The sequence below is a fragment of the Cupriavidus basilensis genome, from assembly GCF_008801925.2.
Lineage (GTDB): Bacteria > Pseudomonadota > Gammaproteobacteria > Burkholderiales > Burkholderiaceae > Cupriavidus > Cupriavidus basilensis.
Genome location: NZ_CP062803.1, coordinates 4,018,675 through 4,129,903, shown reverse-complemented (window position 1 = coordinate 4,129,903; position 111,229 = coordinate 4,018,675). Strand labels below are relative to the sequence as shown.

Genomic DNA, 111,229 nt, shown 5'->3' with positions numbered 1-111,229 from the left:
CGGGATCCCAGGCGAGCTCGCGCTCTTTGGCCAGTCTGTTCCTCCACAGGTCCGTCTCAAGAGCGCTCGCTCACTTTTCCCGCCCAAAACCCGTCGTTGCCTCTTCGGCCCATTGCTTGTGGCCCCAGGGGTGTTTTTCCGTAAAACCAAGCTGGATTGAACAATGCCAACTATCAACCAACTGGTTCGCAAGCCGCGTGTCTCTGAAGTCGTCAAGAGCAAGAGCCCGGCGCTTGAGAACTGCCCCCAGCGTCGCGGCGTGTGCACCCGTGTGTACACCACGACGCCGAAGAAGCCGAACTCGGCACTGCGTAAGGTCGCCAAGGTGCGCCTGACCAACGGTTTCGAGGTCATCTCGTACATCGGCGGTGAAGGCCACAACCTGCAAGAACACTCGGTCGTGCTGATCCGCGGCGGCCGTGTGAAGGACTTGCCGGGTGTGCGTTACCACATCGTCCGTGGCTCGCTGGACTTGCAAGGCGTGAAGGATCGTCGCCAGGCACGTTCGAAGTACGGCGCGAAGCGTCCGAAGGCTGCTTAAGGCTAACGCCAGGCAAGCCGGGCACAACGCCCAAAGCAACAAACGATGGCCTGTGGCGGTTGCGTCATGGTGCTGTCACCAGGCGGCGGTACAACGGAGCGTTTATGCGCCGTGCCGTCGAGTAAGTGGTCACCCGGCGAATTTGCCTCGATGGAAGGCAAGCTAGTTGGTGGCCGGAGAGCGGGAAATCATTGCCGCGCTCTCAACTGAATCTAAAGGAAAGAAGATGCCACGTCGTCGTGAAGTCCCCAAGCGGGATATCCTGCCCGATCCGAAGTTCGGTAACGTTGAAGTTGCCAAGTTCATGAACGTCCTGATGCTGGACGGCAAGAAGTCGGTTGCCGAACGTATCGTTTATGGCGCGTTCGACCAGATCGAAAAGAAGGCAGGCAAGGCCCCCGTAGAAGTGTTTTCCGTTGCGATCAACAACGTGAAGCCGGTGGTCGAAGTGAAGAGCCGTCGCGTGGGCGGCGCCAACTATCAGGTTCCGGTCGAAGTTCGTCCGTCGCGTCGTTTGGCATTGGCGATGCGTTGGTTGCGCGAGGCCGCGAAAAAACGCAGCGAGAAGTCGATGGCGCTGCGCCTGGCAGGTGAGTTGCTGGAAGCTGCGGAAGGCCGCGGCGGCGCGATGAAGAAGCGCGACGAAGTGCACCGCATGGCCGAAGCCAACAAGGCGTTCTCGCACTTCCGCTTCTAAAGCGCGCGAGTTATACGCCGTTGGTTGCCGGGCGGGCTGTGTTTTCACACGCTCGCCCGTTTGTGTTACGGGCGTTGGCAATGAGATGCCGGCGTCTCACGGACGAATAGAGGATTAAAGTGGCTCGTAAGACTCCCATTGAGCGCTACCGCAATATCGGTATCTCGGCTCACATTGACGCGGGTAAAACCACCACGACCGAGCGTATCCTGTTCTACACCGGTGTGAACCACAAGATCGGTGAAGTGCATGATGGCGCCGCCACGATGGACTGGATGGAGCAGGAACAGGAGCGTGGCATCACGATCACCTCCGCTGCGACCACCGCCTTCTGGAAGGGCATGGCCGGCAATTACCCGGAACACCGCATCAACATCATCGACACCCCGGGCCACGTGGACTTCACCATCGAGGTGGAGCGCTCCATGCGCGTGCTGGACGGCGCTTGCATGGTCTACTGCGCAGTGGGTGGCGTGCAGCCCCAGTCGGAAACCGTCTGGCGCCAGGCTAACAAGTACGGCGTGCCGCGCTTGGCCTTCGTCAACAAGATGGACCGTACCGGCGCGAATTTCTTCAAGGTCTACGACCAGCTGAAGACCCGCCTGAAGGCTAGCCCGGTTCCCGTCGTTGTGCCCATCGGCGCCGAAGACACCTTCAAGGGTGTGGTCGACCTCATCAAGATGAAAGCGATCATCTGGGACGAGGCCAGCCAAGGCACCAAGTTCGACTACGTGGACATCCCGGCTGAACTGGCCGACTCGTGCAACGAATGGCGCGAGAAGATGGTCGAGGCAGCTGCCGAGTCGAACGAAGAGCTGATGAACAAGTATCTGGAAGAGGGCGAACTGTCCGAAGCCGAGATCATCAAGGGCCTGCGCGACCGTACCATCGCCTGCGAAATCCAGCCGATGCTGTGCGGCACCGCGTTCAAGAACAAGGGCGTGCAGCGTATGCTGGACGCCGTGATCGACTTCCTGCCGTCGCCGGTCGACATCCCGCCGGTCACCGGCGTGGACGACGACGACAAGGAAGTGTCGCGCCGTGCCGCGGACGACGAAAAGTTCTCCGCTCTGGCGTTCAAGATCATGACCGACCCGTTCGTCGGCCAGCTGATCTTCTTCCGCGTCTATTCGGGCAAGGTCAATTCGGGCGACACCATCTACAACCCGGTCAAGAGCAAGAAGGAACGCCTGGGCCGGATTCTGCAGATGCACGCCAACCAGCGCGAAGAAATCAAGGAAGTGCTGGCAGGCGACATCGCCGCCGCGGTTGGCCTGAAAGAAGCCACCACGGGCGACACGCTGTGCGATCCGGACCACATCATCATCCTGGAACGCATGGTGTTCCCGGAGCCGGTGATTTCGCAGGCTGTCGAGCCGAAGACCAAGGCTGACCAGGAAAAGATGGGCATCGCCCTGAACCGCCTGGCACAGGAAGATCCGTCGTTCCGCGTGAAGACCGACGAAGAATCCGGCCAGACCATCATTTCGGGCATGGGCGAGCTCCACCTCGAAATTCTGGTTGACCGCATGAAGCGCGAATTCGGCGTGGAAGCCACCGTGGGCAAGCCCCAGGTTGCATACCGCGAAACCATCCGCAAGACCTGCGACGAAGTGGAAGGCAAGTTCGTCAAGCAGTCGGGCGGCCGTGGCCAGTACGGTCACGTGGTGCTGAAGCTCGAGCCGCAAGAACCGGGCAAGGGCTACGAATTCGTCGACGCCATCAAGGGCGGCGTGGTTCCGCGCGAGTACATCCCCGCAGTGGACAAGGGCATTCAGGACACCCTGAACGCCGGCGTTCTGGCAGGCTTCCCGGTGGTCGACGTCAAGGTCACGCTGTTCTTCGGTTCGTACCATGATGTGGACTCGAACGAAAACGCGTTCAAGATGGCCGGCTCCATGGGCTTCAAGGAAGGCATGCGCCGCGCAAGCCCCGTGCTGCTCGAGCCGATGATGGCCGTGGAAGTGGAAACGCCCGAAGACTTCATGGGTAACGTGATGGGCGATCTGTCGTCGCGTCGCGGCATTATCCAGGGCATGGACGACATGGTCGGCGGTGGCAAGATCCTGCGCGCGGAAGTTCCGCTGGCAGAGATGTTCGGCTACTCGACCTCGCTGCGTTCGGCCACGCAAGGCCGTGCTACGTACACGATGGAGTTCAAGCACTACGCTGAAGCTCCGAAGAACGTAGCCGACGCCGTGATCACGGCACGTGGCAAGTAAGTAAAAAATCCGCCGCCGCGCGTTGTGCGCGGCGGCACTGTGAACACGACATACTGGTTTCGATTAGGAGCTGAAAAATGGCAAAGGAAAAGTTCTCGCGGACTAAGCCGCACGTGAACGTTGGCACGATCGGTCACGTTGACCATGGCAAGACCACCCTGACGGCAGCAATTGCCACGGTGCTGGCAGCCAAGTTTGGCGGTTCGGCCAAGAAGTACGACGAAATCGGCAATACCGCCCACGTCTACGACGGCCCACGTTGATGCCCGGGCCACCTGACTATGTGAAGAACATGATCACGGGCCCGCACGACGATCGGCTGCTGACGGCATGGCCGCGCACATCCTGCTGGCCCGCCAGGTTGGCGTGCCTTACATCATCGTGTTCCTGAACAAGTGCGACATGGTCGACGACGCCGAGCTGCTCGAGCTGGTCGAAATGGAAGTGCGCGAGCTCCTGTCCAAGTACGAATTCCCCGGCGACGACACCCCGATCATCAAGGGTTCGGCCAAGCTGGCACTGGAAGGCGACAAGGGCGAACTGGGCGAGCAAGCCATTCTGGCCCTGGCCGAACAGCTGGACAGCTACATCCCGACGCCGGAACGTGCCATCGACGGTACCTTCCTGATGCCGGTGGAAGACGTGTTCTCGATCTCGGGCCGTGGCACGGTTGTGACCGGTCGTATCGAGCGCGGCATCATCAAGGTTGGTGAAGAAATCGAAATCGTTGGTATCAAGCCGACGGTCAAGACCATCTGCACCGGCGTGGAAATGTTCCGCAAGCTGCTGGACCAAGGTCAAGCTGGCGACAACGTGGGTCTGCTGCTGCGCGGCACGAAGCGCGAAGACGTCGAGCGCGGCCAAGTGCTGTGCAAGCCGGGTTCGATCAAGCCGCACACGCACTTCACCGGCGAGGTCTACATCTTGTCGAAGGACGAAGGCGGCCGCCACACCCCGTTCTTCAACAACTACCGCCCGCAGTTCTACTTCCGTACGACCGACGTGACCGGCTCGATCGAGCTGCCGAAGGACAAGGAAATGGTCATGCCGGGTGACAACGTGTCGATCACGGTCAAGCTGATTGCCCCGATCGCCATGGAAGAAGGCCTGCGTTTCGCTATCCGTGAAGGCGGTCGTACCGTCGGCGCCGGCGTCGTGGCAAAGATCCTCGACTAAGCAAACTTCCTGGAGCAGGCTGGCGGTACAATACCGTCGGCTTGTTCCCATGTTCCAGGGCGCACGCCGCCCATCGCTCTTTTAAGGAAATATCATGCAGAACCAGAAGATCCGTATCCGCCTGAAGGCTTTCGACTATCGCCTGATCGACCAGTCGGCAGCCGAAATCGTGGATACCGCCAAGCGTACTGGCGCGATCGTCAAGGGCCCGGTGCCCCTGCCGACCCGTATCCAGCGCTTCGACATCCTGCGTTCGCCGCACGTCAACAAGACGAGCCGTGATCAGTTCGAGATCCGTACTCACCAGCGCCTGATGGACATCGTCGATCCTACCGACAAGACCGTTGACGCACTGATGAAGCTCGACCTGCCGGCCGGCGTCGACGTCGAAATCAAGGTGTAAGGTATTCCGCACAGGACCGCTCCAAGCGGTTTTGCGCAAACAAGAACGGCGAACTTCGGTTCGCCGTTTTTGTTTTTGCGCTCCCACCCCGACGAATGCGGCCCAGGCGGACTAGCGCCGGCGCAGCGTTTGCCCCGGCGGTTCGCCGAAACTCTTGCGGTATTCCACGCTAAAGCGCCCCAGATGGCCGAAGCCCCAGCGCAGGGCCGCGGCCGTGACCGAGTCGATCGCCGGGTCGTTCAGCAGGTCATGGCGGACACGCTCCAGCCGCACCGCGCGCAGGTAGGCCATCGGGCTGATGCCGCGGTGCTCTCGAAAGCCCGCATAGAGCCCGCGCAGGCTCACACCAGCGATTTCCGCCAGCAGCGTGGGGGTTAGTGGTGCCTGCGCGTGGGCATGGATGTACTCTTCGACCTGCTTCACGTGGCGCGGCGCCAGCGGTTTGCCCCGTGCCCGCATCGCCTCCGCCAGGCTGTGGGGCTGCACTGTCAACAACGTGCCGATCACCAGCTGCTCCAGCTGGCAGGCAGTCAACGGATGCCGCGCCGCGTCCGGCGCCAGCGCCAGCAGGTCCGCCAGGTAGTGCATCAGCTGATACCAGGCCGCCAGGCGGCGCCAACCCATCCCAAGCTCAAAGCGCAGCGGCGCCTGTGACCGATGGCCGAGGTGCGCCGCGCATACCCTCTCCAGCGCACCGCGCTCCACGCGCACGATCAACTGGTCGCTGTCGTGGCTCCAGCGCATCCGCACGGGATCACTCGGCGTGAGCACCGAGGCCATGTCGCGGTCGGAGAGGATCTGCTGCTGGCCGCAATGGATCTGGGCATGGCCTGCCAACGGCATTTGCACAAGCAGGAAATCATCAAGCGGCCCCGGCTCGATCTGGACCTCGGCGCCGTAGGCTAGCCGGTTGAGCGACACCGCGCCAAGCGGTGCATGATGCATGCGGGCAGCCAGCGTCGTGCCGCCGATGGTGAGCTTGTGCGGCTTGAAAACCGTACCCACCGCTGCGCGCGTCTGGGCCTGGTCGGTCGAGGCGAAGACCAGCCGGGTGGGGTCGGATAGCAGGGCGCGTGCCAGCGGCTCGGTGGCCGTGGCCGCGGGGGGCTGAGGCATTGTCTCGCTCCTCGGCGTCATTGGCGCGCCGCTTAGTACATTGGGCCCGGCCAGCCTGCGGGCGGATTCCTTCACACCACTATAGTGGATCGCTCCCCTGCGCCCCTTGCCCGCGCCGGCATTTTCCTGCACTAATCGGATAGCCGCTGCAGCCCGCGGCTAGTTTGCTGCGGTGCGGATCGCCCATGATGGAATCCAGCACGGCAGCCCCAACCCCCCAAAAACAGAGGAGCGCAGCCCATGGGCCAGACTATCCAGATCCACGCCGCCGACGGCACATTCAACGCCTATCTTGCCACGCCCGCATCGGGCAAGGGACCCGGCATCGTGTTGTGCCAGGAAATCTTCGGCGTCAATGCCACCATGCGCGCCGTGGCGGACTACTACGCCGAGGAGGGCTACACGGTGCTGGTGCCGGACTTGTTCTGGCGTATCGCCCCCGGCATCGAACTGGGTGATCGCGGCGAGGACTTTCAGCGCGCCCTGGGCTTGTATCAGCGCTTCGATGAGGCCCTCGGCGTCAAGGATGTCGGTGCGGTGCTGGACGCGCTGCGGGCCCGTCCAGAATGCGTGGGCCAGACCGGAGTGCTCGGTTTTTGCCTCGGCGGAAAGCTCGCCTACCTGGCAGCCTGCCGCCTGGATGGCGTGGCCTGTGCCGTGGCCTACTACGGCGTCGGCATCGAGCATGCGCTGGGCGAGGCGGCCAATATCCAGGGGCGGCTGGTGCTGCATGTGGCCGAGCGCGACGGCTTCTGCCCACCTGAGGCGCAAGCGAAGATCCGCGCAGCCTTGGGCGGCAAGGACGGCATCGAGTTGTACGTTTATCCAGGCGTGGACCACGCGTTCGCGCGCACCGGCGGCGAGCATTTCGACCGCCCGTCGGCGCTGATGGCGCATCAGCGCTCGATAGCCGCGCTGCGCGCAGAGATGGGGCCGCACTACGATTTCTCGGCCCTCTGGGACAAGCACTGCGAATACGAGTTCGCCACCCGCGATGTCGATGCCACGATGGCGACGATGGTGTCGGAACCCTACGTGAACCATATCCCGACCATGACTGGCGGCGTCGGCTACCGGCAGCTCAAGCGCTTCTACCAGAACCATTTCGTCAACAGCAATCCGCCCGATACCTGCCTGATACCGCTGTCGCGCACCGTGGGCGCCAGCCAGATCGTCGACGAGATGCTGTTTTGCTTCACGCATACCTGCGAGGTCGACTGGATGCTGCCTGGCGTGGCGCCCACTGGCAAGCGGGTGGAAATCCCCCTCATCGCCATCGTCAAGTTCCGCGGTGACAAGCTGTACCACGAGCACATCTACTGGGACCAGGCGAGCGTGCTGGTGCAGATCGGCATGCTCGATCCGGCCGGCCTGCCGGTGGCAGGTGTGGAGACCGCGCGCAAGCTGCTCGACGAAACGCTGCCCTCCAACACGCTGATGGCGCGCTGGCAGGAGAGCGAAGGCAAGTAAGGGTAAGGGCCCCTAGGGCAAGTGCAAGCACCACGCATCACTGAAGGGCAAAAGGCCGCACCCGGCAAGTGCCGTCGCAAGGCAGCCGGGCAGCGGCCAAGACAACCAGGAGACAGCGTCATGAAAGGACTGCGGGACAAAGTGGCCATCATCAGTGGTGGCGCCACGTTGATCGGCGTGGGGGTGGCCAGCGCCTTCGTCGAGGCCGGCACGCGCGTGGCCATTCTCGACATCGATGCCGGCGGCGGCGAGCGGGCGGCTGCCGCGCTGGGCGAGCGGGCTTTGTTCGTCCACACAGACATCACCGACGATGCCCAGGTGGCCGCGGCGGTTGCCCGGGTGAGCCAGCACTTCGGTGGCGTCGACTACCTGGTCAACCTGGCGTGCACCTATCTGGACGACGGTTTCAAATCAGGACGGCGCGACTGGCTTGCGGCGCTGGACGTCAATGTGGTTTCCGGCGTGATGCTGGCGCAGGCCGTGCACCCGGCCATGCGGGCGCGCGGCGGGGGCGCCATCGTCAACTTCACCAGTATTTCCGCCAATGTGGGGCAGACGGGCCGCTGGCTCTATCCGGCCTCCAAGGCTGCCATCCGGCAACTTACCCGCAGCATGGCGATGGATCTCGCGCCCGATGGCATCCGGGTCAACGCTGTCTCTCCCGGCTGGACCTGGTGCCGGCTGATGGACGAGGTCAGCGGTGGCAACCGCGAGCGTACCGATCGCGTGGCGGCGGACTTCCACCTCCTTGGCCGCGTTGGCGAGCCCGACGAAGTGGCCCAGGTTGTCCTGTTCCTCTGTTCCGACCACGCCAGCTTTGTCACCGGCGCGGACTATGCGGTGGACGGCGGCTACTCGGCGATGGGGCCGGAGCAGAACGTGCCCGCCATTCCCAGGCTGGCCGATTGACGCTGGCATCGAGCATCCCCCAAGCCGGGGCTTCGATTTTCATCCTGAATATCCAGTAGGAGATTGCCATGAGCCAACGCATTGCCATCGTCGGAGCGGGCCAGTCCGGCCTGCAGATGGCCCTCGGGCTGCAAGCCAAGGGCTATCAGGTCACACTGCTGACCAATCGAACGCCGGACCAGGTCAGGGCGGGCAAGGTCATGTCCAGCCAATGCATGTTCGATCGCGCGTTGCAGGCCGAGCGCGAGCTTGGGCTGAACTGGTGGGACGATAGCTGCCCCCCCGTAGAAGGCATTGGCTTGGCGATTCCGCATCCTGAGCAGGTTGGTGCCAGGCTGATCGACTGGGCCGCCCCGCTCGAGCGCCCGGCGCAGGCTGTGGACCAACGCATCAAGATGCCGGCCTGGATGGAGGCCTTCGCCGAGCGAGGCGGCGACCTGCGCATCGCCGATGCCGGCATCGATGAGCTCGAAGCGCTGACGCTTGAGCACGATCTGGTCCTGCTCGCCGCCGGCAAGGGCGAAATCGTCAGCCGCTTCGAACGTGACGCCACGCGCAGTCCCTTTAGCGCACCGCAACGCGCGCTGGCCTTGACCTATGTGAACGGCATGACGCCGCGCACGCCGTACTCGCGGGTTTGCTTCAACCTGATTCCCGGCATCGGCGAGTACTTTGTGTTCCCCGCGCTGACCTTGAGCGGACCTTGCGAGATCATGGTGTTCGAGGGCATACCGGGCGGACCCATGGACCAATGGGCCGAGGCGCGTACGCCCGAGCAGCACCTGGCTGCCATGGGAAGCGCAACGCTGTGAAAATGTCGCGCTGACCGATGAGCAGGGCATCCTCGCCGGCCGGTTCACGCCAACCGTGCGCCATCCGGTCATGACGCTGCCGTCCGGCCGGCTGGTGTTCGGCATGGCGGACGCAGTGGTAGTCAACGACCCCATCACCGGACAAGGCTCGAACAACGCCGCCAAATGCTGCAAGGTGTATCTGGAGGCGATCGTCGCGCGCGGCGATCGTCCCTTCGATGCCGCCTGGATGACGCAGACCTTCGCCAGCTACTGGCAATACGCCGGTGACGTGGTGAACTGGACCAACTCGCTGCTCACGCCGCCGCCACCGCATATCCTGGCCTTGCTGGGCGCGGCCGGCCAGGCGCCGGCCCTGGCCGCACGCATTGCCAACGGCTTCGACAACCCGCCGGACTTCTTCCCCTGGTGGGCCGATCCCGCCGCCTGCCAGCAACTGATCGACCGGCATTTGCCGCAGGCAGCCTGAGATGGACGCCACTTGTGCCGTGCTCGACACCAAGGCACTGCGCCACGCTTGTGGCCGTTACGCCACCGGCGTGGCGGTCATCGGGGCCTGTGGTGCTGATGACCGCCCGATCGGCCTGACCATCAATTCCTTTGCCTCGCTGTCGCTGGCGCCGCCACTGATCCTGTGGAGTCTCGCCTTAAGTTCGCCAAACGCGGCGCGTTTCGCACCGGGGAACGCCTTCGGCGTCAGCATCCTGCGGGCGGGACACGGCGAGCTCGCCCGGCGCTTCGCCAAGCCCGCAGACGACAAGTTTGCCGGAGTCGCCCATCGGCGATGCCAGCGTGGCGTGCCCTATCTAGATGATGCCCTGGCCACCCTGGCGTGCCGGGTTGAGCGCGCCGATGCCGTCGGCGATCATTTGCTGATCGTCGGCCAGGTGGAGGGCTTTGAGGTAGGGGAAGGGGAGCCGCTGGTATTTTTTGGCGGGGAATTTGTCCAGCTGGGGCGATAGGATCACGCGAAAACATCTCAAAACAACACTGCCCCGTCCGCCCCCGCATACTCGTCAATCCACGCTTGCTCTTTCCAAATCTACGCGATATAGTGTAAGGCTACCCGTTTGTCTATGGGTAGTGGGCTGGCCAGTTTGGCCGCGCGCAGTCTTCTTCAGCGCAAGCCCCGCACTGCAAACACTGTTTTCGTGTATTAATCAGCCCCGGCCAATCGCAGCTGGGAATGGAGCAAACCATGAGCCTTGGCCTTGTAGGTCGCAAGGTTGGCATGACCCGTATTTTCACGGACGACGGCGATTCAATTCCCGTTACCGTGGTCGAGGTCGGCGACAACCGCGTGACACAAATCAAGACGGACGAGACCGACGGTTATACCTCGGTTCAAGTCACTTTCGGCGCACGCCGCGCTAGCCGCGTCACCAAGCCCCTGGCAGGTCACCTTGCCAAAGCTGGTGTTGAAGCTGGTGAAATCATCCGCGAATTCCGCATCGATGCCGCTAAGGCTGGCGAACTGCAACCCGGCGGCACGCTGTCGGTTGACCTGTTCGAAGTCGGTCAAAAGATCGACGTCCAGGGCGTGACCATCGGTAAGGGCTACGCCGGTACCATCAAGCGTCACCATTTCGCATCGGGTCGTGCCACCCACGGTAACTCGCGTTCGCACAACGTGCCGGGTTCCATCGGTATGGCGCAGGATCCGGGCCGTGTGTTCCCCGGCAAGCGCATGACTGGCCATCTGGGTGACGTCACCCGCACCGTCCAGAACCTGGAAATCGCCAAGATCGACGCAGAGCGCAAGCTGCTGCTGGTCAAGGGCGCCATTCCCGGCTCCAAGGGCGGCAAGGTTATCGTTACCCCGGCCGTCAAGGCCAAAGCCAAAGCTTAAGGAGCGAATCAATGGAACTCAAGCTCCTCCAGGACAATGGCCAGATCGGTGCAGGCGTTGACGCCTCGCCCGAAGTCTTCGGCCGTGACTACAACGAAGCCCTCGTTCACCAGGTCGTCGTCGCTTACCAGGCTAACGCTCGCAGCGGTAACCGTAAGCAGAAGGACCGTGAAGAGGTCAAGCACACGACCAAGAAGCCTTGGCGCCAGAAGGGTACGGGTCGCGCCCGTGCCGGTATGTCTTCCTCGCCGCTGTGGCGCGGGGGCGGCCGTATCTTCCCGAATTCGCCGGAAGAGAACTTCACGCAGAAGGTCAACAAGAAGATGTTCCGTGCCGGCATGCGCTCGATTTACTCGCAGCTCGCACGTGAAGGTCGTATCAACGTGGTGGACGGTTTCACCGTCGATGCGCCCAAGACCAAGCTCTTGGCCGACAAGTTCAAGGCCATGGGCCTGGACTCGGTGCTGATCATCACCGACAGCCTCGACGAAAACCTCTACCTGGCTTCGCGCAATCTGCCGCACGTGGCGGTTGTCGAGCCGCGCCAGGCTGACCCGCTGTCGCTCGTGCACTACAAGAAGGTGCTGGTGACCAAGGCAGCCGTCGCGCAGATCGAGGAGTTGCTGAAATGACGCAAGTAGCCAAGAACGATCATCGTTTGATGCAGGTGCTGCTCGCGCCGGTGGTTTCCGAAAAGGCAACCCTGGTCGCCGACAAGAACGAACAAGTCGTGTTCGAAGTCGCTCGCGATGCCAACAAGGCAGACGTGAAGGCGGCGGTCGAACTGCTGTTCAAGGTCGAGGTGCAGTCCGTTCAGATCCTGAACCAAAAGGGCAAGCAAAAGCGTTTTGGCCGTTTCATGGGGCGTCGCAACCACGTGAAGAAGGCTTACGTTTCGCTCAAGCCGGGTCAGGAAATCAATTTTGAAGCGGAGGCCAAGTAATCATGGCACTCGTCAAGACCAAGCCGACGTCCCCGGGCCGTCGCTCCATGGTAAAGGTTGTTAACCACAACCTGCACAAGGGCGCGCCCCACGCTCCGCTGCTGGAAAAGCAATTCCAGAAGTCGGGTCGTAACAATAACGGTCACATCACCACCCGCCACAAGGGCGGTGGTCATAAGCACCATTACCGCGTGGTCGACTTCAAGCGCAACGACAAGGACGGCATCGCCGCCAAGGTCGAGCGCCTGGAATACGATCCGAACCGCAGCGCCAATATCGCGCTGGTGCTGTTCGCCGACGGCGAGCGCCGCTACATCATTGCCACCAAGGGCATGGTAGTTGGCCAAGCGTTGATGAACGGCTCGGAAGCTGCGATCAAGTCGGGTAACAACCTGCCGATCCGCAACATTCCGGTTGGTACCACCATCCACTGCGTGGAAATGCTGCCGGGCAAGGGCGCTCAGATCGCTCGCGCCGCTGGCGGTTCCGCTGTGCTGCTGGCTCGTGAAGGCATCTACGCTCAGGTTCGCCTGCGCTCCGGTGAAGTGCGTCGCGTTCACATCGAATGCCGCGCCACCATCGGTGAAGTCGGTAACGAAGAGCATAGCCTGCGCGTCATCGGCAAGGCCGGTGCAAATCGTTGGCGCGGTATCCGCCCGACGGTTCGCGGCGTTGTGATGAACCCGGTGGACCACCCGCACGGTGGTGGTGAAGGCAAGACCGCTGCTGGTCGTGACCCCGTTTCGCCGTGGGGTACCCCGGCTAAGGGTTACCGTACCCGCAGCAACAAGCGCACTGCCAGCATGATCGTGCAGCGCCGCCACAAGCGTTAATCGGTAGGTAGGAGCCTAGACATGACACGTTCCGCAAAAAAGGGTCCGTTCTGTGACGCCCACCTGCTGAAAAAGGTGGAAGCGGCCTCAGCCGGCAAGGACAAGAAGCCCATCAAGACTTGGTCGCGTCGCTCGACCATTCTGCCGGACTTCATCGGCCTGACGATCGCCGTACATAACGGCCGTCAACACGTGCCGGTGTATGTTTCGGAAAACATGGTTGGCCACAAGCTCGGTGAATTTGCGCTCACGCGTACGTTCAAGGGCCACGCGGCTGACAAGAAAGCGAAGAGGTAAGGTGCCATCATGGAAGTGAAAGCGATTCATCGCGGTGCCCGCATCTCCGCCCAGAAAACGCGCCTGGTCGCTGACCAGATCCGCGGTCTGCCGATCGAACGCGCGCTCAACGTCCTGACGTTTAGCCCGAAAAAGGCGGCCGTCATCGTGAAGAAGGTGGTCGAATCGGCCATCGCCAACGCCGAGCACAACGAAGGCGCCGACATCGACGAACTGAAGGTCAAGACCATCTTCGTCGACAAGGCAACCTCGCTCAAGCGTTTCACGGCACGAGCAAAGGGCCGCGGCAACCGCATCGAGAAACAAACTTGTCACATCACTGTGACGCTCGGCAACTAAGGAGTCACGATGGGACAGAAGATTCATCCGACTGGCTTCCGTCTGGCCGTCAGCCGTAACTGGGCTTCGCGTTGGTACGCCAACAACACGAAGTTCGCCGGCATGCTGAAGGAAGACATCGAAGTTCGCGAGTTTCTGAAGAAGAAGCTCAAGAACGCTTCGGTTGGCCGCGTCGTGATCGAGCGCCCCGCCCGCAATGCACGTCTCACCATTTATAGCTCGCGTCCGGGCGTGGTGATCGGCAAGAAGGGTGAGGACATCGAACTGCTCAAGGCCGAGCTGCAACGCCGCATGGGTGTGCCCGTGCACGTGAACATCGAGGAAATCCGCAAGCCGGAAACCGATGCGCAGCTGATCGCCGACTCGATCACCCAGCAGCTCGAGCGCCGTATCATGTTCCGCCGCGCAATGAAGCGCGCGATGCAGAACGCGATGCGCCTCGGTGCCCAGGGCATCAAGATCATGAGCGCCGGTCGTCTGAACGGCATCGAAATCGCTCGTACCGAGTGGTATCGCGAAGGTCGTGTGCCCCTGCACACCCTGCGCGCCGACATCGACTACGGCTTCTCCGAAGCAGAAACCACCTACGGCATCATCGGTGTCAAGGTGTGGGTCTACAAGGGTGATCACCTCGGCCGCAACGATGCGCCGGTGGTGGAAGAGCCGCAAGACGATCGTCGTCGTCGTCCGGGTGGTGGTCGTCCTGATGGTCGTCGCCGTGAAGGCGAAGGCGGCCGTCCGGGTGGCAACCGCCGCGGTGGCGCGGGTGCCGGTGCAGGTCGCCGCGCTCCTGGCGCAGATGCGAAGAGTGGAGAATAACGATGCTGCAACCTAAGCGCAGAAAATACCGCAAGGAGCAGAAAGGCCGCAACACGGGTAAGGCTACCCGTGGCAACGCCGTGTCTTTCGGCGAATTCGGCCTGAAGGCGATGGGCCGTGGTCGTCTGACGGCTCGTCAGATCGAGTCGGCACGTCGTGCGATGACCCGTCACATCAAGCGTGGCGGCCGCATCTGGATCCGGATTTTCCCGGACAAGCCGATCTCGAAGAAGCCCGCCGAAGTCCGTATGGGTAACGGTAAGGGTAATCCGGAATACTACGTGGCAGAAATCCAGCCGGGCAAGATGCTGTACGAAATGGATGGCGTGACGGAAGAGCTGGCTCGTGAGGCGTTCCGCCTTGCCGCCGCCAAGCTGCCGATCGCTACCAATTTCGTGGTGCGCCAGGTCGGGACGTAAGGAGAGCAGGGATGAAAGCATCCGAACTTCGCGGCAAAGATGCCGCAGGGCTGAACCAGGAGCTCTCCGAGCTGCTGAAGGCCCAATTTAGCCTGCGCATGCAAAAGGCCACCCAACAGCTGCAGAACACCAGCCAGCTGAAGAAGGTGCGCAAGGACATCGCGCGGGTGCAAACCGTGCTGAACGAAAAGGCGACCTCGAAATGACTGAAACTGCACAAACGGAATCGTCGCTTCGCCGCACGCTGGTCGGTCGGGTAGTTAGCGACAAGATGGACAAGACCGTCACGGTCTTGATCGAAAACCGCGTCAAGCATCCTCTGTACGGCAAGTACGTGCTGCGTTCCAAGAAGTACCACGCACACGACGAAGCCAACCAGTACAAGGAAGGCGACAAGGTCGAGATCCAGGAAACGCGTCCGCTGTCGCGGACCAAGTCCTGGGTGGTTTCCCGTCTGGTCGAAGCTGCGCGCGTCATCTAAAAAACCACACGGTTTTCGGTTGACTTGCGAGTCCAGGGTTATGTGCTATAATCCTGGACTTCCGCTTTGTTGCATTCGCCTTAGTTGTATCACCCCGGCGAATCGGTGAAGCGAACCTAGCCGAGCGGCTCCTGATTAACCATGTTCAGGCCGCCTGGTAACTACCGACTTCAAAGTTGATCAACCCAAACGGTTGCTGGCGCAAAGCCAGGGGCTGACGGGACCAAGACTGACCGGCGGGCGTTGCCCGGTGGATTAAGTTGGGAAGATAACACCATGATTCAGACAGAAAGCCGGCTCGAAGTAGCCGATAACACTGGTGCGCGCGAAGTTCTGTGCATCAAAGTGCTGGGTGGGTCCAAGCGCCGCTATGCGAGCGTGGGCGACATCATCAAGGTGACCGTTAAGGACGCAGCGCCGCGCGGTCGCGTGAAGAAGGGCGATATTTACAACGCCGTCGTCGTGCGCACCGCCAAGGGCGTGCGTCGCGCTGATGGTTCGCTCGTCAAGTTCGACAGCAATGCCGCTGTCTTGCTGAACACCAAGCTCGAGCCGATCGGCACCCGTATTTTCGGGCCGGTGACTCGTGAACTCCGTACCGAGCGCTTCATGAAGATTGTGTCGCTCGCGCCGGAAGTGCTGTAAGGAGCCGCCATGAACAAGATTCGTAAAGGCGACGAAGTCATCGTCCTGACCGGAAAAGACAAGGGCAAGCGCGGCACCGTGCAAGCCATGCTCGGCGAGAAGGTTGTGGTGGAAGGCGTCAACGTTGCCAAGAAGCACGCACGTCCGAACCCCATGCTGGGCACCACCGGTGGTGTGGTCGACAAGGTCATGCCGCTGCATATTTCTAACGTTGCGCTCGTGGATGCCAATGGCAAGCCGTCGCGCGTCGGCATCAAGGTGGAAGACGGCAAGCGTGTACGCGTGCTGAAGACCACCGGTGCCGTCGTGGCAGCTTGATTCTGGGCACAGATAGGAGTTGAGCATGACTGCACGTCTGCAAGAGTTTTACAAAGAACAAGTAGTACCGAAGCTGATCGAACAATTCGGCTTCAAGTCGGTCATGGAAGTGCCGCGCATCACCAAGATCACCCTGAACATGGGCCTTGGCGAAGCCATCAATGACAAGAAGGTCATTGAGCTGGCCGTGGGCGACCTGACCAAGATCGCCGGCCAAAAGCCCGTGGTGACCAAGGCCAAGAAGGCAATCGCCGGCTTCAAGATCCGCCAGGGTTATCCCATCGGCGCGATGGTGACGCTGCGCGGCGAACGCATGTTCGAATTCCTGGATCGTCTCGTGACCGTGGCCCTGCCGCGCGTGCGTGACTTCCGTGGTGTTTCGGGCCGCTCGTTCGATGGTCGTGGCAACTACAACATCGGTGTGAAAGAGCAGATCATTTTCCCCGAAATTGAGTACGACAAGATCGACGCACTGCGTGGTCTGAACATCAGCATCACGACGACGGCGAAGAATGACGAGGAAGCCAAGGCACTCCTCGCAGCATTCAAGTTCCCGTTCCGTAATTAAGGGGTAACCGTGGCTAAATTGGCTCTGATTGAACGTGAGAAGAAGCGCGCTAGGCTCGTGGCAAAGTATGCCGACAAGCGTGCGACCCTCAAGGCCATTATCGACGACCAAGAGAAGTCGGAAGAAGAGCGTTATAGCGCGCGTCTCGAGCTGCAGCAGCTCCCGCGCAACGCGAACCCGACTCGCCAGCGTAACCGCTGCGCGATCACCGGTCGTCCCCGCGGTACCTTCCGCAAGTTTGGCCTGGCGCGTAATAAGATCCGTGAAATCGCCTTCCGTGGCGAAATCCCGGGTCTGACGAAAGCCAGCTGGTAATTACGCACAGGCTACAGGAGAAACAGTATGAGCATGAGCGATCCTATCGCCGATATGCTGACGCGCATCCGCAACGCCCAAGGCGTGCAGAAAGTGTCGGTTGTCATGCCGTCGTCGAAGCTGAAAGTGGCAATCGCCAAGGTCCTTAAGGACGAAGGCTACATCGACGACTACGCCGTGAAAGAAGAAGGCGGCAAGGCACAACTGAGCATCGGTCTGAAGTACTACGCTGGCCGTCCGGTCATCGAGCGCATTGAGCGCGTCTCGAAGCCTGGTCTGCGTGTGTACAAGGGCCGCAGCGACATCCCCCAAGTGATGAACGGCCTCGGCGTCGCAATCATCTCGACCCCCCAGGGTCTGATGACCGATCGCAAGGCACGTGCCACTGGCGTGGGCGGCGAAGTTCTTTGCTACGTCGCGTAAGGAGTAGACCATGTCCCGTGTAGGTAAGGCTCCCATCGCGCTGCCCAAAGGCGCAGAAGTCAATGTGGCGGCTGGCGTGCTCTCCGTTAAGGGCCCGCTCGGCACGCTGACGCAGCCGATTCACAGCCTGGTCAAGGTCAATGTCGAAAATGACACGCTGACCTTTGCTCCGGTCGACGAATCGCGCGAAGCAAACGCACTGCAGGGCACCATGCGCGCCCTGGTGGCCAATATGGTCAAGGGTGTAACCGCCGGTTTCGAGCGCAAGCTTAACCTGGTCGGCGTGGGCTATCGTGCCCAGCTGCAAGGTACTGCGCTGAAGCTCCAGCTTGGTTTCTCGCACGACGTGATCCATGCGATGCCGGAAGGCGTGACGGCGGCAACGCCCACGCAGACCGAGATCATCATCAAGGGTGCGGACAAGCAGAAAGTCGGTCAGGTGGCTGCGGAAGTCCGCGCGTACCGTCCGCCTGAGCCCTATAAGGGCAAGGGCGTTCGCTACTCGGACGAGCGCGTCATCCTGAAGGAAACCAAGAAGAAGTAAGGGGTGCAATCATGAACAAGAAAGACGCTCGTTTGCGCCGTGCACGTCAGACCCGCGCCAAAATCGCGGAGTTGAAGGTCAACCGTCTGACCGTGTTCCGTACGAATTCGCATATTTACGCCCAGGTCTACTCGCCGTGCGGCACGCAAGTGCTGGCATCGGCTTCGACCGTCGAGGCAGAAGTGCGCAAGGAACTGACCGGCAGCGGTGCTACCGCAGCCGCCGCGACCCTGATTGGCAAGCGCATCGCCGAAAAGGCGAAGGCAGCTGGCGTGGAAACCGTTGCGTTCGATCGCGGCGGCTTCCGCTTCCATGGTCGCGTGAAGGCACTGGCTGACGCAGCACGCGAAGCCGGCCTTAAGTTCTAAGCGCACATAGAGAGATACGTCATGGCAAAAATGCAAGCAAAAGTCCAGCAGGACGAACGCGACGACGGCCTCCGCGAGAAGATGATCTCGGTCAACCGCGTCACCAAGGTGGTGAAGGGTGGCCGGATTCTCGGTTTCGCTGCGCTGACCGTGGTTGGTGACGGCGATGGCCGCATCGGCATGGGCAAGGGCAAGGCTAAGGAAGTGCCGGTTGCGGTTCAGAAGGCAATGGACGAAGCCCGTCGCAAGATGGTCAAGGTCTCGCTGAAGAACGGCACGCTGCAACACGAAGTCGTTGGCAAGCACGGCGCCGCCAAGGTGCTGATGATGCCCGCCAAGGAAGGTACCGGCGTGATCGCTGGTGGCCCGATGCGCGCGATTTTCGAAGTGATGGGCGTGACCAACGTCGTGACCAAGTCGCACGGCTCGACCAATCCGTACAACATGGTTCGCGCCACGCTGGACGGTCTTCAAAAGATGAGCACGCCGGGCGAGATCGCCGCCAAGCGTGGCAAGTCTGTTGAAGACATCCTCGGTTAAGGAGTCGGACGAAATGTCGCAACAAACCGTTAAAGTGCAACTCGTGCGCAGCCTGATCGGCACGCGCGAGGATCATCGCGCCACCGTCCGTGGCCTGGGCCTGCGCCGTATCAACTCGGTGTCGGAGCTGCAGGACACGCCCGCCGTGCGCGGCATGATCAACAAGGTCTCGTACCTGGTCAAGGTTCTGGCCTGAGTCCCGGGACACGGAGAGCAAGATGCAACTCAACAACCTGAAACCGGCTGACGGTTCGAAGCACGCCAAGCGTCGCGTCGGCCGCGGTATCGGCTCCGGCCTGGGCAAGACTGCCGGCCGTGGTCACAAGGGTCAGAAGTCGCGTTCGGGCGGCTTCCACAAGGTCGGCTTCGAAGGCGGTCAAATGCCGCTGTATCGTCGCCTGCCGAAGCGTGGCTTCACGTCGCTGACGAAGGCCTTCAACGCTGAAGTGACCCTGCGTGATATCGAGCGCCTGGAAGCCACCGAGGTGGACCTGCTGGTTCTGAAGCAAGCTGGCCTGGTGGCTGAGCTGGCAAAGAGCGCCAAGGTCATCAAGGCTGGTGAGCTGACCCGCAAGGTTACGATCAAGGGTCTGGGCGCCACCGCTGGTGCCAAGGCTGCGATCGAAGCCGCCGGCGGTCAGATCGCGGCGTAATTTAGCAGCAGATTTCGCAGCATAGGCGAGTCACAGTCGGAGCATCGTTTGGCCACGGCGAAACCCAATGCAAGCACGCAAGCCAAGAACACGGCGAAGTACGGCGACCTGAAGCGCCGGCTGATGTTCCTGGTGCTGGCCCTGATCGTGTACCGCATCGGAGCGCATATTCCGGTGCCGGGAATCGATCCGGAACAGCTTGCGAAGCTTTTCCAGAGTCAGTCAGGTGGCATCCTCGGGATGTTCAACCTGTTCTCGGGCGGTGCGCTGTCGCGCTTTACCGTCTTCGCGCTCGGCATCATGCCGTACATCTCGGCGTCGATCATCATGCAATTGCTGACGATCGTGCTGCCGCAGCTGGAGTCGTTGAAGAAGGAAGGGCAGGCGGGTCAACGCAAGATCACGCAGTACACGCGCTACGGCACGGTGGTTCTGGCCACCTTCCAGGCGCTGTCGATTGCAGTCGCGCTGGAATCTCAGCCTGGTCTGGTGATCGATCCGGGCCTGTTGTTCCGGGCTACGGCAGTGATCACGCTGGTGACCGGTACGATGTTCCTGATGTGGCTGGGTGAGCAGATCACCGAGCGGGGTCTGGGCAACGGTATCTCGATCATCATCTTCGGCGGTATCGCAGCGGGCTTGCCCAACGCGATCGGCGGGCTCTTCGAACTGGTTCGCACTGGTTCCATGAGCATCATTGCTTCGATCCTGATCGTGGCAATCATCGCCGGTGTTACCTTCGCCGTGGTGTTTGTCGAGCGTGGCCAGCGCAAGATCCTGGTGAACTATGCCAAGCGTCAGGTCGGCAACAAGGTGTATGGCGGTCAATCGTCGCACCTGCCGCTGAAGCTGAACATGGCAGGGGTGATTCCGCCGATCTTCGCATCGTCGATCATCTTGTTCCCGGCGACCATCGCGGGCTGGTTCACGTCTGACTCGACGAGCGCTGCCGGCCGGTTCATCAAGGACCTGGCTGCGACGCTTTCGCCGGGACAGCCGGTCTACATCCTGCTGTACGCTGCTGCAATTATATTTTTCTGCTTCTTCTATACGGCTCTTGTGTACAACAGCCGGGAAGTCGCGGACAACCTGAAGAAAAGCGGTGCCTTCATTCCGGGCATTCGTCCGGGCGAGCAGACGACGCGCTACATCGACAAGATTCTTGTCCGTCTGACGCTGGCTGGTGCGATCTACATCACACTGGTCTGCCTGTTGCCGGAATTCCTGGTACTGCGCTGGAACGTTCCGTTCTATTTTGGCGGAACCTCGTTGCTGATCATCGTGGTCGTCACGATGGACTTCATGGCCCAGGTCCAGTCCTATGTCATGTCGCAGCAATATGAGTCCCTGCTGAAGAAAGCGAATTTCAAGGGTAATCTGACCTTGCGCTGAAGCCGGGTCGGTACAGGCTAGGTATGGCAAAAGACGACGTCATCCAGATGCAGGGGGAGGTCCTGGAAAACCTTCCCAACGCGACGTTCCGCGTCAAACTGGAAAACGGCCATGTAGTGCTGGGCCACATCTCCGGCAAGATGCGAATGAACTACATCCGGATTCTTCCGGGTGATCGGGTGACGGTTGAACTGACCCCATATGATCTGTCACGCGCGCGCATCGTCTTTCGGACGAAGTGAAGCGAACAGGAATTGAAGGAAGAGGAAAATCATGAAAGTGCTGGCTTCTGTTAAGCGCATTTGCCGCAACTGCAAAGTTATCAAGCGCAACGGTGTCGTGCGCGTGATCTGCTCGTCGGATCCCCGCCACAAGCAACGCCAAGGCTAATCGGAAAGAGGATTGACGAATGGCACGTATCGCAGGGGTTAACATCCCGAACCATAAGCATACCGAGATTGGCCTGACGGCTATTTACGGTATCGGCCGCTCGCGCGCCCGCAAGATTTGCGTGGCCACCGGCGTTCCCTTTGACAAGAAGGTCAAGGACCTGACCGACGGCGACCTGGAAAAGCTTCGTGACGAAGTAGCCAAGGCCACGGTTGAGGGTGACCTGCGTCGTGAAACCACGATGAACATCAAGCGTCTCATGGACCTTGGTTGCTATCGTGGCGTCCGTCACCGCAGGGGTCTCCCGATGCGCGGTCAGCGCACCCGCACCAACGCCCGTACCCGCAAGGGTCCGCGTAAGGCCGGCGTGGCTCTGAAGAAGTAAAGCCGAAGGCAGAGGAAGAAACTAATGGCAAAAGGTCCGAATAACGCCGCCCAGCGCGCGCGTAAGAAGGTCAAGAAGAACGTTGCCGACGGCATTGCGCACGTCCACGCTTCGTTCAACAACACCATCATCACGATCACCGACCGTCAGGGCAATGCCCTGGCATGGGCAACCTCGGGTGGCCAGGGCTTCAAGGGTTCGCGTAAGTCGACGCCCTTCGCAGCTCAGGTCGCTGCAGAGAACGCCGGCCGCGTGGCGCAAGACCAGGGTATCAAGAACCTGGACGTGCGCATCAAGGGCCCCGGCCCTGGCCGTGAATCGGCTGTGCGCGCGTTGAACGCGCTCGGCATCAAGATCTCGATTATCGAAGACGTGACGCCAGTGCCGCACAACGGCTGCCGTCCGCCCAAGCGTCGTCGGATCTAAGCGCCGGTGTGATACCCGGGCCGTGGGTGAGGTCTTCCTCGCCCTCTACCCGGTGTGGTAACATCGCACGTTGACCTGCTGCATATGCTTTGCGGCAGGTTTTCGTTTTGCGTTTTTGTGTCTGGTGATTGGCCTGATGGTCCGTCGCCTGATGCGAGCAGTCAGTCATATGCTTTTGCGCGTGCCCTTCGGGGAATGCGCTGGATAAGCCCACCGTCTGCCACTCACGCGCCCCTCGTACGGGCGGAGAAGGCGGACTCGCGGCGCGTCAAACAAGGCGCCGCGATCGATCAGGAAGGAAGATAAAGTGGCACGTTATATCGGCCCGAAGGCCAAACTCTCTCGTCGTGAAGGTACCGACCTGTTCCTGAAGAGCGCACGCCGCTCGCTTGCAGACAAGTGCAAGCTGGACAGCAAGCCGGGCCAGCACGGCCGCACCTCGGGTGCACGCACCTCCGACTACGGCAACCAACTGCGCGAAAAGCAGAAGGTCAAGCGTATCTATGGCGTGCTCGAGCGTCAGTTCCGCCGCTACTTCGCTGAAGCCGACCGCCGCAAGGGCAACACCGGCGAGAAGCTGCTGCAACTGCTGGAATCGCGCCTGGACAACGTCGTGTACCGCATGGGCTTTGGCTCGACCCGCGCTGAAGCGCGCCAGCTGGTGTCGCACAAGGCGATCCTGCTGAACGGTCAAGCCCTGAACGTGCCGTCGGCGCAAGTCAAGGCCGGTGACGTCATCACCATCCGCGAGCAGTCGAAGAAGCAAGTCCGTATCGCCGAAGCGCTGTCGCTGGCTGAGCAATCGGGTTTCCCGGCATGGGTTGCCGTGGACGCGAAGAAGTTCGAAGGCACCTTCAAGCAAGTGCCGGATCGCGCCGATATCTCGGGTGACATCAACGAAAGCCTGATCGTCGAGTTGTATTCGCGTTAATCACTCGAATTCTGACCGACACCATCGAACGGCCAGAGGCTTGCGTTTCCCGCCAAGCTTCACATTCAGCCCGACGCGCTGCCGCGCGTCGGGCTTATTGCCCATCGTGCGATGGGATTTTCAGGTTCCAAACGTCAGCCTTATCGGTGTAACGAGCCGAGGGTATTGAAAAGGACAACCTAATGCAAACAGCACTACTCAAGCCTAAAATTATTGCCGTGGAGCCGCTCGGCGACCATCACGCGAAGGTCGTGATGGAGCCGTTCGAGCGTGGCTATGGCCATACGCTCGGTAACGCCCTGCGTCGCGTGCTGCTGTCGTCGATGGTCGGTTATGCGCCGACCGAAGTCACGATCGCTGGGGTGGTCCATGAGTACTCCACCATCGATGGCGTGCAGGAAGACGTAGTCAACCTGCTGCTGAATCTGAAGGGTGTGGTCTTCAAGCTGCACAACCGCGACGAAGTCACGGTCTCGCTGCGCAAGGAAGGCGAAGGCGTTGTGACGGCTGCCGATATCGAGCTGCCCCACGATGTCGAGATCATCAACCCCGGCCACGTGATCGCTCACCTGTCGGCCGGCGGCAAGCTCGATATGCAGATCAAGGTCGAGCAAGGCCGTGGTTATGTGCCGGGCAACGTGCGCAAGTTCGGCGACGAAGCGGGCAAGGTCATTGGCCGCATCGTGCTGGACGCGTCGTTCTCGCCGGTGCGCCGCGTTTCGTACGCAGTCGAATCGGCTCGTGTGGAACAGCGTACCGACCTCGACAAGCTGGTGATGAACATCGAAACCGACGGCGTGATTTCGCCCGAAGAAGCGATTCGTCAATCGGCGCGCATCCTGGTCGACCAGTTGTCGGTGTTCGCCGCGCTGGAAGGCACCGAGTCGTCGGCGGAAGCCGCTTCGAGCCGCACGCCGCAGATCGATCCGATCCTGCTGCGCCCGGTCGACGACCTGGAGCTGACCGTGCGTTCGGCCAACTGCCTGAAGGCCGAAAACATCTACTACATCGGCGACCTGATCCAGCGCACCGAGAACGAGCTGCTCAAGACCCCGAACCTGGGTCGCAAGTCGCTCAACGAAATCAAGGAAGTGCTGGCTTCGCGCGGCCTGACCCTCGGCATGAAGCTCGAGAACTGGCCGCCCGCAGGGCTGGAGAAGTAATAGCCAGGCGCGGTGGCGGGCTTGTCCAGCCGCCGCGCCAGGTCATCGCGGCGACCGGCATGTGCCGGCTGCCTTAATAGACTACCGGCCCGCGCCGAACCGGAGATTGCTCCGGCCAAGCGATAGAAGAGCTGGTCAAACATTGCAATAAAGGAATCATCATGCGTCACCGTCATGGTTTGCGGAAACTGAACCGCACCTCGTCGCACCGCCTCGCGATGTTGCGCAACATGTCCAACTCGCTGTTCCAGCATGAGCTGATCAAGACCACCCTGCCCAAGGCCAAGGAACTGCGCAAGGTTGTCGAGCCCCTGATCACGCTGGCCAAGAAGGACACCGTTGCCAACCGCCGCCTGGCTTTCGCCCGTCTGCGCGACCGCGACATGGTCACCAAGCTGTTCAACGAACTCGGCCCGCGTTACAACGCGCGTCCGGGTGGCTACACCCGCATCCTGAAGTTCGGTTTCCGCCAGGGCGACAATGCGCCGATGGCACTGGTCGAGCTGGTTGACCGCCCGGAAATCACCGAAGCGCCGGCTGAAGAAGCAGGCGAATAAGGAAGATTCCGTCCCGGCCCGCTTGCGACCGTTGGTCGCGGCGAGCCGCGCGGACACCGCTTACAATCGAGCCAGGCTATATGCCTGGCTCTTTTGTTTTCCGGGGCCGGTGCGCCGGAGTCTGGCCGCGGGGCAGCCTGTGGCCTGTGGCCTGGGAGGACGATCTGATGAGCGAAGCAATCTTGGTGATGACATCGCTGCCGGACGCCGAGTCCGCGGGGCGTGTTGCAAGGGCCGTGCTGGAGTCTAGGCTGGCGGCATGCGTGAACCGGCTGGCGCCGTGCGAGTCCGAGTACTGGTGGCAAGGTGAGATCGAAAGCGCACGCGAGTGGCGGCTGATGATCAAAACCACCCAGGAGCGTTACGCCGCGCTGGAGGCAGCGATTCGGCTGGCGCACCCCTACGAGGTGCCTGAGATCGTGGCAATGCCGCTGGTCGCGGGATTCGCGCCGTATCTGGCCTGGGTAGCGCACGAAACCCGAACGACCACGGACGAAGGCGACAGTGCGTAAGGATAGTGGTTGCCGCGCCGACTCACACTGATGCTGTGATGCTGGCAATAGGCACCGCGGCCGGGGACAGCACGATGATGCGAGCGTGATGCGGATACAACGAATGACATTTCAAAGGCAGGGTATGAGTTTCGGTGTGAGCGCGAACGCCTCGGGTGGTTGGGGGGCTGGGCAAGCCATGCGGCATAGTGCCGCAGCGCGGCTGCTGATCATGCTGCTGGCCTCGCTGTGGCTGTGCCTCGCCGGCGTGGCGCATGCCGCCGATGACGACTTCCTGCCGCCGGAACAGGCCTTCCGGTTTGCTGCCCATCAGGTCGATGCGAAGACGATCGAGGTTCGCTTCGACGTGGCGGATGGCTATTACCTCTACCGCGATCGCTTTGCCTTTGCGGCGCAGCCTGCATCCGTCAAGCTGGGTGCGCCGGTGTTCCCGCCCGGCAAGGTCAAGTTCGACGAGACGTTCGGCAAGGAGATGGAAACCTATCACGGCGGGCTGACCATCCGCGTGCCGGTGGAGTCTGCCCCGGCCGACGGCAAATGGTCGCTGGTGGTGACTTCCCAGGGCTGTGCCGACAAAGGCCTGTGCTATCCGCCGCAGGAAAGTGTATTCAAGGTCGGCGGTGGTGTGCTTGACGGATTGTTCGGCAAGCGGGCACCGGCGGATTCCAGCAGCATCGGCAACAACCCGCCCGCCGCAAGCGGCGACGCGGCCGGCCCCTCCCCCGCCCTGCAGGCTCCCACGGCCGACGAGAACGACCGCATCGCCGGTGCCCTGGCCAGCCGCAACCTTGGCGTGATCGCCGCGCTGTTCTTCGGTCTGGGCTTGCTGCTGACCTTCACGCCGTGCGTGTTGCCGATGGTGCCCATCCTGTCGTCGATCGTGGTGGGCGAGCACGTTACGCGCAAGCGCGCCTTGCTGGTATCGCTGTCCTATGTGCTTGGCATGGCAGTGGTCTACACGGGGATCGGCGTGGCGGCGGGCCTGCTCGGTGAGGGCCTCTCCGCAGCGCTGCAGGCGCCGTGGGTGCTGGCTGCCTTTGCGTTGCTGATGGTGGCGCTGTCGCTGTCCATGTTCGGTCTCTATGAGCTGCAGCTGCCGCAGCACTGGCAGACCCGGCTGACGGCTTCGTCCAACCGCCGCCAGGGCGGGCAGCTCGCCGGTGCCGCAGCCATGGGCGCGATCTCCGCGCTGATCGTCGGGCCGTGCGTGACGGCGCCACTGGCCGGTGCGCTGGCGTATATCGCGCGCACTGGTGATGCCGTGGTCGGCGGCGGTGCGTTGTTTGCCATGGCGCTCGGCATGGGCGTGCCGCTGGTGCTGGTGGGCGTGGGGGCGGGCAACCTGCTGCCGCGCGCCGGGCGCTGGATGGAGACGACCAAGCGCTTCTTTGGCTTCCTGCTGCTAGGTGTGGCGCTCTGGATGGTGAGCCCGGTGCTGCCCGCGTGGGCGCTGATGGCGGGCTGGGCTGCGCTGCTGCTGGTTGGTGCGGTATTCCTGAGCGCCTTCGATTCGCTCGGCCCCGATGCGCATGGCCTGGCCAGGGTGGGCAAGGGCCTGGGCCTGCTGGCGGCGCTGGCAGGCGCCATCCTCCTGGTCGGGCTGGCATCCGGCGGCCGGGACCCCCTGCAGCCGCTGGCGCACCTGAGCGCCGCACGCTCGGCGCCGGAAGCGGCGACCGGCGGCGTGTCCGAGGTACGGTTCGAGCGGGTCCGCTCGGTTGCGGAACTCGACGCGCGCGTGGCGCAGGCCGCCGCCGCCGGCAAGCCGGTGCTGCTCGATTTCTATGCGGACTGGTGCGTGAGCTGCAAGGAGATGGAGCGCTTCACCTTTACCGATGAGCGCGTACGGGCGCGGCTGTCCGAGGTCGTGATGCTGCAGGCGGATGTCACGCGGAACAACCCCGATGACCGCGCGCTGCTCAAGCGCTTCGGCCTGTTCGGCCCCCCGGGCATCATCCTGTATGGTGCCGACGGGCGCGAGCGGCCGGTCCGCGCAATCGGCTATCAGCCGGCCACGCGGTTTCTCGACACGCTGTCGCGCGCACTCGATACCAAGGCCAATACCTGAGCCGTAGCTGAAATACCCAATGCTCCGAAGCACCGGCTTCGGCTGGCGTCGGCTAGCTTTGCTCCAGCCGGCGCCCCAGTGCCCATACCGCGGCCAGCACCACAACTACCGCTCCCATCAGCCCCAGCGACCACCAGAAGCCCTGGGGCTCGCGCAGCCATGGCATGCGGTCGAAGTTCATGCCGAAGATGCCGGTGATCAGCGTGAGCGGCATGAACAGCGCGGTGATCAGTGTCAGCGTGCGCATGGTGCGATTGGTGCGGTGCGCCACCGAAGAGAAGTGAATCTGCACCGCGGACTCGATCGAGTCCTCCAGCCGGCGCGCATGCGCGAGCACGCGCGAGATGTGTTCCATCACGTCGTTGATTCGCACCAGCAGCGCATCGTCGCGGCCCGCCGTGCCTGCGGCGGGTCCTTCACTCGCGATGCTATAGCTGTTGTCGAGCAGGCTGTCGCGGAACTCTTGTAGCGCGTCGTGCTGCTCCTCGCACAGGTGCTCCAGCCGCCGCAGCTCGATGCGGGCGTCGAGCAAGCCCTCCCAGCTGGAAAAGCTGCGCCGCGCGTTAAGCAGCGCGCGCTGCCACCGGTCGAGCTGGCGCGTCAGCGGCGCACGCAGGTCCAGATAGCGGTCGACCATGGCGTTGAGCAGCCGCAGCATCAGGTCTTCCGGGCGCGTTGGCGGGCGGATGCCATGCACCAGCGCGGCGTGGCCGTTGGCTCGTGTCTTTGACGCCGCTTGCGGCCGCGGCGCCTGGCACAGCTCAAGCAGGCGCTGGCGCACCTGGTCCAGCGTGCGCGATTGCGCGGGCCGTACCGTCAGCAGGACGTTGTCAAAGACAAAGAACGTGACCGGCTGGGTATCGATCTTGGCCAGCGCGGGCAGGAAGCCCGGCGGGTAGCGGCGCGGCTTGGTTGGGGTACCGGGTTTTGCCGCGGGCTGCGGGCCGGCTGTCGCGCAGGCCGTGGCCGAAGCTGCGGGCTGGCCCGGCATCGTCGCCATGTCCATCGCGGCGGTGGCCGAGGTTGCCGCCGTTGCGGTCGCGCTCGTTCCGGATGCCGCGGCCCCCTCTGCGCCGGCCTCGGCGATCAGCCGGCTGGTCTCGAAGGTGAGCTTGCGGAAGATCACCATGTCGTAGACATGCGTCGTATCGAAATACGACGGATGCGACGGGTTGGTGGCATCGATGAGATGCAGGTCCAGCACCGGGGCCCCCGTCAGCGCCTGGACGCTGTCGCGCCAGGCTGTCGGCGCGGCGCTGATTTCCTCGATCGGCGTGTCGACCCAGACGAAACGGGCCGCTGCATTGCCGGCGAGGAAGTCGCGCGCCGCGTCGAGCGAGGCGAGCGGATGGACCTGGCTGGCGGAAAAGCCTAGCAGCTGCATCCGGGCCGGTTCAGCGCGTGAGCAGGCGAGCGGCGTCGCGTGCGAAATAGGTCAGGATGCCATCGGCGCCGGCGCGGCGGAAGGCCAGCAGCGATTCCATCATGACCTTGTCGTGGTCCAGCCAGCCATTCTGGGCTGCGGCCTTGAGCATCGCGTACTCGCCGCTGACCTGGTAGACGTAGGTGGGGAAACGGAACTCGTCCTTCACGCGCCGCAGGATGTCGAGGTAAGGCATGCCGGGCTTGACCATCACCATGTCGGCGCCCTCCATGATGTCCTGCGCCACTTCGCGCAAGGCTTCGTCGGAGTTGGCCGGGTCCATCTGGTAGGTCATCTTGTTGCCCTTGCCCAGGTTGGCCGCCGAGCCTACCGCATCGCGGAACGGGCCGTAGAAGGCGGAGGCGAACTTGGCCGAATAAGCCATGATCCGGGTGTGGATATAGCCGCCGTCTTCCAGCGCCGCGCGCACGGCGCCGATGCGCCCGTCCATCATGTCCGAGGGCGCCACGATATCCACGCCGGCCGCAGCCTGCGTCAGCGCCTGCTTGACCAGGATCTCCACCGTGACGTCGTTGATCACATAGCCGTCGTCGTCCAGCACGCCGTCCTGGCCGTGGCTGGTGTATGGATCCAGCGCCACGTCGGTCAGCACGCCCAGTTCCGGGAAGCGGTCCTTGAGCGCGCGCACGGCACGCGGGATCAGGCCTTCGGCGTTGGTCGCCTCGATGCCGTCGGGTGTTTTCAAGGCCGGATCGATCACCGGGAACAGCGCGATGACCGGGATGCCGAGTTTCACGCAGTCTTCCGCCACCGGCAGCAGCAGGTCAATCGACAGACGCTCCACGCCGGGCATGGACGCCACGCTCTCACGCTGGTTATGCCCGTCGACAATGAATACCGGATAGATCAGGTTATCTGGCGACAAGCGGTTCTCGCGCATCAGCCTGCGTGAGAAATCATCACGGCGCATGCGGCGCGGACGGTACTCGGGAAATGTGGACATGGCTTGAGAGAGGAGTCGAAAAAGAAGTGCGGGAGTCTGCCGGGCGGCTGGCGCGATGTGGCTGGCGAGTGCCTGGCCAGGCCGCTTGCGAAAGAAAAACTAAACTTTTGATCTCGCCCGCTATCATACTCGCGGACACTCTGCGTTGCGCTTGCGTGATGCAGCGTCCCCCGCTACTCCTCCCTGAGCGGGTACCCGCCCTTAACCGGTGGGAAAGTTCGCCCCCGTTGCTTGCAACGGGGTTTTTTTTTGCCGGCTCATTTGCCGATTGACTTGTCGATCCGGCAGCAGGGCGGGCGCAGGGGTGGGTACGCTTTCCGGCGCCAGCAGATCAGTTCGCGGGCGTGTCGGGAGGCGCATCGTCCGCAGCGGTATCGGGTTCCGCTTGCGGTTCAGCTTGCCGCGCGCCTGCGGCCTTGCTCTCCTGGGCTGCGGGCGGCAGCGCCTCGGGCAGGGACAGCCAGCCAGCCACCACGCGCTGGGCTTCCTCGATGCCGCGACGCTTCAGGCTGGAGAACAGCTGCGCGGTCAGGGGCACGGGCGTGTCCAGCTGCTCTGCGTAGCCGGCCAGCACCTTGCGGGTTTCGCGCAGGGCCAGGGCGTTCTCGCTGTTGGTCAGCTTGTCGGCCTTGGTCAGCAGCACGTGAATGGGCCGGCCCGTGGGCAGGAACCACTCGACCATCTGGCAATCCAGGTCGGTAAAGGGGCGGCGCGCGTCCATCATCAGTACCAGTCCGGACAGTTGCGAGCGGGTCTGCACGTAGTCGCTCAGCAACGCTTGCCAATGGAACTTGGCCGACCCCGAGACCTGCGCATAGCCGTAGCCGGGCAAGTCGACGAGGAAGGCGAGCGGGTCCGGCGCCTTGACCGGGGCCACGCCGAAAAAGTTGATGTGCTGGGTGCGGCCCGGCGTGCGCGACGAGAAAGCCAGCCGCTTCTGGTTGCACAGGATGTTGATGGCGGTGGATTTGCCGGCGTTGGAGCGGCCGGCGAACGCCACTTCCGGCACGGCCGTGGCAGGCAGGTCGCGCAGATGATTGACGGTAACGAAAAAGCGGGCCTGATGTAGGAGGGACATGCGCTTGGGCGATGGGGCGGGTGGGGGCGGGCTGCCGCCTGGATTCAGGCGGGTTCGCCGGCGTCACCGCGCCGATGTGAGTGAGGTGGGCGGCACATGCGGCCGCCTGGATGGCCGGGGCTGGCGTCTGGCCGCGTCGCGGCGCGCACATCCTCTATCCGGCACACGATTTATTGTACAATAACGCGGTTAACGGCCTCCCGATTAGGTGGCGCGCGGCATCCTTGGTCGCGCATTTATCTGGCAGGGAAGTCTTGCGTGTCCGTTCCATCGTGGTAGCAAGCCTGTTGGTCTAGTCCCTGTTACGGCGCCGAAGCCCGGCGCCGGCGCAAGAGGGCCAACCGGGGGTCTGGGCCTGCTACCGGGATATTCGCACGGTCTGCCGCCCTCGTTCGCATGGGGGCGGTGCCATCCGGCTTTCGCCTGGGCGTTTTCTGGCTTCAGGCGAGCCGGCGGTCCGTCGTGATGAATTTCCGATGTCAAGGTGCCTGTCCATCGCGTCCTCACCGCGGGCAGTGTGCTGAACGGCGTGCCCCATGGATTTCAAAACAATTCAGACAAGGTGTGCGAATGAACCGCATTGCGAAACTTCTGGCTGTTGTGGCGCTGGCTCTGCCGGCAACTGCCATGACCGGTCTGGCATCTGCCGCAGAGCAGGCCGCCGCAAAGGCTGATCCGGCCAAGGGCGAAACCCTCTACACGCAAGGTGCCCCTGATCGCAATGTCCCGGCTTGCCTGAGCTGCCATGGCGCCAACGGTAACAGCGGCGGCGCCGCCAACCCGAAGCTGGCCGCCCAGCACCCGGAATACGTGCACAAGCAGCTCGACGACTTCAAAGCCAAGGCTCGCAACAACGCCATCATGTCGCCGTACGCGGCTGCCTTGTCCGAGCAGGAAATGAAGGACGTCGGCGCCTACCTGGCCAAGCAGACCCTCAAGCCTGCCACCGCCAAGAACAAGGACACCATCGAAGCCGGCCAGAAAATCTACCGCGGCGGCATCGCGGCCAAGGGCGTGCCGGCCTGCGCGGCTTGCCACGGCCCAACCGGCGCCGGCATTCCGGCCCAGTACCCGCGCATCGGCGGCCAATGGTCCGAGTACACTGAAGCGCAACTGGTTGCGTTCCGCCAGGGCACCCGCAAGAACAATCCCGTGATGACCACCATCGCCGCCAAGATGTCGGATGCCGAGATCAAGGCTGTGGCCGACTACGCCGCAGGGATTCGCTAAGTCGTTCCGCGCCGGGTAGCCGGAGCACCGCAGCGGGCCTCGCCACTGGCGAGGCGCCACGCCCAGGTGCAACCAAGCAGCCCGGCAACAATCGAAGAGGGTGGCCTGCGCGAGCAAGTCCACCCTTTTTCATTTCAAGGCCGAGGGCCCCACTGCACATGTCCACCGCTTCCACGTCAGGACTGCACTTGAAGACTTCTCACCGCCTGCTACGCGACGCGGTTGAGCTGCTGTCCTCGATGCGTTTCGCCATCGCGCTGCTGACGGTGATTGCGATTGCCAGCGTGGTCGGCACCGTCCTCAAGCAGAACGAGCCCTATCCCAACTATGTGAACCAGTTCGGTCCCTTCTGGGCTGACCTGTTCCACGCGCTGTCGTTGCAGAAGGTCTACAGCTCCTGGTGGTTCCTGCTGATCCTGACCTTCCTGGTGATCTCCACCTCGCTATGCCTGACCCGCAACGCGCCCAAGATGATCAAGGACATGCGCTCATGGAAGGACCATGTGCGTGAGCGCAGCCTGCGGTCCTTCCACCATCACGCCGAGTTCGATTCGGGCCGTCCCCGCGCCGATGCGGTGACGCGTCTCACCGCGCTGCTGGCCAATCGCGGCTACCGTATCAAGAGCGTTGCGCATGAGGGCGCCACCTTGCTGGCCGCCAAGGCGGGCGCGGCCAACAAGCTGGGCTACATCCTCGCGCACACCGCCATCGTGGTGATCTGCGTCGGCGGCCTGCTCGATGGCGACATGCTGATCCGCGCGCAGATGTGGTTTGGCGGCAAGAGCCCGATCAGCGGCAACGCCGTGATCAACGACATCCCGCCCCAGCACCGTTTGTCGGTCAACAATCCGGGCTTTCGCGGCAACGCCTTCGTGCCGGAAGGCTCGACGGTGTCCACCGCTATCCTGAATATCTCGGACGGCGCGCTGGTGCAGGACCTGCCGTTCAATATCACGCTGAAGAAGTTCACCGTCGAGCATTACTCGACCGGCATGCCCAAGCTGTTCGCCTCCGACGTGGTCATCACCGACCGCGCCACCGGCCGCAAGACCGAGGCCACCATCAAGGTCAACGAGCCGCTGGTGGTGGATGGCGTGGCCATCTACCAGTCCAGCTTCGAGGATGGTGGCTCCAAGCTGAAGTTCGTTGGCTACCCGATGCAGGGTACTAGCGACAAGACCTTTGCCTTTGCCGGCACTGTCGGTGCCAACGCGCCACTGAGCGGCACGGGCAACGCGGCCGACGCCGAGGGTTTGACGGTCGAGTTCAGCGATTTCCGCCTGATGAATATCGAGAACGTCACCGATGCATCGGGCAAGCCGGACGCGCGTGGCGTTGCGCGCAAGTCGCTCAACGAGAAGCTCGAGTCTCATCTGGGCTCGGCGGTCAATCCTGACCGTGCAAAGGAGTTGCGCAACGTTGGCCCTTCGGTGCAGTACAAGTTGCGCGACCGCAACGGCCAGGCCCGCGAATTCAACAACTACATGGTGCCGGTGCAACTCGACGGCCAGTCGGTCTTCCTTGCAGGCATGCGGGACACGCCTAGCGAGCCGTTCCGCTACCTGCGCATCCCGGCCGACGAGCAAAACAGCGTGGCGGACTGGATGCGCCTGCGAGCCGCGCTGCAGGACCGCGCGATGCGCAGCGAAGCCGCGCGCCGCTTCGCACTTGCCTCGATGCCGGGCGAGGATCGCGAAGTATTGCGCGGCCAGTTGGCTGAGAGCGCACTGCGCGCGCTCGACCTGTTTGCCGGCGCCTCGCGCAGCAACCCGCAAGCCCCGCCGGGCGGCTTCACCGCGATTGCCGCCTTTCTGGAAAAGTCCGTGCCGCCAGCCGAACAACAGAAAGCCGCGGATGTGCTGCTGAAGATCCTCAATGGCTCGATGTGGGAACTCTGGCAGTTGGCGCGCGCGCAAGACAAGTTGCCGGTGGTGCCAAATAGCGCCCAGAGCGGCGCTTTCATGCAGCAAGCCATCAATGCGCTGTCCGACAGTTTCTTCTATACCGCGCCGGTTTTCCTGCAGCTCGACGACTTCACGGAAGTGAAGGCCAGCGTGTTCCAGATGACCCGTGCACCAGGGAAGAACATCGTGTATCTTGGCTGTCTGCTGTTGGTGCTGGGAGTGTTCTCGATGTTCTACATCCGCGAACGCCGCGTCTGGCTCTGGGTGAAGGATCCCGCAGATCCCGCCGGGGGACAGGGCGCCGCCAGCCATGTGCTGATGGCCATGTCAACGCAGCGCCGTACACTGGATTTCGAGAAAGAGTTTGTCGCGCTGCGCGACGATGTAGGCCGCGCCGCCGGCAGTATCGACACGACCAGCGCCCGCAATTAAGCAGGAACCACTATGTCTTCGAATGTGAATCAGGCCAGGCCGGGCATGCACGAGAGTCCGGCAGGCGTTGCCGCGAGTGGCGCCGAGCAGGCCTACCTGGAGCCGTCGTTCCTGCGCCGGCTCGGCTGGGTCGACTGGCTCTTTGCCTTGATGCTGGCAGTGGGCGCGGGCTTCGCGCTGGCGCGCTACGGCGAGTGGATGAATGTCTACGACAAGGGCGTGCTGATCGCCGCAGTGCCTACCTTCGCGCTGCTGGGGTGGCACTGGAAGCCGGTGCGGCTGCTGATGGTGGCGCTGACCGTGTTGTCGCTGTTCGCGATCCAGCTCTACCAGGGCCAGTTGCCGCGCGCCGAGCAGGCCTTCTTCCTCAAGTACTTCCTGTCGAGCCAGTCCGCCATCTTGTGGATGAGCGCCCTGGTGTTCCTGTCCACCCTGTTCTACTGGGGCGGCTTGGTGGCGCGCTCGGAGACCGGGCTGCAGATCGGCAGCAAGATGGTGTGGGCAGCGGTGGTGCTGGGCTTTACCGGCATGCTGGTGCGCTGGTACGAGTCCTACCTGATCGGCGCCGACATCGGCCACATTCCCATCTCCAACCTGTACGAAGTGTTCGTGCTGTTCACGCTCATCACCTCGTTGTTCCACCTGTATTACGAAGGCCGCTACAAGACCCGTGCGCTGGGGCCGTTCGTGATGCTGGTGGTATCGGCGGCAGTCGGTTTCCTGCTGTGGTACACGGTCAGCCGCGATGCGAGCGAGATTCAGCCGCTGGTGCCCGCGCTGCAGAGCTGGTGGATGAAGATCCACGTGCCGGCCAATTTCATCGGCTACGGCACCTTCGCCCTGGCCGCCATGGTGTCGGTTGCCTACCTGCTCAAGCAGCACGGCATCCTCGCCGAGCGCCTGCCCTCGCTCGAAGTGCTCGACGATGTGATGTACAAGGCGATCGCGGTGGGCTTTGCCTTCTTCACCATCGCCACCATCCTGGGTGCGCTGTGGGCGGCGGAGGCCTGGGGCGGCTACTGGAGCTGGGACCCCAAGGAAACCTGGGCCCTGATCGTGTGGTTGAACTACGCGGCCTGGCTGCATATGCGGCTGATGAAGGGCCTGCGCGGCACCATGGCGGCCTGGTGGGCGCTAGTGGGTTTGCTGGTCACGACCTTCGCCTTCCTGGGCGTCAACATGTTCCTTTCCGGCCTGCATAGCTACGGCGAACTCTGACCCGGGTGTTGCGCCGCAATGAGAAAACCTGCCCATCGCGCCGATGCGGCAGGTTTTTTTTCGCCCGAATGGAATAAAGCCGTCACATCCGGTGTTTACTGAAGGGACGGCGCCGGCTGGCGGTGCCGCATCGCATGGAGATCGACATCATGGCCCTTTCCCGTCCCAACGCAGTCGTTTCCCTCGCATCGTTGTCCCGTCCCGCCGTGCTCGCGCTCGCTTCTGCAGCGGTCCTGCTGTCCGCCTGTTCGGGCATGGGCAGCATGGGTGGCAGCGCCGGCGATATGCCGCCCACGGTGAAGGTTGCCGGTGGCACATTGACCGATCCCCAAGGCCTGACGCTCTACACGTTCGACCGTGACACGGCCGGCAAGAGCGCTTGCAACGGCGGCTGCGCTACCAACTGGCCGCCCCTGATGGCCGCGCCCGGCACCAGCGCCACGGGCGACTACAGCGTGATCACGCGCGACGATGGCGGCAAGCAATGGGCCTATCGCGGCAAGCCGCTCTACCGTTTCTCCAAGGATGCCAAGCCGGGCGACCGCACGGGCGACAACTTCAACAACGTCTGGCACGCGGCAACGCCCTGATACGGACCACGGCAGCCTGACGGCATGGACGGTTTCGACCGCCAACTGGTGGCGCTGGCGCCGCGCTTGCGGCGCCACGCCCGGGGCCTGACCGGGGACACCGCATCCGCCGACGACCTGGTGCAGGACACGCTGGAGCGCGCGCTGCGCTACCGCTGGCGCTTTCGCCTGCGCACGGGCGCCTGGTGGGGCGATGGCGCGGATGGCCTGCTGTCTTGGCTGTTGACCATGATGCACCGGCTGCGCGTGAACGCATACCGTCGCGCCGACCTTGTGACCTATACCGACACGCTGCCCGACGTACCCAGTGCTGGGCCTGAGCCCGGCCTGCGGCTGGACTTGGCGCGGGCGCTGGCCCGCTTGCCCGAGGCGCAGCGCGCGGTGATGCTGCTGGTCGGCCTGGAGCAGCTCAGCTATGCCGAGGCGGCGCTGGTGCTGGCGGTGCCGGTGGGCACCGTGATGTCCCGGCTGTCACGGGCTCGGGAGCAGATGCGCATGCTGATGGAAGGCACGCCAGCCAAGGCGGCCGATGCGAACCAGCCGGCAGCCGGCCGCGCGGCTGGACTGCAGCGAGTCAAATGATGTCCCCAGTCAACGAAGCCGATCTCCACGCCTACGCCGATGGCCAGCTCGATCCCGCAAGACGCGCCGAGGTGGAGGCGTACCTGGCCGCCCATCCCGAGACCGCGGCGCGCGTGGGAGGCTGGCGGCGGCAGACGGACGAATTGCACGCGGCCTTCGACCGCGTGCTCAATGAATCGGTGCCGCTAACGGCACTTCCGCCAAAGCTGCGGGGCAGTAGCCGCAATGCGGCGCGGCGGTCCGCCGGCTGGGGCATGGCGCTGGCCGCCAGCATTGCCTCGCTGGCGGCAGGCGGCGCGATCGGGTGGATTGCGCACGATCGCGCGGATACGCTGGCGGCCGGGGCGCCGTCGATGGAGCGCTTCGCGCGCGAGGCGCTGGCCAGTCATGTCGTCTATGCGCCGGAGGTGCGCCATCCGGTCGAAGTAGCGGCCACCGATGAAGCCCATCTTGTTGCCTGGCTGTCCAAGCGCCTGGGGGCACCGCTGCGGGTGCCGGACCTGCGCGCCCAGGGATTCCACCTGATCGGGGGCCGTCTTGGCGTGGCCGAGGGCGGCCCGTCGGCCATCCTGATGTATGAGGCCGACGATGGCACCCGGCTATCGCTGCAACTGCGGCACATGGCGCGCGACACGCCCGATACGGGCTTCCGGCTGGAGCGCATGGGCCCGGGGCCAAGTGAGCGTCCCGCCGCTGCGGCGCGTACCATGGCCTTCTACTGGGTAGACCGGGATCTTGGCTTCGCGCTGGCCGGGCCGCTGGAGCGCGCACCCTTGCTGGCACTGGCAGAGGCCGTTTACCGGCAGTATCAGGGCGGTTGAGCCTCGGTCATGCGTTGCGCGGAGCGCCCCGCATCCGATTGCCGGCTGCCATGCGTACGTAGGTCAGGCGATGCGACGGCGACGTCGGGCCCTGAAAAAGTTGTCAGGATTCCCTCGCACCATTCGACTCAAGCCCAAGTCCAATCGTGCAGGCGGGCCCCACCCGGGCCAGGCACGAACGGTGAACCGCATTTTGCATATGGCACGTAACGAGGAACAACGATGCTGATCCCCTCTCCGAAATGGCTGCGCGGCGACGATATTGCCGCCAGCGAGATCACGCCCCGCGGTGTTTTCGACGCACGGCGCCGCCTGTTGGCGCTGGCAGCAGCGGGCGCAGCGGGGAGTACGCTAGCGCCATGGTTCGCCCGCGATGCGCTTGCCCAGGCGCCGCGCGGGCAGAAATTGCCGGCCTCGCCCAACAATGCGTACGTGGTGCCTGAGAAGCGCACACCTTACGAGGACGTCACCACGTACAACAACTACTACGAATTCGGCACCGACAAGGCGGACCCGGCGCGCAACGCCGGCACGCTGCGGACCCGGCCGTGGCAGCTCGCGGTCGAAGGCCTGGTGAAGAAGCCCAAGGTCTATGACATCGACGAACTCATGCGCCTGATGCCGATGGAAGAGCGGGTCTACCGTCTGCGCTGCGTGGAGGGCTGGTCGATGGTGATTCCGTGGAGCGGCTATGCGCTGGCCGAGCTGGTCCGCCGCGTCGAGCCGCAGCCGGGCGCGAAGTACGTGGAGTTCGTCACCCTCAACGACAAGAAGCAGATGCCCGGTGTCAGCGCCCGCGTGCTGGACTGGCCTTACACCGAAGGGCTGCGCCTGGACGAGGCGATGCACCCGCTGACCTTGCTGGCCTTTGGCCTGTACGGAGAGGTGTTGCCCAACCAGAACGGCGCGCCCGTGCGCGTGGTGGTGCCCTGGAAGTACGGCTTCAAGAGCGCCAAGTCCATCGTCAGGATCCGCTTTGTCGACAAGCAGCCCGCCACCAGTTGGAACCTTGCCGCGGCGCAGGAGTACGGTTTTTACTCCAACGTGAACCCGGACGTGGATCACCCGCGCTGGAGCCAGGCTACGGAGCGCCGCATCGGCGAGGACAAAGGCAGCGGCTTTGGCGCGCTGTTCGCGCCCAAGCGCAAGACGCTGCCGTTCAACGGCTACGGGCAGCAGGTGGCGTCGCTGTACCAGGGCATGGACCTGCGGAAGTTCTTCTGATGGCGCCCCCGGATATGTCCCCGTCGCGCGAGGCGGTGCGTCCGGCGCGAGCGGCCGGGCAGCCCGGGCTCGCGACGCTTGCGCCGGAACGCGTGCGCACGGTGAAGATGGCGGTGTGGCTGCTTGCCATGCTGCCTTTCCTGCGGCTGCTCTACCTCGGCTTTACCGATCAGTTCGGTGCCAATCCGCTGGAGTTCGTCACACGCTCGACCGGCACCTGGACGCTGGTCATGCTGTGCGTCACGCTGGCAGTGACGCCGCTGCGCCGGCTCACGGGCTGGAACTGGCTGATCCGGCTGCGCCGCATGCTCGGGCTCTTTGCCTTCTTCTACGCGCTGCAGCACTTCCTGTTGTGGCTTGCCGTGGACCGGGGCTTCGATGTGGCCTACATGATCAAGGACATTGCCAAGCGCCCCTTCATCACGGTGGGGTTTGCCGCCTTCGTGCTGATGGTGCCGCTGGCGGCCACCTCAGCCAATGCCATGGTCAAGTGGCTGGGTGGCAAGCGCTGGCAAGGGCTGCACCGGGCGGTGTATGCCATTGCCGTGCTGGCGATCCTGCACTACTGGTGGCATAAGGCAGGCAAGCACGACTTTGGCACGGTATCGATCTATGCCGCCGTGGTGTTCGGGTTACTGGCGATGCGGGTCTGGTGGTGGTGGCGCAAGCCTGCAACTGGCTTCAAGGCACACCGGTAGAACTCAAAGGCAGAGCGTCATTTCGCGCCCGGGGAGCCATAGGGCTTCAAGATGTCCCCCGGCCAGCGCCGCCGGCACGGCGTCGTCCGGGCTGAACAAGTGCTGGCCGCGCAGCTTGTCGAAGTTCTCGACGGCCATGGTGAGTGTTGCTGGCAGCTTGGCGCGGTGACGGGGAGGGCGGGCGCTTAGCCTTGCAGCAGGCGTTCGTCGCGGAACAGGTCAGCCACGTGCTCGCGGCCGCGCACCAGGTGCACGTCGTCGCCGTCGACCATGACTTCGGCCGCGCGCGGGCGGGTGTTGTAGTTGGAGCTCATGACGAAGCCATAGGCGCCAGCTGACATCACGGCCAGCAGGTCGCCCGGCTGCACCGCCAGGGCGCGGTCGCGGCCGAGCCAGTCGCCGGATTCGCACACCGGGCCGACCACGTCGTAGGTCAGGGCGGTGGCCTGTGCGGCCTCGCGCAGCTGCACGGGCTCGATGCGGTGGTAGGCCTCGTACATGGCGGGGCGGGCCAGGTCGTTCATGGCCGCGTCGACGATGCAGAAGTTCTTGGCGGCGCCTGGCTTGATGAACTCGACCTGGGTCAGCAGCACGCCGGCGTTGCCCACCAGCGAGCGGCCCGGCTCGAACAGCACCTCGCGATGGCCATGGCCACGCTCTGCCACGCGGTCCAGCAGCGTGCGGGCAAAGCCGGTGATGTCCGGCGGGGTCTCGTCGTCGTAAGTGATGCCGAGTCCACCGCCCACGTCGATATGCTCAAGGTTGATGCCTTCGCGTTCCAGCGCTTCCACCACGTCCAGCACCTTGTCCAGCGCTTCCAGGTAAGGGGCGACCTCGGTGATCTGCGAGCCGATATGGCAGTCGATGCCCGCGACTTCCAGGTGCGGCAGCGCGGCGGCGGCGCGGTAGGTAGGCAGCACGTCCTCGAAGGCGATGCCGAACTTGTTGCCCTTCAGGCCGGTGGAAATATACGGGTGGGTCTTGGCGTCCACATCCGGGTTGATGCGCAGCGACACGCGCGCGCGCTTGCCCAGGCGGCCGGCCACGGCATTGAGGCGGTCCAGCTCGGGGATCGACTCCACGTTGAACGACAGCACATCGTGCTGGAGCGCCAGTTCCATCTCGGCGGCGGTCTTGCCCACGCCCGAGAACACTACCTTGCGCGGATCGCCGCCCACTGCCAGCACGCGCTGCAACTCGCCGCCAGAGACGATATCGAAGCCCGCGCCGAGCCTGGCAAAGACCTGCAGGATCGCCAGGTTCGAATTGGCCTTCATGGCGTACTGCACGCGCGCGCGGCGCCCCTGGCACGCAGCGGCGTAGGCCTGGTAGGCGGCGGTCAGCGCGGCGCGCGAGTAGACGTAGGTAGGGGTGCCGTATTCGGCGGCAATGCGCGCGAGCGGCACGTGCTCGACGCTCAGGGCGCCGTCGTGGCGATGGAAGAAGGCGGTCATGGTTATTTGGCGGTGGGGGTGGCGGCCGGCACTGCGTCCGGGGCCGTGGCGGGTGCCGCAGTGGAGGCGGAGCCCCGGGGCGCCGCCGGATTCGGCACGGCCGGGTTGCCCAGGCCGGGATCCGGTACACCCGGCTGCGCCGGTGCGGGAGGCTGCTTGGGCATCACCAGCGGGCCGCGGATGCCGCATCCCGACAGCAGGGGCATCGCAAGGCTGGCGGCAAACGCCGATACAATCGCAACACGACGCAACATCGGGTCGTCCTTAAAATGTCGTCCAGGGTCGTCCCCGATCGTCCCGGAGTGTCCCTCAAGCGGAGCGCGGCGGGGCCACCGGAAAGACGAAGTACTTTTCAATACGCTGCCGGCTACGGCACTACATCGCTATAGCTATAGCGGCGCTGGCCGGCGGTCTTGGAGTTTAGCATGCCCCCCATGAGTGAAAGTGAGTTCCTGGCGCTGGCCCAGCAAGAGCTGGACCGGCTGGAAAGCTCGGTGGAAACCGCCGCCGACGCGGCCGACGCCGATATCGAAATCAACCGTGCCGGCAATCTCATGGAGCTCGAATTCGAAGACGGCTCCAAGATCATCGTCAACAGCCAGGCGCCCATGCAGGAACTGTGGGTGGCCGCGCGCTCGGGTGGTTTCCATTTTCGCCATGATGGCCAGCGCTGGGTCGATACGCGCGGCGGCGGTGAGCTGTATGCGGCGCTATCGGGCTATGTGAGCCAGCAGGCGGGGGTGACGTTGAAACTGGCCTGAGCGCTCTCGCCCAGGCACGAAAAAAAGCCGGCGCGAAGCCGGCTTTTTCATTGGCGGGAAGCTGTCCCGGCGGCGCCCCTCAGCCGCCGCCGAACATTTCCAGGATGCGCTTTTTCTCTGCCTCGACGTCGGCGGGCGATTGCGTGCTTTCGTCCGGCTTGCCAGGCCACGGATCGCCAAGGCCAACCGAAGCCACGCCAGCGCCGCCCGCATTTTCCTCGAAGGTCCAGTCGCCGCCCACCATGACCACGCCTTCCGGGGCCTGGCGTTCGGGGAGTTCCGGTACGCCCTTGAGCATCTTGCCCATGTAGCCTACCCAGATCGGCAGGGCCAGGCCACCGCCGGTCTCGCGCACGCCCAGGCTCTTGGGCTGGTCGTAGCCCATCCAGGCGATCGCCACCAGCTTGGGCGTGTAGCCGGCGAACCAGGCGTCGACGGCGTCGTTGGTGGTGCCGGTCTTGCCGGCCAGGTCGTTGCGGCCCAGGCGCTGCTTGGCGCTGTTGGCCGTGCCGGTGCGCACCACGTCGCGCAGCATGGAGTCCGCAATGAAGGCGGTGCGGGCATCGAGCACGCGTACCGCGTCCTGCCCGGCGCGCTGCGGCTTGGTTTCGGAGATGACGTTGCCGCGCGAATCGACCACCTTCTGGATCAGGTAGGGGTTGACGCGGTAGCCGCCGTTGGCAAACACCGAGTAAGCGCCCGCCATCTGCAGCGGCGTGACGCTGCCCGCGCCCAGCGCCATCGGCAGGTAGGCCGGGTGCTTGTCAGCGTCGAAGCCGAAGCGCGTGATGTAGTCCTGGGCGTACTGGGTGCCGATGGCGCGCAGGATGCGCACCGACACCAGATTTTTGGACTTGGCCAGCGCACGGCGCATGGTCATCGGGCCTTCGAACTTGCCGTCGTAGTTCTTCGGCTCCCACACCTGGCCACCGTTATCGCTGATCGACAGTGGCGCGTCATTGATCACCGTGGCGGGGGAGAAGCCCTTTTCCAGCGCCGCGGAGTAGATGAACGGCTTGAAGCTGGAGCCGGGCTGGCGCCAGGCCTGCGTCACGTGGTTGAACTTGTTGCGGTTGAAATCGAAACCGCCAACCATCGAGCGGATCTCGCCGTCCTCCGGGTTGAGCGAGATAAAGGCGGCGGATACTTCCGGCAGCTGCGTGACCGTCCATGCGCCTTTTTCGTCCTGCGTCACGCGGATGATCGCGCCCGGCCGGATCTTGGCCTTGGGCTGCGCATTGGCCGCCAGCGACGGCGCGATGAAGCGCAGCGCCTGGCCTTCGATGGTGGCGACTTCGCCGGACAGCAGCGTGGCGGTGACCTGCTTGGCCGTCACGCTGGTGACCACGGCCGAGCGCAGGTCGTCGCTGCCCGGGTGCTCCAGCAGCGCGTCGTCGATGGCCTGCTCGCGCTCGTCCGCGCCGGCGGGCAGGTCGATAAAGGCCTCGGGGCCACGGTAGCCGTGGCGGCGCTCGTAATTCATGATGCCCGAGCGCACCGCCTCATAGGCAGCGTCCTGGTCGGGCTTGTTCAGCGTGGTGTAGACGGTCAGGCCGCGGGTGTAGGTTTCCTCGCGGTATTGCGCGTACATCAACTGGCGCACGATCTCGGCCACGTACTCGGCGTGGGTGGAGAACTCATTGCCCTCGCCGCGCACCTTCAGTTCTTCGTGGATGGCCTGGTCGTATTGCTCGGGCGTGAGGTAGCGCAGGTCGCGCATGCGCTGCAGGATGTACTCCTGGCGTACCTTGGCGCGCTTGGGGTTGACCACCGGGTTGTAGGCCGACGGCGCCTTGGGCAGGCCGGCCAGCATGGCGGCCTCGGCCGGCGTCACGTCCTTGATCGACTTGCCGAAATACACCCGGGCCGCGCTGGCAAAGCCATAGGCGCGCTGCCCCAGGTAGATCTGGTTCATGTACAGCTCGAGGATCTGGTCCTTGGACAGGTTGGCCTCGATCTTGTAGGCCAGCAGCATTTCATACAGCTTGCGGGTGTACGTCTTTTCGCTGGAGAGGAAGAAGTTGCGCGCCACCTGCATGGTGATGGTGGAGGCGCCCTGCGACAGGCCGCCGCGCAGGTTGGCCAGCCCGGCGCGCAGCACGCCGACGAAGTCGACGCCGCCGTGTTCGTAGAAGCGATCGTCCTCGATGGCCAGCACGGCTTTCTTCATGACGTCCGGTATTTCCGCAATCGGCACGAAATTGCGCCGTTCCTCGCCGAACTCACCGATGAGCACGTTGTCGGCCGTGTAGATCCGCAATGGGATCTTCGGACGGTAATCCGTGATGGTGTCGAGCGATGGCAGGTTGGGCGCGGCCACCAGCAGCGCGTATCCCACCAGCAGTGCCACCGCCACGATCCCGGCTACCAGCAGGCCCAGGGCCCAAAAGGTCAGCCGCATCCAGATCGGACGTCGGGCAGGTAGGGACGGCTTCTGTTGTGCTGTGGCCATAAGGGAAATACCTAGTTAGAGGTGCCGGGATTATATCTCCCGGGATACTCCGCTCCCGGCGCGCTGTGGCGCGCAAGCCGCTATCGCGCTGTTACAAGATGTAATGGGATTGAGATCTGCATGAAACGAAAAGATGGGCGAAGTGGGTAGGGCGAGGGGTACCGTGGGATTTTGGCAACGCTTTGTGAGGGGTGTTGATGAAAAGCAATCGTGGTCAAACCGGCACATTGCCAGCGCCCCGTTTTTTGGTGAGAATCCACCAACTAAAAGAGCAAAACGTTTCATCCAAGAAACAATACAGACTCGCCAAATTAGAGCAACCAAGCCAAGGCGAGTTCAACGGTCAGGGGGTCACCTTGCGGCGAGGTATCTTGTCGGGGTTGTTGCGCCGTACGACGGTCGGCGTTGACATCGGGTCGTCCAGCGTTAAGGTAGTCGAGCTGTCCGTGGGCAGTGGCAAGAACGACTATCGGCTGGAAAAATGTGCCAGCGAACTGCTGGACCGTAATGCCGTTGCCGATGGCAACGTGGTCAATATCGAAGCCGTTGGCATCGCTCTGAAGCGCGCCCTCGGCAAAGCCGGCATCCGCTCCAAGGAGGTGGTGCTCGGCGTGCCTTCGATGCTGACCGAATCGCAGACCGTCAGCCTGCCGGACAACCTGTCCGAGGACGAGCTTTACGTCCAGGTGGAATCCGAGGCGCATCGCCTCTATCCGCCATCGCAGGCCGTCAATTTCGATTTCGCCGTGATCGGCCCCAGCGAAACCGAGGGCGGCATCGGCGTGCGCGTGACCGCTGCCAACAGCGACCGTGTGCAGGAGCGCGTGACCGCTGCCGAAATGGCCGGACTCAAGCCGCACGTGATGGACGTCGAGGAATACGCGGTGCAGCGCTCCGTGGTGCAGATGCTGGGCGTGTCTGCCGACATCAGCGCCACCGATGCCAAGGAACTGCCCGTGGTGGCAGTGATCCACCTTGGCGGCAGCCGCTCCAAGGCGATCTTCTACCAAGGCTGGAAAGAACTCTACGAGCAGCCGCTCAACAGCTACGGCGACCAGCTCACCCAGAGCGCGGCGCGCATGTTTACGCTGGACGCGCTCAAGGCCGAGATCAAGAAGCGCAAGAATACGCTGCCCGAAGCCTGGCGCACCCAGTTGCTCAAGCCCTCCCTAGAGGCGCTGGCGGTGGAGGTGCAAGGCGCCGTGCGCAACTTCCTGTCAGCTTCGAGCATCGGCCGGGTCGACGAGATCCTGCTCTCCGGTGGCCATGCGTCGCTGGTCGGCGTGCACGCCGCGATCGAGCAGCAAACCGAGATCACCACCACGCTGGCCAACCCCTTTGCCAACATGATGACAGCCGTCAAGGTCAACGAGCGCTATCTGCAGCGCGACCTGCCGGCCTACATCGTGAGCGCCGGGCTTGCGCTGCGCGGCCTGCAGTAAGCCAGCGAGGGAAGCCGCATGTCCACCAATTCGATCCCGACAGTTAATCTGCTGCCTTACCACGAAGCCCGCAGGGCCTCGCGGCGCAAGAAGGTCTACGCCCTGCTGGGCGGCGCGGCCGGCGCCGGCGCGCTGGTGGTGCTGCTGGGCGGCATGTACATCGATCACCGCGTCGATGCCGTGTCCAGCCTGAACCAGGTGCTCCTCGCAGAGAACAACCGCATGGACGGGCAGATCCGCGAGGTCAATACGCTGCGCAAGGATATCGAAGGGCTGCTGCAGCGGCAGAAGGCCATCGAGGGCCTGCAGAACGAGCGCAACCGCCCCGTGCAGTTGCTGGAGGAACTGGTGCGCCAAGTGCCCGAAGGCGTGTACCTGACCACCCTCAAGCAGACCGGCGACGCCTTTACCGTGACTGGCATCGCGCAGTCGAACGAGCGCGTGTCGGAGTTGCTGCGCAACCTCAGTCAGGTGCAGTGGCTGGACAAGGCCGAGCTGGGCGAATCCAAGGCCGTGATGATGACCAACAACCTGCGCGAGCAGCGGCGCCTGTTCGATTTCTCCATGCGCTTTGCCTACCGTGCGCCGGAAGCGCCGGAGGACGGCAAGAAGGGCAAGGCCGGCCTCGCCGGCGCGAGTGCGCCAGCAGGCGGAAAGGGCTGACCATGGCACTCAATAGCGAAATCAATCTCGCCACGCTGAACGATCTCACCGCGCAGTTCCGTGGCCTGAACCTCAATGAGCCGGAAACCTGGCCGGGGGCCCCACGCGTGCTGTTCGCGGTGCTGGCTGCGGTGCTGGTGCTGCTGCTGGGCTGGCAGTTCTACTGGAGCGGCAAGCTCGAGGATCTCGATCGCCGGCATGCCGAGCAGGACACCCTGAAGCAGTCCTACCTGAGCAAGGTGGCGCAGGTGGCCAACCTGGACGCGCTGCGCAAGCAAAAGGCGGAGGTGGAGCAGCGCGTGGCACTGGTAGAGCGCCAGTTGCCCAACAAGACCGAGATGGACGCGCTGCTGGCCGATGTCAATCACGCTGGCGTGGCGCGCGGCCTGCAGTTCGAGTTGTTCAAGCCGCAAGCCGCCGTGATCAAGCCCTACTTTGCCGAGATCCCGGTCAACCTGAAGGTTACCGGCCGCTACCACGACGTGGCCCAGTTCAACGCCGATGTTGCTGCGCTCTCGCGCATCGTCTCGATGCAGGGGCTGCAGTTCACTACCGGCAAGGATGGCGGGCTGACGATGGAAGCCACGGCCATGGCCTACCGCGCGCTGGACCCTGACGAACAGGCGGCGCAGCGCAAGGCGGAAGCCGCGGCGGCCAAGACGGCCGCGGGAGCAAAGAAATGATGCCAGCGATCCAGGCTTCGCGCCTGCGTGCCTGCGCTTGCGCGCTGATCGGCGCCGCGCTGTTGGCAGCCTGCGGGGGCAGCGAGGAAGACGGCCTGCGCCAGTGGATGGCGCAAGCCCAGGCTGCCAAGGCGCCGCCGCCGGCGCCGCTGCCCGAGCCCAAGCCCTACGTGCCGCGCGACTACGCGGGCCGCAGCGCGCCCGAGCCCTTTGCCCAGAACAAGATCGGCGACCTGAACCGGGTCCTGTCCGAGTCGCCGGAATCCGGCCGCCGGCGCGAGCCGCTGGAGGATTTCCCGCTGGAGAACTTCAAGATGCTGGGCGCCATGAAGAAGAGCGGCGAGACCTACGGCGTCGTGCAAGTAGATAACAAGATCCACCACGTCAAGGTGGGGCAGTATCTCGGCCAGAATTACGGCCGGGTGGTCCGCATCAACGATCAGGAGATCGTGTTGCGCGAATTGGTCCGGGAAGGGGTAGCCGAGTGGAAAGAGAAAATGACCAGCCTGAAGCTGGAGGGGTCGGCATGATCATGGGTCGCTGGTACCGGGCGCTTGCGGGCGCCGCAATGATGACGCTGGTATTGGCCGCGCCGGCTGCACTGGCGCAACCGACGCCGGGCAACGCCATCAAGCGCGTCGATGCCACCACGGTGGGCGAGCAGACCGTGTTCACGGTCGAGATGCAGGGGCCGCCGGCGCAAAAGCCGGCCGACTTCACCACGCAGAATCCGCCCAAGCTCGCCATCGACTTTCTCGATACCGGCTTCTCGGCCGGGCGGGCGCAATATGACTTCGGCGGCAAGTTGCTCAAGAGCGCCAATGTGGTCCAGATCGGCGATCGCACCCGTGTGATCCTCGACCTGACCCGGGTGGCCAGCTATCGCACCGAGGTGCGCGGCAACCTGTTCGTGGTGCTGCTCGACAATGTCGCCCCGACTGCCCGCGCGGCGGTGCCGACGTTCGCCCCCAGCTCGGCGCAGGCGCCGGCAGTGCCCGCGATGCGGCCGACCGTGCGCAATATCGATTTCCGCCGCGGCCAGGATGGCGCTGGCCGCATCGTGGTGGATCTTTCCTCGCGCGATTCCGGCATCAATATCGCGCAGCAGGGCCAGAACGTGGTGGTCGATTTCCTCAATACCTCGCTGCCCGACGGCATGCGCAGGCGCTTTGATGTGACGGATTTCGGCACGCCGGTGCAGGGCATGCGCGCGAGCGACAACAACGGCAGCACCCGCCTCACCATCGAGCCGCGAGGCAACTGGGAGTACAGCTCCTACCAGACCGATACGCAGTTCGTGGTGGAAGTGCGCCCGGTCAAGGAAGATCCGGCCAAGCTGATCAGCGGGGCAGGATTTCGCGGCGAGCGGCTCTCGCTGAACTTCCAGAACATCGATATCCGCTCGCTGCTGCAGGTGTTTGCCGATTTCACCAACCTCAACATCATCACCAGCGAAAGCGTGCAGGGCAACCTGACGCTGCGCCTGAAGGATGTGCCCTGGGACCAGGCGCTGCAGATCGTGCTCGATGCCAAGGGACTGGCCTCGCGCCGCAACGGCAATGTGCTGTGGGTGGCGCCCAAGGCCGAGCTGGCTACCAAGGAAAAGCTCGAGCTCGAATCGCAGCAGCAGATCAATGACCTCGAGCCGATCCGCAGCCAGGTGTTCCAGCTCAACTACCAGCGTGCCGAAGACGTGCGGCGCATGCTGCTTGGGCTGGCCGCGGCGGGTGCCGGTGGCGTCGGCGGCGCGGGCGCATTGGGCAGCGTGGGCGCAGTCGGGGCGGTCGGCATAGGCGGTGCGGCTGCCAGTAACACTCGCATGCTGTCCAAGCGTGGCTCGCTGACGGCCGATCCCCGTACCAACCAGCTGTTCGTGTCCGATATCGCGACCAAGCTCGAAGAGGTGCAGAGTTTCCTCGGCAAGATCGACATCCCGGTGCGCCAGGTGATCATCGAGGCGCGCATCGTCGAGGCCAACGATACCTTCAGCCGCAACCTGGGCGTCAGGCTGGGTTTTGCCTCCAAGACGGCGGGTGCCGGCTACGGCAACACCTACACCAATGTGGTCAGCCCGGTGACGCAGAACGCAACCTGGGACAACGGCCCGGCGCTGAGCCTGCCGGCGGCGGCGATCAACGGCGTCAACCCGGGCTCGGTCGCGGTCAGCCTGTTCAGCAACACGGCCGGCCGTTTCCTGGCGCTCGAGCTGTCCGCGCTGGAAGCGGACGGGCGGGGCAAGATCATCTCCAGCCCGCGCGTGGTCACCGCCAACAATATCAAGGCGCTGATAGAGCAAGGCACGGAGTTGCCCTACCAGGCTGCCACCTCCAGCGGCGCCACCTCGGTGCAGTTCCGCAAGGCCAACCTGAAGCTGGAAGTCACGCCGCAGATCACGCCGGAAGGCAATGTGCTGCTGGACGTCGACGTCAACAAGGACAGCGTGGGCATCCAGACCACCTCGGGCTTTGCCATCGACACCAAGCACGTGCAGACGCAGGTGCTGGTGGAGAACGGTGGCACGGTGGTGATTGGCGGCATCTATAGCCAGACCGAGTCCACCAATGTGAACAAGGTGCCATTGCTGGGGGACATCCCGATTCTCGGCAACCTGTTCAAGGACAACGCCAAGGTCAACAACCGGACCGAGCTGCTGGTGTTCCTGACGCCGCGCGTGCTCAACGACAGCGTGTCGCTGAAATAGCGCCCGCGCGTGCCGGATGCAGTAGACTGACAGGCCGCATCGTTCCGATGCGGCTTTTTTATTGTCCAGGCGGGCTAGAAAGGTTGGGCGGGGGTGTATGTGGCCGGCGCGCAAGGCGTGTCGCGAGGCGGGTTGCCTTGTGCCGATTGCGCCTCGCCACTTGCCCGGATCGTCCCAACATAAGAAGATGATGCAGTTTTCCACCGCGAGGGCCGGCCAGAGATCCGGCTCCCGCCCGACACGCCAGTGACAGTCACCCGCCCGAACCTTTTCTTTGTTGGCCTGATGGGTGCCGGCAAGACCACCGTCGGCCGTACCGTGGCCCGGCGCCTGAACTACCCGTTCTTCGATTCGGATCACGAACTCGAGGCGCGTTGCGGCGTGCGTATCCCGATCATCTTCGAGCATGAGGGTGAGGCGGGCTTTCGCGACCGCGAGGCGCAGGCGATCGACGAACTGACCCAGCGCCGCGGCATCGTGCTGGCCACCGGCGGCGGCGCCGTGCTGCGCCCGGAGAATCGCGCTCACCTGAAGGCGCGCGGCACTGTGGTTTACCTGCGCGCCAGCCCGCACGACCTGTGGCTGCGCACCCGCCACGACCGCAATCGCCCGCTGCTGCAGACCGAAGACCCCAAGGGAAGGCTGGAAACGCTCTATGGCGAGCGGGACCCGCTCTACCGTGAGGTGGCGGATTTCATCATCGAAACTGGCAAGCCTTCGGTGGCGCAGCTTGCTAATATGGTGTTGATGCAACTTGAAATGGCCGGTTTCACCGTTGCCGCCGAAGAACCCGAAGGGGCAGACGGCGAGTGCGCGGACAACCTCCCGGCGCAGGACCAGAATCACGATGATCACCCTTGAAGTCAGCCTCGGGGAGCGCAGCTACCCCATCCATATCGGCACCGGCCTGCTCGACCAGACCGAGTTGTTCCGCCCCCATGTGCGTGGCCAGCATGCCGTCATCGTCACCAATGAGACCGTAGGGCCGCTGTACGCCGCCCGCGTCCAGGCCAGCCTCGCAGCGCTTGGCAAGACCGTGCGCACCGTGACCCTGCCCGACGGCGAAGCCTTCAAGCAGTGGGAAACGCTCAACCTGATCTTCGACGCGCTGCTCAGTGCGGGCGCCGACCGCAAGACCACGCTGATCGCCCTGGGCGGCGGCGTGGTAGGCGACATGACCGGGTTTGCCGCTGCCTGCTACATGCGCGGCGTGCCGTTCGTGCAGGTGCCCACGACCCTGCTGTCGCAGGTGGATTCGTCGGTGGGCGGCAAGACCGGCATCAATCACCCGCTCGGCAAGAACATGATCGGTGCCTTCCACCAGCCCAATGCGGTGATTGCCGACATCGACACCCTGCGCACGCTGCCGGAGCGCGAGCTCGCGGCGGGCCTGGCCGAGGTGATCAAGCATGGCGCCATGGCCGATGCCGGGTATTTCGGCTGGATCGAGCGCAATATCCGCGCGCTCAACGCCTGCGACCCGGACATCATGGCGCTGGCGGTCAAGCGCTCCTGCGAGATCAAGGCCGCCGTGGTGGCCCAGGACGAGCGCGAGGGCGGCCTGCGCGCCATGCTTAATTTTGGCCACACCTTCGGCCACGCGATCGAGGCTGGCATGGGCTACGGCGAGTGGCTGCACGGCGAGGCCGTGGGTTGCGGCATGGTGATGGCGGCGGATCTGTCGCACCGGCTCGGCTTCATCGACACCGAAACGCGCGCGCGCGTGGTGCACCTTATCCGCGCCGCCATGCTGCCGGTGGTCGCGCCGGAACTGGGCACCGACCGCTATATCGAGCTGATGAAAGTGGACAAGAAGGCAGAAGCCGGCAGCATCAAGTTCATTCTGCTCAGGAAGCTGGGCGAAGCCTTCATCACCACCGTGCCAGACCCTGACCTGCGCGCTACCTTGCAGCACGCGGTGCTCAGGCCGCCCACCGAGGCGCCGGTCGCCTGATGCGATCGGTTGTGCCTTGCAATGCCGGCCGGGCGGCGCACCGCCACCTGGCCGGACGCCTGACCGGATTGCCGCATGACCGACCTCGAAAGCCATCTCGCTCCCTATGCCGCCCGCTCCGCGCAGACACTCGGGCGGGTGCATGCCGAACCGGCCTCATCCTCGCGCACGGAATTCCAGCGCGACCGCGACCGCGTTATCCACAGCACGGCCTTCCGGCGGCTCGAGTACAAGACCCAGGTCTTCGTCAACCATGAAGGTGACCTGTTCCGCACCCGGCTCACCCATAGCCTGGAAGTGGCGCAGATCGCCCGCTCCATCGCCCGCAACCTGCGCCTGAACGAGGACCTGGTCGAAGCCATCTCGCTGGCGCACGATCTTGGCCACACGCCCTTCGGCCATGCCGGCCAGGATGCGCTGAACAACTGCATGAAGAACCACGGGGGCTTCGAGCACAACCTGCAGAGCCTGCTGGTGGTGGATGAGCTGGAGGAGCGCTATGGCGGCTTCAACGGGCTCAACCTGACGTTCGAGACGCGTGAGGGCGTGCTCAAGCATTGCTCGCGCGTCAATGCCTCTGCGCTTGGCGAACTGGGCCGGCGCTTTCTGGAGGGAACGCAGCCCTCGCTGGAGGCCCAGCTGGCCAACCTGGCCGACGAGATCGCCTACAACAACCACGATATCGACGACGGCCTGCGCTCCGGGCTGCTCACGCTTGAGCAGATGGACGAAGTGCCGATGTGGGGGCGCCACCGCGCCGAGGCGATGGCGGCATTTCCCGGTATCAACGGGCGGCGCGTGATCAACGAAACCGTGCGCCGCATGATCAACACGCTGATCGTCGACCTGATCGAAACCACCAGCCAGAACATTGCCGCCGCCAACCCGCGCAACATCGAGGCCGTGCGGGCAGCAGGCCCGCTCGTGGCCTTCAGCGCGCCGGTGCGCGAGGAAGCGGCGGCGCTCAAGCGTTTCCTTTTCCGCCATCTCTATCGCCATTACCTGGTGATGCGCATGTCCTCCAAGGCCCAGCGCATCATCACCGACCTGTTTGATGTCTTCATGGCGGATCCGCGCCTGCTGCCGCCGCAATACCAGGCGGGGCAAGGCCGTGACCCGTCCCGGCTGATCTCGCACTACATCGCCGGCATGACCGACCGCTATGCGATCCGGGAGCACCGCCGCATTTTTGCCGTCGACGAAGGCAGTTAGGCCAGCGCGGCCAGCGGGAAAATTGGGGACGGATCAGGCTGCGGCTGCGCTATCATCGGGCATCGCTTCCGGTTGAGCCATCCGACCGGCAAGCGCCTATCGCCGATTCCCTTCGCCCATCATGGCCCGACTTCCTCGCTTCTCCCCGGCTGCGCTGCCGGCACTGGTGTTGCAACGCGGCAACAATCGTCAGCCCGTCTTCCTTGGCACCGACGACTACCTCCACTACCTGGACTGCCTGCGCATGGCCGCGCGCGAGTACGACCTGGCGATCCACGCCTACGCCTTGCGGCCGAATCATGTCCACCTCGTGGCGACCCCCCGGCATGCCGATTCGCTCAGCCTCACCATGCAAGCGGTAGGGCGCCGCTACGCGCGCTATTTCAACCGGGTCGCGGACCGTACGGGCACGCTATGGGATGGCCGCTTTCGCTCGGCGGTGTTCGATCCCGCTGCCTGGATGCTGCCGGCCATGCAGTACGTGGAGGGCAACGCCGTGCGTGCCGGCGAGGTGATCTCGGCCGAAGGGGATCGCTGGAGCAGCTATCGCCACCATGCCGGCATCGAGGCCAGCCCCTTTGTGAGCGATCACTCTGCGTACTGGGCGCTGGGCAATACGCCGTTCGAGCGCCAATCCAATTACCGTGCCGTCACCGCCGAAGGGCTGTCGTCGATGACGCTGGCCACACTTCGCAGCCACGCGCATAGCGGCTGGCCTCTGGGTGACGCGGCCTTCCTTGCGCAACTGGAGCGCCAGGGCGGGCGGCGCGTGAAGCCGTTGCCCAAGGGCCGCCCGGCGGGCCGATCCGCAATGGACAGGGAGTCCGAGCCGGATACGGCCTAGCCTCGGGCCAGGGCGTGCGAAGTACGGCACGCTAGACCGCGGCGAGATCAGCAACGCACGTCCCGCGATGCACCATACTTTATCTGTCCCCAAATAAAGACCATCACCGTTGTGGTGCGAGGCTTAATTTGATCTGACCCCATTTAAAAATTTTGCGGGACGCGTACGATTCTTTTATAGTTCCTCCACCCACATTCATTGTGCGGCGCGTCACGCCTGTGTACGCCGCTGCGGCCCCGCTGTCTCTCTGGTTCCCCGTCCCCGGTTTTCAACCGGCCCCGGCGGAAGAGTGCGGTCCCCGTTCCGGTCTGCCTTGCTGGCTCGCAGCCCTCACCGGAATCAAGCCCGTGGACCAATCGCAATCCCAATCAAAGCAAACGATGGCCCAAGCGCAGGCCGCAGAGTCTGCCGCCGCTGCGCATGCGCCTGTCTCGCGTCCGCAAGCCCAGGGCATGTACGACCCCGCCAATGAAAAAGACGCCTGCGGCGTCGGCATGGTTGCTCATATCAAGGGCAAGAAGAGCCATGAGATCGTCCTGCAAGGCCTGAAGATCCTGGAAAACCTGGATCACCGCGGCGCGGTCGGCGCCGATGCGCTGATGGGCGACGGTGCGGGTATCCTGATCCAGATCCCGGACCAGTTCTACCGCGAAGACATGGCCAAGCAGGGCGTGACCCTGCCGCCGTCCGGCGAGTACGGCGTGGGCATGATCTTCCTGCCGAAGGAGCACGCCTCCCGCCTGGCCTGCGAGCAGGAGCTCGAGCGCACCGTGCGCCTGGAAGGCCAGGTCGTGCTGGGCTGGCGCGATGTGCCGGTGGACGCCGCCATGCCGATGTCGCCGACGGTGCGCACCACCGAGCCGGTGATCCGCCAGATCTTCATCGGTCGCGGCCGCGACATCATGACCACGGACGCGCTGGAACGTAAGCTCTACGTGATCCGCAAGACCGCCAGCCACGCCATCCAGGCGCTCAAGCTCAAGCACGGCAAGGAATACTTCGTGCCGTCGATGTCGGCGCGCACGGTCGTGTACAAGGGCCTGCTGCTGGCAACGCAAGTTGGCGAGTACTACCTGGACCTGCAGGACCCGCGCGCCGTCTCGGCCCTGGCCCTGGTGCACCAGCGCTTCTCCACCAACACCTTCCCGGCCTGGGAACTGGCCCACCCGTACCGCATGGTCGCCCACAACGGCGAAATCAACACGGTCAAGGGCAACGTGAACTGGGTCAACGCACGGACCGGCGCGATCTCGTCGCCGGTGCTGGGCGACGACCTGCCCAAGCTGTGGCCGCTGATCTATCCCGGCCAGTCGGACACGGCATCGTTCGACAACTGCCTCGAACTGCTGACGATGGCCGGCTACCCGCTCGTCCACGCCATGATGATGATGATCCCGGAAGCCTGGGAACAGCACACCATGATGGACGACAACCGCCGCGCCTTCTACGAGTACCACGCCGCCATGATGGAGCCCTGGGACGGCCCTGCCGCGATCTGCTTCACCGATGGCCGCCAGATCGGCGCCACGCTGGACCGTAACGGCCTGCGCCCGGCACGTTTCTATGTGACCGAGGACGACATCGTGGTGCTGGCTTCGGAAGCCGGCGTGCTGCCGTTCCCCGAATCGCGCATCGTGCAGAAGTGGCGCCTCCAGCCGGGCAAGATGTTCCTGATCGACATGGAGCAAGGCCGCATCATCGACGACAAGGAGCTCAAGGACAACCTGGCCAACGCCAAGCCCTACAAGAGCTGGATCGACGCCGTGCGCATCAAGCTCGACGAGCTCGATGCCAAGCCCGAGGACGTGGCTGCCGAGAAGAAGCCCGACGCACGCCTGCTGGATCGCCAGCAAGCCTTCGGCTACACGCAGGAAGACGTCAAGTTCCTGATGGCGCCGATGGCGCTGGCCGGCGAGGAAGCCACCGGCTCGATGGGCAATGACAGCCCGCTGGCCGTGCTGTCGTCCAAGAACAAGACGCTGTACCACTACTTCAAGCAGCTGTTCGCCCAGGTCACCAACCCGCCGATCGATCCGATCCGCGAGAACATGGTGATGTCGCTGGTGTCCTTCATCGGACCCAAGCCCAACCTGCTCGAGCTGAACAACATCAACCCGCCGATGCGCCTCGAAGTGTCCCAGCCCGTGCTGGACTTCAAGGACATCGCCAAGATCCGCAATATCGAGCACTACACCGGCGGCAAGTTCCGTTCGTATGAACTGAACATCTGCTACCCGCAGGCATGGGGCAAGGAAGGCATCGAAGCCCGCCTGGCCTCGCTGTGCGCGGAAGCCGTGGATGCCGTGCGCTCGGGCTACAACATCCTGATCGTGTCGGACCGCCGCGTCGACGCGGAGCACGTGGCCATCCCCGCGCTGCTGGCAACGTCCGCCATCCACCACCACCTGGTGGACAAGGGCCTGCGTACCTCGGCCGGCCTGGTGGTGGAAACCGGCACGGCGCGCGAGGTGCATCACTTCGCGCTGCTGGCCGGCTACGGCGCCGAAGCCGTGCACCCGTACCTGGCGATGGAAACGCTGGCCGACATGGCACAAGGCCTGTCCGGCGATCTGTCGCCCGAGAAGGCGGTCAAGAACTTCGTCAAGGCGATCGGCAAGGGCCTGCAGAAGGTGATGTCCAAGATGGGCATCTCCACCTACATGTCGTACACGGGCGCGCAGATCTTCGAAGCCATCGGCCTGTCGCGCGAACTGGTGCAGAAGTACTTCCATGGCACCGCAACGAATGTCGAAGGCATCGGCATCTTCGAGGTGGCCGAGGAAGCGCTGCGCCTGCACCAGGACGCCTTTGGCGACAACCCGGTGCTGGACACCATGCTGGAGACCGGCGGCGAGTACGCCTACCGCGTTCGCGGCGAAGCGCATATGTGGACCCCGGACTCGGTGGCCAAGCTGCAGCACGCCGTGCGCGCCGACGACGGCAAGGGCGCGTACCAGACGTACAAGGAATACGCCAACATCATCAACGACCAGAGCCGCCGTCACATGACGCTGCGCGGCCTGTTCGAGTTCAAGGTCGATCCGACCCGCGCCATTGCGCTGGAAGAAGTGGAGCCGGCCAAGGAGATCGTCAAGCGCTTTGCCACCGGCGCCATGTCGCTGGGCTCGATCTCCACCGAAGCCCACGCCACGCTGGCCGTCGCGATGAACCGCATCGGCGGCAAGTCCAACACCGGTGAAGGCGGCGAGGACGCGAACCGCTACCGCAACGAGCTGCGCGGCATCCCCATCAAGCAAGGCGACACGCTGCAGGGCCTGCTGGGCTCCGAAGCCGTGGTGCGCGACCAGGAACTGCAGGCTGGCGACTCGCTGCGCTCGAAGATCAAGCAGGTGGCCTCTGGCCGTTTCGGCGTGACCGCCGAATACCTGGCGTCCGCCGACCAGATCCAGATCAAGATGGCACAGGGCGCCAAGCCTGGCGAAGGCGGCCAGCTGCCCGGCCACAAGGTCTCGGACTACATCGGCAAGCTGCGTTACTCGGTGCCGGGCGTGGGCCTGATCTCGCCGCCCCCGCACCATGACATCTACTCGATCGAAGATCTGGCGCAGCTGATCCACGACCTGAAGAACGTCAATCCGGCCTCCGATATCTCGGTCAAGCTCGTGTCCGAAGTGGGCGTGGGCACCGTGGCCGCGGGCGTGGCCAAGGCCAAGGCCGATCACGTGGTGATCGCCGGCCATGACGGCGGCACCGGCGCTTCGCCGCTGTCGTCGATCAAGCACGCCGGCACGCCGTGGGAGCTGGGCCTGGCCGAGACGCAGCAGACGCTGATGCTCAACGGCTTGCGCAACCGTATCCGCGTGCAGGCCGACGGCCAGATGAAGACCGGCCGCGACGTCGTCATCGGCGCGCTGCTGGGCGCCGACGAGTTCGGCTTCGCTACCGCACCGCTGGTGGCCGAAGGCTGCATCATGATGCGCAAGTGCCACCTGAACACCTGCCCGGTGGGCGTGGCGACGCAGGATCCGGCGCTGCGCGCGAAATTCCAGGGCAAGCCAGAGCACGTGGTGAACTTCTTCTTCTTCATCGCCGAAGAAGCCCGCGAGATCATGGCGCAACTGGGCATCCGCACGTTCGACGAGCTGATCGGCCGCGCCGACCTGCTCGACACCAAGCCCGGCATCGAGCACTGGAAGGCGCGCGGCCTTGATTTCAGCCGCGTGTTCTACCAGGCACCGTTCCCCGCCGAGGTGCCGCGCTTCCATACCGACGTGCAGGACCACGGCCTGTCGCTGGAAGCCGGCAAGGCGCTGGACCACGTGCTGATCGCCAAGGCACGCCCGGCCATCGACAAGGGTGAGCGCGTGTCGTTCATCCAGCCGGTGAAGAACGTCAACCGTACCGTCGGTGCGATGCTCTCGGGCGTGGTGGCCAAGCAGTACGGCCATGAAGGCCTGCCTGACGACACCATCCACATCCAGTTGCAAGGTACCGCCGGCCAGTCCTTCGGCGCGTTCCTGGCGCACGGCGTCACGCTGGACCTGGTGGGCGACGGCAACGACTACGTGGGCAAGGGCCTGTCCGGCGGCCGCGTGATCGTGCGCGCTCCGCATGAGTTCCGCGGCGACCCGACCCGCAACATCATCGTGGGCAACACCGTGCTGTACGGCGCGATTGCCGGCGAGGCCTTCTTCAATGGCGTGGCGGGCGAGCGCTTCGCGGTGCGCAACTCCGGCGCGGCCGCGGTGGTGGAAGGCACGGGCGACCATGGCTGCGAGTACATGACCGGCGGCACCGTGGTGGTGCTGGGCGGCACCGGGCGCAATTTCGCGGCCGGCATGTCGGGCGGCATGGCCTATGTCTACGACGAGGACGGCCTGTTCGACAAGCGCTGCAATACCTCGATGGTGGCACTGGAAACGGTGCTGGCCGCGGCAGACCAGGAGAAGGGCCAGTCGCCCGCTTCCTGGCACAAGGTGGGCGGCCAGCGCCAGCTTGACGAAGTCATCCTCAAGGGCTTGATCGAGCAGCATTTCCGCTTCACGGGCTCAGAGCGCGCCAAGGCATTGCTGGCCGACTGGACCACGGCACGCCGCAAGTTCGTCAAGGTCTTCCCGACCGAGTACAAGCGCGCACTGGGCGAGATGTACGCCAAGGAGCAGGAAGCGAAAGACAGCGACCGGGAAGCCATCGCCGCCTGAGCCCCAGGGGCAGGGCAGCGAGCCCGACCAAGCATGAGCGCTGTCGCAGATTCGCGTCGGCCTCACAAGATACTGACCTCACAGCGGGGCCGGCGCATGCGCCGGTGCCGCTCAGCATGACCAAGGACGCAACATGGGTAAGGCGACTGGCTTTCTCGAATTTCCGCGCCAGAACGAAGGTTACGAGCCCGTAACCAAGCGCGTGAAGCACTACAAGGAATTCGTATTCGCGCTGTCCGACAGCGAAGCGAAGATCCAGGGCGCGCGCTGCATGGACTGCGGTATCCCGTTCTGCAACAACGGCTGCCCGGTCAACAACATCATCCCCGACTTCAACGACCTGGTGTATCGCCAGGACTGGAAGTCGGCGATCGAGGTGCTGCACCAGACCAACAACTTCCCCGAGTTCACGGGCCGCATCTGCCCGGCACCATGCGAAGCTGCCTGTACCCTCGGCATCAATGAAGCACCGGTTGGCATCAAGTCGATCGAGCACGCCATCATCGACAAGGCCTGGGAAGAAGGCTGGGTTGCCCCGCAGCCGCCCAAGCACAAGACTGGCAAGACCGTTGCCGTGGTCGGCTCCGGCCCCGCCGGCATGGCCGTCGCCCAGCAGCTGGCGCGCGCCGGGCACGATGTGACCGTGTTCGAGAAGAACGACCGCATCGGTGGCCTGCTGCGCTACGGCATCCCCGACTTCAAGCTCGAGAAGTGGCTGATCGACCGCCGCATGGAACAGATGCAGGCCGAAGGCGTGACCTTCCGTGCCGGCGTGATGGTGACCGACGGCGAACTGCCTGCCGGCATCAAGAACTATGCGCGTGAGACCATCTCGGCCCAGGCCCTGCAAGACCAGTTCGACGCCGTGGTGCTGGCGGGTGGCTCGGAAGTGCCGCGCGACCTGCCGGTCCCCGGGCGCGACCTCGACGGTATCCATTACGCGCTGGAATTCCTGATCCCGCAGAACAAGGAAGTGGCCGGCGACGAGCCCAACGCGCTGCGCGCCGATGGCAAGCACGTGATCGTGATCGGTGGCGGCGATACCGGCTCCGACTGCGTGGGTACGTCGAACCGCCACGGTGCGGAATCGGTCGTCCAGTTCGAGCTGCTGCCGCAGCCGCCGGAGGAAGAGAACAAGGCGCTGGTATGGCCGTACTGGCCGATCAAGCTGCGCACCTCGTCCTCGCACGAGGAAGGCTGCAGTCGCGACTGGTCGGTCGCCACCAAGGAGTTCATTGGCGAGAACGGCAAGATCACCGCGCTCAAGGCCTGCCGCGTCGAGTGGAAGGACGGCAAGATGCAGGAAGTGCCGGACAGCGAGTTCATCCTTAAGGCGGATCTCGTGCTGCTGGCCATGGGCTTCACCAACCCGGTGGGCTCGCTGCTCTCCGCTTTCGGCGTGGATACCGATGCGCGCAAGAACGCCCGTGCCAGCACCGAAGGCGATCGTGCGTATCACACCAACGTGCCCAAGGTGTTCGCCGCTGGCGACGTGCGCCGCGGCCAGTCGCTGGTGGTGTGGGCGATCCGCGAAGGCCGCCAGGCCGCACGTTCGGTCGATGCCTTCCTGATGGGGCATTCCGAGCTGCCGCGCTGATCGGCGCAATGGCTTTGCTGATGCGGTGAAGCGTTACTCGCGCCGCAAGACCCGCCCCGCGCAAGCCGGGCGGGTTTTTTTATGGCGGCGCGCTCAGCCTGGCTGCAGCGTACGGCCCATCAGCACGGCATCGTCGCCGTAAGCCGACAGTTTGGCGGACACGGCAGCGCTGGGAGGCGTCAAATTCTCGTACCCGAGTCTGCGCCACCATGCCGCAGCCGATTGCACGGCGACCAGCCGCGACGAGCGCAATCCGGCAGCGAGTGCGGCCGCGCGGGCCGCGGCGTAGAGCGTTGGCGCCAGGCCGCGGCCCTGGCCCGCGGGTGCCACCGCCATATCGTGCACGAACCAGGTCAGCGTGCTGGCCGGCTCACCTGCGCGTTCCCAGTGCCGCTCCAGCATCCCGTCGAGTGCTGGCAGGCTGTCCTGCGGCCACATGTGGGTAAACAGATAGGCTGCCAGCTCGCCGTCCCGGCCGGCGGCCACCCAGCAAGTGGCGGGCGACAGCGCCAGGCGGCTGCCGAGGGCCGCGGCGGACTCAAGCAGCATGCCGCGATAGCACTGGGCCTGGATTTCCAGCACGGCGGGCAGGTCGGTGGCCAGCATGGGCCGAGGAGTGTATTCACGCATGACGGGCGATTATAGGCGGCGTCGAAGCACAGGCGCCGTGAACGCCCGGAGATCCGCGTCCAGCCGTGCTCACAGGGTTGTCCCGGCTATGGTTAACGTGGTCTGTGCGGTTTTGGGCATTCTTCGTAGAATGACCTGACAATTAAAACAAAGAAAACAAAGACTGCCTCGCTAATCCCTTTTCAGCCGATCAAGACGCCACGGCGAAGCCGGTGGCCCGGAGGAATTGATGTCCGAAGTGCGCATTGTTTCGCGACTTTGGCGAGGTAAGGCGAAGTTGCTTCACCCCGCTGCCATGCCGGCTTGTCCGCCGTTGTTTTCGCACGTCAGGCATGCGCTGTTCCTCGCTGCCCTGGTGCTTGCCGCGAGTGGGTCCGGTCTGGCCCGACCGGTCACCGTGCCGGCTACCCCGGCGGCGGCGTCTGCGCGCCCGATATCGTTTCCCGTCCGCCCCATTCGCCTGATTGTGCCTTTTCCGGCAGGTGGCGTGCCGGATGCCGTGGCGCGCCTGCTGGCCGAGCGCCTGGCGGTACGCCTCGGCGTGCCGGTCGACGTCGACAACCGGCCCGGCGCGGGCGGCACCACGGCGGGAGATGTGGTGGCCAAGGCCAGTTCCGACGGGCATACCCTGCTGTTTCACCAGGCCACCATGCTGATCCAGCCCGGCCTGGAGCCGGTGCCTTATGACGTAGTGCGCGACTTCACGCCGGTGGCGCGGGTCGCGACCATGCCGCTGTTCCTGGTGATCGATGCACGCCTGCCCATGCGCACGCCGCAGCAATGGCTCGCCGCGGTCAATGCCAGTCCGGGCTCCTACAGCTACGGTTCCGGCCAGGCCGGCAGCCCCTCGCACCTCTATGCCCAATACGCTGTGCATGGTGTGCCAAACGGGGTGCCGCTGGTTACGGCCAAGGGCGAGGCGGCGGTGGTGCAGGAGATGCTGGCAGGGCGCGTCAGCGCTTGCTTCTGCGCGTTTGCTTCCGTCCAGGCCCAGGTCAAGAGCGGCAATCTGCGCCTGCTCGGCGTAACTGGTGTGGCGCGTTCGCAACTGGCGCCCACGGTGCCCACGCTGCAGGAGTCGGGGGTGGATGGCTACGGCGCGGCGGCCTGGTACGGCGTCATTGCCCCGGCCAAGACACCGCACGCCATCGTGGCGCGGATCGCCAGCGAGCTCGACGGCGTGATGGGTGAGCGCGAGGTGCGGGATCGCCTGCTGGCTGCCGGCCTGACGCCGTTGCGCGATTCGCCGGAAGCCTTTGCGACAGCGATCCGGTCGGAGTCGATCCAGTGGCAGGTGATCTTGCGGCAAACTGGCGGGCCTACTGAACCTTGACTTCGCTTTTTCAGTAGAGATCTCCGAAGCCTGCAACTCAAATGTGATGAAACAATGATTTGCATTGTGTGGATGTGGATTGCGCCACACTGTCCCGGGCATCCCTAGGTAGTAGCCCTTATAATGGCGGACTGCCTAACACGGTGCCAACGTGACCGATTCCGCCTCAAACCTCGTCGAGCTCCAATCTGTCGATTTCGCCTATACGGCGGGCGGCAAGCCAATCCTGTCGGGCCTTAGCATGCGCTTCCCGCGCGGCAAGGTGGTGGCTGTCATGGGCGGCTCCGGCTGCGGCAAGACCACCGTGATGCGCCTGATCGGCGGCCAGGTCAGGCCGCAGAGCGGCCAGGTGCTGTTCAACGGCGCTAATATTCCCGCCCTCGACCGTCATGACCTGTATGCCGTGCGGCGGCAGATGGGCATGCTGTTCCAGTTTGGCGCGTTGTTCACCGATCTCTCCGTGTTCGATAACGTTGCCTTCCCGTTGCGCGAACATACCGACTTGCCCGAGTCAATGATCCGCGACCTGGTGCTGATGAAGCTCAACGCCGTCGGCCTGCGCGGCGCGCGCGAGCTGATGCCGTCGGAGATCTCCGGTGGCATGGCGCGCCGGGTGGCGCTGGCCCGGGCGATCGCACTCGATCCGGCCCTGCTGATGTATGACGAGCCGTTTGCCGGCCTCGACCCGATCTCGCTGGGCCTGACCGCGCGCCTGATCCGCAGCCTGAACGACGCGCTGGGAGCTACTACCATCATCGTGTCGCATGACGTCAACGAGACTTTTCTCATCGCCGACTACGTCTATTTCATTGCAAATGGCCGCATTGCCGCCGAAGGCGAGCCCGAGGCCCTGCGTGCCTCGACGGATCCCTTCGTGCATCAGTTCGTCCATGCCGAGCCCGACGGCCCGGTCCCGTTCCACTATCCGGGGCCGTCGCTGGCCGAGGACTTCGTGAGCGGGGCCGGACGATGACGGGATTTTTCACGAGCATCGGCTCCGCGGTGCGGCAGTCGGTCAGCGGCCTGGGTCATGCTACGCGCATGTTTTTCACGGTACTGGCGATGTCTCCGGCGCTGCTGCGCCGCTTCCGGCTGGTGAGCGACCAGATTTTCTTTGTCGGCAACCTGTCGCTGGTGATCATTGCGGTCTCCGGCCTGTTTGTCGGCTTCGTGCTGGGTTTGCAGGGCTATTACACGCTAAATCGCTATGGCTCCGAGCAGGCGCTGGGGCTGCTGGTGGCACTGTCGCTGGTGCGCGAGCTGGGCCCGGTGGTGACGGCGCTGCTGTTCGCCGGCCGCGCGGGCACGTCACTCACCGCCGAGATCGGCCTGATGAAGGCCGGTGAGCAGCTCACCGCCATGGAAATGATGGCGGTCAATCCGCTGCAGCGCGTGATTGCGCCGCGCTTCTGGGCTGGCGTGGTTGCCATGCCGGTGCTGGCGGCGATTTTCAGCGCCGTTGGCATCCTGGGTGGCTATGTGGTCGGGGTGCAGATGATCGGCGTGGACGCGGGCGCGTTCTGGTCGCAGATGCAAAACGGCGTGGATGTTCGCAATGACGTGCTCAATGGCGTCATAAAGAGCTTCATTTTTGGCGTCGCGGTGACGTTTATAGCGTTGTACCAGGGCTATCAGGCCAAGCCGACGCCGGAAGGCGTGTCGCGCGCCACCACGCGCACTGTCGTGATTGCCTCGCTGGCGGTGCTGGCGCTGGATTTCCTGCTGACTGCGCTGATGTTCAGCTGACATGGCCGGTGCGGTCGCCGGAGCCGGAGTACTTGAAGAAGAGACGCAGATGAAAAGAAATACACTCGATTTCTGGGTTGGGCTGTTTGTTGTGGCGGGTTTCGTGGCGCTGCTGTTCCTGGCGCTCAAGGCCGGCAACATGAGCGCCCTGTCGTTCCAAGACACCTACTCGGTGCAGGCGCGCTTCGATAATATCGGCGGCCTGAAGCCGCGTGCCCCGGTGAAGAGCGCCGGCGTGGTGGTGGGCCGCGTGGCGGATATCAGCTTCGACGACAAGACCTACCAGGCGACCGTGACGCTTAACCTGGAAAAGCGCTACCAGTTTCCCAAGGACACCTCGGCCAAGATCCTGACCTCGGGCTTGCTCGGGGAGCAGTACCTCGGCCTTGAGGCGGGCGGCGACACCGCCATGCTGGCGGAAGGCTCGCGCATCACAATGACGCAGTCGGCCGTGGTGCTGGAAAACCTGATCGGGCAGTTCCTGTACAACAAGGCCGCCGATGCGGGGGCGGGTGGCAACAATGCAGGCGGTGCTGCCGCTGGAGCCGCCAGCGGCGCAGCCGGGGTGGTGAAATGACCGGCTGGCGTGCTGCCACGCGCTGGCGCGTGGGGCGAAACTGCTTGCTGGCAGCCTTGGTTGCATGGCTGGCGGCAGGTTGCGCCACTGGCCCGAACGCCAACCCGAAGGATCCTATCGAGCCCTTCAACCGGGAAGTCTTCAAGGTCAACGACGCCGTCGACAGGACCGTGCTGCGACCGGTTGCCCAGGTGTACGCCGATTACGTTCCGTCGCCGATCCGCACCGCGATCGACAACGCCTTCTCCAACGTCAGCGATGTCTACTCGGCCGTCAACAACCTGCTGCAGGGCAAGCCCACCCGCGCCGCGGAAGACACCATGCGCGTGGCCATCAACAGCGTGCTGGGCATCGGCGGGCTGATCGATATCGCCACGCCGGCGGGCTTGCCGAAGTACAAGGAAGACTTTGGCCAGACCTTGGGCGTATGGGGCGTGCCGGCAGGTCCGTACCTGGTGCTGCCGCTGTTCGGGCCGAGCACGGTGCGCGATACCGCCGGCATGCTGGTTGACCGCCAGATCGATCCGTCGGCGTATATCGATCCCGTGTGGCTGCGCAACTCGCTGTTCGGGGTGCGTGTCGTCAACACCCGGGCTTCGCTGCTTGGCGCCACGGGCCTGATCGAGATGGCGGCGCTCGACAAGTACGCCTTCCTGCGCGATGCATACCTGCAGCGCCGCGAGTACCAGATCTATGATGGCAACCCGCCGGAGAGCGACGATACCGTGCCGGCCAGCCCGCCGCCGGATGCCACGCAGGAAAACCAGGCGCTGCCCACGCCGCCAGTGCAGATGCCGGGCAATATCGGCAATTTCCGCCTGCGCTGAGTGGGATTTGCCGCGGCTCGTGTCGCCGCTGTGAGTGGTGCAACAAAGTATGAAAATGTGGTGTCGGAGGCTCCGGCGCCGCGAACTCGCAGGCCTTGCCCGAACTCCAACTCGGCGCATGACCATTGCCGGCCTTGGCGCCGGAACGCGCAGGGATGCAGTACTCCGGTGTCCCTGCGTTATCGAATTGATAAGGACGAAATATGCTGAAGCGACTGTTGCTGCCTTTTCTTACCGTGGTTGCCTTTTCCGGCGCCGCCCACGCCCAATCGCAGGATGCCAGCACGCCCGACGGGCTGGTCAAGGCCGTGGTCAGCGACGTGATGACTTCGGTCAAGGCGGACAAGGACATGCAGGCCGGGAACATCGGCAAGATCTCGGCGCTGGTTGAGCAGAAGATCCTGCCCAACGCGAATTTCCAGAAGACCACGCAGATTGCCATGGGCCGCAACTGGTCCAAGGCCACACCCGAGCAGCAAAAGCAGATCACGGACGAGTTCAAGACCCTGCTGATCCGCACCTATTCGGGCGCCATCGCGCAGATTCGCGACCAGAGCGTGCAGTTCCGCCCGTACCGCGGCAGCCCGGACGATACCGATGCCACCATTCGCACCCAGGTCATCAACAAGGGCGAGCCGATCCAGCTCGACTACCGTCTCGAGAAGACTCCGCAAGGCTGGAAGGTCTATGACATCAATGTGCTGGGCGCCTGGCTGACCGAGGCCTACAAGGGCAGCTTCAACACCATCGTGGGCCAGCAGGGCGTGGACGGCGTGATCAAGACGCTGCAGGACCGCAACCGCCAGCTCGCCAACGCCAAGAACTGAGCCTGCGAGCCTGCCTGCGCGGCAGGCTGCGGCGCAGCATGGCTGGCCGAAGTGTTCTACAATGAGCGCTCCCGCACCTGCGGGAGTGCTTTTTCCCAGACCCGCATCCCCGGACCGCTGCCAGATGCTTTCGCTCGACACCTCGCTGACCAACCGCAACGCCGCCGCCGTGCTGCGTGACGGGCTGGCACGCCTGGCCCAGGGCGAAGCCCAGGTGGACTGCAGCAAACTGGCCCAGGTCGACTCCGCCGCCGTCGCCGTTTTGCTGGCCTGGCAGCGCGATGCCGCCAGCCGCGGCCAGTCGCTCGTGTTCGTCGGCGTACCGGCCCAGCTGGCTGAGCTGGCCACGCTATACGGCGTCGATTCCCTGCTGCAACTCGGCGCCCAAGCGGGCGCGCGGGGCGCGCAAGTCACCGTTTCCCACCGACATTGAACCGGCATCCGTGGCAAGCTGCTGATCTGCGCTTGCTACCGCGATGCCCGGGCGGCGGCTCACGCCACGCCTCGTGCTCAAAGCGGGACTGCTCCCGCATCCCCTATAATTCCGGGTTGTTCGACCGTTCCGGCATATAAGGCTCGGGCAAGACACGGTCGAAGCACCCAGGCGGTCCCCGCCATTTCAAGGAGGCCGGCGCGCGAGCCCACAAAAGCCCGACGCGCCTGCCAAACAGTATCCGGCCATGAAAGCCATCGAACTCAAAGACGTTCGCAAGCGCTACCGCAACCTGCAAGCGCTCAAGGGTGTCAGCTTCACCGTCGAGCGGGGCGAATTCTTCGGCCTGCTCGGCCCCAACGGTGCAGGCAAGACCACGCTGATCTCCATCCTGGCGGGCCTGAACCGTGCCGATTCCGGCAGCGTCAGCGTGCTTGGCCACGACGTAGTGTCCGATTACCGGCTGGCGCGGCGCATGCTGGGCGTGGTGCCGCAGGAACTGGTCTTCGATCCCTTCTTCACGGTGCGCGAGACGCTGCGCCTGCAGTCTGGCTATTTCGGCCTGACCCGCAACGACGACTGGATCGACGAGATCATGGCCAACCTCGATCTCACCAACAAGGCCGACGCCAACATGCGCCAGCTCTCCGGCGGCATGAAGCGCCGCGTGCTGGTGGCCCAGGCGCTGGTGCACCGGCCGCCGGTCATCGTGCTCGACGAGCCCACCGCCGGGGTCGACGTGGAGTTGCGCCAAACGCTGTGGAAGTTCATTTCGCGCCTGAATCGCGAAGGTCACACCATCATCCTGACCACGCACTACCTGGAAGAGGCCGAGGCGCTGTGTGACCGCATCGCCATGCTCAAGTTCGGCGAGGTGGTGGCGCTGGACCGCACCAGCAACCTGCTGAGCCAGTTCGCCGGGCTGCAGCTGGCGCTGACATTTTCCCGTGGTACCTTGCCGGCCACGCTTGAGCCGCTGCGCATGCCTTCGTCCAATCCGGGCGAACGCGCGGTGCGGCTGCGGCTGTCGGGCTACCCGGCAGTGGAGCCGATCCTGGCCGCCTGCCGCGAGGCCGGCTGCGAGATCGAAGACATGGAAATCAACAAGGCAGACCTGGAGGACGTGTTCGTGCAGATCATGCGGCGCGAAGGCCATATGCCGGGCGCGCTGCCGGATACGGCGGTGGAGGCTGCAGCATGAAGATGCCAACCGAATTCGACGGCACGCAGGACGCCATCAACACCCACCTTGCGCCGATGGCGGTTGGGGGGCTGGTGGGCTTTCGCACGCTGCTCTACAAGGAAGTGCTGCGTTTCTGGAAGGTCAGCTTCCAGACCGTGGCGGCGCCGGTACTCACCGCGATCCTGTACCTGCTGATCTTCGGCCATGTGCTGGAGAACCGCGTGAAGGTTTACGACCAGATCAGCTACACGGCCTTCCTTGTGCCCGGGCTGGTGATGATGAGCGTGCTGCAGAATGCCTTCGCCAATAGTTCGTCGTCGCTGATCCAGTCCAAGATCACCGGCAACCTGGTGTTCATCATGCTGCCGCCGCTGTCGCACTGGGAAATGTTCGGTGCCTATGTGGTGGCTTCCGTCGTGCGCGGCCTGGCCGTAGGCCTGGGCGTGCTGCTGGTGACGGCCTGGTTCGCCAACCTGCATTTCGCCAATATCGCGTGGATCCTGGTGTTTGCCGTGCTGGGCGCGGCGATCCTTGGCACGCTGGGGCTGATTGCCGGGATCTGGGCCGAGAAATTCGACCAGCTCGCGGCCTTCCAGAACTTCCTGATCATGCCGGCCACCTTCTTGTCAGGCGTGTTTTATTCGATCCACTCGCTGCCTCCCTTCTGGCAAGCGGTGTCGCACGCCAATCCGTTCTTCTACATGATCGACGGTTTCCGCTATGGCTTCTTTGGCGTCTCCGACGTGGCGCCGGCCTTCAGCCTTGCAGTCGTAGGTACGGCTTTCGTGGTGCTTGCCACGGTCGCGCTGCAGCTGCTCAAAAGCGGCTACAAGCTGCGCCACTGAACGCTACCCACAAGAGCAGAACGCCAAGAGCCCATCTAGCCAGATCCGGAACCGCAAGCGAATCAACGCGAAAAGACCATCATGCTGCCTACACCCCAACAAGTCAGTGACTACATCGCCCAAGGGCTGCCCTGCGAACACCTGGAAGTGGAGGGCGACGGCCAGCACTTCTTTGCCACCATCGTCAGCGCCCAGTTTGACGGCAAGCGCCTGATCCAGCGGCACCAGCAGGTCTATGCCGCGCTGGGCGACCGCATGCGCGCCGAGATCCACGCGCTGTCGATGAAGACGCTGACGCCGGCCGAATGGCAGGCGCAGGCGGGCGAGGGAAAGCAGTAAGCCAAGCGCCGGAACAAGGCGGACTCGCACGAATAAATACGGACCAACAAGCTGGCCGCCCGACAGGCCGGACATGACAATCAGGGCCCGCGTCACTCGCGCGGCGGCCCACGGGTATCAGATGCTGCGGCGGCGCGCCTTGACGCACCGCCTCGGACCGTAATGAAACATGCCGGACGCCAGCGGGCGGCCGGCCGGAATTGAAAGAACATGGACAAACTCGAGATCCAGGGCAATGGCCCGCTGCGAGGCGAGATCCGCGTATCCGGCGCCAAGAACGCCGCGCTGCCGATCCTGTGCGCGGGACTGCTTAGCGCCGACACCATCTCGCTCGACAACGTTCCCAGGCTGCAGGACGTGGGTACCACGCTCAAGCTGCTGCGCCAGATGGGCATGAAGGCCGAGCAGGACGGCACGCGCGTGACGCTCAACGGCGCCGACATCAACTCGCCCGAGGCTCCCTACGAGCTGGTCAAGACCATGCGCGCTTCGATCCTGGTGCTGGGCCCGCTGGTGGCGCGTTTTGGTGAAGCGCGCGTGTCGTTGCCCGGCGGCTGCGCCATTGGCGCGCGCCCGGTCGACCAGCACATCAAGGGCCTGCAGGCCATGGGGGCCGAGATCAGCATCGAGCACGGCTTTATCCATGCCCGCGCCAAGCGCCTGAAGGGCGCGCGCGTGGTGACCGACATGATCACCGTGACCGGCACCGAGAACCTGCTGATGGCCGCCACGCTGGCCGACGGCGAGACCGTGCTCGAGAACGCCGCGCGTGAGCCCGAAGTGACCGACCTGGCCAACCTGCTGGTCAAGATGGGGGCTCGTATCGAGGGAATCGGCACCGACCGCCTGGTGATCCAGGGCGTGGATCGCCTGCATGGCGCCAGCCACGCCGTGATCGCCGACCGCATCGAGGCTGGCACCTTCCTGTGCGCGGCCGCCGCCACGCTGGGCGATGTGGTGCTGCGCGGCGTGTCGCCACATATCCTGGACACGGTGCTCGACAAGCTGCGCGAAGCCGGCGCCGCCATCGAGGCCGGTGAAGACTGGATCCGCCTGACGATGGCCCAGCGCCCGCAGTCGGTGAGTTTCCGTACCTCCGAATACCCGGCCTTCCCAACCGACATGCAGGCGCAGTTCATGGCGCTGAACAGCGTGGCCGGCGGCGTGGCCCGCATTACCGAAACCATCTTCGAGAACCGCTTCATGCACGTGCAGGAGCTGAGCCGGCTGGGCGCCGACATCGCGGTCGAAGGCAATACCGCGGTGGTCACCGGCGTGCCCCGGCTGTCGGGCGCCAAGGTGATGGCGACCGACCTGCGCGCCTCCGCCAGCCTGGTGATCGCCGGCCTGGTGGCCGAGGGCGAGACCGTGATCGACCGCATCTATCACCTTGATCGTGGCTATGACCGCATGGAAGACAAGCTGTCGGCCGTGGGCGCCAAGATCCGCCGCATCGCCTGAGCGCACGAAAAGATAAAAGGACGCAGATGAGCCCCTCCCCGACCCAGTTGACGCTGGCCCTCTCCAAGGGCCGGATCTTCACCGAAACCATGCCGCTGCTCGAGGCGGCCGGCATCCACGTCACCGAGGATCCGGAGACCTCGCGCAAGCTGATCCTGCCCACCTCCGATCCGGACGTGCGCGTCATCATCGTGCGCGCCTCCGATGTGCCGACCTACGTGCAATACGGCGCGGCCGACTTCGGCGTGGCTGGCAAGGACGTGCTGATGGAACACGGCATGGCCGGGCTCTACGCACCGATCGACCTGAATATCGCCAAGTGCCGCATGTCGGTTGCAACCTCGGCCGGCTTCGACTACGCCAGCGCGGTGCGCCAGGGCGCGCGGCTGGCCGTGGCCACCAAATATGTGCAGACCGCGCGCGAGCACTTCGCCAAGAAGGGCGTGCACGTGGACCTGATCAAGCTGTATGGCTCGATGGAACTCGGGCCGCTGGTGGGACTGGCCGACGCCATCGTCGACCTGGTCAGCACCGGGGGGACCTTGCGCGCCAACAACCTGGTCGAAGTGGAAGAGATCGTGCAGATATCGTCGCGCCTGGTGGTCAACCAGGCTGCCCTCAAACTCAAGCGTGAGCGGCTTGCCCCGATTCTCGACGCGTTTGAACGGGCCTCCGCCGCGCTGGCCTGACGCCGCGCGAGAGAGAGCCTGGGGAATGGAGTCATGAACGAAAATTCTATGGAAAACCTCGCAATCCGCCGGCTGGATTCAACCGAGCAGGGCTTTGCCGCCGAGTTGCGCAAGGTACTGGCGTTCGAAGCCGGTGAAGACGACGCCATCGATCGCGCCGTGGCGCAGATCCTTGCCGATGTAAAGGCACGCGGCGACGCCGCGGTACTGGAGTACACGCAGCGCTTCGATCGTGTGGAAGCCAGTTCCATGGCCGCGCTGGAGATCTCGCCGGCCAAGCTCGAAGCCGCGCTCGAGGAGCTCGAGCCCAAGCGCCGCGCCGCGCTGGAAACCGCGGCGGCGCGCGTGCGCGCCTACCACGAGAAGCAGAAGATCGAGTGCGGCAGCCACAGCTGGGAATACACCGAGTCCGACGGCACCGTGCTGGGACAGAAGGTGACGCCGCTGGACCGCGTCGGCATCTATGTGCCGGGAGGCAAGGCCGCGTATCCGTCGTCCGTGCTGATGAACGCCATCCCCGCACGCGTGGCCGGCGTCAAGGAAGTCATCATGGTCGTGCCCACGCCGGGCGGCGTGCGCAACGAGCTGGTGCTGGCCGCGGCGCAGATCGCCGGCGTGGACCGCGTGTTTACCATCGGCGGCGCGCAGGCGGTTGGCGCGCTGGCTTACGGCACGGGCTCACTGCCCCAGGTAGACAAGATCGTTGGCCCGGGCAACGCCTATGTGGCGGCGGCCAAGCGCCGCGTGTTCGGCACCGTTGGCATCGACATGATCGCCGGCCCGTCCGAGATCCTGGTGATCTGCGACGGCACCACTGATCCGGACTGGGTGGCGATGGACCTGTTCTCGCAGGCCGAGCACGATGAGCTCGCGCAGTCCATTTTGCTGTGCCCGGACTCGAACTACCTGGCCCAGGTGGAAGAAAGCATCCACCGCCAGCTTGACGCCATGCCGCGCCGCGACGTCATCCGTGCGTCGCTGTCCGGGCGCGGCGCGCTGATCCGGGTACGCGACATGGACGAGGCCTGCGAGATCGCCAACGCGATCGCGCCGGAGCACCTGGAGATTTCCGCCGAGAACCCGCGCCACTGGGCCGAGAAGATCCGCCACGCCGGCGCCATCTTCCTGGGCCGCTATACCAGCGAGTCGCTGGGCGACTATTGTGCGGGGCCCAACCACGTGCTGCCGACCTCGCGCACCGCGCGTTTCTCGTCGCCGCTGGGCGTGTACGACTTCCAGAAGCGCTCCAGCCTGATCGAAGTGAGCGAGCAGGGCGCCCAGATGCTGGGCCAGATCGCCGCCGAGCTGGCCTATGGCGAGGGCTTGCAGGCCCACGCCCGCAGCGCCGAGTATCGCCTCAGGCGTAACTGAGGCACAGCGGCCGGGTTCCGGTTTTCTCGGCGCCCGGCCGGATTGCAGCAATCCAATCAGCACCGACAACCACCGACCAACGAGGTAATCCAATGTCCGTAGTGCAGCCTTCCCTGATCGAACGCATCATCCGTGACGACGTACGCGCCATGGGCGCCTACCATGTGCCGGATTCGCACGGTCTGGTGAAGCTGGACGCGATGGAGAACCCTTACCAGCTGCCCGACGCGCTGCGCGCAAAGCTGGCCGCGCGGCTGGCCGAGGTGGCGCTGAACCGCTATCCGGTGCCGAGCAGCGAAGTGCTGCGCGCGCGCCTGAAAACGGTCATGGACGTGCCCGCGGGCATGGACGTGCTGCTGGGCAACGGCTCGGACGAGATCATCAGCATGTTGTCGCTGGCCGCCGCCAAGCCGGGCGCCAAGGTGCTGGCACCGGTACCGGGCTTCGTCATGTACGCCATGTCCGCCCAGTTTGCCGGGCTGGAATTCGTCGGCGTGCCGCTCAAGGCGGATTTCACGCTCGACCGGGCCGCCATGCTCGCGGCCATGGCCGAGCACCAGCCGGCTATCATTTACCTGGCCTACCCCAACAATCCCACCGGCAACCTGTTCGATGCGGATGACATGGAAGCCATCGTGCGCGCCGCCCAGGGCGAGACCTGCCAGAGCCTGGTGGTGGTCGACGAGGCCTACCAGCCGTTCGCCCAGGATACCTGGATGCCGCGCCTGGCCGAGTTCGGCAACCTGCTGGTGATGCGCACCGTGTCCAAGCTGGGCCTGGCTGGCATCCGGCTGGGTTACCTGGCCGGTGCGCCGGCCTGGCTCTCGCAGATCGACAAGGTGCGCCCGCCGTACAACGTCAATGTGCTGACCGAGGCCACCGCGCTGTTCGTGCTGGAGCATGTCGACGTGCTGGACCAGCAGGCCGCGCAACTGCGCGCCGAGCGTGCCACCGTGGCCAGCGCACTGGCCGCCTTGCCGGGCGTGACGGTCTACCCGAGCGCCGCCAATTTCCTGCTGGTGCGCGTCGACGATTCCGCCCGTGTGTTCGACGGGGTGCTCGCGCGCAAGGTTTTGATCAAGAACGTGGGTAAAATGCACCCATTGCTGGCCAACTGTCTGCGCGTCACGGTCAGCACTCCCGAAGAGAACGCGCAATTTCTCGCTGCCTTCCAGGCGGCGTTGCAGGATTAACACCATGCGTGTTGCAGAGGTCACCCGCAATACTTCGGAAACGCAAATTCGCGTTTCGCTGAATCTCGATGGCACCGGCCGCCAGAAACTGGCGTCCGGCGTGCCGTTCCTCGACCACATGCTGGACCAGATCGCCCGCCATGGCATGTTCGACCTCGAGGTCGAAGCCAGCGGCGACACCCATATCGATGACCACCACACGGTGGAAGACGTCGGTATCGCGCTCGGCCAGGCCGTTGCCAAGGCCATCGGCGACAAGAAGGGCATCACCCGCTACGGCCACAGCTATGTGCCGCTGGACGAATGCCTGTCGCGCGTCGTGATCGACTTCTCCGGCCGCCCGGGCCTGGAGTTCCACGTGCCGTTTACCCGCGCGCGGGTGGGCAGCTTCGACGTGGACCTGACCATCGAGTTCTTCCGCGGGTTCGTTAACCATGCCGCGGTGACGCTGCATATCGACAACCTGCGCGGCATCAATGCCCATCATCAATGCGAAACCGTGTTCAAGGCCTTCGGCCGCGCGCTGCGCATGGCGGTGGAAATGGATCCGCGCGCCGGCAACACGATTCCGTCGACCAAGGGCACCCTCGTCGGCTGAGCCTTAACGGCGTCCACCAGCCTCGCACGGCAGCGCGTTCTGCGCCGCCGGCGGCAAATTTCCGATCAATGTGGTGCCGATGCGGCACCAACGCGGCATTAGCGCGACATTAGCCCAACCCGATGGATACGCTTAAGTCGTTCATCTCGCTGCTGGCGCTGATCAACCCGATCGGGGCCATCCCGTTCTTCATCAGCCTGACTACCCAGCAGACCGAGGAAGAAAAGCGGCATACCATCAAGATCGCGTCGATCTCGGTGGCGACGGTAGTGGGCATTTCCGCCTTGCTGGGCCAGCAGATCATTGAGTTCTTCAATATCTCGGTGGCCTCGCTCCAGGTGGGCGGTGGCCTCATCATGATCATGATGGCGATGAACATGCTGAACGCCCAGACCAGCCGCACCAAGGCGACGCCCGAGGAAGAGGACGAGGCGGAAGCCAAGGCCAGCATCGCGGTGGTGCCGCTGGCGCTGCCCTTGCTGACTGGGCCTGGCTCGATCAGCACGGTAATCGTCTATGCCGGCAAGACCCAGCACTGGTACCAGTTGCTGATTCTGGTCGGAATTGGGATCGCGCTTGGTGCAGTGGTATATATAGTATTCCGCGCGGCGGACCCGATCGCGCGCGTGATCGGCCGCACTGGCATCAATATCGGCACGCGCCTGATGGGACTGATCCTATCGGCGCTGGCCGTGGAATTCATTGTGGACGGGCTTAAGACATTGTTGCCTGTTTTGAAATCATGACTACCATAGCAATTGTGGATTACGGCATGGGCAACCTGCGCTCGGTGGCACAGGCCCTGCGTGCGGCGGCGCCCGAGGCGGACGTGCAGGTGGTGGACCAGCCCGAGGCGATCCGCGCGGCGGACCGTGTGGTGCTGCCCGGCCAGGGGGCGATGCCCGACTGCATGGGCGCGCTGGGCGCGTCCGGCCTGCAGCAGGCGGTGATCGAGGCCGCTGCCAGCAAGCCGATGCTGGGCGTGTGCGTTGGCGAACAGATGCTGTTCGACTTCAGCAAGGAAAGTAGGGCGCAGGACGGCAGCACGCCTTGCCTGGGGCTGTTGCCCGGCGAGGTGATCCGCTTCGAGCTGGAAGGCATGACCCAGCCGGACGGCTCACGCTACAAGGTGCCGCAGATGGGCTGGAACCGGGTGCGGCAAGCGCGCGCCCATCCGCTGTGGGCTGGCATCCCCGATGAAAGCTGGTTCTATTTCGTGCATAGTTACTACGTGCATGCGCAGGATCCGGCGCATATTGCCGGCGAAACCGACTACGGTGTCTTATTTACGAGCGCGGTAGCGCGCGATAATATTTTTGCCACGCAGTTCCACCCGGAAAAGAGCGCCGCCATGGGCTTGCAGTTGTACCGGAACTTCGTGCATTGGAATCCCTGAACCTCGATAGCGGCTTTTTCGGGACCGAGTTGGCCGGCCACGGTGGCTAGCTCAATTTTCTCTTTCACTCAATCACGCTCGTCACACTTATGTTGCTCATTCCGGCCATCGACCTGAAGGACGGTCAATGTGTACGCCTTAAACAAGGCGACATGGACCAGGCCACCGTCTTTTCCGAAGATCCCGCCGCCATGGCACGTCACTGGGTGGAGCAGGGCGCACGGCGCCTGCACCTGGTCGACCTCAATGGTGCGTTCGTGGGCAAGCCCCGCAATGAAGCTGCCATCAAGGCCATCATCGCCGAGGTGGGCGATGAGATCCCGATCCAGCTCGGCGGCGGCATCCGCGACCTGAACACCATCGAGCGCTGGCTCGACGGCGGCCTGTCGTACGTGATCATCGGCACGGCCGCGGTCAAGAATCCCGGGTTCCTCAAGGATGCCTGCACGGCGTTCGGCGGCCATATCATCGTCGGCCTGGATGCTCGTGAAGGCAAGGTTGCCACCGACGGCTGGAGCAAGCTGACCGGCCACGAAGTCGCCGACCTCGCGCGCAAGTACGAGGACTACGGTGTGGAAGCCATCATCTACACCGACATCGGCCGCGACGGCATGCTGCAGGGCATCAATATCGATGCCACCGTCAAGCTGGCGCAGTCGGCGACGATTCCGGTGATCGCCAGCGGCGGGCTGTCCAACCTGGCCGACATCGAACGTCTGTGCAGTGTGCAAAAGGATGGTGTCGAGGGCGTCATCTGCGGCCGCGCGATCTATTCGGGCGACCTCAATTTCGCCGAAGCCCAGGCGCTTGCCGACAAGCTCGGCGCCGAGCAGTAAGACAACGCGCCTCGCGCGCGACAATTGCAGCCACCGGCGCCGTGCATGCGCGCAGCGCCGTGGCGGGCAAGGAATCTCATGCTAGCCAAACGTATCATCCCCTGCCTCGACGTGACCAACGGGCGGGTGGTCAAGGGTGTCAACTTCGTCGAATTGCGCGACGCGGGCGACCCGGTCGAGATCGCCCGCCGTTACGACGAGCAGGGTGCCGATGAAATCACTTTTCTTGACATCACCGCGACCAGCGACGGCCGCGACCTGATCCTGCACATCATCGAGGCGGTGGCCTCCCAGGTCTTCATCCCGCTGACGGTAGGTGGCGGCGTGCGCGCCGTGGAAGACGTGCGCCGCCTGCTCAATGCCGGTGCGGACAAGATCAGCGTCAACTCCTCGGCCATCGCCAACCCGCAACTGGTGTCGGACGCCACTGCGCGCTACGGGTCGCAGTGCATCGTGGTCGCGATCGACGCCAAGCGCAGCTCCGCGCCCGGCGAGCCGGCGCGCTGGGAAGTCTTCACCCACGGCGGGCGCAAGGCCATCGGCCTGGACGCCGTGGCATGGGCATGCGAGATGGCCGCGCGCGGCGCCGGCGAGCTGCTGCTCACCAGCATGGACCGCGACGGCACCAAGAGCGGGTTCGACCTTGAGCTCACGCGGGCTGTCAGCGACGCGGTGTCTGTGCCGGTGATCGCCTCGGGTGGCGTGGGCGGCCTGAAGGACCTGGCCGACGGCATCAAGCTGGGGCACGCCGACGCGGTGCTGGCCGCCAGCATCTTCCACTACGGCGAGCACACCGTTGGCGAAGCAAAGGCATTCATGGCCCGCGAGGGCATTCCGGTGCGAATCTGAACACGGCGAACCGACATGGCAAAGAAGTGGCTCAACAAGGTTAAGTGGGACGACAACGGCCTGGTGCCGGTGATCGTCCAGGAAGTCGGCTCGAACGACGTGCTGATGTTTGCGTTCATGAACCGCGAAGCGCTGCAGCGCACCGCGGAGATCGGCGAGGCCGTGTTCTGGTCGCGCTCGCGCAAGCGCCTGTGGCATAAGGGCGAGGAATCCGGCCACGTGCAGAAGGTGCACGAGATGCGCCTGGATTGCGACGAAGACGTGGTCCTGCTCAAGGTCACCCAGAATGACGGCATCGCCTGCCACACCGGGCGCCATTCCTGCTTTTTCCAGAAGTTCGAGGGCGACGCCGAGAGTGGTGACTGGCAGACCGTCGAGCCCGTGCTCAAGGATCCGTCCACCATCTACGCGGCCAAGCCATGAGCGAACAACACTTGAGCAGCGCGGACGTGCTGGCCCGCCTGGCCGCCGTGCTGGAGTCGCGCAAGCCGGAGAATGGCGGCGACCCCGACAAATCTTACGTGGCACGCCTGTTCCACAAGGGTGACGACGCCATCCTGAAGAAGATCGGCGAGGAAGCCACCGAAACCGTGATGGCTGCCAAGGATGCTCGCGCTGCCGGCCTGGGTCCGGAGGCGGTCGGCAAGGTGGTGTACGAGGTGGCCGATCTCTGGTTCCACAGCATGGTGCTGCTCGCCCGTTTCGGCCTGAAGCCGGCCGACGTGGTCAACGAGCTGGCTCGCCGCGAAGGACTGTCCGGTCTTGAGGAAAAAGCACAGCGCAAGGCCGACGGCGGTTGAATGACCGCGCCGGCCCCGCCGGCAACCCGCAACTACGAGCCGCTTCGAGGAGCAACGACGATGGGGGATGTGATCACCGCTGACGACGACCGGCTCGCTAGCCTGCGCAAGCTGACGCACATCCTTTATGCGCTGTACGCCATTTTCTGGCTGACCGGCGGCATCACCGCGCTGATCGCCATCGTGGTCGGGTACGTCAAGCGCGACGACACCCGAGGCACGCTCTACGCCTCCCACTTTGCCTGGCAGATCCGCTCCTTCTGGTGGTCGGTGGCGTGGGCCATTCTGGGCGGCGTGCTGTTCGCTACGGTGTTCCTGATACCGCTGGCCTTTGCGGCATGGGGCGTGCTGTCCCTGTGGATGTTGTATCGTATCGTCAAGGGCTGGCTCTACCTGAACGACAGCAAGCCGATGTACCCGGATCAGCGTTTCTGATGCTTCTGACGGGGATCCCGGCGGGTTCCTGGCGAAATCGCAGCCTGATTTGCTGCGCGCAATGAAATTTTCATGAATTCACCGCACAATTGCCTCTTCTGCCGGATCGTGGCCGGCCAGCTACCGTCGCGCAAGGTGTATGAAGATGACGAAATGCTGGCTTTCCATGATATCCACCCGAAAGCCCCGGTACACTTCCTGCTCATTCCCAAGGTGCATGTCGATTCGCTGGCCGATTGCGGACCCGGCGAAGGCGCGGTGCTTGCTAAAATGATGTTGAAAGTGCCGGAGTTGGCGCGCGCGGCAGGCTGTGGCAATGGTTTCCGGACGGTGATCAATACCGGCCCGGATGGCGGACAGGAGGTGTACCACCTCCATCTGCACGTGCTTGGCGGCCCGCGTAACCAGTGGAAGGTGGCGCTGCCTTAAAACTGGCCTCAAGCCAGCCTGGCAGCCAGCCCATGCAGGACCGCGGGCCGCGTGGCCTTCGGTCAGATGCCGTGCCGGCAACCGTCGCCCGGCATGGCCTTCAGTGACGGAACAACAAGCCGGGGTGGCAGGGCGCCGCCCCAGGCTTCATCAGGAGCAGAAAATGGGTTCGTTTAGCATTTGGCACTGGCTCATCGTGCTGGTGATCGTCATGCTGGTCTTTGGCACCAAGAAGCTGCGCAATATCGGCCAGGACCTCGGTGGCGCCGTGAAGGGTTTCAAGGACGGCATGAAGGATGCCAACGGGAACCCCGCTGACGCGCCGGACGCGCCCGCCAAGGAGCTGCGCGACACCACCACCATCGACGTCGAAGCCAAGGAAAAGTCGCGCCAGCAGTAAGCGCGATCCTATCCTTGTCAGCACGCCCGATGTCCTTCCTCCTGGCAGCAATGCCTTGCCGGCCACGTTCGCCTCGCCACGCTTGCCTGCGTGACGACCTGCGCGCTGGCCGGGGCGGCCGTTGTTACGGCCTCATCCTCTCGAACCTCGCATGATCGATCTCGGCATTTCCAAGCTTGCACTGATCGGCGCGGTGGCGCTGGTGGTGATCGGTCCCGAGCGGCTGCCGAAGGTGGCGCGCACGGTCGGCGCACTGGTCGGCCGCGCGCAGCGCTATATCAATGATGTGAAGGCAGAAGTCAGCCGCGAGGTCGAGCTCGACGAACTGCGCAAGATGCGCACGGAGTTCGAGGATGCCGCGCGCGATGTCGAGCGCACCATCCACAAGGAAGTGCACGAGCACGGCCAGGCCCTGAACGATGCACTGACTGGCACCGATTCCAGCACGCAGGCAGGAGCAAGCCCGGCCAGCGGCTACGTGCCTTCCTGGGACGCGGCGCACAAGCCCCACAACGGCCGCAAGAGCTGGCGCGTCAAGCAAGGCGCGCAGCCCCTGTGGTACAAGCGCCAGCACAATGTACGGGTGTGGGCGCAATCCGGCGCCGCGCGCGTCAAGCGCCACCGTCCCGCCACCGGCCCCGCTCGCTCTTTCTTCGAGTGAGCATGAAGGGGCTTGTCCACACGCCGGTATCCGGCCGGCCACCGCTGTCGTGCGTTTCGACTTGCGCGCCGTGCCGTTGTATCGCCACTGATTCCTCGATGCCAGCCATCCCGGCTGAGCGGTCCACGCCATGAGCGACTCTCGTTCCCAAGATCCCCAAGACCCGCAAGACGATGGTCCGCAGGAAACCTTCATCTCTCACCTGGTGGAGTTGCGCTCGCGTATCGTCAAGGCAGCGTCGGGCGTGATCCTGGTGTTCGTCAGCCTGGTCTACTGGGCGCCGAACATCTACAACCTGTTTGCCAGGCCGTTGATGGAGTCGCTGCCCAAGGGGGGCAGGATGATCGTCACCGACGTCACCGGCTCCTTTTTCGTGCCGATGAAGGTGACGCTGCTGGTAGCCTTCCTGATAGCGCTGCCCTGGGTGCTCTATCAGATATGGCAGTTCGTCGCGCCCGGCTTGTACCAGCATGAGAAGCGATTGATCGTGCCGCTGGTGAGCAGCAGCTACATCCTGTTTATCTGCGGCGTGGCGTTTGCCTATTTCCTCGTGTTTCCCACGGTGTTCCATTTCATGGCGCACTACAACGCGCCGCTGGGGGCCGAGATGTCGACCGACATCGACAAATACCTGAGCTTCGCCATGACCATGTTCCTGGCCTTCGGCATTACCTTCGAGGTGCCGGTGGTCGTGATCGTGCTAGTGCGTTTCGGCGTGGTCGAACTGGAGAAGCTCAAGCAGATTCGCCCCTATGTGATCGTCGGCGCCTTCGTGATTGCTGCCGTGGTGACACCACCCGATGTGCTGTCCCAGCTGTTGCTGGCGGTGCCTTTGATTGCGCTTTATGAGCTGGGGCTGATCATGGCGCGATTCACCACAAAGCCCGTTGCTGCGGACGCCGCAGCCAGCGAAGCCCAGCCGGATTGACGGCCGGGCCGAATGGCGAGAACAAGGCTTGGCACCGTAACTTTTGCACCAAAATGGTGAAAAACGTCGTCCATGCTGTTGCGACATCACAACAAAATGTGTCCGTAACCATGGTTAACGATGAAAAAGCCTTCTGGCGTCTGGGGGGGCTGACCCATAATACGTAACAGACGTGAAGGTAAATGCGTCGCCCAAGCACTTGGGCAAGCCAAGATTTCCCAATCAGTTGACAAGGAAAGTGTCGATATGAAGATGAAACTGTTTGCAGCCGCTGTAGCTGCCCTGGCCGCTGGTGGTGCGTATGCCCAATCGAGCGTGACCCTGTACGGCGTGGTTGATGCTGGTCTCTCGTACAACAACAAGGCTAACGCAGCCGGTGACAACCTGTACCGCATGACGTCGGGCAACCAATCGGGCTCGCGTTGGGGCCTGCGTGGCGTTGAAGATCTGGGCGGCGGCCTGAAGGGCATTTTCGTCCTGGAAAGCGGCTTCAACACCGACACCGGTAGCGCTGGCGACTCCAACCGCCTGTTCAATCGTGGCGCGTATGTCGGCCTGCAGAACCAGTGGGGTGCCATCACCCTGGGTCGTCAACAGACCCTGATGTATGACTTCGGCCTGATCTATGATCCGATGGCGATCTCGACTCGCTACTCGATCACCTCGACCGCAGCTGAATTCGCTTCGCGTGCTGACAACGCCGTCAAGTACGTTGGCACGTTCGGCGGCCTGACCGCATCGGCTCTGTACTCGTTCACCAACAACGGCCAAGAAACCGCTGGCAAGTTCTCGAACGGCCGCGAATACAGCGCAGCGCTGAGCTACGCTGCAGGCCCGTTCTCGATCGGTGCTTTGTATGACCAATCGAACGCTGTTGACACGAACAACGCAGCTGGCGTCCAAACCGTTAGCGGCACGCAGCTGACCCGCCGCGCGGCTATCGCTGGTACCTATGCCTTCGGCCCGGCCAAGGTTTACGCTGGCTATCGCTACGCTCACGGCTTCAATGGCGCGACCATCACCGGCGCACCGACGGCTAACTCGGCATCCAACCTGTACTGGGCTGGCCTGGGCTACCAGCTGACCCCGGCGTTCTCGCTGACGGGTTCGGTGTACTACCACGACTTCCGCAACACCAGCGCAGATCCGTGGCAGTTCGTTGCTACGGCTGACTACGCTCTGTCGAAGCGCACCGACCTGTACACCTCGCTGTCGTACGTGAAGAACAAGAACGGTTCGTCGCTGGGCGTTGATGGTTTCAACACCTCGTCGGCTATCAACGTGCAACCTGGTGCAAACCAGTTCGGCGCTACCGTTGGCGTTCGCCACAAGTTCTAATTTAACGCGGGCGCAAGCTCGCATTAGATTGGCTTGACTGCAAAATGCCGGCATCCGCAAGGATGCCGGCATTTTGTTCTGTGCGCGCAGCATCGAGAGCGGCGCGCAAAGCAGGATCTCGGATCACGCCCGGCGCCGGTTAGTCATGGTGCACTGCCTCGATGTCCTCTAAGCGGCGTGCATCGAACCTCCCGTAAATTCCCCGCATCCCCACGCACGGCGAGTCCCGAGGCGTTCGGATTCGCCATTACAGCCGCCTTCCCCGGGTGTTCTCCTGTGCTCGGTGGACTTCGCAGTCGCATAGGCAACATGTCCCTTCCAGGCGCTTAGCGCAGCACCAGGTACGTTCACCCGGCTCGATACGCGTTGCCGTTTAGCCCAAAAACAAAAACCCCGCCACAAAGGGCGGGGTTGGGTGGAGTGGCTTGCGGCGATGCCAGTGTAGGATCTGAAGGATTGACCCGCTGCCGGCTTACTCCTCCTCATCCAGCGGCAGCGCCCGGCGCGGCGGCGGTGGGCGCTTGCCGATCATCACCGTCAGTTCGGTTGGCTTGCCACGGCGCACAACCTTCATCTTGGCCTCCGCGCCTGGCTTGAGTTGGGCGATGGCGTTGAGCAGGGCGGTGGTGTCGGTAATGCTCTGTCCATCCACCGAGACCAGCACGTCGCCCGGCTTTACGCCGGCCTTGTCCGCCGGGCCGCCCTGGACCACGGCCGCGATCAGCGCGCCTTCCTTGGCTTCGAGGCCGAACGACTCGGCGATCTCGGGGGTCATGTCCTGCGGCTCCACGCCAATCCAGCCGCGGGTCACGGAGCCGGTCGAGATGATGGATTCCATCACTTGCTTGGCCGTGGACACCGGAATGGCGAAGCCGATGCCCAGCGAGCCGCCGGAGCGCGAATAAATGGCCGTGTTGACGCCCAGCAGGTTGCCCTGCGCGTCGACCAGCGCGCCGCCGGAGTTGCCCGGGTTGATCGCCGCGTCGGTCTGGATGAAGTTCTCGAAGGTGTTGATGCCCAGGTGGCTGCGGCCCAGCGCCGAGACAATGCCCATGGTGACGGTCTGGCCGACGCCGAAGGGGTTGCCGATGGCCAGCACCACGTCGCCGACCTTGACGTTCTCGATACGCCCCAGCGTGATCGCCGGCAGGTCCTTGAGTGTGATCTTGAGCACGGCCAGGTCGGTTTCCGGGTCCGAGCCCACGACCTTGGCATTGGCCTTGCGGCCATCGGTCAGGGCGACCTCGATTTCGTCGGCGCCGTCCACCACGTGGTGGTTGGTTAGAATGTAGCCTTCCGCGCTGACGATGACGCCCGAGCCAAGGCTGGAGACCGGCTCCTGCCGCTCCGGCAGGCGATCGCCAAAGAAGAAGCGGAACCAGGGGTCTTCTGCCTGCGGATTAGGCGTTTGCTTATTGCCGTTCTTGCTGGTGAAGATGTTGACCACCGCCGGCATCGCCTGCTGGGCCGCCTCGCTGTAGGAGCCCGGCGCGGAGGAGCCGGCCACATTGGGGACGACTTCCTTCAGCGCAACGATGGGCGAACCGGATTGCACGGCCACCCGGCCGCGCTGCAGCCATTCGGGTTTGAGCGTGGCCACGACGAACCACACTGCCAGCACAACGGTGACAGCCTGAGCAAAGAACAGCCAAAAGCGGCGCAACATATTGGATTTTGGGCAGGATATGAAAACAAAAGATCTTGAATTGTACTTGAACGACCTGCTTCAAGTACCTCGATACAAAGACTATTGCCCGAACGGATGGCAAGTGCAAGGCCGCCCCGAGGTAGCGCACATCGTCACCGGCGTGACCGCGAGCCTGGCCCTGGTCGAAGCCGCGATCGAGGCTGGCGCCGATGCCATCCTGGTCCATCACGGTTATTTCTGGAAAAACGAGGATGCCCGCGTGATCGGGCAAAAGCATGCGCGTTTGAAGCGGTTGCTGGGCGCGGACGTGAACCTGCTTGCCTATCACCTGCCGCTCGACGACCATCCCGAGCTCGGCAACAACGCCCAGCTTGGCTTGCAGCTCGGCTTCACCCCTACCGGGCGCTTCGGCGACGGCCAGCTTGGCTGGACCGGCACCTTGCCGCAATCCATGCCGCTAGCCGCGCTGGCCGCCCATGTGGGTGGCGTGCTCAACCGCGAGCCGCTTGCCATCGGCGACCCTGAGCAGATGATTCGCACCGTAGGCTGGTGCACCGGCGGCGCCCAGGGCTACTTCGACGCGGCGGTGGCCGCCGGCGTGGACGCCTACCTGAGCGGCGAGGTCTCGGAGCAGACCACCCATCTGGCGCGCGAGAGCGGCGTGGCCTATCTGGCAGCGGGGCATCATGCCACCGAGCGCTATGGCATCCAGTCGCTTGGCGAACACCTGGCGCAGCAATTCGGTCTGCGCCATACCTTTATCGATATTCCCAACCCGGTTTGATCCCGGGTTGATGGCGCGAGTCCGGCGTGGTGGCCGGCCGCGCCCGGCATTGCCTCAGGGCTGGCGTGCCTTCAGGCTGTCGCGGATCTCGCGCAGCAGCATCACGTCCTCGGGCGTGGCGGCCGGTGCGGGCGGCGGTTCGGCGGCGCGCATTTTCATGATGGCGCGTACCATCATGAAGATGATGAAAGCCAGAATGATGAAATTGACCAGAATAGTCAGGAAATTCCCATAGGCAAATACGGGAACGCCGGCTTTCTTAAGGGCGTCGAGCGTGTGCGGCACGCCCGCCGGCGGCTCGGATAGCACCACGAAAAGGTTAGAGAAGTCGAGTTTGCCAATAATGCGGCCCACCACCGGCATGATCAGGTCATTCACCACGGAATCGACAATCTTGCCAAACGCGGCGCCGATAATCACACCGACTGCCAGGTCGACCACATTGCCCCGCATTGCGAAGGCCTTGAACTCCGACATCATCCCCATGTTTTCTCCCAGTGTTGCTTTCGTTGAACGGTTGTCAGGATAAAAGCCTGCCCCATCACCGCCTGTAACGCAAGCGTACAGGCCACATCGCCCTTTTTTTGGCCGATTATCGTACGTTGCGCAATCATCGTGCGCCTTTCAATGCCACATGTGCCTAAGGTACAATTTACGGTTGACGCAAAATCTAATTTGACATCCCCTGGGGTTTGGAATGAGTGACCAGCAAAACGTGAAGAACGTGGATAAGGGTCGCCGCAATTGGTTGATTGCGACGTCAGTCGCTGGCGGCATCGGAGGCGTGGCGGTAGCGGTTCCGTTCGTCAGTACGTTTGCGCCGTCAGAGAAGGCAAAGGCCGCCGGAGCCCCGGTAGAAGCCGACATCAGCGCTCTGAAATCAGGCGAGATGATGACCGTTGAATGGCGTGGCAAACCAGTCTGGATCCTGAAGCGCACCGAGGAAATGCTCGCGTCGCTGAAGAAAACCGATGCCGAAGTCGCCGACCCCAACTCGGACGTTCCCTTCACCATGAAGACGCCCGAGTACTGCAAGAACGAAACGCGTTCCCGCGCAGAACACAAAGATCTGCTGGTCGTGGTGGGCATCTGCTCCCACCTGGGCTGCTCGCCCTCCGGCCCCTTTGGCCCCGGCTCCAATCCCCAGCTCGGCTCCGATCCCGGTTTCCTCTGCCCCTGCCACGGCTCGACGTTCGACCTCGCTGGCCGCGTGTTCAAGAACAAGCCGGCTCCGCAAAACCTCGACGTACCCCCGTACCAGTTCCTGTCCGACACCAAGATCGTGATCGGCAAGGATGAAAAAGGAGACGCTTGACCATGGCGGCCGAAAAACAAGTAAAGACGACCGGCCTGCTTGGCTGGATCGACGCACGCTTCCCCGCAACCCAACTCTGGGAAGATCATCTTTCCAAGTACTACGCACCGAAGAACTTCAACTTCTGGTACTTCTTCGGCTCGCTCGCGCTGCTGGTCCTGGTCATCCAGATCGTCACCGGCATCTTCCTGGTGATGAACTACAAGCCGGACGGCACGCTCAACGCCGCCGGCATTCCCGTGGCTTACGCCAGCGTGGAGTACATCATGCGCGAGGTACCCTGGGGCTGGCTGGTGCGCTACATGCACTCCACCGGCGCCTCGGCCTTCTTCGTGGTGGTGTACCTGCATATGTTCCGTGGCCTGCTGTACGGTTCGTACCGCAAGCCGCGTGAGCTGGTCTGGGTCTTCGGCTGCCTGATCTTCCTGTGCCTGATGGCAGAGGCCTTCATGGGCTACCTGCTGCCCTGGGGCCAGATGTCGTACTGGGGCGCCCAGGTGATCGTGAACCTGTTCTCGGCCATCCCCGTGATCGGCGGCGACCTGTCGCTGTTCATCCGCGGCGACTATGTCGTGAGCGACGCGACCCTGAACCGCTTCTTCTCCTTCCACGTCATCGCCGTGCCGCTGGTGCTGCTGGGCCTGGTGGTCGCGCACATCATCGCGCTGCACGAAGTGGGCTCGAACAACCCGGACGGCGTCGAGATCAAGGCCAAGAAGGACGAGAACGGCGTGCCGCTGGACGGCATCCCCTTCCACCCGTACTACTCGGTGCACGACCTGATGGGCGTGGGCGGCTTCCTGATGATCTTCTCCGCGGTGATCTTCTTCTTCCCGGAGATGGGTGGTTACTTCCTGGAGTCGAACAACTTCGTCCCGGCCGATCCGCTCAAGACCCCGCCGCACATCGCGCCGGTCTGGTACTTCACGCCGTTCTACTCGATGCTGCGTGCCACCACCTCGAACTTCCTGCCGATCCTGTGGGTGTTCTTCGCGGTGCTGCTTGGCCTGGTGTTCCTGCGCAGCAAGGACGCCCGCATCAAGGTTGGCGCGCTTGCCATCGCCGTGATCCTGGCCGTGGGCTTCTACTTCATCGACGCCAAGTTCTGGGGCGTGCTGGTGATGGGCGGCTCGGTCGTGATCCTGTTCTTCCTGCCGTGGCTGGACCACTCGCCGGTGAAGTCGATCCGCTATCGCCCGTCCTTCCACAAGAGCATTCTCGTCGTGTTCGTGGTGGTGTTCGTCGTGCTGGGCTACCTTGGCGTACAGCCTCCGTCGCCGGTGGGTGAAAAGGTGTCGCAGCTGGGAACCCTGCTGTACTTCGCCTTCTTCCTGACCATGCCGCTGTGGAGCCGAGTCGGCCAGTTCAAGCAAGTGCCGGAACGTGTCACGTTCCACCCGCACTGAGCCCGGACGTATCCCGACAAGAGCACAAGGACAAAAGATGAAAAAGCTGCTTTCGATTCTCGCGCTGGCCGGCGCCTGCTTTGCCGCCGCGCCCGCCATGGCCAACGAAGGGGGTTACCCCCTTGAGCCGGCGCCCGTGCAAACGAGCGATCTTTCCTCGCTGCAGCGCGGCGCCAAGCTGTTCGTCAACTACTGCCTGAACTGCCACGGCGCGTCCATGATGCGGTACAACCGCCTCAAGGACATCGGCCTGACAGACGACCAGATCCGCGAGAACCTGCTGTTTTCCGGCGAGAAGGTGGGCGACATGATGACCATCGCCATGCCGCCGAAGGATGCCAAGGCCTTCTTTGGCGCCACGCCGCCGGACCTGTCGGTGATCGCCCGCGCCCGCGGCGACGACTGGCTGTACACCTACCTGCGTACCTTCTACCGTGACGACAACCGCGCCACGGGCTGGAACAACCTGGTGTTCCCGAGCGTCGGCATGCCGCACGTGCTGTGGGAGCTGCAAGGCCAGCGCGCCGCCAAGTTCGTCGAGGTGGAAGAGCACGGCGAGAAGGTGCACAAGTTCGCCGGCTTCGAGCAGATCACCCCGGGCAAGATGAGCACGCTCGAGTATGACCAGGCCACTAGCGACCTGGTTGGCTTCCTGGACTGGATGGCGGAACCCGCGCAGAACCAGCGCAAGCGCCTCGGCGTCTGGGTATTGATGTTCCTCGGCGTGTTCACCGTCTTCGCCTGGCGACTGAACGCTTCGTACTGGAAAGACATCAAGTAAAGCGCGGTAAAACCCCGGAAGGCCTGCGGGCCTGATGGGGAGAGGGCTGGGGCGGGTGTTGTGCAGAGCAACCCCGCCTCAGCCCTTTTGCTTTATGGGCTGCAGGCAAAATGCCGGATAAATGTGCTTCAAAGCAGTCTTTTATGCGTATTGAACGCACTTAAATGTGCGTCAAGAATCTCTAATTTGCTTTCTCTATATCGGTTCTGCCAGAATACCGATCCAGTCAATCGACCCCGCATCAAAGGAATCCAACCATGATGGTGTTGTATTCGGGCACCACCTGCCCGTTCTCCCAACGTTGCCGCCTCGTCCTGTTCGAAAAGGGCATGGATTTCGAGATCCGTGACGTCGACCTGTTCAACAAGCCGGAAGACATTTCGGTGATGAACCCCTACGGCCAGGTGCCCATCCTGGTCGAGCGCGACCTGATCCTGTACGAGTCGAACATCATCAACGAGTACATCGACGAGCGCTTCCCGCACCCGCAGCTGATGCCGGCCGATCCGGTGCAGCGCGCCCGCGCCCGCCTGTTCCTGTTCAATTTCGAAAAGGAACTCTTCACGCACGTCTACGCCCTCGAAAATGAAAAGGGCAAGGCCGCCGAGAAGAACCACGAGCGCGCCCGCGCCGCCATCCGCGACCGCCTGACCCAGCTCGCGCCGATTTTCGTCAAGAACAAGTACATGCTTGGCGAAGAATTCTCGATGCTCGACGTTGCCATCGCCCCGCTGCTGTGGCGCCTGGACCACTACGGTATCGAACTGTCGAAGAACGCCGCGCCGCTGCTCAAGTACGCCGAACGCATCTTCAGCCGCCCGGCCTACATCGAAGCGCTCACCCCGTCTGAAAAGGTGATGCGCCGCTAAACCGGCTTTGGCCCGACGCGACAAGCGCGTGTCGGGCCGCCGGACTGCGCCACTGGAAGCACAATGCCTGAAACCTCCACCAAGCCCTACCTGATCCGCGCCATCTACGAGTGGTGCACGGATAACGGCTTCACGCCGTACATTGCGGTCTTCGTCGACGCCAACACCAGCGTGCCGCGCGAGTTCGTCAAGAACAACGAAATCGTGCTTAACGTCAGCTTCGACGCCACCAGCGGCCTGGACATGGGCAACGAGTGGATCGGCTTCAGCGCCCGCTTTGGCGGCATCTCGCGCAAGATCGACGTGCCCATCGAGAACGTGCTCGCCATCTACGCACGCGAAAACGGCCAAGGCATGGCCTTTCCCGTGGAGCGCAGCGTGCCCGAGACCCAGGCAGCAACCGAGCGCGAGAACAACCCGCCACCCAAGCTGTCCTCGGTCGAAAGCGAGCCGCTGGTCACCGCGGAAGCCAACGAAGACCACAACGGCGACGACGAACCCACGCCGCCGCCCGTATCCCGCATTGGCGCCAAGAAACCTTCGCTGAAGGTCGTGAAGTAAGCACAGGAAGGCATCGTCAATTTGCGCCGCATGCAGTAGAATCGCGGTCTGCACCAAACATGCCGGCTTAGCTCATCAGGTAGAGCAGTTGATTTGTAATCATCAGGTGGCGGGTTCGAGTCCTGCAGCCGGCACCAGCATTTAAGAACGGGCTACGCGAATTGCGTAGCCCGTTTTGTTTTTCGGGCCGGACACCTTTCGCGCTGCCTCGAATACAACGGTTCCTGCGCTCGTCTTGCGCCCGTCATCCAACCCGAATACCTTACCCCTGTCGCTAAACCCTTCAAGGTCTACCCAGACCGGCCGACAACCTGACAGAGCCCTGGCTTTCCCGGTTTCATCACCCCGACCGTAGCAAACCAAAAGGAACACATCCGTGAATCGGAAACTTGCACGTATGGCATGGGTGGCCTCGTTCGCCTGTCTGTCGGCCTGCGGAGGCGATGGCTCGTCGGCGGAGTCGGATGCTTCCGTCAAGTCCGTGTCGGCGGTGAATGCGTCGGCCGCGACCCTGGCGCCGTCGGCGCAAACGCTGGCGGTCTCGCGCTGGATGCCGACGGCAGCCGATACATGGCAGTTGCAGCTGACGGGTACGGTCAACACGAGCTACCCGGCGCAGGTCTTCGACATCGACCTGGTGGATACGCCGCAGGCGACCATCAATGCCCTGAAGGCGCAGGGCAAGCGTGTGGTCTGCTATTTCTCGGCGGGTAGCTCGGAGAACTGGCGGCCGGATTTCAAACAGTTTGCCGCGACGGATATGGGCAAGGCGCTGTCGGGGTGGGCGGGCGAGCGTTGGCTCGATACACGCTCGGCCAACGTGCGCCAGATCATGCAGGCGCGCATGGATCTGGCGAAGTCCAAGGGTTGCGATGGCGTGGACCCGGACAACGTGGATGGCTATACCAATAAGCCGGGTTTTCCGCTGACGGCGGCCACGCAGCTGGACTACAACCGCTTTCTCGCAGCCGAGGCGCATGCGCGCGGGCTGGCTGTGGGCCTGAAGAATGATGTGGACCAGGTCTCGCAACTGGCGACTGATTTTGATTTCGCGGTGAACGAGCAGTGCTTCCAATACAACGAGTGCGCGAGCTACAAGCCGTTCACGGCGCAGGGCAAGGCAGTGTTCAACGTGGAGTACGCGTCGAAGTACAAGACAGCCTCGACGCGCGCCGCGCTGTGCGCTTCGGCCCAGGCAGCGCACCTTCGTACACTGGTGCTCCCGCTGAACCTGGATGACGCGTTCCGTTACGCTTGCGACTGAGCTGAGCGGCCACGACGCTAGTTGCAGGCCGGTCCCAGTCGCTTGCCTGCGATCAAGCCAGTTTGTCCAATGCCGCCCGCAGCCGCGCGGAGAAATGCGATGTCTCGCCATGCGTCATCACCAACTGGCGTGTGGCGCGTGTCATGGCAACGTAAAGAAGGCGGGCCTCGTCCTCGATGGGTTCTTCTTTCTTGTGCGGCGCGCCAACACCTGGAATGCAGACCAGGGGAAACTCCAGGCCCTTGCTGCTGTGCATGGTCACCACCTTGACGCTGTCCCCACCCGGCGTAAAGCGCTTGGTGATCTGCGGGCATTCAAATGGAATGCCCTTGCGCGCGAGTACGCTGGTGACCTGGCCTGCCGTTTCCCAATGCCGATAGATGATCGCCATCTCCGCCCATGCCGTCCCCGTGCGATTTTCTTCGAGCAGGACCTGCGCGATCCGCTCCGCTTCGGCTTCGATGGTGGGTAGCGCGATCAGTAGCGGTTTCTGTCCGCGCCGGCCCGCCCCGATCGGCTGTACGGTTGGCGCTTCGTCCTCGCCGTTGTCATTCGGCCGTAGCAGGTCGTCGGCGAAGGCGCGCGCCACCGCCAGGATCTCTTGCGTATTGCGGTAGTTGATCTTCAGGATGGTGGTGCGGCCTTTTGCCTGCACGCCGACGCTGGCGAAGCTGAATTTGCGCTTCTTCGTGCCGCCATAGATGGATTGCGCGTCGTCATACAGAACCAGCAACGAGTTGCTATCCGGGTTGATCATCTGCACGACGAGCTTGAACCATTCCGGCCGGAAGTCATGACCTTCGTCGATGAGCACCGCATCGTACTGCCCACCGGGAATGGCCTTGCGCTCGACGCCTTCAATGACCCGCGAGACAAAGGACTCGAAGAGTGCGTCGTCAGCCCTGCCCTTGGGCAGATCGATGTTGAACGCCTGCAACTGGCGCGAACACCAGGCATGGAAGTTGTGCACATGCACTTTGTCTTCAATGCCCTTCTCCACCATCGTCGCGGATAGCTTGGCCGCCAGCATCTTGTTGAAGCAGAGCACCAGGATGGGCCGCGTTGCCGCCTTGGCGAGGTATTCGGCCCGGTAGCCGAGTATCAGCGTCTTGCCGGACCCGGCTACACCGTGAATGACGCGATGGCCTTCGCCCAGGCTTCGGGCGAGTTGCTCCTGCTGGAGGTCCATCACCCGCAGGATGTCGGGAATGTCCTGCGGATCCTGAGTGTCTTCCGGGAACAGTGCGCGCTGTTCCGGCATGCGTATCTGCGGGAAAAGATGCCAGCGGATACGGTCGATCTGCGGCAGCGACAGCTTGAACGTGAACTTGACCGGGAACATTTCCCAGAGCCGCTTCTGGAACGCCTCCGGTTCCGCCTCTGGCGCCATCTCATCCTTGCAGATCACCAGGTGCGCGGGCAGTACCTCGCCAAGGTTGGTCTGCTCGAACTGCGCACGCGTGATGTTGGCGAGGACGATGCCCGCACCATACGGAAAGAATGGCTTGCCCTTGAGCGAGCCGGTGGGCCAGACAAGCTGCGGATCCCGCTGCAGCAGGTCCAGCACATAGAACATGAACTGCCGGGCCTGCTCCAGCGGATTCATTTCATGCACCACGCCGCGCTCGGTGATCAAGGTGGCGGTGCGCTGATCCATGCTCTGGATCGTGCTGAGCTTCCAGTCCTTGACCTCAAGCACCAGCAGGCCCCGGCTTGGGTGGAATACGATGAAGTCGGGGTGGCGGGTCTTTTCGCCAATGGCGACGTCGTACCAGCACAGGTAGTCGTCTTCCAGCTTGGCTTCGAGCCGCTCCGCGAAGCGTCTCTCCCCACTTGTCATGCGCGACGTGACCGAGCCAAGCGCGGGAATCAGCGTTGCCATAGCCTTCTTGCTTTTTGTTTGTGGAAAGCTGCGCGCCTTGCTACGTACCGCCGCGGACCCAGTGCGGCCGCAAGATGCTGCAGGCATTGATCTGGGCCGATTGTAAATACAACAGAATCGAAAATGTAGACTTTTTGTGCGTCTTGCCGTTTTCGGTATTTTGGCGGGGGCGGAAGCGCCGGATTGACGTGCACGGAATGGGGAGGCCGGCAGGCCGCTCGGATCGATTTCGTCCGGGAACTTCGCCGGCTGGCATCGCCTGGCGGCGCAGGCAAAGCCAGCAGGCCGCGCGCAAGGGAGCCTGGCTTAGCCCTGCGCAGCCTCCAGTTCGCGCCACGCCAAAAACAGCCGCGTATCGAACTCCAGCTGGTGGTACGCCGGCTCCATGTATTCGCACAGGCGGTAGAACGCCTTGTTGTGATCGCTCTCCTTCAGGTGTGCAAGCTCGTGCACCACGATCATGCGCAGGAACTCGGGCGGTGCTTCCTTGAACAGCGACGCCACGCGGATTTCCTTCTTGGCCTTGAGCTTGCCGCCTTGCACGCGGGAGATGGCGGTGTGCAGCCCGAGCGCGCGATGGACCACGTCGATCTTGGCGTCGAACGCGACCTTATGGATTGGCGGCGCGGTGCGCAGGAATTCCTGCTTCAGCTCGGCGGTGAAGTCGTACAGCGCGCGGTCGGTCTGCACGGTGTGCCGCGCGGGATATTTCTTCGCCAGGTGTTCGCCCAGGCGGTTGGCGGCCACCATCTGGCGCACCTGGTCGAGCACGCCATCGGGATATGCGGCGAGGAAGCGCAGCGGATCCTTGACGCCGGGGCGCCAGGTCTCGCTGGTGGGGGCGGGGGTGCTACGGGTGCTCAATGGTGATGGTGGTGATGGTGGGCCCAGCTGCCGTCGACCGAGTTGACGAAGGACTCCACGGCGTCCTTGTCGCCGGTGGCGTGGCGCACCATCTCACCGCACTTGCAAAAGCCCTGGTACGGCGTGATGTGCGAGCAGGCGGACACCTTCTGCAGGAATAGCGTGACGGGCTTGGTGCACTTCTTGCACTTGAAGGTGAGGGTGCGGGCGGGTTTGCTCATGGGATCAGGCTTGGAGGCGGAGTGATTCGAATGCGACAGTGCCGGGCGCAGGCTCACGGCAGGATAACCTCGCATTCTAGCCTGCCATGGCCCCACACGTCCTGGCTGCCGCCATGCGCCTATTCCTTCACCGCGCCCGTCATGCCCGATACGTAGTACTCCACAAAGAACGAGTACACCAGCGCCACCGGCAGCGAGCCCAGCAAGGCGCCCGCCATCAGCGCGCCCCAGTGGTAGACGTCGCCTTCGATCAGTTCGGTGACGATCCCCACCGGCACCGTCTTCACCTCCGACGAGGAGATGAAGGTCAGCGCGTAGATGAATTCGTTCCACGACAGCGTGAAGGCGAAGATGCCGGCAGAGATCAGCCCTGGCACGGCCAGCGGCAGGATGATCTTGACCAGGATCTCCCAGCGCGTCGCGCCGTCGATCAGCGCGCACTCTTCCAGCTCGTAGGGGATGGAGCGGAAGTAGCCCATCAGCAGCCAGGTGCAGAACGGGATCAGGAAGGTGGGGTAGGTGAGGATCAGCGCCCAGCGCGTATCGAACAGGCCGAGCTGGAACACGATCGATGCCAGCGGGATGAACAGGATCGAAGGCGGGATCAGGTAGGCCAGGAAGATGGCCAGGCCCACCTGCTTCGCGCCCTGGAAGCGCAGCCGCTCGATGGCGTACGCGGCCAGCACGCTGGTGGCCAGCGAGGCAAAGGTGGCGATCGTGGAGACGATCACGGTATTGAGCAGCCACGCCGGGTAGGGGGTGTCGAACAGCAGCTTCTTGAAGTGGGCGAGCGTGGGCGCCATCACCCAGAACGGGTTGGCGCTGCGCATCAGGAGTTCGCCATCCGGCTTGAAGGCCGTGATCGCCATCCAGTAGAAGGGGAACAGCAGCACGAAGACGAAGATGCCTAGCGGGATGTAGATGGTCACCCAGCGCCGCGGCATCGATTGCAGGTAATCCATCCCCTGCGCGGTGTCCTGCTGCTCCGCTGCGGCCGTCGCTCTCATTTGTCGCCTCCCTGTTGCCAGCCACGCCGCTGCAGGCCGAAGTATGAAAACAGGATGGCGGCCAGCAGGAAGGGCACCATCATCGTGGCGATCGCCGCGCCTTCGCCCAGCGAGCCGCCGGGAATCGCGCGCTGGAACGACAGCGTGGCCATCAGGTGCGTGGCGTTGAGCGGGCCGCCGCGCGTGAGCACATAGATCAACTGGAAATCGGTGAACGTAAACAGCACCGAGAAGGTCATCACCACTGCAATGATCGGCGTCAGCAGCGGCAGCGTGACGTAGCGGAACTGCTGCCATGGCGTGACGCCGTCGATGGATGCGGCCTCGTACAACGTGGGCGAGATCGTCTGCAAGCCGGCCAGCAGCGAGATGGCGACAAAGGGAATGCCGCGCCAGACATTGGCCGCGATGGTGGAGAAGCGCGCCAGCCACGGGTCGCCCAGGAAGTCGATATAGCGATCGATCAGCCCTAGCTTGACCAGCGTCCAGCTGATGATGGAGAACTGCGCGTCGTAGATCCACCAGAATGCCAGTGCCGACAGCGCGGTCGGCACGATCCATGGCAGCAGCACGATGGCGCGGAAGAAGGACTTGAACGGCAGGTTCTTGTTGAGCAGCAGCGCCAGCCACAGGCCCAGCGCGAATTTCACCACGCTGGCCACCACGGTGTAGAAGATCGTATTGAACAGCGCCAGCTGCGTCAGCGAGTCGCCGGCAAGGTAGCTGTAGTTGGACAGCCCGATCCATTCGCCGGTCCCGCCGATCTTGGTGTTGGTGAAGCCGAGCCATACACCGAGGCCGAGCGGGTACGTCAGGAAAACCAGCAGCAACAGCGCGGTGGGCAGCATGAACAGCAGCCCCAGCGCATGGCGGTTGTTCAACAGGCGGGAAATCATGGTTCACCTCGCATGGCTCACCTCGCAGGGTTCGGCTTGGCGGGCGCGGCGGTGCTGCCGCGCCCTTGTCTATCTAGCTACGCCTTGTAGTACCGCTGCGCCCGCTCCGCCGCGCGCGCCGCCGCTTCCTTGGGTGTCTTGGAGCCGCTGGCCGCTTCCGCCACCATGTCGACCACGATGTAGTCGGCCATGGCTGCGGCCGAGGCCGTGCCCAGCGGCCCGGCGTGGCCGTTGTCGAGCATCAGCGCGGCGGAGTCGCGATACACGGTGTGCTTGGGGTCGGCCGTCCAGATCGGGTTGGCCTCATAGGCCTTGAGCGGCTGGCTGACATAACCGATGGCGGCTTCCATCCACGGGTTGTACTGCTCGGGCTCCATCATGAACTGCAGGTACGCCTTGGCCGCGTTCGGGAACTTGGAATACCTGAACAGCATCATCTGCGTGATCTGCATCAGCTCGGTGGGCCTGCCGGGCGTGCCGATGGGGAAGTGCGCGTGCTGGATGTCGCGCGCCATTTCCTGCAGCTTGGGCTCCTTCGAATTCTTGGCCGCGTAGTAGACCGAGATGCCGTTGGCGGTCAGGCTGATCTGGCCGTCGAGGAAGGCCTTGTTGTTGGACGGGTCTTGCCACGAGAGCGTGCCGGGCACGAAGGTGGCGTAGAGCTGCTTGGCATATTCCAGCGCGGCCCACGTCTCGGGCGAGTTGACCACCACCTTGCCCTTGGTGTCGACCAGCATGCCGCCGTGCGACCACAGCAGCCAGTGTGCCCAGTTGTTGCCGTCGCCCACGGCCTTGCCGAGCGCGAATCCGCAGGGCGTGTTCTTGGCCTTGAGGCCCTGGCACAGCTTGAGGAAGCCGGGAAGGTCCTTGGGGATGGCGTCGAAGCCAGCGGCTTTGACGTGGCTTTCGCGATAGACCAGCGCATTGCCGACCACGCCCAGCGGCAGGCCGATCCACTTGCCGTTGTGCGTGCCGTACTTGCGGCACACGTCGTACCAGCCGCCGTATTTACCGCCCAGGTAGGTGGCCAGGTCGGTCAGGTCGACCAGCTTGTCAGGGTACTGCTGCGGGTCATCGAACCAGCCCACGATGACGTCCGGCCCGCTGCCGACGCTGGCCGCGACGGCGGCCTTGGGCCGCACGTCTTCCCAGCCTTCGTTGTCGACGCGTACCTCGACGCCCGTCAGCTCGGTGAACTTCTTCGTGTTGGCGTTCCACAGGTCTTCGTCGCCCTGCACGAAACGCTTCCAGCGCAGCACGCGCAGCTTGGCGCCGGCCTCCGGCTTGTATTGCAGTGCAGCCGGCGCGGCGAAGGCATGGCCGCCGATCGCCGTGGTGGCGGCAACGGCCGCCGTCGACACCAGGAAATCGCGTCTCGTGAAGTTGCTCGGTGTACTCATCGCTTTGTCTCCTCCGTGGTCAGGGGCTCCGCCCCGTGCTGGTCATGCCTGCTTCCCGGATCGTCCGCCGCCGTCGCCAGGCCACGCCGCAATAGCGTCTGGCCCGAGTCGGCATCAAACAGATGGGTGTGCTGGTGATCGGGCACCAGGTTCAGGATGTCGCCCGCGGCGAAGTCATGGCGCTCGCGGAAGATCGAGATGAACTCCGCCTCGCAGAAGCGGGAATAGATCTCGGTGTTGGCGCCAGTGGGCTCGACCACCGACACGCGCGTTTGCAGGCCCTGGCCCGGCATGCCCAGGATCAGGTGCTCGGGCCGCACGCCGTAGATCACGCGCTGGCCGTCGGTGCCGGCGGCGGCATCGAAGCGCGCGGGCGCCGGCAGGCGCGTGCCATCGGGAAACTCGACCGCGGCATCGCCGCCACTGCGGCGCAGCACGCCAGGCACGAAGTTCATCGCCGGGGAGCCGATAAAGCCAGCCACGAAGAGGTTGTCGGGGTGATCGTAGAGCGCCAGCGGCTTGCCGCGCTGCTCCACGCGGCCGTCACGCATCACCACGATCTGGTCGGCCATGGTCATGGCTTCGATCTGGTCGTGCGTGACGTAGACGGAGGTGGTGCGCAGGCGCTGGTGCAGCTCCTTGATCTCGGCGCGCATCTGCACGCGCAACTTGGCGTCCAGGTTGGAGAGCGGCTCGTCGAACAGGAACACCTGCGGATCGCGCACGATGGCGCGGCCCATGGCCACGCGCTGGCGCTGGCCGCCCGAGAGCTGGCGCGGGTAGCGCTCCAGCAAACTGTCCAGGCCGAGGATGGCGGATGCCTTGGCCACTTTCCGCTTGATCTCGTCCTTGTCGCCCTTGGCGAGCTTGAGTGAGAAGGCCATGTTGTCGTAGACCGTCATATGCGGGTAGAGCGCATAGTTCTGGAACACCATGGCAATATCGCGCTCCTTTGGCGGCAGGCGGTTGACCACGCGGTTGCCGATGGCGATTTCGCCGGTGGTGATCTCCTCCAGTCCGGCGATCATGCGCAGCAGCGTGGACTTGCCGCAGCCCGATGGCCCCACCAGCACGGTGAACTGGCCATCGGCAATATCGATGTCCACGCCGCGGATGACCTGCGTGCTGCCGAAGTATTTCTGGATGCCGCGAATCTGGACCGATGCCATGCGTGATGTCTCCGTGAGCCGCCTGTGCCCGTTCGTGCCCGTTCGTGCCGGGGGCGGCAGTTCGCCGCGATTGGATTGCCGTGGTGATTCCTGGCGCGACAGCGTGCCTCAGTGGTTGTCCTTGGGCACCGCGGCGCCGCTCTTGCCTACCAGGAAATCCAAGTCGGCGCCGAGGTTGGCCTGCTGCACATGTTCGACATACAGGCGCGTCCAGCCTCGCTCCATCGGCAGCGCGGGCGCCTGCCACGCGGCGCGGCGGCGCTGCAGCTCCGCTTCATCGACATGCAGGTGCAGCCTGCGCGCGGCCACGTCGAGCTCCACCATGTCGCCGTCCTTCACCAGCGCCAGCGGGCCGCCGGCCGCGGCCTCGGGCGCCACGTGCAGCACCACCGTGCCGTAAGCCGTGCCGCTCATGCGCGCATCCGATACGCGGACCATGTCGGTGATGCCCTTGCGCAGTACCTTGGGCGGCAGCGGCATGTTGCCGGCTTCGGCCATGCCGGGGTAGCCGCGCGGGCCGCAGTTCTTCAGCACCAGCACGCAGGTCTCGTCGACGTCGAGCGACTCATCGTCGAGCCGCTGGTGCATGTGCTCGCTGTCCTCGAATACCACCGCGCGGCCGGTGTGCTTGAGCAGCGCCGGCGTGGCGGCCGACGGCTTGATCACCGCGCCATCGGGGCACAGGTTGCCGCGTAGCACAGCAATGCCGGCGCTGGCCTTGAAGGGCGCGCCGAAGGCGTGGATGACTTCGCGGTTCCAGTTGGGCGCGTCCTTGCAGTTGTCCCACAACGTCTTGCCGTTCACGGTGAGCGCGTCGCGCGCAAGCACCGATTCCAGTTCGCGGATCACCGCGGGCAGGCCGCCCGCGTAGTAGAAGTCTTCCATCAGGTGGCGCCCGGATGGTTGCAGGTCGAGCAGGCACGGCAGCTCGTGGCCCAGCGCATCCCAGTCTTCCAGCTTCAGATCGACGCCGATGCGCCCGGCAATGGCTAGCAGGTGGATCACGGCGTTGGTCGAGCCGCCGATGGCCGCGTTGACGCGGATGGCGTTCTCGAACGCATCGCGGGTCAGGATCTTCGACATCACCAGGTTGTCCTTCACCATCTCCACGATACGGCGCCCCGATGCGCGTGCCAGTACATTGCGGCGGCCATCCACGGCGGGAATCGCGGCGTTGCCGGGCAGGCTCATGCCCAGCGCTTCCACCATGCTGGCCATGGTCGACGCGGTGCCCATCGTCATGCAGTGGCCGTGCGAGCGGTGCATGCAGCTCTCGGCCTCGAAGAAGTCCTCCTGCGACATCTGGCCGGCCCGCACTTCCTCCGACATCTTCCACACATCGGTGCCGGAGCCCAGCTCGCCGCCGCGGAACTTGCCGCTCAGCATGGGGCCGCCGGAGACGCCGATGGTGGGCAGGTCGCACGAGGCCGCGCCCATCATCAGCGCGGGCGTGGTCTTGTCGCACCCCATGAGCAGCACAACCCCATCGATCGGGTTGCCGCGAATCGATTCTTCCACGTCCATGCTGGCCAGGTTGCGGAACAGCATGGCGGTGGGGCGTAGCATGGTCTCGCCCAGCGACATCACCGGGAATTCAAGCGGAAAGCCGCCGGCTTCCCACACGCCGATCTTGACCTGTTCGGCCAGTGTGCGGAAATGCGAATTGCAGGGCGTGAGCTCGGAGTAGGTGTTGCAGATGCCGATGACCGGACGGCCATCGAACTGGTCGTGAGGAATGCCGCGGTTCTTGAGCCAAGAGCGATAGATGAAGCCATCGCGGTCGAGGCGGCCAAACCAGGCCTGGCTGCGGCGCTTGGGGGGCGTCGGCTTGTCGTCGTTCACTCGGGTCTCCTGCGTTCTTGCGGGGCCGCGTAGCGACGGCTGGCGCGTAGGCGCCACGTGTGCTGATGCCCGCTTTCTTGTGCGCTGCAGATACGGATGCCCACGACCGATTGCACTGCCTTGCCGCATGCATGCCGAGTGAGCGGAGTCTAGTTCACGAGTCTGGACAGGTAAACTGGTATTACCAATTAGTGGTCTTTACCGATGCCGCTGCGCATGCTGCGGCGCGCGATGAATCCGCCTGGACATTCGCCGGCGTGCTGCCTAGACTCCAGCCGGCTGGACAAATGGTCAAACCAATTTCGCCAGACGCTCGGGCTGCACATGCCTATCCATTCGATCGAACCGCAACGCCTGTACCGCCAGATCAGCGCCCAGCTGCGCACGCTGATCCAGGCCGGCGAATTTCCGGTGGGCTCGCGCCTGCCGGCGGAGCGGGATTTGTCGGTGCAGCTCGGCGTGAGCCGCCCATCGCTGCGCGAGGCGTTGATCGCGCTCGAGGTTGAGGGCTATATCGAAGTGCGCATGGGCTCCGGCATCTATGTGTGCGAGCCGCCGTCATCCGTCGACGCGGGCTTCGACCTGTCCGGCGAGGAAGGCCCGCTCGAGCTGATCCGCGCGCGTGCGCTGGTGGAGGGCGAGGTCGCCGCGCTGGCGGCCAGGAGCGGGCGCAAGGCCCAGTTCGATGCGATCGAGGAGGCCATCGCGCAGATGGCCGCCGAAGCCGCCGCCGGCATCAAGCCGCTCGATGCGGACCGCTTGTTCCATGTGCGGGTGGCGCAAGCCACCGGCAACAGCGTGCTGGTGGGCGTGGTGCGCCGGCTCTTCGACTTGCGCCTCGGGCCGCTGTTCGATCAGTTGAACAGCCACTTCGAGACGCCCGAGGTCTGGGCCCAGGCCATTGCCGAGCATCGCGAAGTGCTGGCTGCACTGCGCCGCAAGGATCCGGAGCTGGCGGGCGCGGTCATGCAGCGGCATATGGACATCGCTTACCGCCGCCTGACCTCCAGCCTGACCCGTGCGCGCAAGCGTGCCGCCGGCACGCCGGGCGCTGCGCCACGCGCCAGCAAGGCGTCCTCAGGGGCGTCATGAAGGGCCTTGTGCGGACCGGCTTTGCTACACTTGGCCGATTCCCCCCAATTTCACCCGGATCCGCATGGCACAGTACGTTTTCACCATGAACCGCGTGGGCAAGATCGTCCCGCCCAAGCGTCACATTCTCAAGGACATTTCCCTGTCCTTCTTCCCGGGCGCCAAGATCGGCGTGCTGGGCCTGAACGGCTCGGGCAAGTCGACCGTCCTGAAGATCATGGCTGGCCTCGACAAGGAAATCGAGGGCGAAGCCACGCCCATGCCCAACCTGAACATTGGCTACCTGCCGCAGGAGCCGCAGCTCGATCCCGAGCAAACCGTGCGCGAGTCGGTGGAAGCCGCGCTGGGCGGCGTGTTCGAAGCCCGCAAGAAGCTCGATGAGATCTACGCGGCCTATGCCGAGCCGGACGCGGATTTCGACGCGCTGGCTGCGGACCAGGCCAAGTACGAAGCCATCCTGGCGGCCAGCGACGGCAACAACGCCGAGCTGCAGCTGGAGATCGCGGCAGATGCGCTGCGCCTGCCCGCCTGGGACGCCAAGGTGGGCAACCTGTCGGGTGGCGAGAAGCGCCGCGTGGCACTGTGTCGCCTGCTGCTGTCGCGCCCCGACATGCTGCTGCTCGACGAACCCACCAACCACCTGGATGCGGAATCGGTGGAATGGCTGGAGCAGTTCCTCACGCGCTTCCCCGGCACCGTGGTGGCGGTGACCCACGATCGCTACTTCCTCGACAACGCTGCCGAGTGGATCCTGGAACTGGACCGTGGCCACGGCATTCCCTGGAAGGGCAACTACAGCTCCTGGCTGGATCAGAAGGAAGCCCGCCTGAAGCAGGAAGAGTCGACCGAGTCGGCGCGCCAGAAAGCGCTGAACAAGGAGCTGGAATGGGTGCGGCAGAACCCCAAGGGACGCCAGGCCAAATCCAAGGCACGTCTCGCGCGCTTTGACGAACTGAACAGCCAGGAATACCAGAAGCGCAACGAAACCCAGGAAATCTTCATCCCCGCGGGTGAGCGCCTGGGCAACGAGGTGATCGAGTTCAACGGCGTGAGCAAGGCCTACGGCGACCGCCTGCTGATCGACGACCTCAGCTTCAAGGTGCCGCCTGGCGCCATCGTTGGCATCATCGGCCCCAACGGCGCGGGCAAGTCGACCTTCTTCCGCATGCTCACCGGCAAGGAACAGCCGGACAGCGGCGAGATCAAGGTCGGCCCGACCGTGAAGATGGCCTACGTGGACCAGAGCCGCGACGCGCTCGACGGCAGCAAGACCGTGTTCGAAGAGATCTCCGGCGGCGCGGACGTGCTGACGGTCGGCCGCTATGAAACGCCGTCGCGAGCTTACATCGGCCGCTTCAACTTCAAGGGCTCGGACCAGCAGAAGCACGTGGGCACGCTCTCGGGCGGCGAGCGCGGACGCCTGCACCTGGCCAAGACGCTGATCTCCGGCGGCAATGTGCTGCTGCTCGATGAACCCTCCAACGACCTCGACGTGGAAACGCTGCGCGCGCTGGAAGACGCGCTGCTGGAGTTCGCCGGTTGCGTGATGGTGATCTCCCACGATCGCTGGTTCCTGGACCGGATCGCCACCCACATCCTGGCCTTCGAAGGCGAGTCGCATGTGGAATTCTTCCCGGGCAACTACCAGGAGTATGAGGCGGACAAGAAGCGACGTCTGGGTGAGGAGGGGGCTAAGCCTAAGCGGATTCGGTATAAGCCTATTGTTCGTTAAGGGGATTTTTTTGGGGGGGCTCTGAACTTCAACTGCTTAACGTCAAAGGCAGTTTCACCTCCCCTGCGGGGAGGCGACCTACTTTTTTGTCTCGCCAAGAAAGTAGGCAAAGAAGCGACCCGGATGGGGCGACCCCCCCTCGTCGACAGGCAAAAAGAGCGGCCGGGGGCCAAACTCACATCGCCTTAAGGCGATGCTCAGACACGGCCCCCTCTTTTCCGCTCTTTTTGCCTGCCGACGAGGCGCCCCATGACGGGAGATGAAAACCCAGACGGCTCGCTTCGCATCGCGGGCGGGTGATTGCCGCCTTTGGGGCGGCAATCACGGCTACACCGCATGGTGATTTGACGACATCGCTCTCGCGCTGGTTCTGCCGTGTTTCCCGCCTGGGGGCGGGAAACACAGGAGCGCGATGCGAAGCGAGCCGTGAAGGTGTGCCAAGGCCGTATGGGGCGCCTCGGGATTTCATGAAAAGAGCGGAAAAGAGGGACCCATGTTTGAGTATCGCCTTAAGGCGATGCGAGTTTGGGTCCCGGCCGCTCTTTTCATGAAATCCCGAGGGGGTGTCGCCCCATCCGGCGCGCCTTTTTTGCCTACTTTTTTGGCAAGACAAAAAAGTAGGTCGCCGCCCCGCAGGGGCGGTGAAACTGCAGTTGAATTTGCAGTTGAGGTTGAAGTTGAAGTTGAATTCGCAGTTAAGCCCGAGACTACTCCCAAAAAAACTCACTTCCTCACCAACCTCAACTTAGTAATCTCCGACGGCGCCCCAAACCGCTTAGGCGGCCCCCAATACCCGGTCCCCCTGCTCACATACACCCACATCGCCTCATGCCGGTTCAACCCGGCGGTATAAGGCTGCTGCATCGGCACGAACAGGTTCCAGGGCCAGAACTGGCCACCATGCGTATGTCCGGAGAGCTGCAGGTCGAAACCCGCGGTGGATGCAGCCGGCGCCGTGCGCGGCTGGTGCGCCAGCAGCACGCGCGCGGCTACCACCGCCGGGGCGCCATGCAGCGCGCGCGCCGGGTCACTGCGGTGGCTCTCGTCGAAACGGTGGGCGGAAAAATCGGTCACGCCTGCCAGCACCAGCGCTTCCTCCTCCTCCCCGATCACCACATGCTCGTTCATCAGCACGCGCAGGCCCAGTCTGCTCAGCTCCGCGATCCACGGCTCGGCGCCGGCGTAGTACTCATGGTTGCCGGTGACAAAGTAGGTGCCATGGCGCGCCTTCAGGTTGCCTAGCGGGGCCGTGTGCCGGGACAGCTCGCGCACGGTGCCGTCGACCAGGTCGCCGGTGATGGCGATGGCGTCCGGGGCCAGCCCGTTGACGCGGGCGACGATGCGCTCCAGGTAGGCGCGCTTGATGGTGGGGCCAACGTGGATGTCGCTGATCTGCACGATGGTGAAGTCGTGCAGCGAGTCAGGCAGGCCGGCGATGGGAACTTCCACCTCGACCACCTGCGCCAGCCGCCGCGCATTGAAGAATCCCATCAGGGTGACCAGCAGCGCCAGCACCGGCACCGTGGCGGCAGTGCCGGGCAGCATCCATGCCGGGTGCCAGCCGGCCATCGCGCTCACCAGCAGCACGACGTCGCGCGCCAGCGTCAGTATCAGCAAGGAAGAAAAGAAACCCATGGCCAGCATGCCCACCCAGGTCAGCGCATCGGACCACGGCTGGTCCAGGCGCCGCGCCAGCAGGCCTGCGGGGATCAGCGGCCACGACAGCGCCAGCCATGCTACGGCTAGCGCCTTGATGGCGAAGGACACCGGCATGTCGGGTAACAGGCGCAGCCCGATATAGCCGTGCAGCAGGCCAACCACGAGGGCGGCGACGAAAACGGTGGTGCGAGGGGGCATGCCACCTCCAGGGTGTGGGAGTCGGTGCCGGATGCTTCCAGCATTGATATTGTTTTAGCGCATTCCGGCGACGCTGCGATGCTGTGAGAGGGTGGCCGGCGCCCTGGAATTGTCGTCTCTGCGCCGCTTTTCCGCTTTGGGCATCGATGCCGTACGTGAGGTCCCCGGCCGCCGGATTCAAGGGGCGCAAGTTGTGCCCGAAAGCACTTAAATCGCTTGCAAGAAAAATTGAATTGTTTGCATCACCTCCCTGGGTTTTACTTGCGTGACCAGTTGCGCACGCTTGCGGCAGCCGCCGCAGGTGCAGATGACTGCGGGAGGGCGGCAAATGAATCCGTCGGGTCGGCTGTGGGGCGGGGCGTTGTCGCTCGCGTTGCTGTGGCTGCTGGCCGCTTGCGGCAAGCAGGAGGCGCCGCCAGCGGCGCAGCAGGCGGTGCCCGTGCAGGTCATCAAGACCGTGGCGCAGGACTTGCCGGTCACTTTCGAGTTTGTCGGGCAGACCCAGAGCGACCAGGCGGTGGATATCCGCGGCCGGGTCTCGGGCTTCCTGGTCAAGCGCAGCTATGTGGAAGGCGCCATGGTCAAAGCCGGCCAGTTGCTGTTCGAGATCGACCACAAGCCCTTCCAGGCCCAGCTCGACGCGGCCAAGGCGCAACTGGCGCAGGAGCGTGCGCGGCTGGAAGTGGCGCGCGCCAACCTGGCGCGGGTCAAGCCATTGGCCGAGCGCAATGCGCTGTCGGCGAAGGACCTCGACGACGCCACCGGCAACTATCATGCGGCCGCTGCGGGCGTGGAGCAGGCGCGCGCGCAGGTGGAGGCGCAGCAACTCAACCTGTCCTATACCTATGTGCGCTCGCCGGTGGACGGCGTGTCGAGCTTCGCCGTGCTGCCCGAAGGCGCTTACGTGAGCGCCACCAACAGCTTGCTGACCACGGTGTCCACGCTCACGCCGATGCGCATCAATTTCAGCATCTCCGAGCCGCAGACGCTCGAGTTCCGCGCCCAGCAGGCCAACAAGCAACTGGTGCCGCCGCCTGACCAGCACTATGAGGTCACCGTGGTGCTGGCCGACGGCAGCGAGTATCCGCGCAAGGGCCGTATCACGTTTGCCGACGCCACCTACAACCAGCAGACCGGCACCTTCCTGGTCCGCGCGGAAATGCCCAACCAGGAAGGGGTGCTGCGCCCGGGCCAGTTCGTGCGTGTCTTGGTCAACGGCGCCAAGCGGCCCGACGCCATCGTGGTGCCTCAGCGCGCCGTGGTCCACGGGCCCAAGGGCGACCTGGTCTTCGTGGTGGACAAGGACAGCAAGGCCTCGCCCCGGCCGGTGACGGTGGGCGACCTGTCTGGCTCGATGTGGCGGATCTCCCAGGGGCTGGGAGCCGGGGAGACGGTGGTGGTGGACGGCGCGAGCAAGATCGCGCCGGGCGCAACGGTAAAGATCACAGGCGAGGCGCCACCTGCCGCCGTGGGTGCGGGCAGTGTGCCGGCACCGCCTTCCGCACAGGGTGCCTCCGCGCCCGTGGCCCAGTCATCCTGAGGCACAGACCAATATGCTCTCCGCATTCTGCGTCCAGCGGCCCATCTTTGCGGCGGTGCTGTCACTGATCATCGTCATCGGTGGCGTGGTGGCCATGTTCGCGCTGCCGATCGCCCAGTATCCCGACATCACCCCGCCCCAGGTCACCGTCAGTGCCACCTACGCCGGCGCGGATTCCGACACCGTAGCCCAGACCGTCGCCGCGCCTATCGAGACCCAGGTCAACGGCGCCGACAACATGATCTACATGCAGTCGACGTCTTCGCCTACCGGGTCGATGACGCTCAATGTGTATTTCGACATCGGCACCGACCCCGACACCGCGCAGGTGCAGGTGCAAAACCGCGTCAACCTGGCGCTGCCGCAGTTGCCGGACACCGTGCAGAAAACCGGCATCAACGTGCAGAAGCGCTCCTCCAGCTTCCTGCTGCTGATTGGCGTGTATTCGCCCGATGGCCGCTTCGACCAGCAGTACATCAACAACTACGCCAACCTCTACGTGCTCGACGCCATCAAGCGCGTCAATGGCGCCAACCAGGCGCAGATCATGGGCTCGGCCGATCTGGCCATGCGCATCTGGCTCAAGCCGGACCGCATGGCAGCGCTCGGCATCACCGCGCAGGATGTGCAGCGCGCGGTGCAAAGCCAGAACGAGCAGTTCGGCGCCGGCAGCGTGGGCCAGGCGCCCAACAGCAAGCCGGTGGAGTTGACCTTTCCGCTGGTCACGCCGGGGCGCCTGACCACGCCCGAGCAGTTCGAGAACATCATCCTGCGTGCCGATAACACCGGCGCCGCGGTGGTGCGTCTGCGCGATGTGGGCCGCGCCGAGATCGGCCAGCAGCAGTACACGTTGCGCTCCGCGCTCAACGGCAAGCCGGCCACCATCATCGCGGTGTACCAGCAGCCTGGCTCCAATGCGCTGCAGGTGGCCAAGGATGTGCAGAAGGCGCTGGACGAGATGTCCAAGACCTTCCCGCAAGGCGTGAGCTACAAGGTGGCGCTCGACACCACCGAGTTCGTGCGCGCGTCCATCGACGAAGTGGTGCACACGCTGATCGAGGCCGTGATCCTGGTGGTGCTGGTAGTGTTCATCTTCCTGCAGAACGTGCGCGCGACCATCATCCCGGTGCTGGCGGTGTTCGTCTCGATCTTCGGCACGTTTGCCGGGCTGCTGGCGCTGGGCTTCTCGATCAACCTGCTGACCTTGTTCGCGCTCGTGCTGGCGATCGGCATCGTGGTGGACGACGCCATCGTGGTGGTGGAGAACGTCGAGCGCAACATGGCCGAGTTCAAGCTCTCGCCCAAGGAGGCCACGCTGCGCGCGATGGAGGAAGTGACCGGCCCGGTGATCGCCATCGTGCTGGTGCTGTCCGCCGTGTTCATCCCGGTGGCCTTCGTCTCCGGCACCACCGGGCAGCTGTACCGGCAGTTCGCGCTGACCATCGTGGTGTCGGTGGTGCTGTCCGGCTTCGTTGCGCTGACCTTGTCGCCGGCCCTCGCCGCGATGATCCTCAAGCCGGGGCACCATGAGCCATGGCGCGGCTTTGTCTGGTTCAACAAGCGCTTCGACTGGCTGGTGGATCACTACGGCAACTGGGTGCGTATCTTCATGCGCCGCTCCGTGGTGGCGCTGCTTTGCTTTGTCCTGATGCTGCTGGCGGTGTGGCAGCTGTTTGGCCGGATTCCCACGGCGTTCGTGCCATCGGAGGACCAGGGCTATGTGCTGGTGGCGGTGATGATGCCGGACTCCGCCAGCCTGGACCGCACCGAGAAGGTCACCTCGCAGGTCGCGGCCATGTTCCGCGAGCATCCGGCGGTAGAGGATGCATCGGCGCTGTCCGGCTACAGCTTTATCGACAGCCAGTACAAGACCAATGCCGGCACCGTCTTCGTGGCGATGAAGCCGTTCAAGGAGCGCAACAAGCCAGACCTGCTCGTGCCGGGATTGCTGCAGTCGATCACGCCAAAGCTGCGGGCGATTCCGGAAGCCATCATCATCCCGGTCAATCCCCCGTCGATTCCGGGGCTGGGCTCGCAGGGCGGCTTCGAGTTCTGGCTGCAAAGCCGCGGCACCGGCAGCACGGCGGAGCTGGAGGCGACCACGCGCGCGTTCATCAAGGCCGCGGCCAACCATCCGGAACTAGGGCGGCTCAACAGCACCATCCAGGCGGCCTCGCGCCAGATGCGGGTGGAGGTGGACAAGGAGAAGGCCGAGACCATGGGCGTGCCCATTGCCGACGTGTACGGCACGCTGCAGACGCAGTTCGGCTCGCTCTACGTCAGCCAGTTCTCGCAGTACAGCCGGGTCTGGCAGGTGATCCTGCAAGCCGAGCCCCAGTACCGCGCCAATCCGAACGACCTGCAGTTCCTCTACGTGCGCCAGCAAAGCGGCGCGATGGCGCCGGTGTCCGGCCTGCTCAAGACCTACTACAGCAGCGGCCCGGATCTGCTCTCGCGCTTCAACAACTTCCCGGCTGCCAAGATCACCGGCGACGCCGCGCCTGGCTACAGCTCGGGCCAGGCGCTGGCGGCGATGGAGGCGGTGGCCAAGGAGGCGTTGCCGCCCGGCTACGCCTACGGCTGGAGCGGCGAGGCGTTCGAGGCGAAGAAGTCGGGCAACACCACGGCCATCGTGTTCGTGTTCGGCATCGTGATGGTATTCCTGATCCTGGCCGCGCAGTACGAGTCGTGGTCGCTGCCGCTATCGATCCTGAGCGCAGTGCCGTTCGGCCTGTTCGGCGCGCTGGTCGCCATCTTGCTGCGCGGGCTTTCCAATGACGTGTACTTCCAGATCGGCATGGTCACGCTGATCGGGCTGGCGGCGAAGAACGCCATCCTGATCGTGGAGTTCGCGGTGCTCAAGCAGAAGGAAGGCCTGTCGCACGCGGACGCCGCGGTGGAGGCGGCCAAGCTGCGGCTGCGGCCGATCGTCATGACCTCGCTGGCGTTCATCCTGGGCGCGGTACCGCTGTTCATTGCCAGCGGCGCGGGCTCCAATGCGCGGCATTCGATCGGCACCGGCATCATCGGCGGCATGATTGCCGCGACCACGCTGGCGCTGCTGTTCGTGCCGCTGTTCTCGTACCTGATCGGCACGGGCGTCGACAAATGGGCCAGGCGCAAGGGCGCACCGGCAGCGGCAACGCAGCCCGAGCCGGCAACGGGAGAGCCGTCATGAGCGCGCGCCGCCTGCTGGTGGCTGCCGGCGCGATGGTGCTGGGCGCTTGCGCGCTCGGACCGGACTACCGGCGCCCGGACGTGGCGCAGCCGCCGCAGTACCGCCTCGATGCCGGCGCGTTGACCGTGGCCGCGGATAGCGCGTGGTGGGACAGCTTCGGCGATCCGGTGCTCAACGCGCTGGTGGATGCCGCGCTGCGCAGCAACTACGACGTGCGCATCGCGGCTGCGCGCATCGATGCGTTTCGCGGGCAGTTGCTGGTGGCGCGCTCTGGCTTGTTCCCGCAGGTCGGGCTCTCCGCGTCGGCCACGCGCCAGCGCGCGGGCACGTTCAACGGCACGCCGTTCGCGTCGCTCGATGGCCCGCGCAACAGCTACCAGTTGCTTGCCAACGCCAGCTGGGAGATCGACCTCTGGGGCCGCATCCGCCGCCAGGCGGAAGCCGCGCAGGCCGACCTGCTGAACGCGGAATACGCGCGGCGTGGCGTGGTGCTGGCGCTGGCCGCTTCGGTGGTCCAGGGCTATGCCAACCTGCGCGGGCTGGACGCGCAACTGGACGTGGCCCGCCAGACGCTGGACGCTCGTGCCCACGCGCTGGAGATCTTCCGCATGCGCTACGAGGGCGGCGTGGTCTCACAACTGGAACTCTCGCAGGCCGAGAACGACTACTACGCCACCGAGGCCTCCATCCCGCCGCTGCGCAGCGCAATCGCGCAGACCGAGAACGCGCTGTCGGTGTTGCTCGGGCGCGAGGCTGGCCCGATCGAGCGGGGCAAGTCCATCACCGAGCTGCAGGCGCCGCCGGTTGGCGCCGACCTGCCAGCGGCCTTGCTCGCGCGCCGCCCGGATGTGCTGCAGGCCGAGCAGAATGCCGTTGCGGCCAACGCGCTGCTCGGCGCCGCCGAGGCGCTGTACCTGCCGGCGGTGAATCTCTCTGGCTTGTTCGGTGCGGTGGCGGCGTCGCCGGGCGCGCTGTGGCACAGCGCCTCGCAAGTGTGGGGCATGAGCGCCGGGCTGACGCAGCCGATCTTCCAGGGCGGCGCCATCCGTGGCCAGGTGCAGACGGCCGGGGCGCAGCGCGAGCAGGCGCTGCTGGCCTACCAGGGCAGCGTGCTGGCGGCGCTGGCCGATGTGAACAGCGCGCTGGCCAATGGGCTGGAGACGCGCAACCGGCTGGGCAGCCTG

The 111,229-nt window shown here is 64.1% G+C and carries 116 protein-coding genes, 1 tRNA gene and 2 pseudogenes (1 of these 119 cut by a window edge); 99 read left to right on the top strand and 20 right to left on the bottom strand.

Going from position 1 to position 111,229, the window contains the following annotated elements:
- Positions 1-163 precede the first annotated feature (163 nt).
- The 5 genes and pseudogenes from rpsL (at position 164) to rpsJ (ending at position 5,039) form a co-directional block, all read left to right on the top strand.
- A complete protein-coding gene (gene rpsL / locus F7R26_RS19040; protein ID WP_006162330.1) occupies positions 164-541 on the top strand; it encodes a 30S ribosomal protein S12 in 378 nt (125 codons plus the stop codon).
- A 226-nt stretch (positions 542-767) separates the two neighbouring features.
- Entirely contained in the window at positions 768-1,238 is a 471-nt protein-coding gene (gene rpsG, locus F7R26_RS19035) for a 30S ribosomal protein S7 (protein WP_035876146.1), read from the top strand.
- A 119-nt stretch (positions 1,239-1,357) separates the two neighbouring features.
- Positions 1,358-3,460 (top strand): elongation factor G, encoded by a 2,103-nt coding sequence (fusA, locus tag F7R26_RS19030; protein ID WP_150985749.1) that lies wholly within the window; start codon positions 1,358-1,360, stop codon positions 3,458-3,460.
- Between the two features lie 77 nt (positions 3,461-3,537).
- A pseudogene (gene tuf / locus F7R26_RS19025) lies at positions 3,538-4,636 on the top strand (elongation factor Tu).
- 94 nt (positions 4,637-4,730) lie between these two features.
- Positions 4,731-5,039, top strand: a complete 309-nt coding sequence (rpsJ, locus tag F7R26_RS19020) for a 30S ribosomal protein S10 (protein WP_006160488.1) — start codon at positions 4,731-4,733, stop codon at positions 5,037-5,039.
- 111 nt (positions 5,040-5,150) lie between these two features.
- Here rpsJ and F7R26_RS19015 read toward each other — a convergent pair whose 3' ends face one another.
- Complete coding sequence (locus F7R26_RS19015) at positions 5,151-6,155, bottom strand: AraC family transcriptional regulator (RefSeq protein WP_150985748.1); 1,005 nt, start codon at positions 6,153-6,155, stop codon at positions 5,151-5,153.
- Between the two features lie 240 nt (positions 6,156-6,395).
- On the opposite strand from F7R26_RS19015, the gene F7R26_RS19010 reads away from it, so the two are divergent.
- From F7R26_RS19010 to dsbD, 34 genes and pseudogenes are all read left to right on the top strand, one after another.
- Entirely contained in the window at positions 6,396-7,625 is a 1,230-nt protein-coding gene (locus F7R26_RS19010) for a dienelactone hydrolase family protein (RefSeq protein ID WP_150985747.1), read from the top strand.
- Between the two features lie 120 nt (positions 7,626-7,745).
- Positions 7,746-8,534, top strand: coding sequence for an SDR family oxidoreductase (locus tag F7R26_RS19005; protein WP_150985746.1), 789 nt, complete (start codon positions 7,746-7,748; stop codon positions 8,532-8,534).
- Positions 8,535-8,602: 68 nt separating this feature from the next.
- A pseudogene (locus F7R26_RS19000) lies at positions 8,603-9,815 on the top strand (styrene monooxygenase/indole monooxygenase family protein).
- 1 nt (position 9,816) lies between these two features.
- Entirely contained in the window at positions 9,817-10,308 is a 492-nt protein-coding gene (locus tag F7R26_RS18995; RefSeq protein WP_150985745.1) for a flavin reductase family protein, read from the top strand.
- Positions 10,309-10,544: 236 nt separating this feature from the next.
- Complete coding sequence (gene rplC, locus F7R26_RS18990; protein WP_035870770.1) at positions 10,545-11,195, top strand: 50S ribosomal protein L3; 651 nt, start codon at positions 10,545-10,547, stop codon at positions 11,193-11,195.
- 11 nt (positions 11,196-11,206) lie between these two features.
- Positions 11,207-11,827, top strand: a complete 621-nt coding sequence (gene rplD, locus F7R26_RS18985; RefSeq protein ID WP_006160474.1) for a 50S ribosomal protein L4 — start codon at positions 11,207-11,209, stop codon at positions 11,825-11,827.
- Positions 11,824-12,138, top strand: a complete 315-nt coding sequence (gene rplW / locus F7R26_RS18980) for a 50S ribosomal protein L23 (protein WP_006160473.1) — start codon at positions 11,824-11,826, stop codon at positions 12,136-12,138. The genes rplD and rplW overlap by 4 nt, the downstream gene beginning before the upstream one ends.
- A 2-nt stretch (positions 12,139-12,140) precedes the next feature.
- Positions 12,141-12,971, top strand: coding sequence for a 50S ribosomal protein L2 (gene rplB / locus F7R26_RS18975; RefSeq protein WP_043350353.1), 831 nt, complete (start codon positions 12,141-12,143; stop codon positions 12,969-12,971).
- A 21-nt stretch (positions 12,972-12,992) separates the two neighbouring features.
- Positions 12,993-13,268, top strand: a complete 276-nt coding sequence (gene rpsS, locus F7R26_RS18970) for a 30S ribosomal protein S19 (protein ID WP_006160471.1) — start codon at positions 12,993-12,995, stop codon at positions 13,266-13,268.
- Between the two features lie 9 nt (positions 13,269-13,277).
- Positions 13,278-13,607, top strand: coding sequence for a 50S ribosomal protein L22 (gene rplV, locus F7R26_RS18965; protein ID WP_006160469.1), 330 nt, complete (start codon positions 13,278-13,280; stop codon positions 13,605-13,607).
- Between the two features lie 9 nt (positions 13,608-13,616).
- Positions 13,617-14,426, top strand: coding sequence for a 30S ribosomal protein S3 (gene rpsC, locus F7R26_RS18960; protein ID WP_150985744.1), 810 nt, complete (start codon positions 13,617-13,619; stop codon positions 14,424-14,426).
- 2 nt (positions 14,427-14,428) lie between these two features.
- Positions 14,429-14,845: a 50S ribosomal protein L16 gene (gene rplP / locus F7R26_RS18955; protein ID WP_006160465.1), complete on the top strand. Its 417-nt coding sequence runs from the start codon at positions 14,429-14,431 to the stop codon at positions 14,843-14,845.
- Between the two features lie 11 nt (positions 14,846-14,856).
- Positions 14,857-15,051, top strand: a complete 195-nt coding sequence (gene rpmC, locus F7R26_RS18950) for a 50S ribosomal protein L29 (RefSeq protein WP_006160464.1) — start codon at positions 14,857-14,859, stop codon at positions 15,049-15,051.
- Positions 15,048-15,326: a 30S ribosomal protein S17 gene (gene rpsQ, locus F7R26_RS18945; protein WP_006160462.1), complete on the top strand. Its 279-nt coding sequence runs from the start codon at positions 15,048-15,050 to the stop codon at positions 15,324-15,326. Before rpmC ends, rpsQ begins: the two co-directional genes overlap by 4 nt.
- Positions 15,327-15,602: 276 nt before the next feature.
- A complete protein-coding gene (gene rplN, locus F7R26_RS18940; protein ID WP_017225233.1) occupies positions 15,603-15,971 on the top strand; it encodes a 50S ribosomal protein L14 in 369 nt (122 codons plus the stop codon).
- Between the two features lie 9 nt (positions 15,972-15,980).
- Positions 15,981-16,289 carry a 50S ribosomal protein L24 gene (gene rplX, locus F7R26_RS18935; RefSeq protein ID WP_043350346.1) on the top strand — a complete coding sequence of 103 codons (309 nt, stop codon included), beginning with the start codon at positions 15,981-15,983 and terminating at the stop codon, positions 16,287-16,289.
- Between the two features lie 25 nt (positions 16,290-16,314).
- Positions 16,315-16,857 carry a 50S ribosomal protein L5 gene (gene rplE, locus F7R26_RS18930; protein WP_006160458.1) on the top strand — a complete coding sequence of 181 codons (543 nt, stop codon included), beginning with the start codon at positions 16,315-16,317 and terminating at the stop codon, positions 16,855-16,857.
- A gap of 9 nt (positions 16,858-16,866) precedes the next feature.
- Positions 16,867-17,172: a 30S ribosomal protein S14 gene (rpsN, locus tag F7R26_RS18925; protein ID WP_006160456.1), complete on the top strand. Its 306-nt coding sequence runs from the start codon at positions 16,867-16,869 to the stop codon at positions 17,170-17,172.
- Positions 17,173-17,199: 27 nt separating this feature from the next.
- A complete protein-coding gene (rpsH, locus tag F7R26_RS18920; protein ID WP_006160454.1) occupies positions 17,200-17,595 on the top strand; it encodes a 30S ribosomal protein S8 in 396 nt (131 codons plus the stop codon).
- A gap of 10 nt (positions 17,596-17,605) precedes the next feature.
- A complete protein-coding gene (gene rplF / locus F7R26_RS18915) occupies positions 17,606-18,139 on the top strand; it encodes a 50S ribosomal protein L6 (RefSeq protein ID WP_043350342.1) in 534 nt (177 codons plus the stop codon).
- An 11-nt stretch (positions 18,140-18,150) separates the two neighbouring features.
- Positions 18,151-18,507: a 50S ribosomal protein L18 gene (rplR, locus tag F7R26_RS18910; protein WP_035870751.1), complete on the top strand. Its 357-nt coding sequence runs from the start codon at positions 18,151-18,153 to the stop codon at positions 18,505-18,507.
- Between the two features lie 21 nt (positions 18,508-18,528).
- Positions 18,529-19,047, top strand: a complete 519-nt coding sequence (gene rpsE, locus F7R26_RS18905; RefSeq protein WP_006160449.1) for a 30S ribosomal protein S5 — start codon at positions 18,529-18,531, stop codon at positions 19,045-19,047.
- Between the two features lie 13 nt (positions 19,048-19,060).
- Positions 19,061-19,243: a 50S ribosomal protein L30 gene (rpmD, locus tag F7R26_RS18900; RefSeq protein WP_006160440.1), complete on the top strand. Its 183-nt coding sequence runs from the start codon at positions 19,061-19,063 to the stop codon at positions 19,241-19,243.
- Between the two features lie 22 nt (positions 19,244-19,265).
- A complete protein-coding gene (gene rplO, locus F7R26_RS18895; RefSeq protein ID WP_006160439.1) occupies positions 19,266-19,700 on the top strand; it encodes a 50S ribosomal protein L15 in 435 nt (144 codons plus the stop codon).
- Positions 19,701-19,748: 48 nt separating this feature from the next.
- A complete protein-coding gene (gene secY / locus F7R26_RS18890) occupies positions 19,749-21,092 on the top strand; it encodes a preprotein translocase subunit SecY (protein ID WP_150985743.1) in 1,344 nt (447 codons plus the stop codon).
- Positions 21,093-21,115: 23 nt separating this feature from the next.
- Positions 21,116-21,334 carry a translation initiation factor IF-1 gene (gene infA, locus F7R26_RS18885; RefSeq protein WP_006160436.1) on the top strand — a complete coding sequence of 73 codons (219 nt, stop codon included), beginning with the start codon at positions 21,116-21,118 and terminating at the stop codon, positions 21,332-21,334.
- Between the two features lie 31 nt (positions 21,335-21,365).
- Complete coding sequence (gene rpmJ, locus F7R26_RS18880) at positions 21,366-21,482, top strand: 50S ribosomal protein L36 (RefSeq protein ID WP_006160433.1); 117 nt, start codon at positions 21,366-21,368, stop codon at positions 21,480-21,482.
- Positions 21,483-21,501: 19 nt separating this feature from the next.
- Positions 21,502-21,867, top strand: a complete 366-nt coding sequence (gene rpsM / locus F7R26_RS18875; protein ID WP_006160431.1) for a 30S ribosomal protein S13 — start codon at positions 21,502-21,504, stop codon at positions 21,865-21,867.
- Positions 21,868-21,891: 24 nt separating this feature from the next.
- Positions 21,892-22,293, top strand: coding sequence for a 30S ribosomal protein S11 (rpsK, locus tag F7R26_RS18870; RefSeq protein WP_006160430.1), 402 nt, complete (start codon positions 21,892-21,894; stop codon positions 22,291-22,293).
- Positions 22,294-22,600: 307 nt separating this feature from the next.
- The gene (gene rpsD / locus F7R26_RS18865; protein ID WP_006160429.1) at positions 22,601-23,224 is read left to right on the top strand and encodes a 30S ribosomal protein S4; all 624 of its coding nucleotides are present in this window, start codon (positions 22,601-22,603) and stop codon (positions 23,222-23,224) included.
- A gap of 182 nt (positions 23,225-23,406) precedes the next feature.
- Positions 23,407-24,387: a DNA-directed RNA polymerase subunit alpha gene (locus tag F7R26_RS18860; RefSeq protein ID WP_006160428.1), complete on the top strand. Its 981-nt coding sequence runs from the start codon at positions 23,407-23,409 to the stop codon at positions 24,385-24,387.
- Positions 24,388-24,548: 161 nt separating this feature from the next.
- The gene (gene rplQ, locus F7R26_RS18855; RefSeq protein ID WP_006160427.1) at positions 24,549-24,944 is read left to right on the top strand and encodes a 50S ribosomal protein L17; all 396 of its coding nucleotides are present in this window, start codon (positions 24,549-24,551) and stop codon (positions 24,942-24,944) included.
- 167 nt (positions 24,945-25,111) lie between these two features.
- On the top strand, positions 25,112-25,456 hold the full coding sequence (gene cutA / locus F7R26_RS18850) for a divalent-cation tolerance protein CutA (protein WP_150985742.1): 345 nt from the start codon (positions 25,112-25,114) through the stop codon (positions 25,454-25,456).
- A 178-nt stretch (positions 25,457-25,634) separates the two neighbouring features.
- Positions 25,635-27,524, top strand: a complete 1,890-nt coding sequence (gene dsbD / locus F7R26_RS18845) for a protein-disulfide reductase DsbD (RefSeq protein WP_241754364.1) — start codon at positions 25,635-25,637, stop codon at positions 27,522-27,524.
- Positions 27,525-27,576: 52 nt separating this feature from the next.
- On the opposite strand, the gene F7R26_RS18840 is transcribed toward dsbD, so the two are convergent.
- From F7R26_RS18840 to yihA, 3 genes are all read right to left on the bottom strand, one after another.
- Positions 27,577-28,908, bottom strand: a complete 1,332-nt coding sequence (locus F7R26_RS18840) for a magnesium transporter CorA family protein (protein WP_150985741.1) — start codon at positions 28,906-28,908, stop codon at positions 27,577-27,579.
- A 10-nt stretch (positions 28,909-28,918) separates the two neighbouring features.
- Complete coding sequence (gene hemB / locus F7R26_RS18835) at positions 28,919-29,911, bottom strand: porphobilinogen synthase (protein WP_150985740.1); 993 nt, start codon at positions 29,909-29,911, stop codon at positions 28,919-28,921.
- A gap of 331 nt (positions 29,912-30,242) precedes the next feature.
- Positions 30,243-30,989, bottom strand: coding sequence for a ribosome biogenesis GTP-binding protein YihA/YsxC (gene yihA, locus F7R26_RS18830; protein WP_150985739.1), 747 nt, complete (start codon positions 30,987-30,989; stop codon positions 30,243-30,245).
- Positions 30,990-31,559: 570 nt separating this feature from the next.
- Here yihA and F7R26_RS18825 point away from each other — a divergent pair.
- The 8 genes from F7R26_RS18825 to msrQ all read left to right on the top strand — a co-directional run bounded on the left by F7R26_RS18825 (position 31,560) and on the right by msrQ (position 39,688).
- Positions 31,560-32,219, top strand: a complete 660-nt coding sequence (locus F7R26_RS18825) for a c-type cytochrome (protein WP_150985738.1) — start codon at positions 31,560-31,562, stop codon at positions 32,217-32,219.
- A gap of 158 nt (positions 32,220-32,377) precedes the next feature.
- Positions 32,378-34,555 (top strand): cytochrome c biogenesis protein ResB, encoded by a 2,178-nt coding sequence (locus F7R26_RS18820; RefSeq protein ID WP_150985737.1) that lies wholly within the window; start codon positions 32,378-32,380, stop codon positions 34,553-34,555.
- A 45-nt stretch (positions 34,556-34,600) separates the two neighbouring features.
- Positions 34,601-35,773 (top strand): c-type cytochrome biogenesis protein CcsB, encoded by a 1,173-nt coding sequence (ccsB, locus tag F7R26_RS18815; RefSeq protein WP_193692172.1) that lies wholly within the window; start codon positions 34,601-34,603, stop codon positions 35,771-35,773.
- A 149-nt stretch (positions 35,774-35,922) separates the two neighbouring features.
- The gene (locus tag F7R26_RS18810; RefSeq protein ID WP_150985735.1) at positions 35,923-36,363 is read left to right on the top strand and encodes a COG4315 family predicted lipoprotein; all 441 of its coding nucleotides are present in this window, start codon (positions 35,923-35,925) and stop codon (positions 36,361-36,363) included.
- A gap of 24 nt (positions 36,364-36,387) precedes the next feature.
- The gene (locus F7R26_RS18805) at positions 36,388-36,945 is read left to right on the top strand and encodes an RNA polymerase sigma factor (protein ID WP_150985734.1); all 558 of its coding nucleotides are present in this window, start codon (positions 36,388-36,390) and stop codon (positions 36,943-36,945) included.
- Positions 36,942-37,766, top strand: a complete 825-nt coding sequence (locus F7R26_RS18800) for an anti-sigma factor family protein (protein WP_170301851.1) — start codon at positions 36,942-36,944, stop codon at positions 37,764-37,766. Before F7R26_RS18805 ends, F7R26_RS18800 begins: the two co-directional genes overlap by 4 nt.
- Before the next feature lie 222 nt (positions 37,767-37,988).
- The gene (msrP, locus tag F7R26_RS18795) at positions 37,989-38,990 is read left to right on the top strand and encodes a protein-methionine-sulfoxide reductase catalytic subunit MsrP (protein ID WP_150985733.1); all 1,002 of its coding nucleotides are present in this window, start codon (positions 37,989-37,991) and stop codon (positions 38,988-38,990) included.
- 14 nt (positions 38,991-39,004) lie between these two features.
- Positions 39,005-39,688 carry a protein-methionine-sulfoxide reductase heme-binding subunit MsrQ gene (gene msrQ / locus F7R26_RS18790; RefSeq protein WP_241754546.1) on the top strand — a complete coding sequence of 228 codons (684 nt, stop codon included), beginning with the start codon at positions 39,005-39,007 and terminating at the stop codon, positions 39,686-39,688.
- Between the two features lie 3 nt (positions 39,689-39,691).
- Here msrQ and F7R26_RS41475 read toward each other — a convergent pair whose 3' ends face one another.
- From F7R26_RS41475 to lptM, 3 genes are read right to left on the bottom strand one after another with little or no spacing between them, the layout of a single operon-like run.
- Positions 39,692-39,826: a hypothetical protein gene (locus tag F7R26_RS41475; RefSeq protein ID WP_277820349.1), complete on the bottom strand. Its 135-nt coding sequence runs from the start codon at positions 39,824-39,826 to the stop codon at positions 39,692-39,694.
- 47 nt (positions 39,827-39,873) lie between these two features.
- Positions 39,874-41,142: a diaminopimelate decarboxylase gene (gene lysA, locus F7R26_RS18785; protein WP_150985731.1), complete on the bottom strand. Its 1,269-nt coding sequence runs from the start codon at positions 41,140-41,142 to the stop codon at positions 39,874-39,876.
- A 2-nt stretch (positions 41,143-41,144) separates the two neighbouring features.
- Entirely contained in the window at positions 41,145-41,396 is a 252-nt protein-coding gene (lptM, locus tag F7R26_RS18780) for an LPS translocon maturation chaperone LptM (protein ID WP_150985730.1), read from the bottom strand.
- A 171-nt stretch (positions 41,397-41,567) separates the two neighbouring features.
- Between lptM and cyaY the strand changes: the two genes are divergently transcribed.
- The gene (cyaY, locus tag F7R26_RS18775; protein WP_150985729.1) at positions 41,568-41,903 is read left to right on the top strand and encodes an iron donor protein CyaY; all 336 of its coding nucleotides are present in this window, start codon (positions 41,568-41,570) and stop codon (positions 41,901-41,903) included.
- Positions 41,904-41,982: 79 nt separating this feature from the next.
- On the opposite strand, the gene F7R26_RS18770 is transcribed toward cyaY, so the two are convergent.
- Complete coding sequence (locus F7R26_RS18770) at positions 41,983-44,355, bottom strand: penicillin-binding protein 1A (protein WP_150985728.1); 2,373 nt, start codon at positions 44,353-44,355, stop codon at positions 41,983-41,985.
- A 371-nt stretch (positions 44,356-44,726) separates the two neighbouring features.
- Here F7R26_RS18770 and pilM point away from each other — a divergent pair, with 371 nt between their 5' ends.
- The 11 genes from pilM (at position 44,727) to F7R26_RS18715 (ending at position 60,613) form a co-directional block, all read left to right on the top strand.
- A complete protein-coding gene (gene pilM, locus F7R26_RS18765) occupies positions 44,727-45,797 on the top strand; it encodes a type IV pilus assembly protein PilM (RefSeq protein WP_193692093.1) in 1,071 nt (356 codons plus the stop codon).
- An 18-nt stretch (positions 45,798-45,815) separates the two neighbouring features.
- Positions 45,816-46,460, top strand: coding sequence for a PilN domain-containing protein (locus F7R26_RS18760; RefSeq protein ID WP_150985727.1), 645 nt, complete (start codon positions 45,816-45,818; stop codon positions 46,458-46,460).
- Positions 46,461-46,462: 2 nt separating this feature from the next.
- Positions 46,463-47,143: a type IV pilus inner membrane component PilO gene (locus tag F7R26_RS18755; RefSeq protein WP_150985726.1), complete on the top strand. Its 681-nt coding sequence runs from the start codon at positions 46,463-46,465 to the stop codon at positions 47,141-47,143.
- Entirely contained in the window at positions 47,143-47,673 is a 531-nt protein-coding gene (locus tag F7R26_RS18750) for a pilus assembly protein PilP (RefSeq protein WP_236702062.1), read from the top strand. The genes F7R26_RS18755 and F7R26_RS18750 overlap by 1 nt, the downstream gene beginning before the upstream one ends.
- The gene (pilQ, locus tag F7R26_RS18745; RefSeq protein WP_150985725.1) at positions 47,670-49,844 is read left to right on the top strand and encodes a type IV pilus secretin PilQ; all 2,175 of its coding nucleotides are present in this window, start codon (positions 47,670-47,672) and stop codon (positions 49,842-49,844) included. The genes F7R26_RS18750 and pilQ overlap by 4 nt, the downstream gene beginning before the upstream one ends.
- Positions 49,845-50,090: 246 nt before the next feature.
- Positions 50,091-50,705: a shikimate kinase gene (locus F7R26_RS18740; protein WP_241754363.1), complete on the top strand. Its 615-nt coding sequence runs from the start codon at positions 50,091-50,093 to the stop codon at positions 50,703-50,705.
- Positions 50,692-51,798: a 3-dehydroquinate synthase gene (gene aroB / locus F7R26_RS18735; RefSeq protein ID WP_150985724.1), complete on the top strand. Its 1,107-nt coding sequence runs from the start codon at positions 50,692-50,694 to the stop codon at positions 51,796-51,798. The genes F7R26_RS18740 and aroB overlap by 14 nt, the downstream gene beginning before the upstream one ends.
- Positions 51,799-51,873: 75 nt before the next feature.
- On the top strand, positions 51,874-53,010 hold the full coding sequence (locus tag F7R26_RS18730) for a deoxyguanosinetriphosphate triphosphohydrolase (protein ID WP_150985723.1): 1,137 nt from the start codon (positions 51,874-51,876) through the stop codon (positions 53,008-53,010).
- A 121-nt stretch (positions 53,011-53,131) separates the two neighbouring features.
- A complete protein-coding gene (locus F7R26_RS18725; protein WP_150985722.1) occupies positions 53,132-53,854 on the top strand; it encodes a transposase in 723 nt (240 codons plus the stop codon).
- A gap of 380 nt (positions 53,855-54,234) precedes the next feature.
- Entirely contained in the window at positions 54,235-59,016 is a 4,782-nt protein-coding gene (locus F7R26_RS18720; RefSeq protein ID WP_193692092.1) for a glutamate synthase-related protein, read from the top strand.
- Between the two features lie 133 nt (positions 59,017-59,149).
- Positions 59,150-60,613 (top strand): glutamate synthase subunit beta, encoded by a 1,464-nt coding sequence (locus F7R26_RS18715; protein ID WP_150985720.1) that lies wholly within the window; start codon positions 59,150-59,152, stop codon positions 60,611-60,613.
- Positions 60,614-60,706: 93 nt separating this feature from the next.
- On the opposite strand, the gene F7R26_RS18710 is transcribed toward F7R26_RS18715, so the two are convergent.
- Positions 60,707-61,243, bottom strand: coding sequence for a GNAT family N-acetyltransferase (locus tag F7R26_RS18710; protein WP_150985719.1), 537 nt, complete (start codon positions 61,241-61,243; stop codon positions 60,707-60,709).
- A gap of 295 nt (positions 61,244-61,538) precedes the next feature.
- On the opposite strand from F7R26_RS18710, the gene F7R26_RS18705 reads away from it, so the two are divergent.
- From F7R26_RS18705 to F7R26_RS18575, 27 genes are all read left to right on the top strand, one after another.
- Positions 61,539-62,576 (top strand): Bug family tripartite tricarboxylate transporter substrate binding protein, encoded by a 1,038-nt coding sequence (locus F7R26_RS18705; protein ID WP_416351338.1) that lies wholly within the window; start codon positions 61,539-61,541, stop codon positions 62,574-62,576.
- Positions 62,577-62,727: 151 nt separating this feature from the next.
- Positions 62,728-63,549: an ABC transporter ATP-binding protein gene (locus tag F7R26_RS18700; RefSeq protein ID WP_150985717.1), complete on the top strand. Its 822-nt coding sequence runs from the start codon at positions 62,728-62,730 to the stop codon at positions 63,547-63,549.
- Complete coding sequence (mlaE, locus tag F7R26_RS18695) at positions 63,546-64,322, top strand: lipid asymmetry maintenance ABC transporter permease subunit MlaE (protein WP_150985716.1); 777 nt, start codon at positions 63,546-63,548, stop codon at positions 64,320-64,322. The genes F7R26_RS18700 and mlaE overlap by 4 nt, the downstream gene beginning before the upstream one ends.
- Positions 64,323-64,371: 49 nt before the next feature.
- Positions 64,372-64,899: an outer membrane lipid asymmetry maintenance protein MlaD gene (gene mlaD / locus F7R26_RS18690; RefSeq protein ID WP_150985715.1), complete on the top strand. Its 528-nt coding sequence runs from the start codon at positions 64,372-64,374 to the stop codon at positions 64,897-64,899.
- Positions 64,896-65,726: an MlaA family lipoprotein gene (locus F7R26_RS18685; RefSeq protein ID WP_150985714.1), complete on the top strand. Its 831-nt coding sequence runs from the start codon at positions 64,896-64,898 to the stop codon at positions 65,724-65,726. Before mlaD ends, F7R26_RS18685 begins: the two co-directional genes overlap by 4 nt.
- A 203-nt stretch (positions 65,727-65,929) precedes the next feature.
- Positions 65,930-66,553, top strand: a complete 624-nt coding sequence (locus F7R26_RS18680) for an MlaC/ttg2D family ABC transporter substrate-binding protein (RefSeq protein ID WP_150985713.1) — start codon at positions 65,930-65,932, stop codon at positions 66,551-66,553.
- A gap of 124 nt (positions 66,554-66,677) precedes the next feature.
- Positions 66,678-66,986: an STAS domain-containing protein gene (locus F7R26_RS18675; protein WP_150985712.1), complete on the top strand. Its 309-nt coding sequence runs from the start codon at positions 66,678-66,680 to the stop codon at positions 66,984-66,986.
- Positions 66,987-67,233: 247 nt separating this feature from the next.
- Positions 67,234-68,187 carry an ABC transporter ATP-binding protein gene (locus tag F7R26_RS18670; RefSeq protein WP_150985711.1) on the top strand — a complete coding sequence of 318 codons (954 nt, stop codon included), beginning with the start codon at positions 67,234-67,236 and terminating at the stop codon, positions 68,185-68,187.
- 56 nt (positions 68,188-68,243) lie between these two features.
- Complete coding sequence (locus F7R26_RS18665) at positions 68,244-69,014, top strand: ABC transporter permease (RefSeq protein ID WP_150985763.1); 771 nt, start codon at positions 68,244-68,246, stop codon at positions 69,012-69,014.
- An 81-nt stretch (positions 69,015-69,095) separates the two neighbouring features.
- Positions 69,096-69,353 (top strand): BolA family protein, encoded by a 258-nt coding sequence (locus F7R26_RS18660; RefSeq protein WP_150985710.1) that lies wholly within the window; start codon positions 69,096-69,098, stop codon positions 69,351-69,353.
- A 210-nt stretch (positions 69,354-69,563) separates the two neighbouring features.
- Positions 69,564-70,814 (top strand): UDP-N-acetylglucosamine 1-carboxyvinyltransferase, encoded by a 1,251-nt coding sequence (gene murA, locus F7R26_RS18655; RefSeq protein WP_150985709.1) that lies wholly within the window; start codon positions 69,564-69,566, stop codon positions 70,812-70,814.
- Positions 70,815-70,840: 26 nt separating this feature from the next.
- The gene (gene hisG / locus F7R26_RS18650) at positions 70,841-71,503 is read left to right on the top strand and encodes an ATP phosphoribosyltransferase (protein WP_150985708.1); all 663 of its coding nucleotides are present in this window, start codon (positions 70,841-70,843) and stop codon (positions 71,501-71,503) included.
- 33 nt (positions 71,504-71,536) lie between these two features.
- Positions 71,537-72,874, top strand: coding sequence for a histidinol dehydrogenase (hisD, locus tag F7R26_RS18645; protein WP_150985707.1), 1,338 nt, complete (start codon positions 71,537-71,539; stop codon positions 72,872-72,874).
- A gap of 92 nt (positions 72,875-72,966) precedes the next feature.
- Positions 72,967-74,067, top strand: coding sequence for a histidinol-phosphate transaminase (gene hisC / locus F7R26_RS18640; protein WP_150985706.1), 1,101 nt, complete (start codon positions 72,967-72,969; stop codon positions 74,065-74,067).
- A 4-nt stretch (positions 74,068-74,071) separates the two neighbouring features.
- Complete coding sequence (gene hisB, locus F7R26_RS18635) at positions 74,072-74,665, top strand: imidazoleglycerol-phosphate dehydratase HisB (protein ID WP_006159655.1); 594 nt, start codon at positions 74,072-74,074, stop codon at positions 74,663-74,665.
- A gap of 122 nt (positions 74,666-74,787) precedes the next feature.
- On the top strand, positions 74,788-75,411 hold the full coding sequence (locus F7R26_RS18630) for a YchE family NAAT transporter (RefSeq protein ID WP_043350221.1): 624 nt from the start codon (positions 74,788-74,790) through the stop codon (positions 75,409-75,411).
- Positions 75,408-76,061: an imidazole glycerol phosphate synthase subunit HisH gene (gene hisH, locus F7R26_RS18625; RefSeq protein WP_170301849.1), complete on the top strand. Its 654-nt coding sequence runs from the start codon at positions 75,408-75,410 to the stop codon at positions 76,059-76,061. Before F7R26_RS18630 ends, hisH begins: the two co-directional genes overlap by 4 nt.
- An 89-nt stretch (positions 76,062-76,150) precedes the next feature.
- The gene (gene hisA, locus F7R26_RS18620; RefSeq protein ID WP_006159658.1) at positions 76,151-76,897 is read left to right on the top strand and encodes a 1-(5-phosphoribosyl)-5-[(5-phosphoribosylamino)methylideneamino]imidazole-4-carboxamide isomerase; all 747 of its coding nucleotides are present in this window, start codon (positions 76,151-76,153) and stop codon (positions 76,895-76,897) included.
- Positions 76,898-76,975: 78 nt separating this feature from the next.
- Entirely contained in the window at positions 76,976-77,746 is a 771-nt protein-coding gene (gene hisF, locus F7R26_RS18615; RefSeq protein ID WP_150985704.1) for an imidazole glycerol phosphate synthase subunit HisF, read from the top strand.
- A 15-nt stretch (positions 77,747-77,761) separates the two neighbouring features.
- On the top strand, positions 77,762-78,169 hold the full coding sequence (gene hisI / locus F7R26_RS18610; protein WP_043350207.1) for a phosphoribosyl-AMP cyclohydrolase: 408 nt from the start codon (positions 77,762-77,764) through the stop codon (positions 78,167-78,169).
- Positions 78,166-78,546: a phosphoribosyl-ATP diphosphatase gene (locus tag F7R26_RS18605; protein ID WP_150985703.1), complete on the top strand. Its 381-nt coding sequence runs from the start codon at positions 78,166-78,168 to the stop codon at positions 78,544-78,546. Before hisI ends, F7R26_RS18605 begins: the two co-directional genes overlap by 4 nt.
- A gap of 60 nt (positions 78,547-78,606) precedes the next feature.
- A complete protein-coding gene (locus tag F7R26_RS18600; RefSeq protein ID WP_150985762.1) occupies positions 78,607-78,981 on the top strand; it encodes a DUF4870 family protein in 375 nt (124 codons plus the stop codon).
- Positions 78,982-79,053: 72 nt separating this feature from the next.
- Positions 79,054-79,410 carry a histidine triad nucleotide-binding protein gene (locus F7R26_RS18595; protein WP_150985702.1) on the top strand — a complete coding sequence of 119 codons (357 nt, stop codon included), beginning with the start codon at positions 79,054-79,056 and terminating at the stop codon, positions 79,408-79,410.
- A gap of 163 nt (positions 79,411-79,573) precedes the next feature.
- A complete protein-coding gene (gene tatA / locus F7R26_RS18590; RefSeq protein ID WP_043350196.1) occupies positions 79,574-79,810 on the top strand; it encodes a Sec-independent protein translocase subunit TatA in 237 nt (78 codons plus the stop codon).
- A gap of 151 nt (positions 79,811-79,961) precedes the next feature.
- Entirely contained in the window at positions 79,962-80,471 is a 510-nt protein-coding gene (tatB, locus tag F7R26_RS18585; protein WP_150985701.1) for a Sec-independent protein translocase protein TatB, read from the top strand.
- A gap of 130 nt (positions 80,472-80,601) precedes the next feature.
- Positions 80,602-81,399 (top strand): twin-arginine translocase subunit TatC, encoded by a 798-nt coding sequence (gene tatC / locus F7R26_RS18580; protein ID WP_150985700.1) that lies wholly within the window; start codon positions 80,602-80,604, stop codon positions 81,397-81,399.
- A 246-nt stretch (positions 81,400-81,645) separates the two neighbouring features.
- Positions 81,646-82,737, top strand: coding sequence for a porin (locus tag F7R26_RS18575; protein ID WP_150985699.1), 1,092 nt, complete (start codon positions 81,646-81,648; stop codon positions 82,735-82,737).
- Positions 82,738-83,209: 472 nt separating this feature from the next.
- On the opposite strand, the gene F7R26_RS18570 is transcribed toward F7R26_RS18575, so the two are convergent.
- Positions 83,210-84,403 (bottom strand): Do family serine endopeptidase, encoded by a 1,194-nt coding sequence (locus tag F7R26_RS18570; RefSeq protein ID WP_150985698.1) that lies wholly within the window; start codon positions 84,401-84,403, stop codon positions 83,210-83,212.
- A 19-nt stretch (positions 84,404-84,422) separates the two neighbouring features.
- On the opposite strand from F7R26_RS18570, the gene F7R26_RS18565 reads away from it, so the two are divergent.
- Positions 84,423-85,169: a Nif3-like dinuclear metal center hexameric protein gene (locus F7R26_RS18565; RefSeq protein WP_150985697.1), complete on the top strand. Its 747-nt coding sequence runs from the start codon at positions 84,423-84,425 to the stop codon at positions 85,167-85,169.
- A 54-nt stretch (positions 85,170-85,223) separates the two neighbouring features.
- Here F7R26_RS18565 and mscL read toward each other — a convergent pair whose 3' ends face one another.
- Entirely contained in the window at positions 85,224-85,655 is a 432-nt protein-coding gene (mscL, locus tag F7R26_RS18560) for a large conductance mechanosensitive channel protein MscL (RefSeq protein WP_150985696.1), read from the bottom strand.
- A 211-nt stretch (positions 85,656-85,866) separates the two neighbouring features.
- On the opposite strand from mscL, the gene petA reads away from it, so the two are divergent.
- From petA to F7R26_RS18525, 7 genes are all read left to right on the top strand, one after another.
- Positions 85,867-86,484, top strand: coding sequence for a ubiquinol-cytochrome c reductase iron-sulfur subunit (gene petA, locus F7R26_RS18555; RefSeq protein ID WP_150985695.1), 618 nt, complete (start codon positions 85,867-85,869; stop codon positions 86,482-86,484).
- 2 nt (positions 86,485-86,486) lie between these two features.
- Positions 86,487-87,890, top strand: a complete 1,404-nt coding sequence (locus F7R26_RS18550; protein WP_150985694.1) for a cytochrome b — start codon at positions 86,487-86,489, stop codon at positions 87,888-87,890.
- Positions 87,891-87,927: 37 nt separating this feature from the next.
- Complete coding sequence (locus F7R26_RS18545; RefSeq protein ID WP_043350170.1) at positions 87,928-88,671, top strand: cytochrome c1; 744 nt, start codon at positions 87,928-87,930, stop codon at positions 88,669-88,671.
- Positions 88,672-88,928: 257 nt separating this feature from the next.
- Complete coding sequence (locus F7R26_RS18540; RefSeq protein ID WP_035870642.1) at positions 88,929-89,540, top strand: glutathione S-transferase N-terminal domain-containing protein; 612 nt, start codon at positions 88,929-88,931, stop codon at positions 89,538-89,540.
- A 63-nt stretch (positions 89,541-89,603) separates the two neighbouring features.
- The gene (locus F7R26_RS18535) at positions 89,604-90,101 is read left to right on the top strand and encodes a ClpXP protease specificity-enhancing factor (RefSeq protein ID WP_150985693.1); all 498 of its coding nucleotides are present in this window, start codon (positions 89,604-89,606) and stop codon (positions 90,099-90,101) included.
- A 61-nt stretch (positions 90,102-90,162) separates the two neighbouring features.
- Positions 90,163-90,238: transfer RNA gene (locus F7R26_RS18530), tRNA-Thr, on the top strand.
- A 269-nt stretch (positions 90,239-90,507) separates the two neighbouring features.
- Positions 90,508-91,365, top strand: coding sequence for an endo alpha-1,4 polygalactosaminidase (locus tag F7R26_RS18525; RefSeq protein WP_150985761.1), 858 nt, complete (start codon positions 90,508-90,510; stop codon positions 91,363-91,365).
- 52 nt (positions 91,366-91,417) lie between these two features.
- Here the strand turns inward: F7R26_RS18525 and F7R26_RS18520 are convergent, their stop codons facing one another.
- The 8 genes from F7R26_RS18520 to F7R26_RS18485 all read right to left on the bottom strand — a co-directional run bounded on the left by F7R26_RS18520 (position 91,418) and on the right by F7R26_RS18485 (position 100,646).
- A complete protein-coding gene (locus F7R26_RS18520; protein WP_150985692.1) occupies positions 91,418-93,247 on the bottom strand; it encodes a DEAD/DEAH box helicase in 1,830 nt (609 codons plus the stop codon).
- Between the two features lie 306 nt (positions 93,248-93,553).
- The gene (locus F7R26_RS18515; RefSeq protein ID WP_150985760.1) at positions 93,554-94,048 is read right to left on the bottom strand and encodes a M48 metallopeptidase family protein; all 495 of its coding nucleotides are present in this window, start codon (positions 94,046-94,048) and stop codon (positions 93,554-93,556) included.
- 59 nt (positions 94,049-94,107) lie between these two features.
- Positions 94,108-94,332: a hypothetical protein gene (locus F7R26_RS18510; protein ID WP_150985691.1), complete on the bottom strand. Its 225-nt coding sequence runs from the start codon at positions 94,330-94,332 to the stop codon at positions 94,108-94,110.
- Positions 94,333-94,451: 119 nt separating this feature from the next.
- The gene (locus F7R26_RS18505) at positions 94,452-95,339 is read right to left on the bottom strand and encodes a carbohydrate ABC transporter permease (protein WP_150985690.1); all 888 of its coding nucleotides are present in this window, start codon (positions 95,337-95,339) and stop codon (positions 94,452-94,454) included.
- Positions 95,336-96,235, bottom strand: coding sequence for a carbohydrate ABC transporter permease (locus F7R26_RS18500; RefSeq protein WP_043350082.1), 900 nt, complete (start codon positions 96,233-96,235; stop codon positions 95,336-95,338). The genes F7R26_RS18505 and F7R26_RS18500 overlap by 4 nt, the downstream gene beginning before the upstream one ends.
- A 77-nt stretch (positions 96,236-96,312) precedes the next feature.
- On the bottom strand, positions 96,313-97,635 hold the full coding sequence (locus F7R26_RS18495; protein WP_150985689.1) for an ABC transporter substrate-binding protein: 1,323 nt from the start codon (positions 97,633-97,635) through the stop codon (positions 96,313-96,315).
- The gene (locus F7R26_RS18490; RefSeq protein WP_150985688.1) at positions 97,632-98,804 is read right to left on the bottom strand and encodes an ABC transporter ATP-binding protein; all 1,173 of its coding nucleotides are present in this window, start codon (positions 98,802-98,804) and stop codon (positions 97,632-97,634) included. The genes F7R26_RS18495 and F7R26_RS18490 overlap by 4 nt, the downstream gene beginning before the upstream one ends.
- Positions 98,805-98,912: 108 nt before the next feature.
- Positions 98,913-100,646, bottom strand: coding sequence for an IlvD/Edd family dehydratase (locus F7R26_RS18485; protein ID WP_241754362.1), 1,734 nt, complete (start codon positions 100,644-100,646; stop codon positions 98,913-98,915).
- Positions 100,647-100,970: 324 nt separating this feature from the next.
- Between F7R26_RS18485 and F7R26_RS18480 the strand changes: the two genes are divergently transcribed.
- Both F7R26_RS18480 and ettA read left to right on the top strand, forming a co-directional pair.
- Positions 100,971-101,738: a FadR/GntR family transcriptional regulator gene (locus tag F7R26_RS18480; RefSeq protein WP_150985686.1), complete on the top strand. Its 768-nt coding sequence runs from the start codon at positions 100,971-100,973 to the stop codon at positions 101,736-101,738.
- A 64-nt stretch (positions 101,739-101,802) separates the two neighbouring features.
- Positions 101,803-103,470 carry an energy-dependent translational throttle protein EttA gene (gene ettA, locus F7R26_RS18475; protein WP_043350072.1) on the top strand — a complete coding sequence of 556 codons (1,668 nt, stop codon included), beginning with the start codon at positions 101,803-101,805 and terminating at the stop codon, positions 103,468-103,470.
- A gap of 723 nt (positions 103,471-104,193) precedes the next feature.
- Here ettA and F7R26_RS18470 read toward each other — a convergent pair.
- Positions 104,194-105,327 (bottom strand): metallophosphoesterase, encoded by a 1,134-nt coding sequence (locus F7R26_RS18470; RefSeq protein WP_150985685.1) that lies wholly within the window; start codon positions 105,325-105,327, stop codon positions 104,194-104,196.
- 328 nt (positions 105,328-105,655) lie between these two features.
- On the opposite strand from F7R26_RS18470, the gene F7R26_RS18465 reads away from it, so the two are divergent.
- The 3 genes in view from F7R26_RS18465 to F7R26_RS18455 are tightly spaced (at most 13 nt apart) and all read left to right on the top strand, a layout consistent with a single transcriptional unit that may run on beyond the window.
- On the top strand, positions 105,656-106,867 hold the full coding sequence (locus tag F7R26_RS18465) for an efflux RND transporter periplasmic adaptor subunit (RefSeq protein ID WP_150985684.1): 1,212 nt from the start codon (positions 105,656-105,658) through the stop codon (positions 106,865-106,867).
- Positions 106,868-106,880: 13 nt separating this feature from the next.
- Positions 106,881-110,045: an efflux RND transporter permease subunit gene (locus F7R26_RS18460; RefSeq protein WP_150985683.1), complete on the top strand. Its 3,165-nt coding sequence runs from the start codon at positions 106,881-106,883 to the stop codon at positions 110,043-110,045.
- On the top strand, positions 110,042-111,229 hold the 5' portion of the coding sequence (locus F7R26_RS18455) for an efflux transporter outer membrane subunit (RefSeq protein ID WP_150985682.1). It continues 258 nt past the right edge of the window; only the first 1,188 of its 1,446 coding nucleotides appear in the window; the start codon lies at positions 110,042-110,044; its stop codon lies beyond the right edge, outside the window. Before F7R26_RS18460 ends, F7R26_RS18455 begins: the two co-directional genes overlap by 4 nt.

Excerpts from the sequence above, each read along its gene's own strand:
- rpsL (WP_006162330.1), top strand. The coding sequence starts at position 164 with ATGCCAACTATCAACCAACTGGTTCGCAAGCCGCGTGTCTCTGAAGTC.
- rpsG (WP_035876146.1), top strand. The coding sequence starts at position 768 with ATGCCACGTCGTCGTGAAGTCCCCAAGCGGGATATCCTGCCCGATCCG.
- rpsJ (WP_006160488.1), top strand. The coding sequence starts at position 4,731 with ATGCAGAACCAGAAGATCCGTATCCGCCTGAAGGCTTTCGACTATCGC.
- F7R26_RS19015 (WP_150985748.1), bottom strand. The coding sequence starts at position 6,155 with ATGCCTCAGCCCCCCGCGGCCACGGCCACCGAGCCGCTGGCACGCGCC.
- F7R26_RS19010 (WP_150985747.1), top strand. The coding sequence starts at position 6,396 with ATGGGCCAGACTATCCAGATCCACGCCGCCGACGGCACATTCAACGCC.
- F7R26_RS19005 (WP_150985746.1), top strand. The coding sequence starts at position 7,746 with ATGAAAGGACTGCGGGACAAAGTGGCCATCATCAGTGGTGGCGCCACG.
- F7R26_RS18995 (WP_150985745.1), top strand. The coding sequence starts at position 9,817 with ATGGACGCCACTTGTGCCGTGCTCGACACCAAGGCACTGCGCCACGCT.
- rplC (WP_035870770.1), top strand. The coding sequence starts at position 10,545 with ATGAGCCTTGGCCTTGTAGGTCGCAAGGTTGGCATGACCCGTATTTTC.
- rplD (WP_006160474.1), top strand. The coding sequence starts at position 11,207 with ATGGAACTCAAGCTCCTCCAGGACAATGGCCAGATCGGTGCAGGCGTT.
- rplW (WP_006160473.1), top strand. The coding sequence starts at position 11,824 with ATGACGCAAGTAGCCAAGAACGATCATCGTTTGATGCAGGTGCTGCTC.
- rplB (WP_043350353.1), top strand. The coding sequence starts at position 12,141 with ATGGCACTCGTCAAGACCAAGCCGACGTCCCCGGGCCGTCGCTCCATG.
- rpsS (WP_006160471.1), top strand. The coding sequence starts at position 12,993 with ATGACACGTTCCGCAAAAAAGGGTCCGTTCTGTGACGCCCACCTGCTG.
- rplV (WP_006160469.1), top strand. The coding sequence starts at position 13,278 with ATGGAAGTGAAAGCGATTCATCGCGGTGCCCGCATCTCCGCCCAGAAA.
- rpsC (WP_150985744.1), top strand. The coding sequence starts at position 13,617 with ATGGGACAGAAGATTCATCCGACTGGCTTCCGTCTGGCCGTCAGCCGT.
- rplP (WP_006160465.1), top strand. The coding sequence starts at position 14,429 with ATGCTGCAACCTAAGCGCAGAAAATACCGCAAGGAGCAGAAAGGCCGC.
- rpmC (WP_006160464.1), top strand. The coding sequence starts at position 14,857 with ATGAAAGCATCCGAACTTCGCGGCAAAGATGCCGCAGGGCTGAACCAG.
- rpsQ (WP_006160462.1), top strand. The coding sequence starts at position 15,048 with ATGACTGAAACTGCACAAACGGAATCGTCGCTTCGCCGCACGCTGGTC.
- rplN (WP_017225233.1), top strand. The coding sequence starts at position 15,603 with ATGATTCAGACAGAAAGCCGGCTCGAAGTAGCCGATAACACTGGTGCG.
- rplX (WP_043350346.1), top strand. The coding sequence starts at position 15,981 with ATGAACAAGATTCGTAAAGGCGACGAAGTCATCGTCCTGACCGGAAAA.
- rplE (WP_006160458.1), top strand. The coding sequence starts at position 16,315 with ATGACTGCACGTCTGCAAGAGTTTTACAAAGAACAAGTAGTACCGAAG.
- rpsH (WP_006160454.1), top strand. The coding sequence starts at position 17,200 with ATGAGCATGAGCGATCCTATCGCCGATATGCTGACGCGCATCCGCAAC.
- rplF (WP_043350342.1), top strand. The coding sequence starts at position 17,606 with ATGTCCCGTGTAGGTAAGGCTCCCATCGCGCTGCCCAAAGGCGCAGAA.
- rplR (WP_035870751.1), top strand. The coding sequence starts at position 18,151 with ATGAACAAGAAAGACGCTCGTTTGCGCCGTGCACGTCAGACCCGCGCC.
- rpsE (WP_006160449.1), top strand. The coding sequence starts at position 18,529 with ATGGCAAAAATGCAAGCAAAAGTCCAGCAGGACGAACGCGACGACGGC.
- rpmD (WP_006160440.1), top strand. The coding sequence starts at position 19,061 with ATGTCGCAACAAACCGTTAAAGTGCAACTCGTGCGCAGCCTGATCGGC.
- rplO (WP_006160439.1), top strand. The coding sequence starts at position 19,266 with ATGCAACTCAACAACCTGAAACCGGCTGACGGTTCGAAGCACGCCAAG.
- infA (WP_006160436.1), top strand. The coding sequence starts at position 21,116 with ATGGCAAAAGACGACGTCATCCAGATGCAGGGGGAGGTCCTGGAAAAC.
- rpmJ (WP_006160433.1), top strand. The coding sequence starts at position 21,366 with ATGAAAGTGCTGGCTTCTGTTAAGCGCATTTGCCGCAACTGCAAAGTT.
- rpsM (WP_006160431.1), top strand. The coding sequence starts at position 21,502 with ATGGCACGTATCGCAGGGGTTAACATCCCGAACCATAAGCATACCGAG.
- rpsK (WP_006160430.1), top strand. The coding sequence starts at position 21,892 with ATGGCAAAAGGTCCGAATAACGCCGCCCAGCGCGCGCGTAAGAAGGTC.
- F7R26_RS18860 (WP_006160428.1), top strand. The coding sequence starts at position 23,407 with ATGCAAACAGCACTACTCAAGCCTAAAATTATTGCCGTGGAGCCGCTC.
- rplQ (WP_006160427.1), top strand. The coding sequence starts at position 24,549 with ATGCGTCACCGTCATGGTTTGCGGAAACTGAACCGCACCTCGTCGCAC.
- cutA (WP_150985742.1), top strand. The coding sequence starts at position 25,112 with ATGAGCGAAGCAATCTTGGTGATGACATCGCTGCCGGACGCCGAGTCC.
- dsbD (WP_241754364.1), top strand. The coding sequence starts at position 25,635 with ATGCGGCATAGTGCCGCAGCGCGGCTGCTGATCATGCTGCTGGCCTCG.
- F7R26_RS18840 (WP_150985741.1), bottom strand. The coding sequence starts at position 28,908 with ATGCAGCTGCTAGGCTTTTCCGCCAGCCAGGTCCATCCGCTCGCCTCG.
- hemB (WP_150985740.1), bottom strand. The coding sequence starts at position 29,911 with ATGTCCACATTTCCCGAGTACCGTCCGCGCCGCATGCGCCGTGATGAT.
- yihA (WP_150985739.1), bottom strand. The coding sequence starts at position 30,989 with ATGTCCCTCCTACATCAGGCCCGCTTTTTCGTTACCGTCAATCATCTG.
- F7R26_RS18825 (WP_150985738.1), top strand. The coding sequence starts at position 31,560 with ATGAACCGCATTGCGAAACTTCTGGCTGTTGTGGCGCTGGCTCTGCCG.
- F7R26_RS18820 (WP_150985737.1), top strand. The coding sequence starts at position 32,378 with ATGTCCACCGCTTCCACGTCAGGACTGCACTTGAAGACTTCTCACCGC.
- ccsB (WP_193692172.1), top strand. The coding sequence starts at position 34,601 with ATGCACGAGAGTCCGGCAGGCGTTGCCGCGAGTGGCGCCGAGCAGGCC.
- F7R26_RS18810 (WP_150985735.1), top strand. The coding sequence starts at position 35,923 with ATGGCCCTTTCCCGTCCCAACGCAGTCGTTTCCCTCGCATCGTTGTCC.
- F7R26_RS18805 (WP_150985734.1), top strand. The coding sequence starts at position 36,388 with ATGGACGGTTTCGACCGCCAACTGGTGGCGCTGGCGCCGCGCTTGCGG.
- F7R26_RS18800 (WP_170301851.1), top strand. The coding sequence starts at position 36,942 with ATGATGTCCCCAGTCAACGAAGCCGATCTCCACGCCTACGCCGATGGC.
- msrP (WP_150985733.1), top strand. The coding sequence starts at position 37,989 with ATGCTGATCCCCTCTCCGAAATGGCTGCGCGGCGACGATATTGCCGCC.
- msrQ (WP_241754546.1), top strand. The coding sequence starts at position 39,005 with ATGTCCCCGTCGCGCGAGGCGGTGCGTCCGGCGCGAGCGGCCGGGCAG.
- F7R26_RS41475 (WP_277820349.1), bottom strand. The coding sequence starts at position 39,826 with ATGGCCGTCGAGAACTTCGACAAGCTGCGCGGCCAGCACTTGTTCAGC.
- lysA (WP_150985731.1), bottom strand. The coding sequence starts at position 41,142 with ATGACCGCCTTCTTCCATCGCCACGACGGCGCCCTGAGCGTCGAGCAC.
- lptM (WP_150985730.1), bottom strand. The coding sequence starts at position 41,396 with ATGTTGCGTCGTGTTGCGATTGTATCGGCGTTTGCCGCCAGCCTTGCG.
- cyaY (WP_150985729.1), top strand. The coding sequence starts at position 41,568 with ATGCCCCCCATGAGTGAAAGTGAGTTCCTGGCGCTGGCCCAGCAAGAG.
- F7R26_RS18770 (WP_150985728.1), bottom strand. The coding sequence starts at position 44,355 with ATGGCCACAGCACAACAGAAGCCGTCCCTACCTGCCCGACGTCCGATC.
- F7R26_RS18760 (WP_150985727.1), top strand. The coding sequence starts at position 45,816 with ATGTCCACCAATTCGATCCCGACAGTTAATCTGCTGCCTTACCACGAA.
- F7R26_RS18755 (WP_150985726.1), top strand. The coding sequence starts at position 46,463 with ATGGCACTCAATAGCGAAATCAATCTCGCCACGCTGAACGATCTCACC.
- F7R26_RS18750 (WP_236702062.1), top strand. The coding sequence starts at position 47,143 with ATGCCAGCGATCCAGGCTTCGCGCCTGCGTGCCTGCGCTTGCGCGCTG.
- pilQ (WP_150985725.1), top strand. The coding sequence starts at position 47,670 with ATGATCATGGGTCGCTGGTACCGGGCGCTTGCGGGCGCCGCAATGATG.
- aroB (WP_150985724.1), top strand. The coding sequence starts at position 50,692 with ATGATCACCCTTGAAGTCAGCCTCGGGGAGCGCAGCTACCCCATCCAT.
- F7R26_RS18730 (WP_150985723.1), top strand. The coding sequence starts at position 51,874 with ATGACCGACCTCGAAAGCCATCTCGCTCCCTATGCCGCCCGCTCCGCG.
- F7R26_RS18725 (WP_150985722.1), top strand. The coding sequence starts at position 53,132 with ATGGCCCGACTTCCTCGCTTCTCCCCGGCTGCGCTGCCGGCACTGGTG.
- F7R26_RS18720 (WP_193692092.1), top strand. The coding sequence starts at position 54,235 with ATGGCCCAAGCGCAGGCCGCAGAGTCTGCCGCCGCTGCGCATGCGCCT.
- F7R26_RS18715 (WP_150985720.1), top strand. The coding sequence starts at position 59,150 with ATGGGTAAGGCGACTGGCTTTCTCGAATTTCCGCGCCAGAACGAAGGT.
- F7R26_RS18710 (WP_150985719.1), bottom strand. The coding sequence starts at position 61,243 with ATGCGTGAATACACTCCTCGGCCCATGCTGGCCACCGACCTGCCCGCC.
- F7R26_RS18705 (WP_416351338.1), top strand. The coding sequence starts at position 61,539 with ATGCCGGCTTGTCCGCCGTTGTTTTCGCACGTCAGGCATGCGCTGTTC.
- mlaE (WP_150985716.1), top strand. The coding sequence starts at position 63,546 with ATGACGGGATTTTTCACGAGCATCGGCTCCGCGGTGCGGCAGTCGGTC.
- mlaD (WP_150985715.1), top strand. The coding sequence starts at position 64,372 with ATGAAAAGAAATACACTCGATTTCTGGGTTGGGCTGTTTGTTGTGGCG.
- F7R26_RS18685 (WP_150985714.1), top strand. The coding sequence starts at position 64,896 with ATGACCGGCTGGCGTGCTGCCACGCGCTGGCGCGTGGGGCGAAACTGC.
- F7R26_RS18680 (WP_150985713.1), top strand. The coding sequence starts at position 65,930 with ATGCTGAAGCGACTGTTGCTGCCTTTTCTTACCGTGGTTGCCTTTTCC.
- F7R26_RS18675 (WP_150985712.1), top strand. The coding sequence starts at position 66,678 with ATGCTTTCGCTCGACACCTCGCTGACCAACCGCAACGCCGCCGCCGTG.
- F7R26_RS18670 (WP_150985711.1), top strand. The coding sequence starts at position 67,234 with ATGAAAGCCATCGAACTCAAAGACGTTCGCAAGCGCTACCGCAACCTG.
- F7R26_RS18665 (WP_150985763.1), top strand. The coding sequence starts at position 68,244 with ATGGCGGTTGGGGGGCTGGTGGGCTTTCGCACGCTGCTCTACAAGGAA.
- F7R26_RS18660 (WP_150985710.1), top strand. The coding sequence starts at position 69,096 with ATGCTGCCTACACCCCAACAAGTCAGTGACTACATCGCCCAAGGGCTG.
- murA (WP_150985709.1), top strand. The coding sequence starts at position 69,564 with ATGGACAAACTCGAGATCCAGGGCAATGGCCCGCTGCGAGGCGAGATC.
- hisG (WP_150985708.1), top strand. The coding sequence starts at position 70,841 with ATGAGCCCCTCCCCGACCCAGTTGACGCTGGCCCTCTCCAAGGGCCGG.
- hisD (WP_150985707.1), top strand. The coding sequence starts at position 71,537 with ATGAACGAAAATTCTATGGAAAACCTCGCAATCCGCCGGCTGGATTCA.
- hisC (WP_150985706.1), top strand. The coding sequence starts at position 72,967 with ATGTCCGTAGTGCAGCCTTCCCTGATCGAACGCATCATCCGTGACGAC.
- hisB (WP_006159655.1), top strand. The coding sequence starts at position 74,072 with ATGCGTGTTGCAGAGGTCACCCGCAATACTTCGGAAACGCAAATTCGC.
- F7R26_RS18630 (WP_043350221.1), top strand. The coding sequence starts at position 74,788 with ATGGATACGCTTAAGTCGTTCATCTCGCTGCTGGCGCTGATCAACCCG.
- hisH (WP_170301849.1), top strand. The coding sequence starts at position 75,408 with ATGACTACCATAGCAATTGTGGATTACGGCATGGGCAACCTGCGCTCG.
- hisA (WP_006159658.1), top strand. The coding sequence starts at position 76,151 with ATGTTGCTCATTCCGGCCATCGACCTGAAGGACGGTCAATGTGTACGC.
- hisF (WP_150985704.1), top strand. The coding sequence starts at position 76,976 with ATGCTAGCCAAACGTATCATCCCCTGCCTCGACGTGACCAACGGGCGG.
- hisI (WP_043350207.1), top strand. The coding sequence starts at position 77,762 with ATGGCAAAGAAGTGGCTCAACAAGGTTAAGTGGGACGACAACGGCCTG.
- F7R26_RS18605 (WP_150985703.1), top strand. The coding sequence starts at position 78,166 with ATGAGCGAACAACACTTGAGCAGCGCGGACGTGCTGGCCCGCCTGGCC.
- F7R26_RS18600 (WP_150985762.1), top strand. The coding sequence starts at position 78,607 with ATGGGGGATGTGATCACCGCTGACGACGACCGGCTCGCTAGCCTGCGC.
- F7R26_RS18595 (WP_150985702.1), top strand. The coding sequence starts at position 79,054 with ATGAATTCACCGCACAATTGCCTCTTCTGCCGGATCGTGGCCGGCCAG.
- tatA (WP_043350196.1), top strand. The coding sequence starts at position 79,574 with ATGGGTTCGTTTAGCATTTGGCACTGGCTCATCGTGCTGGTGATCGTC.
- tatB (WP_150985701.1), top strand. The coding sequence starts at position 79,962 with ATGATCGATCTCGGCATTTCCAAGCTTGCACTGATCGGCGCGGTGGCG.
- tatC (WP_150985700.1), top strand. The coding sequence starts at position 80,602 with ATGAGCGACTCTCGTTCCCAAGATCCCCAAGACCCGCAAGACGATGGT.
- F7R26_RS18575 (WP_150985699.1), top strand. The coding sequence starts at position 81,646 with ATGAAGATGAAACTGTTTGCAGCCGCTGTAGCTGCCCTGGCCGCTGGT.
- F7R26_RS18570 (WP_150985698.1), bottom strand. The coding sequence starts at position 84,403 with ATGTTGCGCCGCTTTTGGCTGTTCTTTGCTCAGGCTGTCACCGTTGTG.
- F7R26_RS18565 (WP_150985697.1), top strand. The coding sequence starts at position 84,423 with ATGAAAACAAAAGATCTTGAATTGTACTTGAACGACCTGCTTCAAGTA.
- mscL (WP_150985696.1), bottom strand. The coding sequence starts at position 85,655 with ATGGGGATGATGTCGGAGTTCAAGGCCTTCGCAATGCGGGGCAATGTG.
- petA (WP_150985695.1), top strand. The coding sequence starts at position 85,867 with ATGAGTGACCAGCAAAACGTGAAGAACGTGGATAAGGGTCGCCGCAAT.
- F7R26_RS18550 (WP_150985694.1), top strand. The coding sequence starts at position 86,487 with ATGGCGGCCGAAAAACAAGTAAAGACGACCGGCCTGCTTGGCTGGATC.
- F7R26_RS18545 (WP_043350170.1), top strand. The coding sequence starts at position 87,928 with ATGAAAAAGCTGCTTTCGATTCTCGCGCTGGCCGGCGCCTGCTTTGCC.
- F7R26_RS18540 (WP_035870642.1), top strand. The coding sequence starts at position 88,929 with ATGATGGTGTTGTATTCGGGCACCACCTGCCCGTTCTCCCAACGTTGC.
- F7R26_RS18535 (WP_150985693.1), top strand. The coding sequence starts at position 89,604 with ATGCCTGAAACCTCCACCAAGCCCTACCTGATCCGCGCCATCTACGAG.
- F7R26_RS18520 (WP_150985692.1), bottom strand. The coding sequence starts at position 93,247 with ATGGCAACGCTGATTCCCGCGCTTGGCTCGGTCACGTCGCGCATGACA.
- F7R26_RS18510 (WP_150985691.1), bottom strand. The coding sequence starts at position 94,332 with ATGAGCAAACCCGCCCGCACCCTCACCTTCAAGTGCAAGAAGTGCACC.
- F7R26_RS18505 (WP_150985690.1), bottom strand. The coding sequence starts at position 95,339 with ATGAGAGCGACGGCCGCAGCGGAGCAGCAGGACACCGCGCAGGGGATG.
- F7R26_RS18500 (WP_043350082.1), bottom strand. The coding sequence starts at position 96,235 with ATGATTTCCCGCCTGTTGAACAACCGCCATGCGCTGGGGCTGCTGTTC.
- F7R26_RS18495 (WP_150985689.1), bottom strand. The coding sequence starts at position 97,635 with ATGAGTACACCGAGCAACTTCACGAGACGCGATTTCCTGGTGTCGACG.
- F7R26_RS18490 (WP_150985688.1), bottom strand. The coding sequence starts at position 98,804 with ATGGCATCGGTCCAGATTCGCGGCATCCAGAAATACTTCGGCAGCACG.
- F7R26_RS18480 (WP_150985686.1), top strand. The coding sequence starts at position 100,971 with ATGCCTATCCATTCGATCGAACCGCAACGCCTGTACCGCCAGATCAGC.
- ettA (WP_043350072.1), top strand. The coding sequence starts at position 101,803 with ATGGCACAGTACGTTTTCACCATGAACCGCGTGGGCAAGATCGTCCCG.
- F7R26_RS18470 (WP_150985685.1), bottom strand. The coding sequence starts at position 105,327 with ATGCCCCCTCGCACCACCGTTTTCGTCGCCGCCCTCGTGGTTGGCCTG.
- F7R26_RS18465 (WP_150985684.1), top strand. The coding sequence starts at position 105,656 with ATGAATCCGTCGGGTCGGCTGTGGGGCGGGGCGTTGTCGCTCGCGTTG.
- F7R26_RS18460 (WP_150985683.1), top strand. The coding sequence starts at position 106,881 with ATGCTCTCCGCATTCTGCGTCCAGCGGCCCATCTTTGCGGCGGTGCTG.